Below are 111,011 nucleotides of genomic sequence, written 5' to 3'. Positions count from 1 at the left end.
GCGTGCCCACGATGTTCATCGCCGAGCTCGACCATCCGCGCTTCAAGGAGTTCGATCTGTCGACCCTGCGCACCGGCATCATGGCCGGCTCGCCGTGTCCCACCGAGGTGATGAAGCGCGTGGTCGACCAGATGCACCTGAGCGAAATCACCATCGCCTACGGCATGACCGAGACCAGCCCGGTGAGCTGCCAGAGCAGCACCGACACGCCGCAGGACAAGCGCGTGTCCACCGTGGGCACGGTGCAGCCGCACCTGGAGGTGAAGATCATCGACCCCGAGACCGGCGCCGTGGTGCCGACGGGCACGTCGGGCGAGCTGTGCACGCGCGGCTATTCGGTGATGCACGGCTACTGGGAAGACGAGCCGCGCACGCGCGAAGCCATCGACGCAGAGCACTGGATGCACACCGGCGACCTGGCCACCATGGACGCCGAGGGCTACGTCAACATCGTCGGGCGCATCAAGGACCTGGTGATTCGCGGGGGCGAGAACATCTACCCGCGCGAGATCGAAGAATTTCTGTACCGCCACCCCAAGGTGCAGGACGTGCAGGTGGTCGGCCTGCCCGATAAAAAGTACGGCGAAGAGCTGTGCGCCTGGATCATCGTCAAGCCCGGCCAGAGCGCCACCGACGAAGACATCCGCAGCTTCTGCAAGGGCCAGATCGCGCACTACAAGGTGCCCAGGTACATCCAGTTCGTCACCGAATTCCCGATGACCGTGACCGGCAAGATTCAGAAATTCAAGATCCGCGACGCGATGACCGAGCAACTCGGCCTCAGCCAGGAAAAGACAGCATGAGCAAACTAGAAACCAAACTGAACGCCCGTTCGGCCGACTTCCAGGCCAATGCCGCCGCCATGCGCGCGCTGGTCGACGACCTGCACAAGCAGTTCGCCAAAGTGGAGCAGGGCGGCGGCGAGGCCGCGCGCGCCAAGCACACGGCGCGCGGCAAGCTGCTGCCGCGCGACCGCGTGGCCGAGCTGCTCGACCCGGGCACGCCCTTCCTGGAAATTGCGCCGCTGGCCGCGCACGCCATGTACCTGGACGCCAAGGGCGCGGAGTCGGCGCCGGGCGCGGGCCTCATCGCCGGCATCGGCCGCGTGAACGGGGTGGACTGCATGGTCGTGTGCAACGACGCGACCGTGAAGGGCGGCACCTACTACCCGCTGACCGTCAAGAAGCACCTGCGCGCGCAGGAGATCGCCGAGCAGAACCGCCTGCCCTGCATCTACCTGGTCGACTCGGGCGGCGCCAACCTGCCGAACCAGGACGAGGTGTTCCCGGACCGCGACCACTTCGGCCGCATCTTCTACAACCAGGCCAACATGAGCGCCCAGGGCATCCCGCAGATCGCGGTGGTCATGGGCTCGTGCACGGCCGGCGGCGCGTACGTGCCGGCGATGAGCGACGAATCGATCATCGTGAAGAACCAGGGCACCATCTTCCTGGGCGGCCCGCCGCTGGTGAAGGCGGCCACCGGCGAGGTGGTGACGGCCGAAGACCTGGGCGGTGGCGATGTGCACACGCGCCTGTCGGGCGTGGTCGACCACCTGGCGCAGAACGATCTGCATGCGCTGTCGCTCGCGCGCTCGGCGGTGGCTCACCTCAATGCGAAGAACGCCAGCGCGCAGCCGGCCGCCAACACGCCGGTGCGCGCGCCCGAGTTCCCGCGCGAAGAGCTGTACGGCGTGATCCCCACCGACACGCGCAAGCCCTTCGACGTGCGCGAGATCATTGCGCGCATCGTCGACGGCAGCGAGTTCCATGAGTTCAAGGCCCGCTTCGGCGCCACGCTGGTGTGCGGCTTTGCCGAGATCGAGGGCATGCCCGTGGGCATCATCGCGAACAACGGCATCTTGTTCAGCGAGTCGGCGCAGAAGGGCGCGCACTTCATCGAGCTGTGCTGCCACCGCAAGATACCGTTGGTGTTCCTGCAGAACATCACCGGCTTCATGGTGGGCCGCAAGTACGAGAACGAGGGCATTGCGCGCCACGGCGCCAAGATGGTGACTGCGGTGGCCACGGCCAACGTGCCCAAGTTCACGATCATCATCGGCGGCAGTTTCGGCGCCGGCAACTACGGCATGTGCGGCCGCGCATACAGCCCGCGCTTTCTCTGGATGTGGCCCAACGCGCGCATCAGCGTGATGGGCGGCGAGCAGGCCGCGAGCGTGCTGGCCACGGTGAAGCGCGACGGCATCGAGCTGAAGGGTGGCAGCTGGAGCAAGGAAGAAGAGGAAGCCTTCAAGGCCCCGATTCGCCAGCAGTACGAAGACCAGGGCCACCCCTACTACGCCACCGCGCGCATCTGGGACGACGGCATCATCGATCCGGCGGACACGCGTCGCGTGCTCTCCCTTGGCTTGGCGGCTGCGCGCAATGCGCCGATTCCTGAGCCCAAGTTCGGCATCTTTCGGATGTAGCCGTGTTTTTGTCTGCTTGCTTCTTTCGATTTGGTCATGGGGGCTTGCGGGGGTGCGCTCGCGAGGGCGGGGTACCTTGCTCCGCGAATGTCCCCCGGCCTGCGGCCTCCTCCTTTATTTCGCTGCGCAAGGCACCCCACCCTCACGAGCGTTATCCGGAGCAGTCGTTGATCGCACGAGCACTCAGAGCGTGCCCTGGTGCACAGGGCGTCGGGTGCTCCCCGCAGCGAAATAAAGGAGGAGGGCGAAGCCCGGGGGACATTCGCGGAGGGGAGTACCCGGCGGCCTGTGCACACGCCCTGAACGTACCCGCCGAATCCATTGCAAAAAAGCAAGCCGACAAGATTCACTGACATGACCTTCACCAAACTGAAACTAGAAATCGAAGGCCCCATCGCCCGCGTCTGGCTCGACCAGCCCGACGCACGCAACGCCTTCGACGACATCGTCATCGCAGAACTGACGCAGGCCTTCACTCAAGCCGGCACCGCGCCGCACGTGAAAGCAGTGGTGCTAGGCGCGAACGGCCCGGCCTTCTGCGCCGGTGCCAACCTCAACTGGATGCGCCGCATGGCCGACTACACCCGCGACGAGAACATCGCCGACGCGGGCAAGCTGGCCACCATGCTGCGCACCATCGCCGAGTGCCCCAAGCCCACCATCGCGCGCGTGCAGGGCGATGTGTACGCGGGCGGCATGGGCCTGGTGGCGGCCTGCGACATGGCCGTGAGCGTAAACACCGCCTGGTACTGCCTGAGCGAAGTAAAGATCGGCCTCGTGCCCGCCACCATCAGCCCCTACGTGCTGCGCGCCATGGGCACGCGCGCGTCGCAACGCTACTTTCTGACAGCCGAGCGCTTCACCGCCGCCGAGGCGCACCGCGTCGGCTTCGTGCATGAGGTGGTGCCCGCCGACGCGCTCGACGCCAAGGTCGACGAACTGCTGAAGGCCCTGACCGGCGCCAGCCCGGCCGCCGTGCGCGCCTGCAAGCAACTGATTGCCGATGTGGCCGGCCAGGAGATCGACGACGCGCTGATTGCGAAGACGGTCGAAGGCATTGCCGACATCCGCGCCAGCGACGAAGGCCGCGAAGGCGTGCAGGCCTTCCTGCAGAAGCGCAAGCCGTCGTGGCTGGACGCGAACAAGGGCTGAGCGGCATGTCGAACGCTGCACTCATCGAACGCATGGACGCATGGCTTGCCGCGCACCGCGCGGACTACCGGGCCACGTTGCAGCCCGGCGTGAGCGACGCCGCACTCGACGCGTTCGAAGCCAGGTTCTCGCTGAAGCTGCCCGAGGGCTTGCGCGCGCTCTATCGCTGGCGCAACGGCCAGCCGAACAGCTGCTTCGACAGCCTGCAAGGCAACCGCATGTTCAGCGCGCTGGAGGACATTGCCGACACCAAGGAGATGCTCGACGGCATGATCGGCACCGACTTCGAAGATCCCGCCACCTGGCGGCGCGGCTGGGTGCCTTTCCTGTCGAATGGCGGCGGCAGCTACCTGTGCGTGGACACCGACGCCGAAGCCGATGGCCAAGGCGGCCGGCAGCCCGGCCAACTGGTCGCCTTCTGGAAGGGCGACGAAGACCGCCCCGTGGAGCATGCGTCGTTCGATGCATGGCTTGCGGAACTCGTGGCTTCCATGGAAGCCGGCACCATCGAATTCGACTGACTGAGCGAGGCACCGCCATGGACACCCCACTCGACATGCCCCAGCTGCTCGCACTGTCCGCCGCCATCGGCTGGGCCAGCGGCGTGCGGCTGTACCTGGTCGTGCTGCTGACCGGCCTGGTCGGCTACTTCGGCTGGGTGCCGCTGCCCAGCGGGTTGCAGTTGCTGGCGCATCCGGTGGTCATGGCGGCCAGCGGCTTCATGGTGTTCATCGAGTTCTTCGCCGACAAGATTCCCGGCCTCGACTCGCTGTGGGACGTGGTGCACACCGCCATTCGCATCCCGGCTGGCGCCGCGCTCGCGGCCAGCGTGTTCGGCGCCGACCATGGCGTGATGGCCATCGTGGCGGCGCTGGTGGGCGGCGGCTTCGCGGCCACCGCGCATGCGGCCAAGGCCACCACGCGCGCGGCCATCAACACATCGCCGGAGCCGTTCTCCAACGTGGGCGCGTCGCTGGTCGAAGACACGATGGTGCCCGCGGGGCTGTGGCTGGCGGTGGCGCACCCCTTCGTCTTTCTCGTGCTGTTCGTGCTGGTGCTTGTGCTGAGCGTGTGGCTCATTCGCAAGAGCTGGCGCTTCCTCAGGGCGCTGTTCGCCCGCGTGGCCCGCATCTTCAGCGGCCGACCCGATCCAGGCGTCGTGCCTGCGTTTCAACTGAAAAAGAATCCTCCGGGAGACACTCCTCATGTTTAAGAAAATCCTGATCGCCAACCGCGGCGAGATCGCCTGCCGAGTGGCTGCTACAGCCCGTCGCATGGCCATTCGCACCGTCGCCGTTTACTCCGATGCCGACGCGCATGCCAACCACGTGCGCGCCTGCGACGAGTCGGTGCACATCGGCGGCAGCGCGCCCAAGGAAAGCTACCTGCGCTGGGAGCGCATCCTCGAAGCGGCCAAGGCCACGGGCGCCGAAGCCGTGCACCCCGGCTACGGCTTCCTCAGCGAGAACGAAGAGTTTGCGCGCGCCTGCGCCAACGCCGGCCTGGTCTTCATCGGCCCGCCGCCTTCGGCCATCAAGGCGATGGGCCTGAAGGCCGAGTCGAAGCAGCTGATGGAAAAAGCCGGCGTGCCGCTGGTGCCCGGCTACCACGGCCATGACCAGAACCCGCAGCTGCTGCAGCGCGAGGCCGACCGCATCGGCTACCCGGTGCTCATCAAGGCCAGCGCGGGCGGCGGCGGCAAGGGCATGCGCGCGGTCGACAAGGCCGAAGACTTCGCTGCCGCGCTGGCCTCTTGCCAGCGCGAGGCCATCAACAGCTTCGGCGACGACGCGGTGCTGATCGAGAAGTACGTGCAACGCCCGCGCCACATCGAGATTCAGGTGTTCGGCGACACGCAGGGCAACTACGTCTACCTGTTCGAGCGCGACTGCTCCGTGCAGCGCCGCCACCAGAAGGTGCTGGAAGAAGCACCCGCGCCCGGCATGACCGAGGCGATGCGCAAGCAGATGGGCGACGCCGCCGTGGCTGCTGCCCGTGCCGTGAACTACGTGGGCGCGGGCACGGTGGAGTTCATCGTCGAGCAGCGCGAAGGCGGCGAGATGAACTTCTTCTTCATGGAGATGAACACGCGCCTGCAGGTGGAGCATCCCGTGACGGAAGCCATCACCGGCCTCGACCTCGTCGAATGGCAACTGCGCGTGGCCTCGGGCGAAGCGCTGCCGCTGAAGCAGGCCGACCTGCAGATCCACGGCCATGCCATCGAGGCACGCATCTGCGCCGAGAACCCCGACAACAACTTTCTGCCCGCCACCGGCACCTTGCGCGTGTACCGCAAGCCGCAGGCCACCGCCTTCCAGCGCAGCCGCGTGCGCATTGACGACGGCGTGCGCGAGGGCGGCGAGATTTCGCCGTTCTACGACTCGATGATCGCCAAGCTCATCGTGCACGGCAGCACGCGCGAAGAAGCGCTGGCCCGGCTGGACGCCGCGCTGGCGCAGGTGCAGATCGTGGGCGTGCAGACCAACGTGCAGTTTCTGCGCGGCATTCTGGCGACCGAATCGTTCGCCAAGGCCAACCTGGACACCGCGCTGATCGAGCGCGAGCGCGCCGTGCTGTTCGACCGCGAGCCGCTGGGCCTGCCGCTGGCCGCGGCCGCCGCGATCACGCGCACGCTCGTCACCGAGCGCCCGGCCGGCACGCCCGACCCCTTCGAGCGCCGCGATGGCTGGCGCTCGCACGGCGAGTACCTGCGCCGCTTCGACTTCGAATTTCGTGGGGCCGAGCAGATCGCCCTGCTGACCTACAAGCGCGACGGCAGCCTGTGGCTTGAAGCCGGCGGTACCGAAGGCACGCTGGTGGTGGGGCAGTTTGCGGGCGGCGAATTCGAGGTCGAGTTTGCCGGCACGCGCCAGACGCTGGACGTGCACGTCGACGGCGCCACCGCGCACATCTTCGCGTCGAAGGGCGCGAGCAAGATCACCGTCATCGACCGCCTCGCGCATGCCGGCGACACGCAGGCCGAAGGCGGCCGGCTCACCGCGCCGATGCCGGGCAAGGTCGTGTCCTTCGCCGTCAAGGCCGGCGACAAGGTCAGCCGCGGTCAGCCGCTGGCCGTGATGGAGGCCATGAAGATGGAGCACACCATTGCCGCGCCGGCCGACGGCACGGTGGACGAGCTGATGTTCGCGCCGGGCGAGCAGGTGGCCGAGGGCGAGGAGCTGTTGCGCATGAGTGCCGCCGCAGCCTGAAAAAACAATTGACCCCGTTCCGGGCGACCGCCCGTATCAGCTGCGGTAGTCATCACTCAATGGATTTGCCATGACCTCTCGCACGCCGTTCGGCTCGCCCCGTTTCCTTTCTGCCCGCCACCGCGCGGGCATCGTCCTGCTGGCCCTGGCGGCCGCCTTGTCGCTCGCGGGCTGCAACCGCAACAACGGCGGGGGTGAGACGCTTTCCGCGCCGTCACCGTCCTCGGCACCCGCGCCCATGCAGGCCGCCGGTGGCATGGCCATGAAGGAGCAACGCCGCGCGCGCGTGGCGGATGCCGCCTCCGAGTCGTCGGAATCCGATCAGTCTCCAGAGACTCCGCTGCAGCGCTTTCTTGCGGTGCGGCAGGAGCTGAACGTGGAAGTGCCTTCCGAGCAACTGGCCGATGCCTGGGGCAAGGTGCGCGACCTGTGCGGCACGCTGAAGTGCGAGCTGCTGTCGTCCTCGCTGTTGCGCGAAACGCCGCAGCAGCCGGGCAACGCCATGCTCGAAGTGCGCGTGGAACCGGCCGATGTCGACAAGCTGCTCGGTGGCCTGGCCGGTGTGGCAAAGGTGGTTTCGCACACCACCACCAGCGAGGACAAGACCGCCGAGGTGATCGACGTGGAGGCCCGCATCAAGAACCGCACCGAGTTCCGCGACAGCCTGCGCGTGATGCTGCGCGACACCGTCACCAAGCGCACCATGGCCGACCTGTTGGCCATTCAGCGCACGCTGTCGGACACCCAGGCCGAGCTGGACGCCAGCGCCACGCAGCGCAAGGTGCTGGCGCAGCAGACCAGCAAGCAGCACATCCAGATCCAGTTCACGCCGCAGCGCGTACTGGTGAGCGGTGGCGACAGCTACAGCCCGATGGGGGAGGCGCTGCGCAATGCGGGCGCGGTGCTGGCGCACAGCGTGGCCTCGCTCATCACCTTCGTGGCGGCGGTGTTGCCGTGGCTGCTGCTGGTGGTGCTGCCCGTGGGGTGGCTGGTGCGGGTGTTGTGGCGCCGGCGCCGCGCGAAGGGCGTTTGAGCGCGGGCGTCAGCCCACCACCACTTCGCTGATCTGCATCACCGGCGCAATGTCGGTGTAGTTGCCGATGTCGCCCATGATCTCCTTCATGTGCGGCCCGAACGCGGCCTGAAACGCCTCGACCGATTCGCTGAACACGTGGCACATGCCGACATAGGTGGGGTCGGAGCCCGGCGTGCCACCGGCCAGCCCCTTGTCGATGGTGTACGACAGGCACGCATCGCCCATGCGGGCCTTCAGCAGGGGCATGTGCTTGTCGCGGTAGTACGCGTGGTCGAAACGCGCGCCGGGGGTGTGGGGGTACATCACGCTGACTTTGATCATGGACTTGTCTCCTGGGGTGAGCGGCCGAGCATAGGAGATGGCCCGGGCCCGCACAAGCCGCGGGCGACGCTGGCAACGCGGACGACGCGCCCGGGACGCGGGGCGCCGCCGGTGCCGCCTAAGATCCTTGCCCATGCGAATCACCCTCTACCTCACCGACAACCGCCCAGACCCCTGGATCCAAGGCCTTCAGGCCGAACTCCCCGACGCCATCATCGAAGCCTGGAAGCCCGGCGCGCCGCAGGCCGACCATGCGGTGGTGTGGGCACCGCCGCAAGCGTTTCTGGACGAGCAGCCCGCGCTGCGCGGCCTCTTCAACATTGGCGCGGGCGTCGATGCGCTGCTCAAGCTCAAGGTGCCCGCGCACACGCGCATCGTGCGGCTCGACGACGCCGGCATGTCGGTGCAGATGGCCGAGTACGTGTGCCACACGCTCATTCGGCACTTTCGCGAGTTCGACGTGTACGAGGCCGACGCCGCCCAAGGCAAGTGGAGCTACCGCAAGCCGAAGCTGCGGCGCGACTTTCCGGTCGGCATCATGGGCCTGGGCGTGCTGGGCGAGCGCGTGGCCAAGGCCGTGGCGCAGTTCGAGTTTCCGGTGCTGGGCTGGAGCCGTTCGCCGAAGCAGATCGACGGCGTGCAGGTGTTCAGCGGGCAAGCGCAGTTCGACGAGTTCCTGTCGTCCACGCGCGTGCTGGTCAACCTGCTGCCGCTGACCGAGGCCACGCGCGGCATCCTCAACCGCGACACGCTGGCCAAGCTCAAGCCCGAGGCTTACCTGATCAGCATTGCGCGCGGCGGCCATCTGGTGGAGGCCGACCTGATTCCGATGCTCGACGCCGGCCAGCTCGCGGGCGCGACGCTCGACGTGTTCCAGGCGGAGCCGCTGGCGGCCGACCATGCGTTCTGGCGCCACCCCAAGATCACCGTGACGCCGCATGCGTCCGCGCGCACGCTGCGCGAGGAGTCGATCAGCCAGATCGCCGCGAAGATCCGCGCGATGGAGCAGGGCCTGCCGGTCGCCGGCGTGGTCGACCCGGCGCGCGGTTACTGACGCCACACACGTGACGCGGCGCAAGCCGCCGTGCGACCCGCGCTGCATGCGGTTTGCGGCGCAGGCAGGGGAAACCCCGAGGCATTATTTTTTCACAAGTATGAAAATCTTTTCATGATTGTGAAAACTGCATTCCGCGTGATCGAGATCGTCGAGCTCTTCGCTCGCGAGAAACAGCCGCTGGCGCTGTCCGAAATGGCGCGCCTGCTCGACATGCCGGTGTCGAGCTGTCTGGGCCTGATTCGCACGCTCGAAGAGCAGGGCTACATGTACGAAACCGGCCGCCGCCAGGGCTACTACCCGACGGGTCGGCTGCTGGCGATGGCGCAGGTCATTGCCGCCCACGACCCGGTGCTCGACCGGGTGAAGGCCACGCTCGAAGAGCTGCGCGACGCGGCGCGCGAGACGGTGGTCTTCGGCAAGTTCCGCGACGCGGGCCAGGTGGTGTACCTGGAGGTGCTGAGCGCGCCACAGGCCATCCGCTACTCCGCCGAATCGGGCGAAACGCGCCCGGCCTATGCCAACTCGCTGGGCCGCGCCTTGCTGTCCACGCTCGCGCCCGAGGCGCGCCGCAAGCTGCTCGACGGCATGCCGCTCGCGCCGTTGACCGACGCCACGCTCACTACCGTGGAGGCCATCGAGGCCGAGCTGCAGCGCGGCGCCGCGCGCGGCTGGTACGGCAACCTGGGCGAAAGCATTCCCGACCTGATCGGCCTGGCCTGGCCGCTGCGCATCGGCGGCGAGGCCTACGCCATCTCCGTCGCCGGCCCGCGCTACCGCATGGAGCCGCGCATCGAGGACATCGCCGCAATGCTGCGCTCGGCCTGCCTCGCAATCGAACCCAAGACAGAAAGCCCCCGATGACCACGACCACTGCCGGCGCAACCGCCACCACTGATGCCACCACGGGCACCACCGCGCCTCGCTATTTCGTCCGCGAGGACGAGATCACCGGCTACCACCCCGCCAACCACACCGGCACGCTGAACAAGCGGCTGATCGGCCCTGAGACGGTGGGGGCGAAGCAACTCGAAGTGCTGGTGGGCCACATCCAGAAGGGCAAGGGCGCATTGCCGCATGCGCACCCGGGCATCGAGCAGGTCTGCTACATGCTCGAAGGCCGTGCGGTTGCCGAGGTCGACGGCCAGCGCCAGGAGCTGCACCCCGGCGACAGCTGCTTTTTTCCGGCCGACGCCATGCACACCTTCACGGTGGTGAGCGACGAGCCGGTGCGCGTGCTGGTGATCTACAGCCCGCCGTACGAGGAACTGCCGGAACGCGTGATCCGGCCCTGACGCTACAACCACCCGGAGACAAGCAAGCATGAAGACGACCAAGAACGCGACGGGCCAGCCCGTCGTGATGGCGAACCGCCGCCGTTTCATTTCCATCGGCGCGGCCGCGGGCCTCGCGGGCGCCGCGCCGTGGGCCTTCGCGCAGGAGGGCTACCCCAAGCTGCCGATCAAGCTCGTCGTGCCCTTCGCGGCCGGCAGCGGCACCGACGCGGTGGCGCGCATCACGGGGCAGATGCTGGGCGAGGCGCTGAAGGCCTCGGTCATCGTGGACAACCGCGCGGGCGCCAACGGCGTGATTGCCGCCGAGCTGGTGGCCAAGGCACCGCCCGACGGCTACACGCTGTTCATGACGACCAACACCACCCATTCGGCCAACCCGAGCCTGATGAAGTCGCTGCCCTACGACCCGGTGAAAGACTTCGCGCCGGTCAGCCGCATGGGCAACCTGCCGTTCATGCTGGTGGTGAACAACGATCTGCCGGTGAAGAACGTGGCCGAGCTGCTGGCCTGGGGCCGCGCGCACCCGGGCAAGCTGACCTATGCGAGCGGCAACAGCACGGGCATCGTGAGCGGCGCGACGCTGGCGCGCATGAGCGGCGTGCCGATGCTGCACGTGCCCTACAAGAGCACGCCGCCCGCCATTGCCGACCTGATCGGCGGGCAGGTGTCGATGATGGTGGTCGACCTTGCGGCGGGCCTGGCCACGGTGAAGGCCGGCAAGATGCGCGCGATTGCCGTCACCACGCAGGAGCGCACCAAGCTCTTCCCCGAGCTGCCGCCGCTGGCGGACACGCCGGAGCTGAAGGGCTTCGACATCACCTCTTGGAACGGCGTGTTCGCGCCGGCGGGCACGCCGAAGGACATCGTGCGCAAGCTCAACAAGGCGCTGTCGGACATGGCCAATGGCACGGTGTTCCGCGAGCGGGTGAGCAGGCTGGGCTTCGATGCGTTCGGCAGCACGCCGGAAGAGCTTGGCGCGTTCACGGTGTCGGAGCTGGCGAAGTGGAAGAAGCTGATTCAGGCCGCGGGGATTCAACCCGAATGAGCGCGCTGTATTTCTCCCTCCCCTACCGGGGGAGGGTTGGGGTGGGGGCGAGCGGCGCATCCACGGGGCGCTCTGCCCGCCCCCATCCCAGCCTTCCCCCAGAGGGGGAAGGAGCAATGCGGATGCAAGAACTTCGCGTACGAAAGCGCCCGGTGTATTTCTCCCTCCCCTCCCGGGGGAGGGCAGGGGTGGGGGCGAGCGGCGCATCCACCGGGCGCTCTGCCCGCCCCCATCCCAGCCTTCCCCCGGAGGGGGAAGGAGCGAAGGGCAAGACATGAACACCACCGGACCCCTTCAAGGCATTCGCATCCTCGACCTCACCGCCGTGGTGATGGGCCCCTACGCCACGCAGACGCTGGGCGACCTTGGCGCCGACGTCATCAAGGTCGAGCCGCCCGCTGGCGACAACCTGCGCGCGGTCGGCCCGATGCGCCACGCCGGCATGGGCGCGATGGCGATGCACCTGAACCGCAACAAGCGCTCCATCGTGCTCGACCTGAAGCAGCCCGAAGGCCTCGAAGCCTGCCTGCGGCTGGCGGCCGGTTGCGACGCGCTGATCTACAACACGCGCCCGCAGGCGATGGCACGGCTCGGCCTCGGCTACGACGCGGTGGCCGCGGTGAACCCGAAGATCGTCTACCTCGGCGCGTTCGGCTACGGCGAGCAGGGCCCCTACGCCGGCAAGCCCGCCTACGACGACCTCATTCAGGGCGCGGCCGGCGTGGCCTCGCTGTTCGCGCAGCAAAGCGGCGGCGAGCCGCGCTATGCGCCCGTCACGCTGGCCGACCGCGCCGTCGGCCTGCAAGCGGCTATCGCGCTTCTGGCCGCCGTGCTGCATGCGCAGCGCACCGGCCAAGGCCAGGCCGTGGAGGTGCCGATGTTCGAAGCGCTCGCGCAGTTCGTCATGGGCGACCACCTGGGCGGCCACAGCTTCGAGCCACCGCTCGGCCCCACCGGCTACGCGCGCCTGCTCGCGCCGCACCGCAAGCCCTACGCCACGGCCGACGGCCACCTGAGCGTGCTCATCTACAACGACAAGCACTGGCAGGCCTTCTTCGACGTGATCGGCCGGCCCGACCTGCGCGGCTCGCCGATGTTCGGCACCCACACCGCACGCGCCGCGAACATCGGCGCCGTGTACGCCTTCGTCGCCGAGGTGATGGCCACGCGCAGCAGCGACGCCTGGTTTGCCGCGCTCGACGCGGCCGACATTCCGGTTGCGCGCCTGCACAGCACCGACAGCCTGCTCGGCGACCCGCACCTGCGCGCCGTCGATTTCTACCCCGAGTTCGACCACCCGAGCGAGGGCCGCATCCGCACCCTGGCACCGGTCGGGCGCTACAGCGCCACGCCCACGGCCATTCGCCGGCCCACGCCACGCATCGGCGAACAGAGCGTGGAGCTGCTGCGCGAAGCAGGCTACGACGACGAAGCCATCGCGCAGATGCTCGCGCGCGGCGTCACGCTGCAACCCGACCCCACGAAAGACAGCGCCCCATGAATTTCTCCCTGAACGAAGACCAGCGCTCGCTGGTGGCGGCCATCGAACGGCTGTGCGAAGACTTCCCCGCCGACTACTGGCGCGACCTCGACGACCGCGCCGTGTTCCCGCACGAGTTCCACCGCGCCGTGGCGCAAAGCGGCTGGCTCGGCATCGCCATGCCCGAGGCCCAGGGCGGCGCGGGGCTCGGCATCACCGAGGCGGCGCTGATGATGCGCGCCATCAGCGCGTCGGGCGCGGGCATGTCGGGCGCGTCGGCGGTGCACATGAACATCTTCGGGCTCAACCCGGTGGTGGTGTTCGGCACCGAAGAACAGCGCCAGCGCTTTCTGCCGCCGCTGATCTCGGGCACGGAGAAGGCCTGCTTCGCCGTGACCGAACCCGACGCGGGGCTCGACACCACGCGGCTGAAGACGCAGGCGGTGCGCCAGCCGCACGGCGGCTATCTGCTGCACGGCCGCAAGATCTGGATATCGACCGCGCAGGTGGCCGATCGCATGCTGATCCTCACGCGCACCACGCCCATCGACCAGGTGAAAAAGCCCACGCAGGGCCTCACGCTGTTCTACACGCCGCTGGACCGCGCCAAGGTGGAGGTGCGCGAGATCCACAAGCTGGGCCGCGCGGCGGTCGACTCCAACATGCTGTTCATCGACGGGCTCGAGGTGCCTGAAGAAGACCGCATCGGCGAGGAAGGGCGCGGCTTCGAGTACATCCTGCACGGGCTGAACCCCGAGCGCATCTTGATTGCGGCGGAGGCCGTCGGCATCGGCCGCGCGGCGCTGCGCATAGCCTCGCAGTACGCGCAGGAGCGCGTGGTGTTCGGCCGGCCCATCGGCCAGAACCAGGGCGTGGCGCATCCGCTGGCGCGCGCCTGGGCCAACCTGGAAGCGGCCGACCTGATGGTCTTCAAGGCCGCCACGCTGTACGACGCGGGCGAGCCTTGCGGCATCGAGGCCAATGCGGCGAAGTACCTCGCAGCCGAAGCGGCGCACGACGCCTGCCAGAACGCGGTGCTCACGCTGGGCGGCATGGGCTATGCCAAGGAATACCACGTCGAGCGGCTGCTGCGCGAGAGCTACATTCCGCGCATTGCGCCGGTGAGCCCGCAGATGATCCTGAACTTCATCGCCGAGAAGGCGCTGGGGTTGCCCAAGTCGTACTGACCCGAGTTGCATTGATGGCGCCATTTGCAACCCGACAGGCACGCATTGCTACCTTCCGCGAGTTGTGTACCACGCAGGGCAATGGCATGTGGCGGACAATCGAAGGCGGTTTTTCATCCGCCCGCGACACCAGAGACATTCCATGAAACTGCCCAGCCAAGTCAAACTCGTCGACGTCGGCCCGCGCGACGGCCTGCAGAACGAAAAGCAGCCCGTCTCCGCCGAAGTGAAGATCGGCCTCGTGCACCGCCTGCAGGACGCGGGCCTGAATGAGATCGAGGTCACCAGCTTCGTGAGCCCCAAGTGGGTGCCGCAGATGGCCGACAACGCCGAGGTGATGCACGGCATCAAGCGTAAGGCCGGCGTGCGCTACTCGGTGCTCACGCCCAACATGAAGGGCTTCGAGGCCGCCATTGCCGCACCGCGCGAAGAGTGGCCCGACGAAATCGTGGTGTTCGGCGCCGCGAGCGAGGCCTTCAGCCAGAAGAACATCAACTGCTCCATTGCCGAGAGCATCGAGCGCTTCGCGCCCGTGGTGGCCGCCGCGCTCGAAAAGGGCATCTACGTGCGCGGCGCCATGTCGTGCACCGTCGGTTGCCCCTATGAAGGCGACATTGCCCCGTCCAAGGTCGCCTACCTCGCGCAACTGATGAAGGGCATCGGCGTGCAGCGCGTGGACGTGGCCGACACCATCGGCGTGGGCACGCCGCGCAAGGTGCAAGCGGCGATGGAGGCCACGCTGGCGCACTTCGATGTCGATGCCGTTTCGGGACACTTCCACGACACCTACGGGCAGGCGCTGGTCAACACGCTGGCGGCGCTGGAGATGGGCGTGTGGAACTTCCAGTCTTCTTCGGCCGGTCTGGGCGGCTGCCCTTACGCCAAGGGCGCGACGGGCAACGTGGCGACCGAAGACGTGGTCTACATGCTGCACGGCATGGGCATCGAGACCGGCATCGACCTCGACAAGCTGATCGACGCGGGCGTGTACATCAGCGAGGCGCTGGGCCGCGAACCGAACTCGCTCGCGTCGAAGGCCATTCGCGCCAAGCGGGCGGGCTGAACCGCACGCAGGGCGGCCGGCGCCTTCAGTGCCCGAAGGCGCGCAACCCCAGCAGCACGGCCACCGCGGCGGCCAGCAGCACGGTCGTGCATTGCCAGAACAGCACCGGTCGCCGTTCGATCAACGCGGGTGACCGCGCGCGAAGAAATTCGGGCCCGGGCGCTTTCAGGTTTTGCGCGAACTCCGACACCGCCTCCTGCCGTTTGATGGCCTGCGGATGCAGCGCCTTCTGCAGCACGGCATCGACCCACGCGGGCAGGTCGGGGCGAAATTGCCGCACCGGCACATAGCGCAGCCGCCCCACATCGGCGGTCGAGCGGATGCGTGACGCCTGCAGGCCGTAAGGCAACTGGCCGGCCAGCATCTGGTAGGTGATGACGGCCAACGAGAACAGGTCCGAACGCGCCGTGCCGCCCTGGCCGACAAAGTACTCCGGCGCGGTGTACTGCAGCGTGCCTTCGATGGCCAGCGCCCGCCGCTCGCCCGTGCCGTCGGCCAGCCCCGCCACGTGGGTGGTGGCCAGGTCGATGATCTTCACGGTGCCCGCGCGGTCGACCATCACGTTCTCGGGGCGAAGGTCCTGGTGCAGCATTTCCTTGCCGTGCAGGGCCTGCAGGCCGCGCGCGAGTTGCGCGACGATGCCGCGCACGCTGTCCAGCGCGGGGCGCGGGTTGTCGACCATCCATTGCGCCAGCGTGTGGCCTTGCACGTACTCCATGGCCACGTACAGGTGGCTGCGCGTGCGCGTGATGGTGCTGGCCTTGAGCACGTGCGGGCTGTCGATGCGCCGCGCCACCCATTCCTCCAGCACGAAGCGGTCGAGATAGTCGGGGTCGTCGCGCAGGTCCACGGAAGGCAGCTTCAGCACCACGGCCTGGCCGGTGGCGTCGTCGGTGGCCAGGTAGACGTGGCTGCGCGCGGTCATGTGAATGTCGCGCACCAGGGTGAAGCCCTCGAAGCGCGCGCGCGGTGCCAGCGCAGGCGGCATCGCCAGGCCTTCGCGCTGCAACTGGGCCGGCGGTGCGTCGGCCACGGGCAGCTCGTCGATGCGCAGCAGCTGCACCGTGCTGTCGTCGTCGCTGCCCCGTGCGTGGGCGGCCTGCGCGATCAGGCGGGCGGCCAGGTCGAAGTCGCCTGCGCCACAGGCCAGCGCGTCGTTCACCGTGGCGATGTCCAGGTGCGCATGGGCGCCGTCGGTGGCCAGCAGGTAGACCTCGCCCACCTCCGCCTCCCAGCAGCGGTAGTCGATCTCCACGTTGGCGCCCGCGCCCAGCGCGCGGCCGAGGTACGACTCCACGGACGACACATGCACGCGGTGGTCTTCGGTGAGCTGCTCCAGCGCGTTGGCGTGCAGCCGGTAGATGCGCGCATCGCCCACGTGCAGCAGGTGCACGTTGCGGCCTTTCAGGATCAGCGCGCTGAAGGTGCAGACGTAGCCGCTGTCCTTGTCGAAGCGCGCGTCGCTGCGCATGGTTTGCGCATGCAGCCACGCGTTGGTGGCGTTCAGCACGCGCTGCGCGCTGCGGCGCACCGACCATGCCTCGGAGGTGGCGTAGTAGTCGTCCAGAAAGCCGCGCACCGCCGCCGCGCTCGCCACCTGGCTCACGCGGCTGGAGCCGATGCCGTCGGCCAGCGCCACGGCAATTCCTTTGGAGGCGCGCAGCGACCCCTCGGGCAGCATCGCGCCATGAAAGTCCTGGTTGACCCGCTGCCCGGCGCCCGCCAGCGAGTGCTGGCCCAGCGTGACGCGCAGCGCCTTGCGGGGCAGGGCGGCCATGCGCGCGTGGATCAGCCCGCGACGCGCTTGGGCGCCGTCTTGTAGTGCGTGGCGTACAGCGTCAAGCCCACGAAGGTCAGGCCGCCGACCAGGTTGCCGAACACCGTAGGCAGTTCGTTCCAGATCAGGTAGTCCATCAGCGTGAACTTGCCGCCCAGCATCAGGCCGGTGGGGAACAGGAACATGTTGACGATCGAGTGTTCGAAGCCCATGTAGAAGAAGATCATCACGGGCATCCACATGCCGATGGCCTTGCCCGATACGGTGGTCGACATCATGGCCGCGACCACGCCGGTGGACACCATCCAGTTGCACATCACGCCGCGAATGAACAGCGTGAGCATGCCCGCCGCGCCGTGCGCGGAATAGCCCAGCGTGCGGCCTTCGCCGATGTGGCCCAGCCGCTCGCCGATGGCGTTGGGCGCTTCGCTGAAACCGAAGGTGAAGATGATGGCCATGAACACCGCCACCGTGAGCGCGCCCGCGAAGTTGCCCACGAACACCAGGCCCCAGTTGCGGAGCACGCCGGCCCAGGTGGCGCCGGGGCGCTTGTCGAGCACGGCCAGCGGCGCCAGCGTGAACACGCCGGTCAGCAGGTCGAAGCCCAGCAGGTACAGCATGATGAAACCGACCGGGAACAGCATGGCGCCGACCAGCGCGTTGCCGGTGTTCACGGTGATGCTCACCGCAAAGGCCGCCGCCAGCGCGAGGATGGCGCCGGCCATGTACGAGCGAATGAGCGTGTCGCGCGTGGACATGAGCAGCTTGGATTCACCGGCGTCCACCATCTTGGTGACGAACTCGGCGGGGGCTAGATAGGCCATGAGGTTTCCTTGGAAAAGCGTGAAGACAAAACGGATGAAAGGGGGCGGCGGTGGTGCGTCAGGCCAGCGCGACCAGCACGCGGCCTTCGTGCACGCGCACCGCATGCGCGCGCACCGAGTGCTCGGGCGCCTCGATGCATTCGCCGCTGCGCAGGTCGAAGTGGTTCTTGTAGAGCGGCGAAGCCACCACGATGCGTTCGCCCAGGCTGCCGACCAGCCCGCGCGACAGCACGCTGGCCTTGGCCTTCGGGTCGATGTTGTCGATGGCGAACAGCGCCTGCTCCTGGCCGACCCTGAAGATCGCCACGTGCACGCCGTGCACCAGGGCGCACACGCCGGTGTCGGGCAGGATGTCGGTGGCGGCGCACACCGGGGTCCATTGAAGGTCTTGTGAAGTCATGGCGTTTCCTTGGGTGTTCTTTCAGGCCATCGACACATCGGCGGCGGGCTCTGTGCGCTCTTCCATGCGCGCCGGGCGAATCTGCCCGCGCTCCTGCACGAACACGATGTGCTCGTCGGGCTTCTCGCTGTTGACGAAGGAGCGAAAGCGCTGGCGCGTGGCGGGGTCGTTCACCGCGGTGGTCCATTCGCACTGGTAGGTGTCGACCACGCGCTGCATCTGCGCCTCCAGCTCGTCGCCCAGGCCCAGCGTGTCCTGCAGCAGCACGCCCTTCAGGTAGTCCAGGCCGCCTTCGAGGTTGTCGCGCCAGGTGCTGGTGCGCTGCAGGCGGTCGGCGGTGCGCACGTAGAACATCAGGAAGCGGTCGATCATGCGAATGAGCTCGGCCTTGCCGAGGTCGCTCGCAAGCAGTTCGGCATGGCGCGGCTTCATGCCGCCGTTGCCGCACACGTAGAGGTTCCAGCCCTTGTCGGTGGCGATGAGGCCCACGTCCTTGCCCTGCGCCTCGGCGCATTCGCGGGTGCAGCCGGACACGCCGAACTTGATCTTGTGCGGCGCGCGCAGGCCCTTGTAGCGGTTCTCCAGTTCCACGGCCAGGCCCACGCTGTCGGCCACGCCGTAGCGGCACCAGGTCGAGCCCACGCAGCTCTTCACCGTGCGCAGCGACTTGCCGTAGGCATGGCCCGACTCGAAGCCGGCCGCAATCAGTTCTTCCCAGATGGCGGGCAACTGCTCCACGCGCGCGCCGAACATGTCTACCCGCGCGCCGCCGGTGATCTTGGTGTACAGGCCGTACTTCTTGGCCACCTGGCCCACCGCGATCAGCCCGTCGGGCGTGACCTCGCCGCCCGGCATGCGCGGCACTACCGAGTAGCTGCCGTCCTTCTGGATGTTGCCCAGAAAGTAGTCGTTGCTGTCCTGCAGGCCGGCCAGGTCTTTCTTCAGCACGAACTCGTTCCAGCACGACGCGAAGATGCTTGCGGCGGTCGGCTTGCAGATGTCGCAGCCCAGGCCCTTGCCGTGTTTGGCCAGCAGGTCGGCAAAGCTGCGGATCTCGCCCACGCGCACCAGGTGGTAGAGCTCCTGGCGCGAATACGCGAAGTGCTCGCACAGGTGGTTGTTCACGGCCATGCCGCGCTTGGCCATTTCCATCTTCATCACCTGCGTGACCAGCGGCACGCAGCCGCCGCAGGTGGCGCCAGCCTTGGTGCAGGCCTTCATCTCGGCGCTGGTGCAAACGCCCTGGCCCACGGCCTCGCAGATCTGGCCCTTGGTGACGTTGTTGCAGGAGCAGATCTGCGCGGTGTCGGGCAGCGCATCCACGCCCAGGCCCGGCTTGGCCTTGCCGTCGCTCGACGGCAGGATCAGGAACTCGGGCTCGGCCGGCAGCGCAATGCCGTTGAGCGCCATCTGCAGCAGCGTGCCGTATTCGGTGGCGTCGCCGACCAGCACCGCGCCCAGCAACTGCGTGCCGTCCTCGCTTACGACGATTTTCTTGTAGACCTGCTTGCGCTCGTCGATGTACTGGTAGGCGCGCGACCTGGGCGTCTTGCCGTGCGCGTCGCCGATGCTCGCCACGTCCACGCCCATCAGCTTGAGCTTGGTGCTCATGTCGGCGCCGGTGAAGGCGGCGTCTTGCTGGCCGGCAATGTGTTTGGCGGCCACGCGGGCCATGTCGTAGCCGGGCGCGACCAGGCCGAAGGTCTGCTCGTTCCACGACGCGCATTCGCCAATGGCGTAGATGTTGCGGTCGCTGGTGCGGCAGTGGCTGTCCACCGCCACACCGCCGCGCGGGCCCACCGCCAGCACGCTCTGGCGCGCCAGTTCGTCGCGCGGGCGAATGCCGGCGGAGAACACGATCATGTCGGTCTCCAGGTGCGTGCCGTCCGCAAACACCATGCGGTGGCGGGCCGTGGCGCCGTCGGTGATCTCCACCGTGTTGCGCCCCGTGTGCACATGCAGGCCCAGGGCCTCGATGCTGTTGCGCAGCGCGCGGCCACCGCCTTCGTCGACCTGCACGGCCATGAGGCGCGGCGCGAACTCCACCACATGGGTTTCCAGGCCCATGTCGCGCAGCGCCTTGGCGCATTCCAGGCCCAGCAGGCCGCCGCCCACCACCACGCCGGTGCGCGAGCGGGCACCGCAGGCCTTCATGGCCTCCAGGTCCTCGATGGTGCGGTAGACGAAGCAGTCGGCCCGGTCGCGGCCCGGCACGGCGGGCACGAAGGGGAAGGAGCCGGTGGCGAGCACCAGCTTGTCGTACGCGATGACTTCGCCGTCGGCGGTGGTGACGGTGTTGTTGCGCCGCTCGATGGCCGCCGCGCGGGCCGCCAGGCGCAGCGTGAAGCCGCTGCGCTCGAAGAAGCCGGGCTCGACCAGCGACAGGTCTTCGGCCGTCTTGCCGGCGAAGAATTCGGACAGGTGCACCCGGTCGTAGGCCGGGCGGGGCTCTTCGCACAGCACGGTGACCTGTGCATCGGCAACGCCGAGTTCGTGGAGCTGCTCGAGGAATTTGTGGCCGACCATGCCGTGGCCGATGACTGCGATCTTCATGTGGGGTCCTGCACGCGGCCGGCCTTCGAAGATGCAGCCCTCTGGCACTGTCGGGGCAGACAGCGCCAGGGGAGCCCCCGCGACGGAACGGATGCGAAATGGGTTGGAGCGCACGAGCCGGCGGCTGTGGGGCCATCGGCTCGCTCGAACCCCGCCGTCGTTAGCGGAGGCAATGTGAATCCGCCATCAGGTCAGCGGGTCACGCTCGTGTTCAGCAATATCCGTGCCGTTGGAAAACTGTTGGAAGGCCCGTGAAAACAGGGGCGGCGCCCGGTTGCGCACCGAAAACGAACCAGCGCCGGTGCCGTGCGCACGGGCGGCGTGCGCCTTGGCGCGGCGCGGGTCTCTCATTGGTGCGCGGGGCTTTTCCGTATGCTCGGGGTGCCTGCGACGCGGGGCCACCGCCTCCCAGGACCCCCACGAACCCCTTACGAACTGCTGAACCAGCCCTGAACCCCTCATGTGCGGCTCCGAACTTCATTCCCTCCCTGAAGGTGTCCAACGCGTTGCACGCGTGCTGCAGGACGCCGGCCATCCCCATTCGCCGCGCATGCTCGACGACGCCTGCCGCACCGCGCAGCAGGCGGCCGACGCGCTCGGCATCTCCGTCGGGCAAATCGCCAAGAGCATCATCTTTCGCCGCAAGAGCGACGAGGTGGCGGTGCTGGTCATTACCTCGGGCGACAAGCGCGTGGACGAGAAGAAGGTCGATGCGCTGGTCGGCAAGACCGGCCGCGCCGACGCCGACTTCGTGAAGGCGCGCACCGGCTTCACCATCGGCGGCGTGTCGCCCGTGGGGCACGTCACCAAGCCGGTGGTGCTGATCGACCGCGAGCTGTTTCGCTTCGAGGAGATCTGGGCCGCCGCGGGCCATCCGCATGCGGTGTTCCAGCTGCGCCCGCAAGACCTCGAAAAACTCACCGGCGCGCCGGTGGCGGACGTGGTGTGAATTTCGACGCTGCTGAAACGCTGGCCGAGCGCGCCGTGTCGGTACAGGGCGCGGCCGATGCCGTGCCTTCGCCCTGCACCTCGGTGTGCCGCATGGACCGCCTGAGCGGCTTCTGCGAAGGCTGCCTGCGCACCATTCCCGAGATTGCGGGCTGGAGCAAGATGGAAGACGAGACGCGGCGCCACGTGTGGCGCGCGATAGAGTTGCGCGCACGGGCCGGCATCTGGCGCGTGCCAGGAGACAACGCCGCATGAAGCACATCGACTTCTATCTCGACTTCATCTCGCCCTACGCGCACCTTGCGTTCGAGCACCTGCCAGAGGCGCTCGAAGGCCTGAGCTACAGCGTGGCCTACAAGCCGGTGCTGCTGGGCGCGCTGCTCAAGCAGCACGGCCAGCTTGGCCCGGCGGAGATTCCGTCCAAGCGCAGCTGGACCTACCGGCACGTGCTGTGGCTGGGCCACACGCACGGCATTCCCATCGATATGCCGGCCTCGCATCCTTACAACCCGCTGGCACACCTGCGCCTGGCGCTGTCGACCAGCGACGACGGCACGGTGAGCCGCCTGGTGGCCGAAACGGTTTTTCGCCACGTGTGGCGCGGCGGCCTGGAAGCGGGCGATGCCGCGCGCCTTGCCGCGCTCACCGCGCAGCTGCAGCCCCGGCGCGAAGCCGGCAGCGACGAGAGCAAGGCCCTGCTCAAGCGCAACACCGACGAGGCGCTGCAACTGGGCGTGTTCGGCACACCGGCCTATGTTGTCGACGGGCGCCTGTTCTGGGGCTTCGACGGCTTAGCGATGCTGCGCGCCTACCTGTCTGGCGACGCGTGGTTCGACGGCCCGCAATGGCACGGCGCCGACCAGCGCCCCTCTGTGCTGCGCACCAGGCCCTGAGGACAAACCCGCGTAGGGCTTCGGTTTCTTACAAGCTGAAACGCCCCCCACGGGTTTCACCCTAATTCGTAAGCGTCGGTTCAGTTTGGCGCAAGTCTCGGGTCAGTCGCGCCTCCAAGAATGCCTCACGGCGCCCCGGACATCGGGCGTCGCATGAACGCATACACACAGGAGACGACCAATGGCAGCCACACTAGATTCACGGGGAGTACCGCATCCGGCCCCCCGGCCCATGTCCGCGGAGGAGAAGAAAGTCATCTTCGCCTCCTCGCTCGGCACCGTGTTCGAGTGGTACGACTTCTACCTCTACGGCTCGCTGGCCGCGATCATTGCCAAGCAGTTCTTCAGCGGGCTGGACGCGGGCGCGGCCTTCATCTTTGCGCTGCTCGCGTTCGCCGCCGGCTTTCTGGTGCGTCCGTTCGGCGCCATCGTGTTCGGCCGCCTGGGCGACATGATCGGTCGCAAGTACACCTTCCTGGTGACCATTCTGATCATGGGCCTGTCGACCTTCATCGTCGGCCTGCTGCCCAGCTACGCGACCATCGGCGTCGCTGCGCCGGTCATTCTGATTGCGCTGCGCATGCTGCAGGGCCTGGCGCTCGGCGGCGAGTACGGCGGTGCCGCCACCTATGTGGCCGAGCATTCGCCGCACGGTAAGCGCGGTGCGTACACCTCGTGGATTCAGACGACGGCCACGCTCGGCCTGTTCCTGAGCCTGCTGGTGATTCTGGGCGTGCGCGAAGGCCTGGGCGAAGCGGTGTTCAACGACTGGGGCTGGCGCATTCCGTTCCTGGTGTCGATCCTGCTGCTGGGCGTCTCTGTGTGGATCCGCCTGACGCTGAGCGAGTCGCCCGCCTTCCAGAAGATGAAGGCCGAGGGCAAGACCTCCAAGGCGCCGCTGGCCGAATCGTTCGGTGAGTGGAAGAACCTGAAGATCGTCATCCTCGCGCTGGTCGGTCTCACGGCGGGCCAGGCGGTGGTGTGGTACTCGGGCCAGTTCTATGCGCTGTTCTTTCTCACGGCCCAGTTGAAGGTCGACGCGACCACGGCCAACCTGATGATTGCCGCGGCGCTGCTGCTGGGCACGCCGTTCTTCGTGATCTTCGGCACGCTGTCGGACAAGATCGGCCGCAAGCCGATCATCATGGCCGGTTGCCTGCTGGCCGTGGTCACGTACTTTCCGGTCTTCAAGATGCTGACCGAAGCCGCCAACCCCGACCTGGCCCGCGCGCAAGCCACGGCCGGCGTGACGGTAACGGCCGACCCGGCGTCATGCTCGTTCCAGGGCAACCCGGTGGCCCGCGAGATCGACTTCAAGAGCTCGTGCGACATCGCCAAGCGCTACCTGGTGCAGAACTCGGTGAGCTATGAGAACGTGGCCGGCGCGCCGGGTTCCAAGGCCGTGGTGAAGATTGGCGACAAGACGGTGGAAGCACCCGTCGGCAACGTCGTGAACCTCAAGTTCGACGAAACCTCCGCCAAGGAAATTGCCGCCTTCAAGAAGGGCGTGGCCGAAGACCTGAAGGTGGCGGGCTACCCGAGCAAGGCCGACCCCGCCAAGATCAACAAGGTGCTCACGGTGCTGCTGCTGTTCTGGCTGGTGCTGCTGGTGACCATGGTGTACGGCCCCATCGCCGCGATGCTGGTGGAGATGTTCCCCACGCGCATCCGCTACACGTCGATGAGCCTGCCGTACCACATCGGCAACGGCTGGTTCGGCGGGCTGCTGCCGACCACGGCCTTTGCCATCGTGGCGTCGACCGGCAACATGTACAACGGCCTGTGGTACCCGATCATCATCGCGGGCATCACGCTGGTGATTGGCACGCTGTTCATCCGCGAGACCAAGGACGTGGACATCTACGCCAACGACTGATCGTCGGGCGACACACAGGGGAGGGCGCAACGCCCTCCGCTCCCCAAAAAGGCTTCATGCCAATTGCATGAGGCCTTTTTCTTGAGCGCTTCACTTTGCCAACCCATCAGGAGACAACCCCCCATGTGGAAAATTGCCGTCGGCTTCGTCATCTTTGCCGCCATTGCACTGTTCATGATTTCCAGGGCCGGTGACAAGGTCGACATGTCGGGCGAAAAGCATGGCGGCGACGCCCCCACGCACGAGCCCGCGCCGGCCGCCGCGCCGAAGTGAACCGATGTGAGCTGAGCCGCCGGGCGGCTAACGCTTGAACCGGCCGTCGCTCACGATGGAGAGGTCGACGTAGTCGATGCCCGTGTGGTCGGTCGGCGAGTAGCCGATGTCGAGCCCCGGGCCCAGGTCGTACTGAAAGCTGTTGAGCGTGGCGATGAGCCTGGCGCGCGTGGGCTTGGGCCCGGTGCGGCGCAGCGCCTCGACCAGCACCTTGGTGGCCACGAAGCCTTCGAGCAGCGCGGGCGACAGCGCATTCGGGTCCTGGCCCTTGGCCTTGGCCAGCGTCATCGCCTCCTTGATGAGCGGGTGCGCCGCCGCGCGTTCGTAGGGCAGCACCTGCGTGATGATCACGCCCGCGCTGGCCGAGCCCAGCTCCTTGATGAAGCCCGAAGCCGCGTTGTTCGACAGCGTGATGATCTGCGCCGCCGAGCCCGCGGCGCGCAGCGCCTTGATGCCGTCGGCCACCGCCGTGCCCGAGCCGATCCACAGCACCGCCTGCGCGTTCGCCTGCGTGAGCCGCGGCACGATGGCAGCGTGGTCGGGCTTGTTGCGGTCGGACAGCACCACCACCACCGGCTTCAGGTTGGCCTTGGCAAAGCCCTTGTTCGCGCCTTCCATCGCGTCCTTGCCGAACGCGTCGTCCGCTTGCACCACCGCAATGCGCTGGATGCCGGTGGTCTGCAGGTGCTGCACTGCCTTTTCGGCCTCGCGCTGGTAGGTCGAGCGCACGTTGAAGATGTTCTTCTGCAGCGGCTGGTGGAGCGCCATGGCGCCGGTGGACGGGCCGACCAGCGCCACGCCGTATTTGTCGAGCAGCGGAATCACCGCCAGCGTGTTGGGCGTGCCGCGGTTCAGCAGCAACGCCAGCACCTTGCGGTCTTCGATGAGCACCCGCGTGTTCTCCAGCGAGCGCTTGGCGTCGAGGCCGTCGTCCATGCGAATCACCTCGATTTGCTCGCCAAGGATGCCGCCCTGCGCGTTCACCGCGTCGATCACCAGCTGCGAGCCTGTGATGGTTTCCTTCACGCTGGCCGCCACCGGCCCCGAGAGGTCGGCCGACTGGCCGATGAGTATCTGCGCCGACGCGCCTGGCGCGCCCAGGGCCAGGGTCAGTGCGGTGAGCAGCGCGACAGCGCAGGGCGTGAACGTCTTCTTCATAGAGCAAAGCCTTTCCAGGAAGCGGATGTCTCTGTCAGAAGATGTGTAATGTGTTGCCGAACGTGAACCGGCGCCAGAGCGCGCAAACCCTGTCAAACCAAGGTTTCCAGCGCTCCTGCAGGCCCTGGAACGCGAACGGCCCGCCGGGCAGGCCGGCGGGCCGTTGCGTTCAAGCTCCAAAGAAGCGGCTCAGCGCTTGAAGCGCCCGTCGCTGATGATCGACAGGTCCGCGAAGTCGATGCCGCTGTGGTCCTGCGGCGAGTAGCTCACGTCCAGCCCACCGCCCAGGTCGTAGCCCTTGATGCTTTCGAGCGCGGCCACCAGCCGGGAGCGCGTGGGTTTGGGGCCAGCGCGGCGCAATGCCTCCACCATCACCTTGGCCGCGGCAAAGCCTTCCAGCGCGGCCGGCGACAGCTCTCCCTTGCCCTTGGCCTGCGCGAGCGCAATGGCCTCCTTCACCATCGGCTGGCCGAGCGAGCGCTCGTTGGGGAACACCTGCGTCACGATCACGCCCTTGCTCGCGTCGCCCAGTTGCTGAATGAAGCCGGAAGAGGCGTTGTTCGACAGCGTGACCACCTGCGCCGCCGAGCCCGCCGCACGCAGCGCCTTGATGCCGTCGACCACCGCCACGCCCGAGCCGATCCACACCACGGCCTGCGCGTTGGCCTGCTGGATGGCCGGCACGATGAGCTTGTAGTCGGGCTTCTCGCGGTCGGCCGGAATGGTCACGCTGGGCTTGGCCTTGCCCTTGGTGAATCCGGTCATGGCGCCTTCGAGCGCGTCGGCGCCGAAGGAGTCGGTGACGTACACCACCGCAATGCGCGTAAGGCCGATGGTCAGCAGGTGCTGCACCGCCTTCTCGGCCTCGCGCTGGTAGGTAGCGCGCACGTTGAACACCTGCTTTTGCAGCGGCTTGTGCAGCACCATGGCGCCGGTCGACGGGCCGATGAGCGCCACGTCGTACTTCTCCAGCCACGGAATGATGGCTTGCGAATGCGGCGTGCCGCGGCTCATGAACAGCGCGAGCACCTTCTTGTCTTCGATCAGCACGCGGGCGTTCTCGCCGGCGCGCTTCACGTCGAAGGCGTCGTCCATGCGGATCACCTCGATCTTCTCGCCATGGATGCCGCCTTGGGCATTGACCGCGTCGATCACCAGTTGCGCGCCGCCGATGGTTTCGTTCACGCTCGCGGCCACCGAGCCGGTCATGCCGGCGGTCTGGCCAATGAGGATCTGGGCCGAGGCGCCCCAGGCGGTCAGCGCCAGCAGGGCTGCGGCGCAAAGCGTGCGCGTGGTCGTCATGGAGGCCTTTCGAGGGAATTACAGGGAATCAGGGGGTGTGGGAAACGCTTGCGAAATAGTCGCAAACAAACGTCGTATTTGTTTCTGAAAGTGTCCCAAACACTATTCGGAGAAACCCCTGCGAAGTGGCCTGCCTTGTGACGCAATGCACAAACGTGTTGCCAGTCCCTTCCTAGAATGTTTGCCCCACCCCTCAAGGCATTCATGACACAGGGCTCCATCCGGATTCGCGGCGCACGCCAGCACAATCTTCAGAACCTCGACCTCGACATCCGCACCGGCGAGATGACCGTGGTTACCGGGCCCAGCGGCTCGGGCAAGTCCAGTCTCGTGTTCGACACCCTCTATGCAGAAGGCCAGCGGCGCTATGTGGAGACCTTCTCCGCCTATGCGCGCCAGTTCCTGGACCGCATGGACAAGCCGGCCGTCGACAAGGTGGAGGGCGTGCCGCCCGCCATCGCCATCGACCAGACCAACCCGGTGCGCTCCTCGCGCTCCACGGTCGGCACCATGACCGAGCTGAACGACCACCTGAAGCTGCTGTTCGCACGCGCGGCCAGCCTGTTCGACCGCGACACCGCGCTGCCGGTGCGCCACGACTCGCCCGACAGCATCTATGCGCAGATCGTCGAGCGCGCGGCCGCGGCGGGCGACCCGCGGCTGGTCGTCACCTTTCCGGTCGAGCTGCCCGCGAGCACCACGGCAGACGAAGTCACGCAGTGGCTGTCTGCCAGCGGCTTCACGCGCGTGCAGGCCGAGCGCGAGGTGGCCACGCCCACCGGCCCGCGCAAGGTGCTCGACGTGGTGGCCGACCGCTTTCGCGCATCCAGCGCCGAGCGCGCGCGCGTGGTCGAGGCCATCGAGGTGGCGCTCAAGCGCGGCAGCGGGCGCGTCACCGTGCATGCCACGGGCGCCGATGAAAACGCGCCTGCCGAGGTGTGGAAGTTCTCCACCGGCCTGCATTGCCCCGAGAGCGACATCCGCTACACCGACCCCATTCCGTCGATGTTCTCGTTCAACTCGGCCGTGGGCGCCTGCGACACCTGCCGGGGTTTCGGCCGCGTCATCGGCGTCGACCTGGGCCTGGTGATTCCCAACGACAAGCTCACGTTGCGCGCGGGCGCCATCAAGACCATTCAGACACCGGCCTGGAAAGAAGCGCAGGACGACCTCATGCGCCACGCCGAGGCGGCGGGCATTCCGCGCGACACGCCCTGGAACAAGCTCACCGACGAGCAGAAGCACTGGGTGATCGAGGGCACGCCCAACTACAAGGAAGGCAACTGGAACAAGCAGTGGTACGGCGTGCGCCGCTTCTTCGGCTACCTGGAGAGCAAGGCCTACAAGATGCACATTCGCGTGCTCTTGTCGAAGTACCGCAGCTACACGCAGTGCCCGACCTGCAGCGGCGCGCGGCTCAAGCTCGACAGCCTGATCTGGCGCATCGGCAGCAAGGAAGACGCCGACTCGGTGCTGCCGCCCGAGAAGCGCTTCATGCCGACCGGCGCGAAGTGGACGCGGGCGCAGCTGGAGGCGCTGCCGGGGTTGTGTCTGCATGACCTGATGCTGTTGCCGATCGAGAGGCTGCGACGGTTCTTCGACAGGCAGTTGCCCTCACCCCAACCCTCTCCCGCAAGCGGGAGAGGGGGCAAGGCAGAGCAGCCGGCCGAGGGTTCCGAATTGCTCCCTCTCCCGCTTGCGGGAGAGGGCAGGGGTGAGGGCGAAACTCAAGCCCTCAAACTCCTCTTCGAAGAAATCACCACCCGCCTGCGCTACCTGCACGACGTCGGCATCGGCTACCTCACGCTCGACCGCCAGAGCCGCACGCTTTCCGGCGGCGAGGTGCAGCGCATCAACCTCACGACCGCGCTGGGCACCTCGCTGGTCAACACGCTGTTCGTGCTCGACGAGCCCAGCATCGGCCTGCACCCGCGCGACATGAACCGCATCACCGAGGCCATGCTGCGCCTGCGCGATGCGGGCAACACGTTGGTGGTGGTCGAGCACGACCCGGCCGTGATGCTCGCGGCCGACCGCGTGATCGACATGGGCCCGGGCCCCGGCATCCGCGGCGGGCAGATCGTGTTCGACGGCACCACCGACCAGCTGCGCGACGCCGACACGCTCACCGGCAACTACCTCGGCGGGCGCAAGAAGATCGGCATGGGCTTCAAGCGGGTGGTGAGCGAAAACACGCACCGGCTCATTCTGGAAGGCGCGCGCGAGCACAACCTGCAGAACATCACGGTCGAGTTTCCGTTGGCGCGGCTGGTGTGCGTCACCGGCGTCAGCGGCTCGGGCAAGTCCACGCTGATTCAGGACGTGCTGGCGCCCGCGCTCATGCGCCACTTTGGCAAGGCCACCGAAACCCCGGGCGCGCACGACCGCCTGCTGGGGGCCGATCACCTGGGCGACGTGGTCTTTGTCGACCAGTCGCCCATCGGCAAAACGGCGCGCTCCAACCCCGCGAGCTACGTGGGCGCGTGGGACGCCATCCGCGAGATTTTTGCCACGGCGGCGCTGTCGCGCCAGCGCGGCTACACCGCGAGCAAGTTCAGCTTCAACTCCGGCGACGGGCGCTGCCCGACCTGCGGCGGCTCGGGCTTCGAGCACGTGGAAATGCAGTTTCTGTCCGACGTGTACCTGCGCTGCCCCGACTGCGACGGCAAGCGCTACCGCCCTGAAATTCTCGAAGTGCGCGTGGAGCGCAAGGGCAAGAGCTACAACGTGGCCGACGTGCTCGACCTCACCGTGGCCGAGGCGGCCGTGGTGTTCGAAAGCGACCGCGACGTGCTGCGCGTGCTGCAGCCCATCTCCGACGTGGGCCTGGACTACGTGAAGCTCGGCCAGCCCGTGCCCACGCTCTCCGGCGGCGAGGCGCAGCGCCTGAAGCTGGCCGGCTTCCTGGCCGAGGCGGCCAAGAACGCCACGTCGAGCAAGCAGTTGCTGGCGCGCAAGGGCACGCTGTTCTTGTTCGACGAGCCGACCACCGGCCTGCACTTCGACGACATTGCGCGGCTCATGCGCGCGCTGCGCAAGCTGCTGGACGCCGGGCATTCGCTGATCGTCATCGAGCACAACCTGGACGTGATTCGCGCCAGCGACTGGCTCATCGACCTGGGCCCCGAAGGCGGGGAGGGCGGCGGCCAGGTGGTGGCCGAGGGCACGCCCGAGCAGATGCGCGAGAACCGCGCCTCGCTCACCGGCGCCGCGCTGGCCGACTACGAGCTGGCCATCGGCCCCGACGCCTACAAGGTGGCGGAGCGCGCCGCGCGCCGCTACGTCGCCAACGCCAAGACGACGCCGGGGGCCAACGCCATCGAGATCGTCAATGCGCGCGAGCACAACCTGAAGAACCTTAGCGTGAACATTCCGCGCGGCAAGTTCAGCGTGGTGACCGGCGTGAGCGGCTCGGGCAAGTCGACGCTGGCCTTCGACATTCTGTTCAACGAAGGGCAGCGCCGCTACCTGGAATCGCTCAACGCCTATGCGCGCAGCATCGTGCAGCCGGCCGGCCGGCCCGAGGTGGACGCGGTGTACGGCATTCCGCCGACCGTGGCCATCGAGCAGCGGCTGTCGCGCGGTGGCCGCAAAAGCACGGTGGGCACCACCACCGAGGTGTGGCACTTCCTGCGCCTGCTGTATGTGAAGCTGGGCATTCAGCATTGCATTCACGACGGCGCCGCGGTGCAGCCGCAAACGCCCGACAGCATTGCCGCGCAACTGATGCGCAACTTCAAGGGCCAGCACATCGGCCTGCTCGCGCCGCTGGTGATCAACCGCAAGGGCGTGTACACCGAGCTGGCCGACTGGGCGCGCCCGCGTGGCTTCACCCACCTGCGCGTGGACGGCGACTTCTTGCCGACCACCGGCTTTCCGCGCATCGACCGCTTCAAGGAACACAGCATCGAGCTGCCGGTGGCCAGCCTGGACGTGTCGCCCTTGAAGGAGACCGAGCTGCGCGAGGCGCTCACCAAGGCGCTGGAGCACGGCAAGGGCGTGGTGCACGTGATGAGCGACCTCGACGGCCTGCGCGCGGCCATGATGGCGGGCGTGTCCGCCGCGGGCATCGGCCGCGTCGACGTGTTCTCCACGCTGCGCGCCTGCCCCATCTGCAGCACCAGCTACGCCGAGCTCGACCCGCGCCTGTTCAGCTACAACAGCAAGCACGGCTGGTGCCCCGACTGCGTGGGCACGGGCGTCAAGCTCAGCAAGGACCAGCGCAAGGTGTTCGACGACTCCGTGCGCGACGACGACAACAAGGGCCGCGAGCAGACCTTCGGCGAACCCGAGATCGAGGACCTGGCCGACACCGCCTGCCCGACCTGCCAGGGCACGCGGCTGAACGCCACGGCACGCGCCGTGAGCTTCGGCGCCTCGCCGGCCGACGGGCTGAGCGGCATCGGCATCACCGCGCTGGCGCGCATGAGCGTGATCGAGGTGCGGCAGTGGTTTGAAGGGCTTTCGCTCTCGGGCCGCGAAGCCGAGATTGCGCGCGACCTGGTGCCGGAAATCAAGAGCCGGCTCGAGTTCCTCGAAGAGGTGGGCCTGGGCTACCTCACGCTCGACCGTGGCGCGCCCACGCTGAGTGGCGGCGAGGCCCAGCGCATTCGCCTGGCGGCGCAGCTCGGCAGCAACCTGCAGGGCGTGTGCTACGTGCTCGACGAGCCGACCATCGGCCTGCATGCGCGCGACAACCAGATCCTGCTGAACGCGCTGCACAAGCTGGGCGAGAAGGGCAACACGCTGGTGGTGGTGGAGCACGACGAAGACACCATTCGCCGGGCGGACCACATCATCGACATCGGTCCCAGCGCGGGCAAGCGCGGCGGGCGGCTGGTGGCCGAGGGCTCGGTGGCGGACATCGAGGCGGCGGGCGATTCGCAGACGGGGCGGTATCTGCGTGACGCGATTCGGCATCCCTTGCAGGCGCGGCGTCTTGTCCCTCTCCCTCCCCTTCCGGGGGAGGGCCGGGGAGCGGGCACGACGGCATCGAACAAGGCCGCGGCCAAGGCCAGCGCCGCGAGCCCTCACCCCAACCCTCTCCCAGAGGGAGAGGGAGCAAATCAAGGAGCGGGAGTCAACGCATGGCTCACCGTGCACCGCGCCGACCTGCACAACCTGCAGGACGTGACCGCCACGCTGCCGCTGCACCGCCTTGTGGTGGTCACCGGCGTGAGCGGCTCGGGCAAGTCGACGCTGGCGCGCGACGTGCTGCTGGCCAACGTGCAGGGCATCGTGGTGCAGCGCATGACCAAGGCGGGCCGCGACGCGGACGCCGCGGGCAAGCGCCCGGCCTGGGCCGGCTGCAGCAGCGTGGACGGCTACGAGACCATCGACCGCGTGCTGGAGGTCGACCAGACGCCCATCGGCAAGACGCCGCGCAGCTGCCCGGCCACCTACATCGGCTTCTGGGACACCATCCGCAAACTGTTCGCCGACACGCTGGAAGCCAAGGCGCGCGGCTACGGCCCAGCGCGCTTCAGCTTCAACACCGGCGAAGGCCGCTGCCCGGGCTGCGAAGGCGCCGGCGTGCGCACCATCGAGATGAGCTTCCTGCCCGACGTGAAGGTGCCCTGCGAGGTGTGCCACGGTGCGCGCTTCAACCCCGAGACGCTGGCCGTGAGCTGGCGCGGCAAGAGCATTGGCGACGTGCTGAAGATGGAGGTCGACGAGGCGGTCGCGTTCTTCGCGAGCATGCCCAACATCGCCCACCCGCTGCAGTTGCTGAAAGACGTGGGGCTGGGCTACCTCACGCTGGGGCAGCCCTCGCCCACGCTGTCGGGCGGCGAGGCGCAGCGCATCAAGCTGGTGACTGAACTCAGCAAGGTGCGCGACGACATCACCCGCCGCGGCCAGAAGGCGCCGCACACGCTGTACGTGCTCGACGAGCCGACCGTGGGCCTGCACATGGCCGACGTCGAGAAGCTGATCCACGTGCTGCACCGGCTGGTGAACGGCGGCCACAGCGTGGTGGTGATCGAGCATGACCTCGACGTGATCGCCGAGGCCGACTGGGTGCTCGACCTCGGGCCCGAAGGCGGCAACGCGGGCGGGCGCATCGTGGCCGCGGCACCGCCGGAAGAGGTGGTGCGGCTGGGCACGCACACGGGCGTGGCATTGGCGCCGGTGCTGGCGCGCTGACTCGGTGGGAGGGCGTGCGGCGCGTGAGCGCACGCGCCTTTCCAACCGAATGCATAGGCCTTTAGGAGGCCTGTCCACGTTCGCCCGAAGCAGCGCGAACCGGCGCACAATGGCTTCGACCCTTGGCCCAGGCGCATCCTGAATCAGCCATGGTGGAGTGAACCTCCGAGAGGGTGAAGCGCCGCGGCGGGGCTACGCAAGGAGCCATGTCATGACCCGCTTCATCGATGTTCACAGCCTGGTCCGCCTGGTCGACGAGACCGGGGTTCCCGAGTTTCTTGCCGCGCTGTCCGACGCGCTGCGCGACGACTTTCTGCGATGGCGCGAGTTCGACAAGAAGGCGCGCGTGGCCAGCCATTCGCACCTGGGTGTGATCGAGCTCATGCCCGTGGCCGACGATGGCGCCTATGCCTTCAAGTACGTCAACGGCCATCCGCACAACACGCAGGTGGGGCTGCCCACGGTCATGGCCTTCGGCGTGCTGGCCGAGGTGGACACGGGCTACCCCGTGCTCCTGTCCGAACTCACGCTCACCACCGCATTGCGCACGGCCGCCACCTCGGCCATGGCCGCCAAGGCACTGGCACGGCCCGATTCGCGCAGCCTGGCATTGATCGGCAACGGCTCGCAAAGCGAGTTCCAGGCACTGGCCTTTCATGCCTTGCTGGGCATCGAGGAAGTGCGCGTGTTCGACACCGACCCACATGCCACCGACAAGCTGGTGCGCCACCTTTCGGCCTGCACGCCGCTGCAGATCGTGCGCGCCGCCTGCGTGGCCGACGCGGTGCGCGGCGCCGACATCGTCACCACCATCACCGCGTACCAGGGCAACGCCGCGGTGCTCACGCCCGAGATGATCGAGCCCGGCATGCACATCAACGCCGTGGGCGGCGACTCGCCCGGCAAGACCGAGCTGCATCCGGGCGTGATCGGCATGGCGCGCGTGTTCGTCGAGTACGAGCCGCAGACCCGCGTGGAGGGCGAGATCCAGCAGGTGGCGCCCGACTTTCCGGTGCACGAGCTGTGGCGCGTGCTGTTGGGCGAAGTGCCGGGCCGCGAAGACGCGCGCCAGGTCACGCTGTTCGATTCGGTCGGCTTTGCGCTGGAGGACTACACGGCGCTGCGCTACATCCAGCGCATGGCCACCGAGCGCGGCATCGGGCAGCAGATTGCGTTGGTGCCCGAGCTCGACGACCCGAAGGACCTGTTCGGCCTCACCGCCTCCGGCCGGCGCCGGGCGGTGCTGCGGCGTGCGGCATGATGGGCGGCCTCATCACCACCGCTGCCGCTGCCGGCCCTGCCTTTCATGCTCACCATCTACAACGACCAGCACGTTCTCCACCAAGGCAAAGTCGAGATGTTCCGCGGCGAGCTGGTGCCGTGCTTCGAGGTGCCCGCGCGCGTCGACCATGTGAAGCATGAGCTGGAGCGCCGCAAGCTCGGCCTGCTGCAGGCGCCCGACGCCTTCGATGACGCGCTGCTGGCCAAGGTGCATGCGCCGCGCTACCTGGACTTCATTGCGCATGCCTGGAGCGAGTGGGTGGCGCTGGACCCGTCCAACGTGTCGCGCGACGTGCTGCCGTCTTACTGGCCCACGCGCGGCATGCGCACCGACGTGTTGCCGAAGAGCTTTCCGGCGCGCATGGGGCTGTTTTCTTTCGACGCCGGCACGCCGCTGACCGCGGGCAGCTGGGCGGCGTCGCGGCACGGCGCGGCCTGTGCATGGACTGCGGCGCAGCGCGTCATCGGCGGTGAGCGCGCCGCCTTTGCGCTCACACGGCCACCGGGCCACCATGCGGGCGCCGACTTTTTCGGCGGCTACTGCTTCATCAACAACGCCGCCGTCGCGGCGCAGGCGCTGCGCGACGCGGGTGTGGAACGCGTTGCGGTGCTCGACGTGGACTACCACCACGGCAACGGCACGCAGGCCATCTTCTACGACCGCGACGACGTGCACTTTGCCAGCCTGCACGGCGACCCGCTGACCGACTACCCGTACTACCTGGGCCACGCCGACGAGCGCGGCGCGGGCAAGGGCGAAGGCTTCAACCACAACCTGCCGCTGCCGCGCGGCACCGGCTTCGCGGCGTGGCGCGCGGCGCTGCAGACCGCGCTGGCGCGCATCGCCGAAGTGAAAGCCGGCGCGCTCGTGGTCTCGCTGGGCGTCGACACCTTCGAGGGCGACCCCATCTCCGGCTTCAAGCTGCGCAGCGACGACTACCTGCGCCTGGGCGAAGACCTGGCGCGCGCGGGCCTGCCGACGGTGTTCGTGTTCGAAGGCGGGTACGCGGTGGCCGAGGTGGGCGTGAACGCGGTGAACGTGCTGGAAGGCTTCGCGCAGGTGTAGCGACTGACACGCCGTGGTGCGCTGACGCGCAGGTGACTCTGAACGCGGAAATGGCCTTGTTTTTGGCGGGCAATCAGGGGAGCCCCGATTGCCTTTGCCGACCTGGCAAGGCCCAATCGGCGCTTCTTCAAGTCAGGATCCAGTCAGCCATGCTGCGCCGCTCATCTCTCCTCTGTGCCGCCACGCTTGCCGCGTGCGGCCTCGTTTCTCCGCTGGCGGCTTTCGCACAAGCTTTTCCCGCCAAGCCCATCAAGCTGGTCATTGCCTTCCCGGCCGGCGGCCCGACCGACATCACCATGCGCCAGCTGGCCGACAACGCCAGCAAGATCCTCGGCCAGCCGGTGATCATCGACAACAAGCCCGGTGCCGGCGGCACGCTGCCCGCGCAGGCGCTGCAGACCTCGCAGCCCGACGGCTACACCGTCGCGCAGATCCCGCTGGGCGTGTTCCGGCTGGGCTACACCACCAAGATCAACTGGGACCCGCTGAAGGACATCACGTACGTGCTGAACGTCACCGGCTATGCCTTCGGCATCGTGGTGCCCGCCAACAGCCCGTTCAAGACCTGGGCCGACTTCGTCGCCTACGCCAAGGCCAACCCCGGCAAGCTGACCTACGGCTCCACCGGCAACCTGACCAGCCCGCACCTGACGACCGAAATCATTGCGCAGAAGGCCGGCATCGAGCTGCAGCACGTGCCCTACAAGGGCAGCGCTGACCTGATGCTGGCCGTGGTCAGCGGCCAGCTGATGGCCGCCGCCGACAGCACCGGCTTTGCGCCGCAGGTCGAGGCCGGCAAGCTGCGCGTGCTGAACACCTGGGGCGACAAGCGCCTGGCCAAGTTCCCCGACGCGCCGACGCTGAAGGAACTGGGCTACGACATCGTGCAGAACTCGCCCTTCGGCATCGGCGCCCCCAAGGGCACGCCGCCCGAGGTGGTGAAGAAGCTGCACGACGCGTTCAAGCAGGCGATGGAAGAGCCGAGCTACGTGGCCTCGCTGGGGCGCTACGACATGCTGCCGAACTACATGAGTTCGGTGACGTACACCAAGTTTGCGCAGGACACGGTGGTGAAGGAGAAGGTGGTGATCGAGAAGCTGGGGTTGGCCAAGGAGAAGTGAGCCGGCGTGCATTTCGCACGCACGGCTGTTATCGCGTGCTTTCATGAAGACGGCAGCAATTAAAGATTGCTTTAATATGCCGGCAGTCCATTCAAGAAGGCTTTCATCCAATGCGCAGCACAGGCACGTACGCCACTTCCACCACGCTGGGTGAAGCAGTACAGGCGTTCGTGCCTCATCCGCTGCCGCCGCGCAAGCCGGCATTGGCGCCGGAGTCGTTCACCGAACTGAACCGTGTCGCGGAGTTGGCGCTGGCCCGGTTGTCTGGCGTATCTGGGCTGGTTCCATCGGTCGACTGGCTGCTCTACAGCGCCATCCGCAAGGAGGCGCTGCTTACCTCCCAGATCGAAGGCACCCAGGCAACGCTGATCGACCTTTTCGACGACGAAGCCGGCATTGCCGTTCGCAACACCGACGACGTGGAGGAGGTCACCAACTACCTGCGCGCCTTTCGTCTGGTGCAAGACAACCTGCGCAGTACCAACGGGTTGCCTATCAGCGTGCGATTGCTGTCCGACGCCCATGCGCTCCTGCTCTACGGGGCGCGCGGCACCGGCAAGCAACCCGGCGCATTGCGCCGGTCGCAGAACTGGATCGGTGGCACGCGGCCTGGCAATGCAGTGTTCGTGCCGCCGCCGGCGGAACACGTCGCCAGCTTGCTCGCCGGCATGGAGCGTTTCATTCACGGGGAGCCTTCCTCGGCGCTGCCGCCTCTGGTGAAGATTGCCCTGGTGCATGCGCAGTTCGAGACCATTCATCCCTTCCTCGACGGCAATGGCCGCATCGGCCGCCTGTTGATTGCGGCGCTGCTGGAACATTGGGCCCTGCTGCCCGAGCCTTTGATGTACCTCAGCGGCTATCTCAAGCAGCATCAGGCGGAGTACTACCGGCGCTTGTCCGGCATTCGCACGGACGGCGATTGGGAAGGCTGGGTGAGCTTCTTTCTCGAGGGCGTGGCCGTGGCGGCTAACGACGCTGAGCGCGGCGTGGTCGCCGTTGCCAGCCTGGTCACGGCGGACCGCCGGCGCCTGCTGCAGCATCCCAAATCCGGACCGATCAGCTACCGGCTGTTCGAGCTCTTGCCGCTCATGCCGCGCTTCACCGTGGAGCGCGTGCGCCACAAGCTCGAAACGAGTTTTCCCACGGCCAATGCCGCCGTGAAGTTGCTGGAGGAGCTGGGCATCGTGGCGGAGGTGACTGGGCAACGGACAAACCGCAGCTTCAGTTATCAGGCGTACATCGCGCTGCTGACGCGCTGAGTGCCATCAACGCTCGGACGCCCCGATCGCAAACAACTCCTCCACCAGCCGCCCCGCCAACTCCGCCTGCACCGGCTCCCCCCCGAAAACCAGCCTGAACACGATCGGCGCAATCAGGTGATCGATCACCTGCTGTGCCTGCGGCGCATGCTCGCCGCGGGCACGCGCCTGTTCCACCAGCGTCAGCGCCTCCTTCCTGCGGTTGCGCAGGCAGTCGGTGTCCGAATCGCCGTTGGCTAGCGCGGCGGCGGCTTTCAACAACGAGGTGTTGCACGGCTGGGCCAGGTGCACGATGAGTTCGCGCGCCCAGGCTTCCAGGTCGGCCCGCAGCGAACCGGTGTCCGGCAAGGGGCGGTTCGGGTCCAGCTTGTGGGTGGCCGTTTCCGCCAGCAAGCCCTGCAGGTCGCCCCAGCGCCGGTAGATGCTGGACGCGCTGACGCCCGCGCGTTCCGCCACGGCCGGCACGGTGACGCGCTCGCGCCCCTGTTCGGCGACCAGTTCCTCCAGCGCGGTGCGCACCAGCGCCTGCACCTGCGCGCTGCGCCCGCCGGGGCGCTTGTTGGTCTGCTGGTTCGGAAGAGATGCAGGGGCGACGTCGTTCATGTTTCGGACTTTAACGCAAAGATATTTGCTTTAGATGCTTCCCAAGTCTAGAATCACAAAAGCGAAAAAAGTTGCATTAAGGATCCGACATGCCCTCCACCTGCCCCGACCTTGCCGTCAGCACCGCCGCGCTCGCTGCACGGGCCAAGCCTTGGCGCCTGCCGGGCGGCGTCACCTTCGTGTTGCTGGCCGCGGTGCTGTTCGCGTTCTTCTTCGCGGCCAGCGCGCCGTCGCCGTTGTTCGTGGTGTTTCAGCACGCCTGGCATTTCTCGTCGTCGATGCTCACGGTGGCCTTCGCGATCTATGCGATTGCGCTGCTGGTCTCCCTGCTGGTGGCCGGTTCGCTGTCCGACCACATCGGCCGGCGGCCGGTGGTGCTGGGCGCGCTGGTGCTGCAGGCGGTGGGGATGGGGCTGTTCCTGCTGGCGCACGACATCGGCGGGTTGATCTTCGCCCGCGTGGTGCAGGGCGTGGCCACCGGCATTGCCAGCGGCGCCCTGAGCGCGGCGGTGGTCGAGGCCGCGCCGGCCTCGCGCAAACGGCTGGGCGCGCTGATCACCAGCGTGTCGCCGCTGGCCGGGCTGGCCGTGGGCGCGCTGCTGACGGGCATGGCGGTGAAGTTCTCGGTGCAGCCGGTGATGTGGGTGTTCGGCGGCCTGGCCGTGGTGTTCGCGGTGGGCGCGGTGGTGGTGCTGTGGATGCCCGAAACCGTCACGCCGCGCGCCGGTGCGCTGGCCTCGCTGGTGCCGCGCGTGTCGATCCCGTCCAGGGCACGGGCCGAGTTCATGCGCGGGGTGCCGGTGTTCGTCGTGGTGTGGGCGCTTGGCGGGCTGTTCCTGTCGCTGGCCCCCTCGCTGATGCTGCATGTATTCGGCATCGACAACGGCCTGGTCAACGGGCTGACGGTGGCCGTGCTGTCAGGCATGGGCGCCATCGCGCCGACCTTGCTGGGCCGCCTGGCCGCGCCGCGTCCGGCCATCGTCGGCATGGCGAGCATGGTGCTCGGGCTGGTGCTGCTGCTCGTGTCGTTGGCGACGCGCTCGCTCGCCCTGTTCTTCGTCGGTACGGCGGTGGCGGGCATCGGCTTTGGCGGCGCGTTCTCGGCGCTCGTGCAAACGCTGGCGCCGCTTGCACAGTCGCACGAACGCGGTGAGCTGTTCGCGGCAATCTTCGTGGTGAGCTACCTGGCGTTCAGCCTGCCCGCGATGCTCGCGGGTTTTCTGGTGGCGCCGCTGGGGCTGCTGACCACGGCGCAGGGCTATGCGGCGGTGCTGCTGGTGATTGCCGTGTTCGGCACGTGGCGCCAGTGGGCGGGTGCGCGCGCCGACCGGCGCGACCCGCCCGTCGGCGGCTGATGCGTCAGGCGCGGGCCGCGAGCACCGCGCGCGCCGCTTCGGCAAACCCGGTGCCGCGCTCACCCAGCGTCACATAGCGCGGCAGGTGCGCCAGCTGCGGCACGAAGCGCGCCACATTCGCCACGCCGATGCTGTGCGCAAAGCTGCGAAACATCAGCTGGTCGTTGGTGGAGTCGCCCACGTAGGCCCAGCGGTCCATCTCGTCGGCCAGCGTGCGGCCCCACAGTTCGCGCGTGATCCAGCGCGCGCCCTCGAGCTTGTCGTTGTCCCCGTACCAGCCGTTGACGTGGATGCTGCTCACGGTGGCGTGCATGCCTTCGTCGCGCATCAGCGCCACCACCTGCGCGATGGTGGCGTCGCTCAGTTGCACGAACTCGCTGTGGTCGATGGCAATGTCGGTCTCGCGGCCCGGCGAGTCGGTGGCGCGGGCGGCGCCCGGAATCTCGCGTTCGATGCGCGCCAGCACGACCTGCATGCGCTCGAAGTTTGTGGCGCGCGTGGCCGCGTTCTGCTGGTAGCGTTTCTCGATTCCGCCATTGGCCTGGGGCAGCAACGCGACCGCGCCGTTCTCGGCCACGATGGCATCGATCGGCCAGGTGGTCACGAACGGCAGGCTCCAGCCCACCGGCCGCCCGGTGATCGCCACCACGGACAGGCCGGCGGCCTTCAGGTCGGCGAGCGCCTGCAGTGCATCGGGCGTGATCGCGCCTTCGTGGGTGAGCGTGTCGTCGATGTCGGTGAACACACCGACGAGCGCGCCGCGCGCGGCCGCGTCCCACTGGGTCAGGGGCAGGAGGTGCTGGGCCAAGGAGGGCAATGAGGGCAGGGAAGACGTCGAAGGCATCGAAAGCATGGCCGGGAATCTGTGGGGAGCAGCGATCCTAACGGCGCTTTCGGGTAGCATCCCGCCCCCCGCCACAGCCTCGTACCCTCGAGGGCGGCGCGGCTTTTTCTTCCATGTCTCACATCGTCGTCGACCAACTCCTCAAGACCTACCGCATCTCCGAGCGCGACCCCGGCGTGCTGGGCGCGCTGCGCGGGCTCGTGCAACGCCGCCATCGCACGGTGGAGGCGCTGTCGGGCGTGTCCTTCGCGCTGGAGCGTGGCGAGCTGCTCGGCTTCATCGGGCCGAACGGCGCGGGCAAGTCGACCACCATCAAGATTCTTGCCGGCATCCTGCGGCCCGACGGCGGGCGCGTGACGGTCGACGGGCGCGACCCCTTTGCCGACCGCGAGCGCCACGTGGCGCGCATCGGCGTGGTCTTCGGCCAGCGCACGCAGCTGTGGTGGGACCTGCCGGTGGGCGACGGCTTCGACCTGCTGCGCGACATCTACCGCGTGGACCCCGCGCGCTACCGCCGCACGCGCGACGAGCTGGTCGCGCTGCTGCACCTGGAGCGCGTGCTCGACCAGCCGGTGCGCCAGCTGTCGCTGGGCCAGCGCATGCGCGCGGAAATTGCTGCGGCGTTGCTGCACGAGCCGGACATCCTGTTCCTGGACGAGCCGACCATCGGCCTGGACGCCCCGTCGAAGCTGGCCGTGCGCGACTTCGTGCGCCGCGCCAACCAGGAGCGCGGCACCACCGTGCTGCTGACCACGCACGACATGCACGACATCGAGGCGCTGGCCCGGCGCGTGATCATCATCGGCCACGGCCGCGTGCTGGCCGACAGCCCGGTCGAGGCGTTGCGCGCGCAGGTGATGGCCGAGCGGCGGCTGGTGGTCGACTTTGCGCAGGGCGCCGAGCTGCCCGCGCAGGTGGCCGGCGCCAGGGTGCATTCGCGCGACGGCCAGACCCTGGTGCTCGACTTCGACCCCACCGTCACCACGGCCCCCGCGCTGATCGCGCGCATGGCCGCCGAGCATGTGGTGCAAGACATTCGCCTCGAAGGCCTGGCCATCGAGGCCGTCATCGCGCGCTTCTATGCCCTGCATGGAGCGGGCGAAGCGTGAGGGCCTTGCGCGAACTGGCGCGCCCCTATACCGCGGCCTTCGCATCGCGTTTTCTGCAGATGCTGCAGTACCGCGCCGCCGCGCTCGCGGGCTTTGCCACGCAGTGCTGGTGGGGTGGCATCAAGGTGATGGTGCTGGCGGCGTTCTATGGCGGCGCGTCGATGGCGGGTGCGCCGATGTCGCTGGCGCAGGCCATCACTTACAGCTGGCTCGCGCAAGGTCTGCTCGCGCTGTTGCCGTGGCTCGGCGACCCGGAGGTGGCGCAGGCCGTGCGCACCGGCTCGGTGGCCTACGACCGGCTGCGCCCGGTCGATGCGTATGCGTTGTGGTTCGTGCGCAGCGCGGGTTGGATCGCGGCGCGCGTGTTGCCGCGCGTGGCGTTGATGGCGGCCTTTGCGGCCGTTGCGTTGCCGCTGGCCGGCTTGGGCGACTGGGCCTGGAAGCCGCCGGTGAGCGTTGCGGCGGGCGTCGCGTTTGTGGTGTCGACGGTGCTGGCGTTGTTGCTGTCGACCTCGATGGTGATGCTGCTCAATATCGCGACGGCCGCGGCGCTGACCGAGCGCGGCATCAACGCATTGGCGGGTCCGGTCGTCATCGTGTTCTCGGGCAATTTGTTGCCGTTGGCGTTGCTGCCCGATGCATGGCAGACGGCGCTGTTGCTGCAGCCGTTCGCGGGGGTGGTCGATATTCCGGCGAGGCTGTATTTCGGGTTGATGAGCGGGCCGCAGGTGCTGATGGGGCTGGGCCTGCAGTGCTTCTGGATCTTGGTGCTCGTCGCGGTCGGCCGTGTCGCCATGGCGCGCACGATGCGTCGGCTGGAAGTGCAGGGGGGCTAGTGTGAAGTGCTGTTTTTGGATGCGATGCAGTCGCTGTTCAGGGCGACGCTCACGCCGACGGGGTGCCTTGCTCCGCGAATGTCCCCCGGGGCTGCGCCCCTCCTCCTTTATTTCGCTGCGCAAGGCACCCCATCGGCCTGTGCACGTGCCCTGAACAACTCCGACCACATGCCCCAAGCAACAAAAGCAATGACATGAATTCCCTGACCCTCTTCACCCGCCTGGTAGCAGCGTCGCTCAGCGGCCAGGCGCGTCACCCCGCATCGGCATTGATGCGAACGCTCGGGCAGTTCCTTGCGACCGGTATCGAGGTCGTCGCCGTGTGGGCCCTTTTCCACCGCTTCGGCGAAGTACAAGGTTGGACCCTTGGCGAGGTGGCTGTTTTCTACGGCCTGGTGAACTGCATGTTTGCCATCGCCGACGCACTGGGCCGCGGCTTCGACGTGCTGGGCACCGAATTTCTGCGCACCGGCGCGTTCGACCGCCTGCTGCTGCGCCCGCGCCCACTCGCACTGCAACTGATGGGACACGACTTTCGCATCAGCCGCCTGGGTCGACTGCTGCAAGGCGTGCTGGTGCTGGCCTTCGGCACAACGCAGACCGGCCTCGCCTGGACCCCCGACACCGTGGCCGTCGCGCTCTTCGCGCTCGCGGGTGGCGTGGCCCTGTTCCTCGGCATCCTCGTGCTGCAAGGCACCCTGTCGTTCTGGACCGTCGAAAGCCTGGAGATCGCCAACGTGCTCACCTACGGCGGCGTGCAGGCGGCGCAGTTTCCGCTGGCGCTGTACGCGCAGTGGTTTCGCCACGTGCTGACCTTCATCGTGCCGCTGGCCTGCGTGGCCTATTACCCGGTGCTGGCAATTCTGGGCAAGGCCGATCCGCTGGGGGCGCCCGGGTGGGTGGGCTGGGTGTCGCCGCTCGCGGGGTTCGTGTTCCTCGCGGCGGCCTTCGGGGCTTGGCGCTTCGGGTTGCGCCACTACGCCTCGACGGGAAGCTAACCCGCCTTCACTGCATCAGCCCGCGCTCTGCAGCGCCAAGCCCGCATGCTCGCGCAGCGGATGAAAGTGGATCTTCGGGAACCGCTCCTGCGCCAGCCGCACGTCGTACGGCGAGGTGCACAAAAAGGCCAGCGTGTCCGCCGCGTCCTTGGCCATGCGCACCGGGTAGGCGTTGAGAAACTCGCGCAGCTCGGCCGGGGTGTCCGCGGTGATCCAGCGCGCGCCGGTGTACTGGCAACCCTCGAGCCGCACGTCGGCGTCGTACTCGGCCTTCAGGCGGTGCTGCACCACTTCAAACTGCAGCTGACCGACGGCACCCAGCAGCATCGGCCCGCCGATTTCGGGGCGGAACACCTGAATGGCACCTTCTTCGCCAAGCTGGGCCAGGCCCTGCTGCAGCTGCTTGGTGCGCAGCGGGTTCTTCAAGATGACGGTCATGAACAGCTCGGGCGCGAAGAACGGCAGCCCGGTGAACTGCAGGCTCGCGCCATCGGTGATGGTGTCGCCCAACTGCACGCCGCCGTGCGTGGTGAAGCCGACGATGTCGCCCGCGTAAGCCTCTTCGACCGCCTCGCGGCGCTGGCTCATGAAGGTCACCACGCTGGTGGGGCGCAGCTCCTTGGAGGTGCGCTGCACCTTGAGCTTCATGCCCGGCGTGTACTTGCCCGAGGCCATGCGCACGAAGGCGATGCGGTCGCGGTGGTTGGCGTCCATGTTGGCCTGCACCTTGAACACCACGCCCGCGAAGTCCTTGTCCTCGGGCTGGATCTCCTTGACCACCGGCTGGCGGTTGACCATGGTGGTGCTGGTGCGCGACTGCGGCTGCGGCGCCAGGTCGACCAGGGCGTCGAGCACTTCCATCACGCCGAAGTTGTTCACGCCGGAGCCGAAGAACACGGGCGTCTGCTTGCCGGCCAGAAAGGCCTCGCGGTCCCAGGTGGGCGAGGCGCCGGTGGCCAGCTCCATGCTGTCCATCGCGGACGCGAAATCGGCACCGAAGCGCTTGGTGAGCGTTTCGCGTTCGTTCAGCGAGATGGTCTCGAAGTCGTGCGGCAGCCGCTCGCTACCCGACTCGAACACCGTCATCGTGTGCGTGCGCAGGTTCATGATCCCTCGGAAGCTCTTGCCCTGGCCCACGGGCCAGGTCATGGGCACGCAGGGCATGCCCAGCTCGCGCTCCACCTCGTCCAGGATGTCCAGCGGCTCGCGCACTTCCCGGTCCATCTTGTTGACGAAGGTGATGATGGGCGTGTCGCGCTGGCGGCAGACCTCGATGAGGCGGCGCGTCTGCGCTTCCACGCCGTTGGCCGCGTCGATCACCATCAGCGCCGAGTCGACGGCGGTGAGCACGCGGTAGGTGTCTTCGGAGAAGTCCTTGTGGCCGGGCGTGTCGAGCAGGTTGATGACGTGGTCGCGGTACAGCATCTGCATGACCGAAGAGGCCACCGAGATGCCGCGCTGCTTTTCGATTTCCATCCAGTCGGAGGTGGCGTGGCGCGAGGCCTTGCGCGCCTTCACAGAGCCGGCGATCTGGATCGCGCCGGAGAACAGCAGCAGCTTTTCGGTCAGCGTGGTCTTGCCGGCGTCAGGGTGGGAGATGATAGCAAAAGTGCGTCTACGCCGCGTCTCTGCTAGGAATGTAGGGTTCGACATATCTTGTTTTTCGCGAGTATGTACACGTTTATGTACACAGATGGCGGGGTAGTGGTCGCGTGACCGCTGCCCGGATGACCCCTCTATTGTCGCGGGTCCTGACACGGGGCCAAACCGCGCAGCCTGCAAGCGGCACCCCCTCAGGCAATCGATTGATTTATATGCAATTGTTGAATTGAGAGGGCAACGGCCGCATATGGTTCAAACGCCCTTCTTGCAAAAGAATAGAAAAAATGCAATAGTTGATCTATGAAGTCAACTGACGCATCGTTTTCATTCAAGAAACTGTTGACGGTTCTCCCCCGTGGAGCCCCGCTTGATACAGCGTTCCTGAACGATCACGGCATGAGCGCCTTTCACGCTTCGCATCTGGCAAAGGGGGGCTGGCTCACCCATCTTGGGCGCGGCGTTTACATGCTGCCAGGCGACACGTTGACGCGCGACGGCTGTCTCGCTTATCTGATGCGCCGTCACGCAGGACTGCATGTCGGCGGAAAAACGGCCCTCAGCTGGCGCGGCGTCCGTCACAACATGAGCTTTCGTGAGGTCATCACGCTCTGGGGAGCAAAGCAGGTGCGGCTGCCCGAATGGTTCACCACGCGTTTCGAGTGCACTTATCAGACCACGAAGCTTTTCGGGCCTGGCCTGCCCGAACGCTTCGCGCTTCAACCTTTGCCTGGCGGCAACCCCGGCGTCATGGTCGCAGCGCCGGAGCGTGCCCTGCTTGAGGCGCTCAGCGATGTCGGCAAGACCGACACGCTGCAAGACACGCGGGATCTCATAGAGAACATGCGCAGCCTTCGTCTGCCCGTCCTGGAAGAGCTTCTAGCCCATACGACCCGCACCAAGGTCGTTCGCCTCGCGCGGGTGCTTGCAGAAGAGCTTGATCTGCCATGGGCAGCGCTTGCCAAAACCTATAGCGAGAAAAAGGGCGGCGGCGCGCGCTGGATCGCAGTCACGAAAAGTGGCGAACGCCTGGACCTCAAGGCATGAAGCAGGAATACATCGATACCGTCCGGTTGCTGATTGAAGCGGCCCCTGCGGTTTTCCAATCACCGCGTTTCGCGATGAAAGGCGGCACGGCACTTAATCTCTTCGTGCAGGACATGCCGCGCCTCTCTGTGGATATCGATGTTGTCTTCACCGATCCCTCCCTGACTCGCGACGAAGCCCTTGCCGCAATCGAGGCGGATCTGAAGACGAGCGCTGCGACGCTCGAAGCACAAGGCCTGTCCGTGACGATGCCGAGAAAGCCTGGCGGCGAAGACGTAAAGCTATTCATCAGTGACGGCAAGGCTGAGGTCAAGATTGAGGTCAATCACGTCTTCCGGGGAACGCTGCTCCCCGTCCAGACCGTCCCGCTGGCGGCCGCAGCGCAGGAGATGTTTACGTCGGATCTGACTGTGCCAATGCTGGACCGCGCAGAGCTATATGGCAGCAAGCTGGTGGCGGCGATGGATCGCCAGCATCCGCGCGATATCTTTGACGTTCTGAAGATGTACGAAAAGTATGGTCTGGACAGCAGCTTTGTCGATTGCTTCGTCGCCTATCTCGCCGGTCACGGCCGTCCGGTGCATGAGGTGCTGTTCAGCACCGACGCACCATTCGAAAAGATTTACGAAAGCCACTTTCGCGGAATGACGATGGATGAGGTTGAACTTCAAACCCTGCTTGATACCAGAACGCGATTGAAAGCTGATCTGCCCAAAGCCCTGACGCGAAAGCACAAAGACTTCCTCCTGTCTTTGGTGAAACTCGAACCCGATTGGGGCCAGCTTCCGTTTGTGTCGCTGAACGAACTCCCGGCGCTGAAGTGGAAGCTGCTAAACCTTGAAAAGCTTCGCCAAAAAAATCCGAAAGGATTTGCTCTTCAATACAGCGAACTCAACGAGCGTTTTCAGGCATAGGGTGCCTTAGCGGCCGCGCTCCGGGCCGTCTTTTTCTAAATCGTGCCCGCGATCATCATCCCGATCATCTGCCTCTCGTCGCTCATCAGAAGCGCGCCAGAATGCGCCGCGCAGATCCGGAACCTCTCGGTGTTCGGGCTCCGCAGCTTTTTTAAATTCGTTGTTAATCTCTAATTTGGCAGCGTCCGCCTTGTCGAGATGAACAACCACCGGGGTCATCTCATTATCAGCACCCCTTTTTGTCACACGCTCTTTTCTGTTCTCGTCCCGTTGCAATGCGGCAATCTCACGCTGCTCGATCTTTTCCAGCGATTTAAATTTTTTCTCCGCCGCGAGAGTCTGACGGTTTTGCCGCGCCGCCATTTCCTTCTTTTCTGCTGCTTGTCCCTTCGCCAGAACCGTGCGCTGCTGCCGCTGTACTGCCAGATATTTGCCGTCCTGATAGCGGTGAACGGCCCTGCGAATTGCGGTCACGCCCGTTACTTTTCCAAGGAATCCGGCAAGTCCGCCGACGCGCAATTCTTGGCGCTTGACCCTGATTGATTCCATCCGCGCAACGTGATCCCGTCGCTGCGTATGACGCTCGCTCCGGTGCTTCTCGATCAGTTTTTCCCGCTCGCTTTGATGGTGACGATTAAGCGCAACACGCTCTTGCGTGTGCGCCAGCCGGCGAATCTGTTGTGCCTGCTTCAGTTCTGCCAAGCGCCCGGCAATACGCTCAGCCCTTACCGCCCGCTCGGATTGCATGCGGTGCTTCGCCGCAAGCGCTTCAGCTTCTTTAACGCTGGGCAGGGAATCTTCCGGGAAATCTTTCGACAGGAACGCCCGCAGATCTTTCGTCCGGACTGTCTTGTCGTCGATGAGCTTTGCCAGAGCGTGCATGCCGCCGTACTGGTCTACCAGCACATAGGGACGCTTGCCCGTTGCGAGGATATAGCCCCGCTCCGCCAGGGCTTGCACGAATGACCGGGCGTCCTCACTATGACGCCAGGCTTCCGTCACGCGAGTCTTGTGATCTGCCTTGGTGAGACCCGTCTCGTTCTGCTGCGTCCGTTCGTAGAGGCTGTCTTGACCCTTCTGTCGCGACTTGTCATACCCGCCAGGGAGATCGAGGAAATTGCTGCGAGCGAACTCTCTCGTAACCTGCATCAGCTTCTCGCGGTCGAAGGCGATATGAACGGCCTTTTGGTGCTCAGCGTCGATCCTCGACCAGACCACATGACAGTGCTCTCGGCCATGCTTGGTATGGAAGACAACGGCACGCGGCTGATCTTCAAGTCCGAGCGCCTTCTCGGCCCGAGCGATGTATTCGAGATACTGGTCCCGCGTCAGCTCACCCTGCGCCGGGTCCGGGTTGATTGACATGCTGTAGAGGAATTTCTGGCAACGCGTGAGCGTTTCAGCCTGGACTTCCCATTCCTTGAACGCGCCGTGCAGGTCGCTCGCCACCGCACCCCGGATTCCGACCACCTCTGCGATCTCGTTGTCGTAGGCGTTCTGGAGATGCGTGGCGAGGTCCTGCCCGCCGCCGCGCTGGGACGCAAACGGGATCATGGGTCCTTGCCGAGCCCGAGCATGGCGCAGGTCCTGATGTCGTCGAGATGCTGCAGATACTCCCGCAGCTGAAGCCGCACGCGATCGTCAAGCTGCGATTGCAACAGCGCAGCGATCATCTTCGCGCCGGCCGCATGCGCGAGGATGAGCCCGAACATCGTCTTCTCGGCAGACGGGACCGGGCGTTTGCGGGAAGTCCGGACCCCGAGGGCCGCCTCGACGATATAGGCGTTGCGTGTCTTGCCGGCAGCCTGCGCCCGCGCATCCAGATCGGCCCGCCCGCCTTCCGGCAGTCTCAAGGAGATGGTGGGATCGCGGCGCTTGCGGCTCATGGTGTCACCATAAGCAGCTGGAGGCAGAAGCTTCCCCTTGCGTTCCTCGCGGGTCCAGCTGCGGGAAGCTGGTCGATGGGGTTCAGGGGAGTGCGAACTCGCCCCTGATCGCAGCCGGCGGCGAAACACCGGTCGCCAGGTCCCCGGGGCGCGATGAGCCCCTGGTCGATGGGCATCCAATGGGAGAGCGGAAGTCTCCCGCTGGTCGAAGCCGGTGCCGAACACCGGTCGTGGGTCCAGGGGCGCGACAGCCCATGGTCAAGGGTGCATGGGGCTACGAAGTGCCCCTGCGCGATGGTGTCCAGAGGAGAGCGCAGTCTCCTTTGGTCGGGATAGGAACGCCGAAACGTTGCAACCCTGTCCCAAAGAACCGCAATAAAGCGGGTCGACGGACGGGGTACCAGGGGGAGTCTGCAGGGGGATGGAAGCCCCCTCAGCAAGGTGCGCGTGGGGTCACCGAATAGGTGACACCACGCACACCTTGTGGCTCGCTTCGCTCGCATTTCTTCCTCCTCTTCTTCAAGGCTATCGGCATAGCTCTTAAAGCTTTCCTAAGACGACGAAGATTCAGGGAGCCTCGATCTGCCTGCGTCTTTACTGGTTCGCAGCGATCCCGGCTTGCATTGTTTTCGGGTGGAGCAGCGGAGGAGTACGGCATGGAAAAGTGCCGAATATCGTCATTACCTAAACCAGAGTACGGAGCCGCCCATGTCCAAGCACCTAAGCACTTCCTCCATCAACGCCGAAGACTTCACGCGCGATGTTCCACGCGGTGTGACGACGAGAGATGTACGCCAGCAACGCGCGCCTGAAGCACGCTGGATGGAGCCTCGCGAGATCCTCGGCAACGCGACGATTGCCTACGACCCGCTCGCGCCCAAGTCAAAAGTTTTGATCGGGCGACTGGACCAGACGCTGATTGGCATTGAGGACGATCGCCACATCATGACCGTTGCCGGGTCGCGGGCCGGCAAGTCGGTCGGGCTGGTCAGCAACCTGCTTTTCTATAAAGGGAGTGTCCTCGCCACCGACCCCAAAGGCGAACTGGCAGAGCTGACAGCACAGCGGCGCGCGAGGCTCGGACAGAAAATTTATGTGCTCGATCCATTCAAGAAGGCGAGCCCGAGCGTCGCCGGTTTTCGCGCGTCCTATAACCCGATGTCCGTGCTGCGTCCCGATGGCGATACTTTTTTGGAGGACGCGGCGCAGATCGCCGAGGCACTGGTGGTCTCCTCACCTGATGCGAAGGACCCGCACTGGGACGAGAGCGCCAGAAATTTCATTGAAGGCGTCATCGTTTACGTCGCAGTCGATGCGAAGTTTGAAGGCAAGCGCAACCTGATCACGGTCAGGAAGTGCCTGACCCGCGCACTCTTTGTACCGGATAACCCGGCGCAAGAGGGCGCGCCAAAAAAGCGCGGCGCGAAGCCCGACCTCTACGAGGGCATGCTGCGCGCCGCGGTCAAGCTTGAAAAGGACGAGGCGACCGAGGCGATCGCCCACGCTTTGACTGCGGCGACGCTCGATTTCTACGGCAAAGGCGACACTGAAATCGCGGGTGTGCTCTCAACCGTCAACCGCCAGACCAAATTTCTGGACTACCCGGCGTTTCGGAATGTGCTGAAGGAGAGCAGCTTCGACCTCGGCGAGCTCAAATCAGACCCGGCCGGGGTAACGATCTATCTGTGTTTTCCGGCAACGCGCGCCGAGATTTCGAAACGCTGGATGCGCCTTTTCGTCAATCAGCTGCTTGACGCAATGGAACGGGAAAAGACAAAGCCACCGGTTCCGGTCCTCGCCTGCCTCGATGAGTTTCCGGTCCTCGGCTACATGCGCCAGCTTGAGACTGCGGCTGGATTGATCGCATCGTTCGGGGTCAAGCTCTGGTTCATCCTCCAGGACTGGAGCCAAGGCAAGGCCCTGTACGGCGACCGCTGGGAGACGTTCGCTGGCAACGCCGGCATTCTTCAGTTCTTTGGCAATAACGACCTGACGACGGCTGAGTACATCTCGCGTCGGCTTGGCAAAACCCAGATTGAGTCAATGCGCCGAGGCGAGGTTTCTCCGGACCAGTCGCGCGAGGGCTTGTCCGGGCGCACTCAGACGAACGAACTGCATGACCTGGTCACGCCTGACGAGGTCATGCGGCTGTTTTCGCGCGGCGATCGCTTGCGCCGGCAGCTAGTGATCTGGGCTGGCTACCATCCTCTACTCTTGCAGCGGGTGGAGTATTACGATCCGACAGGACCTCTTTCTGGACTCTAATAATCGATCTTAGGCGAGAAGTGATCCTCGCCTTTGAACCTCCTGTATGAGCTTCTTTCGTGCGAGCAGCCGACCTGCCGCAAAATCTTCGCCCCACTCGATAGCAACGGTAGCGGCGCTTCGACCAAATCTATCGAGCAACGTGTAGTCGCACCGTCCGGAATTAATGAGAGCCTTGAGACATCCCCGCTTACCACTGCTCGCAGCATAGTGAAGTGGCGTCATCCGATACTCGTCGTCAAAAATATTTACATCGGCACCGAAACTAATCAGCATATTGAGACGTTCGATATCGTTTCGATGGACGGCATCTAGTAAGGGGGAAGAGTCGCCATCCGCAATAGCCAAACGCAGTTCTTCAATAGACAGTTCTGACACGGCGCACTCCTAATGAAGCTTGTTTAAACGTGCCCGCTGCATTTTCTCAGCAGCTTCTTTCGCATAAGGATTTTCTTTGTGAAGGGGAATTTTAGAAGAAGATTCTCCCGTCGGTACAAATTTGAGAGGGCCAACAGACGGAAAGCGCTCTATCGCGCTTGGCGGCACTTCTAGTACCCCTCCGAATCGATATAGCTCGATAATTGCTTTGTTATCGTACTTTCCAGCTTCGATAACGTGAATTCTGTCACTCGGCACGGCACCTCGCAAGAATACGTGTAGTGCGTTTGCTTTTGTTGAAAAAAAGGCAAAGCCCTTTCGTATCCGCCCCACCGCGGAGTAGCGGTTTCGTGACGCCTGTGTCCTGAGGGCAATTAGTTTTTGCTCACCAACGTCTGAAAAAATTTCTTTTGCGTAAAAAAGCCCATCTATGCGATGAGGTTCCAGTTGCAAGATAATTGCGCTGGGCTTGCCTCGTGCGAGATCGCTTTCGTTTAAATAGGTCGCTGCCATGGAAGCTGCACGGTTCAGCGCTGCGCTATCGGCGCGCCCCATGAAACCAAACATGCTGTAAAGTTCACCAAAATCGCCGCTGTCGTCCTCAAGTTCTTCAGCAGCGAAATAGTTTTCATGTACGAGAAAGATTTTTAAAGCTTCAACCCGTAAGAACTCCAGGCCGCTCTGACCCTTGGTAAATCTACGAAGCCATTCGTCATCCATTTCAAGCTTTTCTCCGTTTTCAATAAACATTTCTGGGAGTAAAGCAGGGCATTCTTGTATTTTGTATATAAGTTGTGAAATCGGAAGCGTGCGCGCTTTTATAGCATTGTCATCGCGATATTCTTGCAAGCGCGCGCGAATCTTCGCCGCCTGCCAGTCGGGGTAATCTTTCGGCCATTTCTCGGCCCCACCATTTGCCATTGCAAGGGCTCCTCGGAAGATTCGTGGACGATCTTAGCTTTCGGGAGCATGGATCGCATACTATTTGATCGAGGAGTGGCGGTGGAAACGAGCACTCCTGATCTTGGACATTGTTGGAACCACTTCTGGAGTTCAACATGGCCGAACAAGTTAAGTCCCATCGTTTCCTTTCGCCTCTAGCCGGCAAGCCGGCCACGCGTATGAGCCGCGACAAGAACGGCTTGCCCGTCTTCAAAATCCGCACCTCGGTCCTGACGCCGCTTCGGGCCAAGGCGGTCGACAGCATCAAGTCGTTCGTCGGCGGCGCACTGATGCTGTTTGTAGTGTTCACCGTGTTCGCCAATGACTTCAACTGGATGGCAGGGTGTGTCGTGGCCGTGCCTGCATGCGCCGTCTACTTCATGGCCGGCTGGACAGTGACGGCTTTGTTTCGCCAACGTACCAACATCGAGATGAGCGTCGATGCGCTGGTCCGCATCGGCTGGCGACTGAAGCGCTACGACCGGCGCTACAGCCATAGCTTCGTGCTGTACGTCCACGACAAGGCGCAAGACGAACAACGGGCGCATGAGGAAAAGATTGCGCAGGCCGGTGCCAAGGGCAAGGTTCTTCGCCTGAAGCCGTATTACGCGGACAGCTACCACGTTTGCTTGATGCACGGCACCACGCGCCGTGACCTCGTCGAGGTCTACTCCTTGAAAGATGCAGAGCTGATCTTGCAGCGTCTCGCGCTTTGCGATGCGCTGCTGAACGAGGCTGCCGGCATGGGCAACGCCTTCCATGGCGCGGGCGACCGGGAGGATCGCGGCGCAGGCGGCTTCGGGGACGCCGGCCGTGATCACCAGGCTGCGGGGGGTTTCTAAAATGATCGAAATCATCGCCAACACCATCGCCGGAGGCATTCGCGCTCTGGAGCCTGCCGGATGGGTCATGGTCCTTGCCGGAATCCTGCTGCTCTTTGGAGTCGTCATCGGCTTCCTGTGCGGGGCCGCGCAGGAACTCTGGACCCGCTTCAACAAATTTCTGGAAGCCCTCGGCCCTGCTACTGAATCCGCCGGGGCGAGATCAGCTCTGGCACTGCTCGGCGGTGCGCGCATCGCCTTCGAACTCATCGCAGTTGCGGTGCTCTCCGTCGCAGCGCGGCCGTGCCGCGCTTTCGTGGCCAGCGTCGTCTTGTCGAGGCGGCGGCTGCGCGACGGCTACCTCTACACGCGCGACGGTTACCGGACTCACGCCAGCTTTGCAGCCTTCACGGCGGCCAGGCGCGCTGACGAGGAAGCGGCGCGTGCCGAGGATGAGGATCTCAAAAGCTTCAAGGGTAACGGGCAGAGCGCAGCAATGCCGGAGGACATGCTCGCCTTCGAGCGCGCCCTGTCAATCCTTGGCCTGACCGCCGACGAAGCGCGCGACATGAAAAAGGTCAAGGTGCGCTACCGCGAGCTGATGCTGATCTGCCATCCAGATAAGCAATTCCCGCAACGTTACTTCGCGCAACTGATCAACGAGGCGATGGCGATCCTCAAGAAAGAAAACGGTGCGGCATGAAGCTGCTGCTTCAACCCTCACCTGCTTCAAGCTTGGCCCTGCGTCTTGGCAATGACGAGCGCGAAGGGCGGCGGCGGCGGCGGCTCCATGTCCGCCTTCATCCGGAACCGCGCCTCGTTGTAGAGGCGCTTCTGGCGGCCGAGGAAGCGGCCGACCCAGTTGTTGTATGAGGCTTCAGAGTGCCGGAGTTCCAACATCTCGGTGAGCGCCATCAGCTTGGTGGCGATCCACCCGTAATTCTCGATGTTGCGGGCGTGTTCAGCGCAAAAGCCGAGCAGCACGCGGGCCTGACTGCTGGCGATGATCTCTGGAGTAACGCCTTCCCTTTCGAGATCGACGAGCAGCGCGCGAATGCGCGCATCCGTCGACTCGCAGACACCGCGAGAGTTGAGCAAACGTAGTGGAATTTCATCGGGGGCGATCATGGCGTTTTCCTCTTCTGCAAGCACCCTGGCATGCGAGCAACTCCTCGTCCAGGACATTTTCGAAAGCCGGTCATGACCAACAAAGATGAAGGCGCGCGGCAAAGCTTCGACCAGGCGGCGAAGTTCGACCGTGAGCAGCACCTCGCAAAGTTGAGCGAGGCAGACAGAGAGAGCGCTCAAGCCGTCATCGATCGTTACGAACGACAGGCAGAGCGCGAAGTTGAGCGCTACGAGAAAGAGAAGCCGCAGGAGGTCGCCGCCGAAACAGCGCGTCTGGCGCTGTGGCAATCCAGTCCCGAGCTGTCGCCGCCAGATTCAAAGCGCAAGCTGATGTCGTATGAGCAGCTCTGCAACCTTGCAGAGAGCAACTGCGACCGCCGTCATGAGGCGGCTCTTCTCGGCATCGAGGCCCGGTGCAGTGCGGAGCTGGAGACCTTTACGCGCGGACGCGCCGGCGACAGCGCGGCGGATCACATTCCCGAAGATTCTGCTGACCTCTCCCAAACCTTCACGCAGCACGCGCAGTCACCAAAAGACCGTGAACAAAATTCGGACTTTGGCCGGTACAGCGACGAGAGTTCAAGCGAGATCGAATCCGGCGATTTCTATCGCGGTGAAGTGGACCATCATGACGGCCGTGAGCGATAGGCAAGTACTGGCTACAGAAGTTTTGCCTGCTCGACCCTGGCAAGGGTGTCGTTCTGCCAATCAGCGTAAGTCTCATTGGTATCTTTGACCTTCCATTCCATACGTCCGTTCGAGGCGCGGCCGAACACGATCGCAGAAGCGGCGCTAGGGCTCTTAAATGCTACGTCCTCACTAAAAAGAGCTTTCGTTCCGTCAAGCTGCACAACGAGCTTGCCCTCTTCAATGAGGCGATCAAACTGAGTCTTGTATGAGTGAGCGTCTAAACCGATCCATTTTGGTTGTGCTTCAGATCCGGCTAGAACAACGAAGTCCGCGCCGATCTCCTGTGCCTGCGCAAGAAGCCCATGTTTTATGCTCCGCGCCACAAAGATCGGCGAGGAGGCAACACTCGCTGGTCCGTCACTCGACTGACCCCCAAGGACCGGCGCTGAAGGAGCAGCCTGAGGCTTTTCTCGAAGAAATTCATGCCCTAGGGCCGGCAAGATCAACCTCACCATTGAAAGAAAGTACTCCATGTCGGCGATGTCCGCTTCCGGTAAGTAACCGTACTCCGGTGAGGTCGCATTGTGGACGCTCGCATGGCCGACGCCTTGAGAGATTGCAATCACTCGACTCTCCAGGTAGCGCGCATGTGCCTTCGTAAGGTTCTGGTCTTTGCTGGTGATCACGCAAGCACGCTCCCAGAAATCTTTGCTCTCATCCTTGTTGTGCTGAATGAGTCGTTTGCCGACGTTGTCGCTTTCTCCGATGTAGACCAGCGTCTTTCCGGCGACCTCTGGGTCCGGCCCGGTTAGAAAATAGATGCCCGTGCGAACCATCTCTGGACGTTGGACCAGTTCGAGCAGCTGGGTTCTCGGCCCCATCAATACATGACCTGTCCAGTTCATGATCTCAGCAGTCATGACGCCGTGCGGAGTTCCGTCCACCAGATATAGCTTTATCGATCGTCCTAGAAGCAAGTTCATTTCTATTTTTGCCATCAAATGTTGCGCGTGACTATCCGACTTTTAGCTTGGTTGGATGCCTTCTGTAAACCTAAAACGCTTGCCGGTTGCATTGTCAACGGCCTGAGCTGCTTCGTTCTTAAGGGAGGGGGGCGCGGGTGGCCGGCAGGCCAGGGGCGCATCAAAAAAATCGCCGGGACAAAACCCGGCGATTTTTCAGAAGAAGGCGGCCTCACGCCGGCTCAAGCTGTTCGGCGCTGACCTCGCCTCGCTCCTGCAGCCCTTCCAGAAAATCCGCCGCACGCTGCGCATGGGCGGCAGCCGAGAAGATCGCGCGCTTGTCTTCCTTCAAGACCCGCAGCCAGCTTGCAAGATAGGCCGCATGATCCTCGCGCACATCTGGCGTGATGCCGAGGCCCGCGCACAAGAACGCCGAACCCAGCTCGGCCACGAGTTCTTCGAAGGCATAGGCTTGATCGCCGAACCGTTTCCCAAACTCACGCGCCATGCGCGCGCTGTGACCTGTCCAGTGGATCAATTCATGCGCCTTGGTGGCGGTGTAGCTCTCGGCATCGCAAAAGGCCTGCAGCGGCGGCAGCTGAATGAAATCGCCGCCGGTCGTATAGAACGCGCGATTGCCGCCATGCCGAAACTTTGCGCCGGTCCGCTCGAAAAACGCTTCGGCCGCCGCAAACATCTGCAGCTTGTCCTGTGCGGGCTCTGCCTGCGTCACCAAAAACCGCTCCGGCAAGCCGTCGATCTGCTCGACGTTAAACACCGTGTAAGCCTTCATGAACGCAAAGGCGCGTTCCACCTTTTCGCCCTTGTCGTCGGTCTCGGTGGTCGTGGCGCGATCGGCATAGACAACCATCGAACCCTTCTCGCCCTTGCGCACCTGCGCGCCAAAGCCTTCCGCCTGTTTGTAGGTCATCCATGTATTGCGGTTGTAGCCCTTGTCCATCGCCTCGCCCCAGAGCAGCAGGACATTGATCCCGCGGTAGGGCGTACCGTTGGCGCGCAGCGGCATGACGCCGCGCCCCGAACTTTCTGGCGCACTCCATGGCTTTTGCCATGGCCGCGTCCCGGCCTCCAGCGATGCAATGATTTTCTCGGTCACACGGGTGTAAACGTCCAGCTTCGGCGCTGCAGTCTTCAAGGTCTTGGCGGTCTTCATGGTCTTCACTCCTGATCGGGTTTGGGGTCGATGCAAATGCGCATCACCCCTGCCCGTTGGCGAAACCGGGGACGCAAACGGAGTGGCAGACTGGCCGGAGGGGGATCACCCACCCGAGAGGGGCGGCGAAGCCGTGCTGCAGCTTTAGCGAAGCATGGGGATACCGGCCAAGGCTGGGCGAAGCCTTCACCACGGAGAGCGCGAGGGGCTGGCCCCTTAGAGATTCAAGACAAAGTTTTCCGGGCGGAACGCCCGCGAAAGTCGTACGCAGCGAACGCTGCTGATCGTTTCCCGCGAGAGGGATCGTTACCGTCTGGCCGGGACTTCAAGGCCCGGTGCGCATTCAGCGCATAGAGCCCGGCCGGGCCTGCCCGGCTCGCCCTCCCATGCAGTTATTTTTTGTTTGCTGTATCGAGACCGTCTCCGCTTCTGCTGCCTGATATCCACTCCCCCGGTCTTGTCCCATCAAGGTCCGAACAAAAAAAGCCGGCTCGTGCGAGCCGACTTTTTCACTGAACGAATATCAGAAGAAGCTGAACTGCCGCGCCGCCTCCTGCTCTGCCTTCCATGCCGGCAGGGACGCCGCTTCATCGAGCCAGGCGAGCGCAAAAGCCAGCGGGCCGCCGCAGGCATCGACTTCGTCGCCGCTGACAAAGCGAGAGCAATATCCCGTCTCTGACACAGGCAGCGCACCGCGCTCTGGACCAACGCTCCGCAGCTGGAGGTGAGCCACGGGCTCACCTCCGATCGATAGACCGAGCCAGTTCGGCTCGTAGCTCACTTCAACGGTGATACACGCCCATTGCAGGCGCTTGACGAAGATGCGCGAGATCATGCGGCGTCTCCTTCAGGCTTTGGCTGCATCAGGACGATGCGTCCGTTGACTGGCAGGGCGGCAAGGTCGAGATTGAACCCCTCGCCGTCTTTATGGGCCCAGGCCGAGCCGATGCGGGTCCAGTAAGCTTTCTCACCTTCTCCGGTCACGGTGTAGGCCACGAGTTCAGGTTTGCGTTTGGTCGTCATCGCGTTTTCTCCTTTGTTGATCGTTGCGATGAAACAAAAGGGCCTGACGGGTGTCCAAGCCGGACTTCCTGGGACGCCCGCAGCTGCACACGCGCTCGCGCACGGAAGCGAGGACGACGCGGTCACGCGCTCGCCCATGGAGGGCTGGCTGCCCGAAGGCATTGTGTTCATCACTGGCAGCGGATCAATCAAGAAAACGAGATCAAAGACCTTGACGCAAGCGGGTCGAGAAAACACGTGAGCGCTGAGAAATTCTTGCGACGTTCCCGCCCGCTCGATTGCCAGACTGAAGCAGGTGTGGGCTGCAAGCCCGGCTTCCATCCGATCAATGGCATGTGAGATTCGTGCCCCCTGCGTGGAGATCGCCGATGCGGGCCTGAGCAGCTCGTTTTGCCACAAGGGTTCATGAAGCCCTGCAAGCGCCGAGACGGCGCTCCTTCTCTGATCGTTGCGGTTCGCTGCGCGAATGCCAGAGCCAGAACTGCCTTGTGTCCCTTCGCCGACTGTCAGGCCGCAATGGGCGGCCTTCAGCAGAAGGAGAAGAAGATGATCTTCAACTACACCATCGATGCCTTGAAAGCCATGCCGTCCCTTGAACTGCATGTGCTGTTCAGACTGGCAAGCGAAGCGTCCCGGCATGAGCAACCGGAGAAAGCGATCGCTGCGCGTCAAACCTGCCTGCAGGTGAGCATCGCGCTCAAGCTTCGGCGCTGAACCGAAAGCGACCGCAGCACTGCGGTCGCTCTTTTCAGGGTTCGCTCAATTGCATCTGTGCGGTTGCGCTGGCTGCAAGCTATTGAGGGCGTCCGGCTGAACATGCCGCTCCAGCGGCTGGCTGTACCTCTTTCCGCGATAGGGATCGTCACCGTCAGGCCGGGACCTTGCAGGCCCGGTGCGCGCCAGCGCATAGAGCCCGGTCGGGCAAAGCCCGGATCGCTCAAATGAGGAATCTGCAGTACGCTATATCTGGCCTCGAAAGGCTACGGACCCCCTGGGGTAGTGTTTGAAAAGGCGTCGGCGTGATGCCAGACCCGAAAGGACCAGACCATGTTTGAACGGATTTACGAATACTTTTTGACCGAGCCCCGCCGTCTCATCGACCTCGGAAACAACCTCGTCCGCACGGGCGCGTTCCTCCTTGTGCTCGGCGCGATCGGCAATGTGATGACCGGTGTCAGCGCCGTCGCACTTAGCTTCGGAAAGCAAACGGTCAACCCGCAAACGCTGGCGGATCTCTACCCGTCTATTCCGACCTGGTTCGTGCCGGAATCCATCATTGGCTGTGTCCCTGCGATCCTGATGATGCTTATCGGCTTCAGCGTCGCTTCGATGGGCCACCGCCTGAAGCGCGCCTACTTCTAAAAGATCTATGAGCGGGACTGTCGACTACGGCGATCCCGAAGACTGGCCGGGCCTGATGCCCGGCTTCGAGAATGTCGCGAACGACGAAGAACGCGACCTTGCCGCGCTTGAGCCGGCATGGGGCAAGGCGGCGACGTTCTTTCGAACAGGGCACCGCTTTGGTCATCCGCGCACCTCGACGAGGTGCATGTCGCTCGACGACATCCATCGACAGCTTGGCGTCTTCAAATCGCGCTTCGAGGACGGCGACACGCTGTCGCTGTTGCAGGCTGTGAGGATGTGCGCGGAGGAGAACCTTCCGCTTCCGACCTGGCTGGCGATTGCCTTCCAAAGCGCGATGGACCGGTTTCTGCAACCGGGCCGGACGCACTCACTCGATCAGGTGTTTGCCAGCCGCGGGGTTCCGACCGCATCCGCGAACAAAGCCGCCCAGGTCAAAATTGACTGGCAGCTCGGGGGACGGCTTTATCACGAGGTGTGGTCGCTCGCGCACAAGGACGAGACCATCACTTCTTTCGATATGGCAGTCGAGCGCGTGCTTGCCGCGACCGGCTATGGCGTCGGCAAGACAAAGGCTAAAGCGTTGATCCTGAAGATCGAGCGCAACCAGTCACAGTTTCTGGGCAAGGAGATATCCCTGTCGCGGTTTTTGACGAAACGGCGAAAACTGATGACGGAGTGAGCCGGCCGGCCTATCTTTCGGTTCGTTGCGCCATGCGGCGCACTTTTATCGAAAGGGTGCCTGTGCCACGTCTTCCAAAGCTCACCGATCTTGCCGCCTTCGTCCAGGTCCTGGAGAAAAACCCGTTCGGATCGCTGATCCTGCTGTTGCTCGTTCTGAGCGTTGCGCTGCTCCTGTGGGCAGTGCGCTGAGCATGGAGCTTGTCGCCTGCCGCGCGATATGCTGGTATGCCCCTGACCAATAGAACAAGGCAGAAGACAGATGAAAATATTTATCAGTTCCCTGATCGGCGGCTTCGAGCCGTTTCGCGCCGCTGCCCGCTCTGCCGTGACAGCGCTGAAACATGAGGCAGTCATGGCCGAGGATTTTCCGGCCCAGCCGAACTCGCCGCAGATTGCCTGCCTGCAGGGCGTGCGATCAGCCGATCTGGTCGTGCTGATCCTCGGCGAACGCTATGGCTCAGTCCAGGGCACGTCCAATGTCTCCCCGACGCATGAGGAATTTCTTGAAGCCAGAGATTCAAGGCCGGTGTTCGTGTTCGTACAGGAGGGCATTACGCGCGACGCCCAGCAAACGAAGTTTGTGACTGAAGTCCAGGGCTGGCAGCACGGCTATTTTCGGGGCGGCTTCACCACGCCAGAACAGCTGCGAGACCTCGTGACCGGTGCTATCCATGAGTATCAACTGGCCCACGCGACGGCCCCGCTCGACACCGGAGCGCTGAAGCAATCATCGATCGCGCTCCTGCCGCGCGAGGGGCGCGGCAACACCATCCAGTCGCCGGTGCTGTATCTTGCAATCGCTGGCGGCCCCTTGCAAAACATCCTGCGCCCGGCCGAACTCGAAGCGCCAGCACTGGCCAGCGACCTGCATCAGCGCGCGCTTTTCACCGAGCCGCTCCTCTTTGACCGCAGCAAGGGCGTGGAAAGCGATATCGATGGAGCGGCGCTGGTTCTTGAGCAGGACGGCGGAAGCCGGATTCAGCTTGATGAACAGGGCGGCATCCTGTTGCGTCTGCCCCTTGAAGACCGTAGACCGCGCGGACAGCACGGCTTCGGCGGAAGCTTCGCGATCATCGAGGAAACTGTCGTGCGTCAGCTAAGCGCCGGCATTGCTTATGCCGCGTGGCTTTTTGAGCGTATCGACGCCACGCAGAAGCTGACGCATGTCGCGCTATCGGCGCGCATCAACGCCAGCGAGCATCTTGGCTGGCGGACGCAGGCTGAAGATGACGCGCAGCCGAACTCCGGAAGCATGGGTTTCGGCGGGAACGAAGAGAAGCCACCCGTCACCGTGAGCTGCCCGCGCGCAGCCTTGCGATTCGATGCAATGCGTCTCTCAGAAGATCTGATGGTGCCCCTGCGGAGGCAGCGCAAGTCTCGCTAGATCGAGCGGCAGCGCGACACAGGATCAAGATGTTTCATATCCTCAAGCAGGACTCCCAACCCAATGTCTATGAGATGTGGTTCGCGGTCCAGCCGGACCCGCTCTGGATCACCCGCACGACGTGGAATGATCTTTGCGCCCGCGTGATCTCTGTCGGCGACGCCAAGGGACCGGCTCCCTACTACGGCAACCCGGAAGTGCTTGCCGACATCTATACCGCGCAGGGTTTCCTGAAGCAGCGCGGCAGTGTGATCAGCGCAGCCGGCACCTACAAGACATGGCGACAGATCGCCGAGCCCTTCTGGGCCAAGAAACAAGGTTAGCCCGGCAGGCTGTAGCTGACGTTTGTATCGCTGATCGTGATCAGCCCTTGCGCCTGCAGCTCGTTGATCAGCGCGACCAGCTCCGACTCAGGAACAGCATTCTGAAACAGCGCGTTGATGGTGTTCGACAAGGTCTTGACCTTGCGTGGCCGCGCCGATCCGCGTGCGTGCAAATGCGCGGTGATCACCGCAATCTTCTCGCCCGGGAGCTTAGCGTTTAAAACCTTCAGGAGCGGAATCTCGCTGACATCACGCCAGCGCGCCGCCAGTATCTTCTTGTCCTTCAGATGCTGGATCAGAGGATCGAAGCCGGTGTCCTTCGAGATGATGTGAAAGTAAGGACTCGAGTCCTGCAGCGACAGCTGCCCGATATAGAACGCGATATGAAAATCGAGTGCGTTCGGTCCGCTCCCCGAGATCTTGATGTACGACGCCCGCTCTCCCATGCGCTGCAGGGCGGCGGCGGTCTCAAACGCCACCTTGGCCTGCGTCGCCCCGACAAAGACGATCAGCCGAAAGTGATCTTCATGCAGGACAGACAGCGCCTCGGGCTGAACGCTCTCGTAATCGATGAGCACGTAGTTGATGCGCTGGCCCATCGCTTCCCGATCAGGTGACTGGCACAGCGTCAGGCTGCAAAGTCGGCAAGGGTCTTGCCTGCGGCGAGCCCCTCGCTCAGCCAGCGCGGCTTGCGCCCGCGCGTACCGCCAACCCAGATCTCGCCCCCCGGCCCGCGATAGCGCGGCCCTGTCCGGGTGGCTGTGGCCCGCCGCGTCGCCGCCTTGCCGCTCAAGCCAAGCTCTTTCGCGGTGATGCCATATTCGGCAATCTTGGCGCGCACGTCCTGGACAACCGCGCTGACTTCCTCAGCGCGGTGCTTTGCCGCAGCTACCCTCAGTTCCGCGAGCTGTTCCTCGTGCGCCTTGATCTGTGCCTGGATGTCGGCGAGAGAAAGTGTTGTCATTGCTTAGGAGTGCTTGTAGATGCAAAAAAAGTTGAGCGAATGCGCTTGTCAGCGAGTGACACGAAGAATCTCCGTTACGCGTGCGCCTCGCCCTTATGAACCACGTGCAGGGCACGAGTGACGAAGGTTTTCAATTCTGATGAAACTACAGGAACAGTATCAGCCCCTCCGGGGTTCGTGTCGTGATGAAACTGGCCCGCATAGTCGTTGATTTCATTAAGCTCTGCGACAAGGCCTTGGGCATACACAAGCGGGCTTGGCAAAGCTGCATCCCTGATCTGAATGACGACTTGACCAAACAGCAATGTCTTCGGGACAAGGCCGGGAAATCTTCGATGAAGGTAGCCTTCCAGCATCGGCCTCACCGCCTTTGCAACCGTACGGGCATCTCCCGCTGCACCTGCGCAAAAATCGTTGAGCAAACGGTGATGCTGAAAATATGAAGACTCACACTCTTTGTCGATGTCGAGCGCTCCGAAGCCTGTGTAGTCATTGGCAGCTGGGCCAAGCTGAAAAAGACTATCGAAGCAGCTGAATCGGCCTTCAATAGTGCATCACGGAAGTCTCGGAGAAAGTACGGATCATGGGCAAGCACAACAAGCTGTGCGGAGCCTGCGTGGAGGCTTTTCAAGACGGCTTTGGTATGTTGTCGACGATTAACGTCGAGACTGCACATGGGGTCGTCTACCACTAAAGTTCTAGTAGACAGCTTTGCATCCGCCAAAGTGCTCGCGACGAAAAATGCGAATGCCAAGGTGCGCTTATCGCCCTCGCTCAACGCCGTAGCGAAGGACGGGTTTCCGCCTTCCAATGCAACGGTCTTACCGCGAAGCTGCAGGCCGTACTCACTGCGCGGAGCGCCACCCCGAAAGTTTGCCCCCATGCCTTGGATGCTGAAAGACGCACCGAATTTTTTGAGTAGGACGTTGATAGCCTTTTCATACTTACCGAGCGTTGCAGTCATCAGCGTATCAAGTGTTTCACGCTGAGTTTTTTTGACTTTCTCTGCAGCTTCTGCGGCGTTATGTGCAGTGGCCAACTTCGCCAGAATATCTATCACGTTCTGCTGATGACGGCGCTTTGCGGCCTGGATACTCAAGACCTGTTGCTGAAGCACGGCGGTGTTCGCCGTAGCGAGCTTGCCCTTGTAGATGCTGATCAGATCCGCTGCTGCTTTGATCGCAACGTTTGATGCCTTGAGTGGCGCGAGGACACCGACCCAAAGCTGTTCGGCTTTGGCGAGATCGGCAGGCGACCCTATGGCCTCAGCCGGAGACGCTTGCTTTTGCCGCGCAAGATCCAACAAAAACTCGCGAAGTTCCTGCAGCGCCTTTGCGGAGAGAAGTGAATCAAAAGCAAGTGGTTCTGTCGGCACTTGCTCGGCCCAAGCAACTGCTTGAGCTGAAGCTGTGGCGATTGCTTGTTGCATCGAGTCAACAATCGACTTTGCAGTTCCCGTAGCAATCAATGCCTGCAGAGAAGTGACTTTAACTTTCAGGTCCGCATATGCTGCGTTGAAATGAGTCTGATAGGCCTTGATCAAGTCATTGTCAGTCGTTGCTTGATCGCAATATGGACAAGTCTTGCCGTCACCAAATTGCAGACCTTGGCTTAGCCATCCCTCCGCAGCCTTGTTGTTCAGCTTTTCAAGATGCTTCTTTACTATCTGCTCTGCATCTTCATGCACATCTTTGAGCGAGGTCCCAAGAACAGAAAAGACGCTTGCAAGATTGAACGCTGGCTCAGCGACAACTGCCGGGATGGGCTTCGCGGTAATCGCGTTGATGTTCGCTGCAGCTGTGATCTGCCCTTGGAGCGCGGCCAGTTGCTTGTCGGCATCTGCCACCACTGACAGCTTTTCGAACTGCGCCAAGGTAAAGCCTTGGTGAAAGCCCGACAATTGCTGGGTGAGAGCCTGAACATCCTCTGACGCCTTCTTTGCGTCCGTCGTGGCCTTGTCTACCGCCGCGCGGGCAGCAACAGCTGGCTCACCGAGCGCAAACTCAAGAAGGTTTTTCCGGTGGTTGGTGTTGACCGCTCCGCCTGAGTGAACATTTCGCTCGATGAAGTCAGCGTCGAAGACGAGAACCTCCGAACGTCGCTCCGACCAGGCCCCCATCGCAAAGTTGACTTGATGACCGCTACCGAACTGAAGCGCTACTTTTGGCGGCAATGTCCCATCGAGTGTCTTTCGATGGGCGATCAGTGATGCATCGCCAGTGGAGAGGGATCGTAGGATTGTGGCTAAGGTTGATTTACCTCTTCCATTGTCGCCATAGATCAACGTCGCTTTGCGACATGTATGCGTTTTCCCATTCGCATTGTGTAGTAGGCCGATGCCCTGAATTTCAGAGATTCGCTCAAGCATTGTCTTCTCCAATATTTTTGTTTTAGCTATTGCGCATAGCTAATGTTTAGTCAGAGGAGCTACTGTCGTCCAACGCCAAGGCTTCAAACTCAAGTCCCTTTATTTCTTCAAGCGACTGACCTGCAATGCCTTGCAAGTCACCATACATCCCTACCGTCGCCGTCATCACGCGCTCAATCTGCTCTTCGCGTTTGGCCCACTGCTTTATGATGGCCTTGCGCTCCTTGTCGAGATCGGTCTGCATTGCGGAAAACGCCTCGACAATCGCCTCAACGCGGTGTCGAAATCGCGGCCCCGTAAGGTATTCGTAGACCATTTCAGTCTTCGTTTGCTGGCCCTCCGTGACCTGCCGCGCCATTGTGACTTGCATAAGGGAGTGACGCAGGATCGTTGCCACAGGCAAGGCGGCGCGCGGGCTTGTGACCCATACGCCATCTATGACATCGAATGCCTCAATGCCCTTCGGCAACGCCTGACTGACTAAGACAGAGACCTCGGCCTTCGCGCTTCGTTGATCCTCTCGCAGTTTCACAAGCCACCCATCGCTCCAATTTCGGGTGCGCTTCGACTCCCACAAAATCGAACCACATTGCTGTCCGGTCGGAGTGACTACTCGGTGCAGCGCGTCACCACCAAACTCTCCCTTCGCGACAGGCTCGATGGAATCGTATGGAAACTTTGCCCGAAGCAAGTTTTCCAGATCTAACTCTTGGACCTCACCTTGAAGCTGCTGGGACCCCTGCTCGGCTTTCTGTTTCAACTCCTCGATTTTCTGCTGCATTGAAGCGATGGTCTGATCCTTTTCCATCACCTTCAGCTTGAGTCCGTCTTCCGCCTCGCGACGCGCAAGTACGCGCACCTCGTCCAAGCCAACCTGCACCCGTTTCTCTACAGTGAGATCCAGCTCGCGCTTTTCATCATCGAGGGCGCGCTGCCTTTTGATCAGTTCCGCTTGCGCGTTCTGTGCTTCCGCAAGTTTTTCCTCCCTGCTCAGCAGAACGGCTTGAAGGTCGGAAACCTCGCGTGCCTTGGCATCGAGTTCAGCGGCGCTGGCGAGCTTGGCTTTTTTTGATTCCTCCGCAGCGACGCGTTGGCGTTCAGTTTTTAGCGTGGCGGCGACCTGATCTGCAACTTGTTCGTCAAGGGAGCGCTTGGCCTCGGCAACTTGCTTTTCCTTCTCCCGAACGCCTTGTTCGCGCTTCGCAATGTCCTCATCCTTTTTGGACAGCTGCTCCTCAAACTGCTGGCGCGTTGCCGCAAGTAGAGGGGCGGCAAGCGACTCCGTGAGGCGGATCTCAATTTTGCAGCTGGGGCAGTTGATGGTCGGCTCTGTCATAAAACTCTCGTCCTTCAAATTAGCCGACGTTTACGGGTACTAGCGTCATTGTGTCGTTGCCGAAGATGTCGATGACCTTTACCGCAACGGTATAGCGGCCAGGCCGGTCGTAGGTATGGAGGGCAGTCGTAAGATCTAAGTCCCGACTTTGCCGTGTCCGAAAGCTTTGCCACTCGTTTTCGAAAATGTAGCCACCGGTCCAGCGTTCCTCGAACTCAGGCAAGGTCAGCTCCCCTTGCGGAAGCTCAAAGCCTTGCAATGTAGCGACGCCCCCAAGGCCGGTGCCGATTGGAACTTTGATGATCTCCTTGCGCTGCAGATAATCGAAATCGACAGCCCAATAGTCCACCCAGTCAGTCCATGATTTGGTCAGCCGTTCTTTGTGGACGACACCTTCCTTGCTTTTGCTGACCTTGTAGAGTTGGCCCTGCTCACACATCACTTCATTCTTGCCTTCTCTCATGGCAGAAATTGCAGCCTCGGCTGCACCCTGTGTGTAGTAAACCGAAAAATCGGTTAGTTGAATACTAATTCCCAACTTATTCTTCTTGTCGTAGCGAGGCGTTGCCTCCACAAAGCTAATGTCGTGAAAAACAACTTCTCCCCTATCTACCGCTCGCTTGTCAAATACTTCTGCCGGAATATATTTTGGCGCAAGATCAATCCCTTTGCCTTTGGCTTCCTCTAGAACGGCAGGAAAGAGGCCCATTTCAAATTCGAATGCTAGAATATCTACCCTAGATGCACCGCGTTTTCGGCATTCGGTAATAACCTCTTCTACAAACAGTCGACCCACTGGCAAATTGATTGGACCAATTACGACAAGTCTGCCGTTGCGTGCCCCATGGAAAAATCCTTCTTGGGCTTGGCCAGCTGCGTTGTCGCCGAATACAGTCGCCTTATAAGCTCTCATTATGAGTTCCCGGAATTCGACTTCTTTTTTCGCAAGAATGTCCGCCTTTTGGGAATCTGAAAATCTGCCTGAAACATTGAGGTAGGCTTGACGCTCGTAACGGCCAAGATTCAGTACTTCGAAAGCACGAAAGCTTTTTTCAGCCGCCTTCATGTCACGTTGAACCCCGATCAAACGTTTCCGTGTCGTGTGAATCCCAAATTTCCCTAGATCGCTGGCTATCCATTTTCGACCGAGCTTTTCAGCTACAGCTGCCGTAGTTCCGCTACCACAGAAAAAATCCGCGACTAGATCACCCTCGTTGGTGGAGAGTGAAATAATTCGGTGCAGGAGGGCTTCAGGTTTTTGAGTGGGATAGTCAATTCGTTGATGGCCAGCAGTGACCCAAGGCACGTCGGTCCATATGTCGTCAAGTAAAACCCCTGGCAGTTCATCAAGAAATTGCTTCCGATATAGATTGCCATTTTCACCTTCGTGAATTAGACCGTCCTTACGCATCTGTTCAATGGTCGTGGGACTGGTGGCCGTTCCAAGATTTTGATCACCTCGGTAAAGTCGACCCGTTGCATCTTTATACCTAAACCGTTCCTTGTATTCGGCACTGTATTCTGTGTGCTGCGAATTATAGGTAAACTTCTCAGAGCGGGTGTACAGATAAATCGATTCGTGATTGAACGGGAGTTTCTGCTTTCCTTTGAAACCGCTTACAGACATCCTTTTCCAGCGAATGTTGTTTTGAAATCTGTCTTTGCCGAAAACTTCATCTAGAACGAGCTTCAACATTGAGCTAACTTGTGGCCCAATATGGACATAGATGCTGCCATCGTCGGACATGAGGTCGCGAATCAAGATTAAGCGTTCGTATATCATTGAGATGAATGAGTCCGCTCCGCGCCCCCATGTATCTCTGTAGGCTATTTGTTCTAATAAATTAGCCTCTTTGTGGAACGTTTCGCCGCCAATCTCAATGTCCATGCTAAAGTCTGCGCCGATATCGAATGGAGGATCGATATAGACTAGTTTTAAGCCTCCCGCGTCTTCAATCTGTTTGCGGAGGGCGCCTGATTTCAGGGACGATAAAATTAGTTTATTGTCCCCCCAGATTAACTTGTTGGTCCAACCCTTAAGCTGTCGGCCACGACTGTCGAACAAATCCTCTTGTGTTTTCGTTTCAAATCGCGGCTCGTCAATATGTTCCAAGGTTTGAAATGGCAGCACTGTAGTGCAGACGTCGCGAGTTTTACCATTCCAGACAAGCTCGACTTCTTGTCGATCTTCAAAAAGAAGAAAGCGATATTTTTCTGGTAAAGCTCTACCCTGCTGAATAAGCGTGACCAAATCTCGCTGCTCTGATTCGCTCAGCTCATAGTTTTTTTTGGGTGCCATGGTTGGTCAGTCCTCTTGGTATTCTCGGAATGTGCTCGCCAGCCCTGCGAATGTCGAAGGCTTGTGCTTTTGAAAACTCTTTTGGTCTACATACACAAAGTTGTACGACGGCCCGCCATCATCTTTGGTCGCCTCAGTCGCGTCTTCGCACCACTGACGAAGCCGGGCCATCTTCTGCGGCAGATCAAGCTCTTCACGGCCTTTCGCTTCGACGACCCAGACTTTCCCGTCTGTCGTTCGTGCGAGGAAGTCCGGCGTGTATGTTGAAAGCTCGCCGTTAGCCTTGACATACTCGATCTTGAAGCCGACCGCCATGTAGTTCTTGCCGAAGGCCTGCACGTCGGATGCCGATTCCAGGAACGCGGCAAAGTCAAGTTCGAGGCCCTCGGCATTCACTTCGCCGACTATCCGATTAAAGACGGACTTCTTTGCCAGCACGTAGCCGCGCGGCTCAGTTCGGAATGGGCGTGTGTCGCGAAGGCGGATATGCCCCTCGATGCGTGAGCTTCCGCCTTCGTAGATGGTCAGTTTATTGATTGCCGCGCGGAAGTGGTCGAAGAGCACTTTGCCCACTTCTGGCTCGGAGAGGTTGCGAAGGATGACCGGGTCTTCGAGATCAACAGGCTCTTCAAATAGATGATCTCGTACAAACTGCTTCACCTTCGGATAGAGCTGGTCATAGCCGCCGACGAGTCGAAGATCCTTAAGTAGCTGACGCGTGAAGAATGCGACGACCGAGCGGAAGTCGCCGGGGCCCGTGCCATCGAGATGCATGGTGTGATCGACTTCGGCGTCAAGCATTTTCTTAAACACGATCTCTCGCGTCTGTTCCGGCGTGAAGGGCTTGACGGCCAATTTTTGGTTGCCGAAATGCTCCGGTTCTAGTTCGGTTAGATCCTTGAATTCGCGGTTAAATCGGCGTGTGAGCCGCGGGACGGCAATATCGAGTGCATCGATATCCTTGTTTGGTGAATCGGTCTCAACCTCAACGATTAAGGAATCTTGGCGTTCTCGTCCGCCTGCGCCCCCCATTGGCACGCGGTCGAACGTCACGCCTTCATTCTGGATAGATTCGACAAATTCCATGAAGGCCTGCGTGCCCATAACGGAAACAGTCTCTTTCTGCTCGCTGCCGAAGTACATGCGACGCAGGCCACGTCCAAGCGTCTGCTCGGGAAGAATGTTGCTTTTCGCCGCAAACGCTCGCAGGCCAACGATGGTCGTGACATTGCGCACGTCCCATCCTTCCTTGAGCATCAAGACGGAGACGATGGCCTTGTACGGTGACTTCCAGGTATCAATTTCGTTCGATTGCTTGCGTAATATGTCCAACTCTTCCTTGTTCTTGCTGGATGCTGCTTCGGAAATTTCGCCGTTGGCCTTGGTGTGGATCACCAACACCGCGCCTTGCAACTCGGGAGATATCTTTTCAAGATAGGACCCCACTTCGTCGCAGTTCTTGGTGTCATCGACCATTACAAAAAGCACGGCTTTCTTGCCGAGCTTTTCATGTTCGGCATAGCTTTTGCGCCATTCCTCGACGCCAAGCTGGAGATAGTCGGCGTATTTCTCGGAAATCAGCGGGCTCTTATGCTCAGTTAGCTTGGCGCGGCTGACTGCGTCAGGAAGCACAGGGTGCTTCACAACATTCTGGGCAATTGCCTCGACCAGTGGATAGTCGCTCACGGTTTGCACAAAGATCGCGCCATTGTCATGACGCGGTGTAGCCGTTACGTCGATCTGAATTGTGAGCCGTAGGTCCTTCTGCAGCATCCGGTGATGAATGTCCTGGATGCACTGAAACCATGCCATGCGCGGATCGTGTATGTGGTGCGCCTCGTCGTTGAACACAGCGAGTTCGTCGATTTCACGCACGATCTCTCCCAGATCGGTGTTGCTGTCGTTCGTCTTTCCGACCGGCTTGGCCCCGAACGGCGCAAGGAAGTAGTCGCGCAGGTCATCGTCTTCAAGCGATGGCTCTGGAATCTCCCCGAGATAGACCCGGTGGATGTTCGTCAAAAAGATGTTGCCGGTCGGACGTACGATTCGCACATCATCCTGAATGTGCAGCGCTACCTGAAAATCGTCGCGCCAGTTTTGACCGGCGTGTCCGTTGTCGGGCAAGACAGGGTCATTGAAGAAGATGCGTAGTCCATCGAAGTCAGTCCGTAGACGGTCAAGAACAATAATGTTTGGAGCAATTAGTAGGAAGTTGCGTGACAGCGTCGAGTCTGTTTCGTACTGCTTGTGAAAGTAGCTCCAGGCCATCAGGAGCGATAGCACCTTCGTCTTTCCCGCGCCCGTTGCCATCTTGACGACGTAGCGTGGCCAGTCTTCGTCGAACATATTCGTCGAAACCGCACCTGAGGCGTCGAAGCGCAGTAGGTCGAACTTGTCGCGCGCACCGTGGACGTCATACAGCCAGATGACTGTTTCGACAGCTTCACGCTGTGCGAAGTAGTAGCGGAACTCGCTCTGCGTGCCGTCAGCCTGCTCGATAAGGTGGTCCGTTGCGAACCACCATTTCAGGAGGGCTCGCGAGGTTGCCGACGCCCCTGAATAGTCGGCGTCACGCCACCTCTTGACCTCTTCGCGTACTTTCGCGACAAGCGGCGGCAACAGCTTTTCGTAGGCGGTGCTACGAAGCTCTTCAGCAGCCGGAAACCAGCGATGCGCAGGCGTCAAGACCTCGTAAGGTGATGTGGGAAAGCTGGGGTGCAGCGCCATGTTGGCTTCCGTCCTCGTGTTCTTGTGTGGTTTTCTTATAGCTGTGCGCTCACAGCCAGGCTAGGCGAATCTTTCACGCTTGGCGGGGCGAGGATAGCCGCTGATTCGCTTCAACCCGCCACCTACTCGTTTAGATGCGTGGCATGTCGCGCCTCTCCCCGCAGGTCCGCCAGAAGGCCCTGTTGTCCTTTTCTGAGCCCAACCTGCCTTGAGCCACAAGCGCCTGGCGCTTCCTCAGACGTTTCGACCCATGGGTGGCTGGGCATCCAACTGGGCGATCTACCGGCCTCACAAGGGCGCGCAGCTCAGCTTCCGAGACAGGGAGAAGCATGAATACGCGCATCTCGGACATCGAAACGCTGCGGGGTAAGGCGACTGGCGAACTGAACACGATCTTTAGAATGACCATAAAAGCCATGATTCTGCGGAGACAGCCCTCGGGAATACGACCGCGCGCGCCGGACGGCGGTCGATTACCTGGTGGCGATGAATGCGCCACAACAACTCGAACTTTGAGGTCGCCCGATGGGCATCGAGACCCTATATGAACGCCAGTACTGGCGAAGACGTGCAAGTCACATCCGCCACAAACTCGCCACAAGCCCAAAAATGTTACCGCAGAAAACGGCGGACTTCTGCGGATTAAAACGGACTCATTTTTGTGGCAAAAAGCGCTAAATCCCCATTTTCTTTCCGAAATCAAGCGCTAAGTCATTGATTTAAAATGGAGCGGGCGACGAGTCTCGAACTCGCGACCTACAGCTTGGGAAGCCGGATATGTCATTGAAATTACAGGCTTTTATGGTGGTGCTGCCACAGATTCGCCACAAGAAAACGGGCGACCTTGCCATAACCGGCAATACCGGTCGTGAATTAGGCCTCTTCAATTAGCCTACATATAATTAAACTAGAGAGTCAAGCAACTCGGACGGTGCGCGCTTCATTGTGGAGATCATCCCCTGCCTGCGGCTCTTCTTGTCCTCGGCGCGCCGGATGAGATGGGCATAGACATCGAACGTCGTGCTGATGTCGGTATGTCCCATGAGCGTCTTGACCTTGGCGAGGTCGGTTCCCTGTGCGATGAGAACCGACGCGAAGTAGTGCCGCAGGGCGTACGGCGCGTATCTGGACCGCACGACCTCCTTCCCCTCCTCAACGGAGACCTCCACAAGGCCTGCTTTGCGGCAGACTTCATCGAAGCATCGCTTGCGCCAGTTGTCCTGCGACTGCCAATGTCCAGTGGCGGTTGGGAACGCCAGATTATGAATATTGGGTTGATCTATGGTGGCAACGTATTGACGGACCATTTCGATCGTCACGTCGCTGAGTTCGATGAAGCGCCGTGCCGCGAGGGTCTTGGGAACTGTGAGGTCTCCGCTTTTATCGACGGCGCGTTCGATCGTCACGCCGCCGTCGAAGAAGCTGCTCGCGGCGACCGCTACATATTCCTGCGGTCTCATGCCCGAGTCCACAGCGAGATACAGCATGGGCCGGTATCGCTTCCACGTTTTCGCGACGCGTAGGTTCGTTGAGTTGGCAAGATCGTCTGCTGCCTGAAGCAGTGCGGCGATCTCTGCCTCGGTCGGGATAGCAACCGGCTCGTCGTATCTCGTCTCCTTGCGAACACTCACATTACTCGCCGCGTTGATGTCGACTTCGCCGCGCGTCGCCATTTCGGATAGAACGCCATGAAAGTAGGTCAGCGTCTTCGCCGCGAGATAGCGGCCATGTTCCTTGATGAGCCAGGATCTGAACGCAACAACGTGCGGCTTGGTCAGGCCACGAAGATCAGTGGGCCAGGCATAGGCTTTCATGATCTCCGCGACGTATCGGTAGTACTTGTGCGTGGCTCTTGTGACAGGCGGGCGACCGTCGCGGCCTTCTTTCTCGCACACGTCGAGCCAGAGCAGCACAGCTTGCGGGATGGTGAGGGAGTGCGGCTTTGCCGAGGATTGTTTCGGCGACTCACGAAACGCGCGCGCTTCCTTGAGCGTCTCGAAGGTCTTGTATGAATAGCCGGTGATGCTGCCACTATCTGCGTAGCGGACCTGGTACGTGACGCCTTTCTTGCCGGTCTTCTTCCTGATGTCGGACATGATTCTGCATACCTGCCTCAGAGTCGCGGTTCAAGTCCTTTTCGCAAGGAGGCCACATTTATCTTGGCGCTGTTCTCCGCGTTCACCTGGATGCGGATGTAGATGTCTAGCAGCGTGTTCTTGTCGATCTTGAGGCGCTTGTCGATCGGATCGACGAAGAACGGCAACTTGCGCTTGCCATTCGGGTCCGGATCAGCGGCACGCTTGATCTGCCGGTGCGTGAGGTGGATCCCGATTTCAGCGAGCGCGATGCGCGCCCCTTCAATACCTATATACGTTGGTGTGCTCATCTGGTCCTCCCTGGCTCAGATCTTGTAGTCTTCAGCGGCGCTGCGGTAAGGGCCATCGGCGAACACCTTGCTTAGCTTTCGTCCGTCCTTGCCCTTCAGTTCGACAGGCGACCCGCGACCGTCGCTCGGATTCACATAAAGAGTCGCGCCTTGCGAAAACGCCAGCGCGTGAACGTGTTCCAGCTCGATGAGTTGTTCGAAGATGGCCTGCCGGAGTTGAGCCATGGTGAGTTCGCCGCGTATCGTGATCTGCATCCGAGGCTCCTACCCCAAACCATTGATCTAATTTGAGTCTGATCTTTGAAGGTTGAGAATTTCTTAATTTCACATATTTCTGGTTGCGTGGCACAACAGAAAATCACGGTGGCCGTCTGCCCGTGTCCGTCACGGTCCGCACGAAACCCCCGCCGCGAGGAATGCGAGGGGAAGATGGCGCGATAGCGCTCCTAAAGTTGAGGCACCGGACCAACACCCAGGAGGCCCAGATGCCAAGTTCGTACCACTCGACGCAGGATCTTTGCGAGCGGTTCCGCTGCTCCAGCCGCACGCTGTTCCGCCGTATGCGGCGGACGATCAATCCCTTCCCCGCTCCGGCGATCGTTCATGCCGGCAGCTTCAACCTGTGGGACGCAGAAGATGTTGCCGCATGGGAAACCCGTGAGCGCTCGCGCAGCCGCGCCCCGATCAATTCGGTCTCCGCAAACCTTTCCCTTGGAGGTCAACCATGAGCAACAAGTCGCCGCGCGCTTACGCGCATTACCGCAAGCTGGTCGCCGAAGCGAACGAGCGCACGATCCAGCTGTGCAAGGACACTGATCTGACCGACGCCGAGCTGTGGTGGTGCGACCTGTCGCCGCTGGAGTCCTGGGTTTTTGGCATCGAGCCATCGTTGCTCAATGCGCTCGTGATCGGCTGGGTGCGCTATCAGGACATGGTGGACTGCACCGACATCGAGTTCTTGGAGTTTCGCGACGAGGAGCGCGCTGCCTTCCCTAAACTGTTTCAAGGCGAGCGCGTCATCACCTTTGAAGGTGCAGTCGGCTTTTTGATGGAAGCGTGCGAGCTGCCGCAGGTGCAATCAATGATGTGGGTGTGCCGTACGTTCGTGCAGAACGCGCGCAGCGGTCTCTACGAGGCACCGTCCGAAGCGCCGGCCTGGGCGCACGGCGACGTGAACCCGGCGGGCCTCTTCAACGATCCCGATTGCTGGACGCTCGAAGGTGCACGCGGTTTCTGGTAGCGCTGCTTTCCGTAAACATGAACGACCCGCAACCCACTGAAATCGCTCGCAAAGTTTCCTCTTTCGCAAGCTGTATGGGGTTGCTATGTTCTTGTTATGTTCTCAACTCTCGACAAGCAGAAGGTGACGCATTTCGGCCTGTGGGCAGATGAATGCCGTGACCACGAAATGGCGAAGGCAGCGCTGGGCATCCTGCGCAACGCGATCGCGCGCTGCGAGGACGACGACGTGCGCAGCGCTGAGCTTGACGAGGTGCTCCACTGGATCGAAAAGCGCTCGATCCGCAAGCATCCGGTACGGTGCTTCCGCGCGTCGCTTGAAATTCAGCATCCATGTGAGAGGCGCGCGGCCATGACAGATGCTTGTGTCCGCGTTATGCGAGAGCTAGGTCTCTACAACGGACGCCTATAGTCGTCGGTGCGGGCTGGTCTGCGCTGGCGAAAGTTCTTGAAGAATGAGGGCGGTTTGACTGATTGCATGACTCAGAAACTTGGTATCGACAAGAGTTTCCTTGATGGCGCTTCAACGACGCAGGTCCGTGACGTTGTCGCGCGGTATCACGCTCTTGTCATTGAGCCGCTTTTCTATGAGTTGATGACGACAGAGAAACCGGATATGCAGCGCAAGGCGTTTGCAAAATTTCCTCCAGAACCCGGGGCATTCAGTCTGATTCCCAACATTGGAACCTTGCTGCGCAACGAGTTTGAAAGACGCGAGCCCTTGCGGGGGCTTGAAGGGTGTGCGATCGAAGGGGTGCACAAGTTCAATGATGGGCTTCGCGACGGAAACTATGTCCCGAATGCGCAGGTTCTCGAAGACCTCCAGGCATGGGAAGCTGAGGTCGTAGGTTCGACACAAACGTTTCTGGAGATGTCCCAATCGGTGCATCAGTTTTTTCCGGAACTCAGCGGCATTGAGTTTCGAAATTTTCCTGCTGCGATCGCAACCGCGCGCCAGACAGTAGCGACAAGCCCAGACCGAGTGATGCAGATCTACGCGCAACTGCTAACTCAGGACGCGACCTCGATGCTGCCGACTGAAATTGTCGGCCCCGATTGGATTTCGTACCGCTTCCTTCAGTGCCACCTACTTGCGGCGCTCCGCCTCTTCGGCAAGCATCAAGGCCTCATCAATGTCACTGCGGGAGTCCGCCTCAGAGCCGAACATGCGATGCATGATCTGGAGTACGTATTGGCTGGTTCAATGGTCGGCGGCATTGCGACTAATGACAGAGAAGTTGAGGAAGACTTTCGCCTGCTCTGTCCCAGCGGGCTGGTGATCAAGCCCATGCGCCGCGAAACCGACTCCTCTGAGGCCTGCTTGCCTTAACGATTCTGAAGTATCTCGGTTTCAAGGTCGAACAACACTGCTGCTCAAGTTCCACTTATCGCGTCGTCATTGCACGTGCCGGAGCCTGAAATATCTCCTCTCGATGCCGTTTCAGGAACGGACGAATATCGCTGTGATCGCGTGATTTCAGCGTCATGCCAGGATGGATGTTGAGGGCGATCTCGTCCGCCTTGCGCAACTTTTCGCTGATCAGGATTCTGAACGCATCGTCAAATGAAATCAGTCCGATGTCGAACGCCTTGTCGATGTGGGGCGCGAGCAGGAGACCGTTCGAGACGCCAAGCCTTTCGACGCGCGTGGTGCAAAGACGCCAGGGCAAGATGTGCGACGCAATCAGCAAGGCGGAATCGGTGCAGTTCGTCACCGCACAACCGCGCCACCGCTTCACGAGCGCATCCCTGAACCACCCCTGCCCGACACGGGCCTTGATTAGGGCGTCCTTCTCGGTTTCGCTCAGCGGCGCGTCGGCCAGAAACTGCTGAAACGCCGGATCTTCTGCAGGGTCTTCAGCGCCGCCAAACGGGTCGGGGGGCGGAGCGTGGACAGGAGGAACGCCGCGCACCAGTTCATAGTTGCCACTGAAGGGATCGTACGCGTGGGCGTACCAGCCGGTTTCGTCGAGATGCCGTCGCGACGCGCGCGCGGACACCTGCGCCGAATCTTCCGCATCGGGCGTCTCGCCATCCAGCACAACCATCCGCAAGGGCAACTGCCTGCTGCTGGCCTCATAAACAGCGCGATCAAAGGCGTGCGCTTTAACGATCTTGCCCCTGAGGCGCTGCGCCTCGCTCGACGTTCGATCAGGGGCAGCCAGGGCGTTCCCAAGGTCCTTGGAGTAACCCTTCGAGCTCCCTTCGTGGACCAGGTGATCGCCTTTAACGGCGAGATCCTTCCACCACACGCAGACGACGATCGGCTCTCCGCTCCCGCCAAACGTCCACTGAGAGTTCTTGTAGGTATTCGTGTTCGGATTGAGGATATCTTCGCCGTTCTTGTCGACAGCCCAGCCGCTCACATCCACACCGGTCTGACCGATGAGCTCGCGCACGGGCGGGGAGTGCGTCGGCCGTAAGGCCAGCAAGACTTCGTTCGGTAGCGTCATGGCTGAAGTATCGGCGGTCCGGATTGCGACGCGACAGCCGCAACGGGTTGGTCGCTGGTCCAGGACTGCAGCCGCTTGACCCAAGCGTCGAGTGCTGTCGCCTGTTCGGCAAGATAGTCATAGTGGTCATACACGCGCCATGTGCCGGGCAGCCGATGCCCGAGCATGATTTCTGCAACGTGTGGCTCCGTCAGCGTCGAGAAATTCGTCCGCGCCGTCTTGCGCAAGTCATGGATCGACCAGTGCTCCATCTCGTACTTTTCATGCCGGCGCAGCCACTGCATGACGTTGTATGGCAGCGCCAGCGGCGCGCTCGTGCCCATGGCTTCTTTGCTGCCGCTGTTGGTGAACAAAAAGGCGCTGTCCTTGCTGAGCTTCATCGCTTCCTCAATCAACGGCTCTGTCTGATCCGTGATCGGACGCAACAATGGCTTCCCCGTGCTCTTGCCGAGCTTGTGATTTTGCGGAGGGATGGTCCAGAGCCGCTTCTTGAAGTCGAAATGCGCCTTCTCGGCGGCGCGCAGCTCGCCATTGCGGCAGCCGTAGATCAGGCACAGCTTCAGGAAGAGCTTGTTCTTCGTGGCGATGCGCGACAGAGCAATCGCTCGCCAGACACGGATCACCTCGTCCTGAGACAAGGACCGTGATCCCGCAACCTTCTTGATCTGAAGATCCTCGCGCGCATTGATTTCAACGAGCGGGTTGGACGGAATGAGGCGGCGCTTGACGCCCCATTTCAGCATCTGCTTCGCGTTGGTGAGGATGCGGTCTGCGATGCCAGGCCGCGTCTGCGCGTTTTTCTCCAGCAGGTCAAGCCATTCATACAGCGTGACCCGGTCTGCAGGGAGCGCGCCGATGCGCGGAAAGACGTGAAGCTCGAAAGAGCGCAGCACATCGTGATGCCCCTTCTTGTTTTTCTTGCAGTAGGCCTCGTACCACTGCCGAAACAGCGACTCGATGGAGTCGGCTTTTATGATCGCCTGCTTCTCAAGCGCGCGAATGACGCGGGGGTCGTGTCCCTGCTCCAGTTCGCCTTTGAGGCGCTGCGCTTCTGCGCGCGCAGCCTTCAAGCCGAGCGCCGGATATGACCCAAGGTCAAGCCTCTGCAACTGCCCGTCATAGCGGTAGCGCAGCTGAAAGACGATCTTGCCTTTGGGGGAGACCCGCACGCTGAGACTGTCGCGGTCCGAAACCTCTTCGACGCTGCTGCGCGCCTTGCCGCTGTTTGCCCGCAGCCATGTGTCCGTAAGAGCCATGAAGCCACCTCGCTGTGTACATATTTTCCAGCGTCCGCGTAAGCGAAGATTATGTACACGCCTATGTACACGTCTTCGGAGTCACGGCCTGTCTGCGGGTGACTTGAGGTGTCGCGGAACCGGAAAGCATTTCCCAATGAAAAGGCTAGGAGCGGCGTAAAAGCTGTCCTGGCCTGACGTGCCCTGACGCGATGAGTGCGCTAGGGGTGGGAAATGATCGCAAAGGTGCGACGGCGGCGGGTTTCGGCGAGAAAAGACAAGGTGGGCAATCTGCGGGGGAATGCCGCGATTTTAGAAGAGCGCGCGTTCCCCCTGCCTCAGGTGTCCCTGTATTGCGCCGTGTGCGCCGCAATGGCGTCGATGATCTGCGGCCACATCGAAATGGGCAGCGCATGCCCCATGCCCGCAATGCGCAGCAGCTTGGCGCCCGGAATCGCCTCGGCCACGTCGACGCCGCAGGCCACCGGCACCAGCGGGTCGGCCTCCCCGTGAATCACCAGCGTGGGCACGCGCACGTGCCCCAGCGCCGGCTTGCGGTTGCCCGACGCCAGAATGGCCGCCAGCTGGCGCGCCACGCCGGGCGGGTTGAGCCCGCGCAAGAAGACCAGTTGCGCCCTGTCGGTGTCGCGCGCCTCGTCGAGCGGAAAGTCCGACGGCCCGCGCAGCACGCGCCACACCTTGGCGTAATGCGGCAGGTAGGCCTCGAAGGTGGTTGGCGAGGGCGAGAACAACACGGCCATCGCCTCGGGCGTGGGCGGTGGCAGGGCCGGGTTGCCGGTGGTCGACATGATGCTGGTGAACGACACATGCGGTGCGGATGGTGAATGCACAGCTCCTGCCCAATGGCGCCCCCCATCGAGGCGCCCACCACGTGGGCCCGCGCAATGCCCAGCGCGTCGAGCAGCCCGGCGCAGTCGCCGGCCATGTCGCGCAGGGTGTAGGGCGCATGGCGCAGGCGCCCCGCCATGGCCTGCTGGATCATCAGCTGGATGTCGGGCACGCCCAGGTCGGTCAGGTAGCTCGAGTGACCGATGTCGCGGTTGTCGAAGCGAATCACGCGGTGGCGGCCGGTGTCGGCCAGCCGGGCGCAGAAGTCGTCGTCCCACGCGACCATTTGCGCGCCCAGGCCCATCACCAGCAGCAGGGGCGGCGCGCCGGGGTCGCCGAAGCTGTCCCAGGCGAGCTCGACGCCGTTGACGCGGGTGCGCTGTTCGGCGCGGGGCGGGGCTTCAGCCATGGTCGTGGGGAAGGTCGGGGCGTGCGCTGCCGGCCTACTTGCGTTGAAGCATCTTGGTCACTTCGTCCACGTTGGACTGGATGCGCTGGCGCACCACGTCGAACGCGTCGGCCTGCGACTTGGCGGCCAGGTTGGCCAGCTCCTTGATGTCGTCGATGGCACGCTGGAACGACTGGCGGCCCAGCTCGTCGAGCTTGGCGAAGTTTTCCTTCGGGTCCTTGCCGGGCATGCCCTTGGCGGCGCCCTGCCATTCGGTGATGGCGTGCTTGATCATCTCGGTCTGGCGTTGCACCACGGTCTGCAGGCCCTGGTAAGACTTCTCGTTGGCCTCCATCAGCGCCTGCAGGTCCTTGCGGCCGCTGTCCAGCAGCTTGCCGGCGCCGCCGGTCATGTTGAGGTTCTGCAGCCGGTCGGCCATGCCCTTCAGCGGATTGAGCATGTCCGCCGCGTTGGGCATGGCCTGCTTCGCGCCGGCGGTGCCGCCGCTGCTGGAGGGGGTCTTCGTGGCGGCGGCTTTCTTGGCAGTGGCCATGGTGCGGGATCTCCTGTGTCGGGGTGAACGGATGGATGGCAGGGACCGGCCGGACGGCCGAAGTCCCTCGCCACGATACGCCGCACGGGCGCGCGCGACATTGCCGCCCAGACAAAAATGCCTGCGGGATTTCCCTTGGATCACATGGGCGGCGCAAAGCCGTTGCGACCGGCCGTGACGCGCAGCGCCGTGGGCGTGCCGTTCTTGTCCTGCGCGCTGATCATCACCTTGGCGCCGGGCACCAGCAGCGCCTCGGTGCCGGGGCGGAAGGTGACCACGGGTGCGTCGGGCGGCACCACGATGGTCTTCTCGCCGCCCTTGTAGGTCAGGCGCAGCTGCTGGCCGCCGCGCACCGACTTCGGCGCCGCGGCCAGGTCGGCGACGGTGGCGTTGGTCATGGTGCTGTCGGGCAGCAGGTCCCAGGGGCGGTGGCCTTCGCCCGTGCCGCGCGCGGCCTCGGGGAACACCACCACCTCGATGGCTTTCTGCGTGCCGTCGGCCTGCGGCAGGGCGGCGGTGCCGATGTAGCTGCCGCGCTTGATGTCGGACAGCTTGATGCGGTAGACCTCCGACACCGGCATGTCGGCCGGGCGCGCCAGGCTGACGACTTCGCCGCCGCGGTCCTGCACCACGAGGGTCTTGGCGTCGACGCGCACGATGGTGCCGCGGATGCGCACGGGGTCGGAGCTTTGGGCCGCGGCAAGCAGCGGGGCGCCGGCGATGAACAGCGAGGCCGTGGCGAGCAACGCCGAAGAGAGTCGGATGGACATGAGACGGGAGCTTTCGTGAGGTTGGGGGAGCGACCCGTTTTACGCCCTGGCCGCCAAACGTGCTTTCCGTGATGTGGGATACCCCAGCGTTTGGCGCCACCTTTGGCCCCGTCTACAATCCGCCGTTCCGAGGAGCGTTGCAGCGCCGTCAGGCGTGAGGCTCGGACCACATCGCAACCACGCTCATCCGCTGTTCTCGCGGTGAGTCCTTTTTCCGTCAGACCCCCCGAACGCAGTGGCATCTTTCAAACCAGTTTTGGAGTTCTCATGAGCGCAGTTCTCAAGCCCGCCCCCGTTTTCACCGCCGACCAGGCCATTGCCGACCTGTCCCTTGCCGCCTGGGGCCGCAAGGAAATCCGCATCGCGGAAACCGAAATGCCCGGCCTGATGGCCATCCGCGAAGAGTTCTCCAAGGGCCAGGCGCTCAAGGGCGCGCGTATCACGGGCTCGATCCACATGACCATTCAAACGGCCGTGCTGATCGAAACGCTGCAGGCCCTGGGCGCCACCGTGCGCTGGGCGTCGTGCAACATCTTCTCCACGCAGGACCATGCCGCCGCCGCCATTGCCGAAAAGGGCACGCCGGTGTTCGCGGTGAAGGGCGAGACGCTGAAGGACTACTGGGACTACACCCACGCCATCTTCGAGTTCGGTCCCAAGGGCTCCAAGGGCGAAGGCCCCAACATGATCCTGGACGACGGCGGCGACGCCACGCTGCTCATGCACCTGGGCCAGCGCGCTGAAAAGGACCTGGGCGTGCTTGCCGACCCGACCAGCGAAGAAGAACGCATTCTGTACGCCGCCATCAAGGCCAAGCTGGCCGTCGACAGCACCTGGTACACCCGCAAGGCCGCCGAAATCATTGGCGTGACCGAAGAAACGACCACCGGCGTGCACCGCCTGAACGAGATGTCCGCCAAGGGCACGCTGCAGTTCCGCGCCATCAACGTGAACGACTCGGTCACCAAGAGCAAGTTCGACAACCTGTACGGCTGCCGCGAGTCGCTGGTGGACGGCATCAAGCGCGCCACCGACGTGATGATCGCCGGCAAGGTCGCTTGCGTGGCCGGCTACGGCGACGTGGGCAAGGGCTCGGCCCAGGCACTGCGCGCACTGAGCGCCCAGGTGTGGGTGACTGAAATCGACCCGATCAACGCCCTGCAGGCCGCCATGGAAGGCTACAAGGTCGTGACGATGGAATACGCCGCCGACAAGGCCGACATCTTCGTGACCACCACCGGCAACAAGGACGTCATCACGCACGACACCATGGTCAAGATGAAGGACCAGGCCATCGTGTGCAACATCGGCCACTTCGACAACGAGATCGACGTCGCGTCGATCGAGAAGTACGAGTGGGAAGAAATCAAGCCCCAGGTCGACCACATCACCTTCCCGGACGGCAAGAAGATCATCCTGCTGGCCAAGGGCCGCCTGGTGAACCTGGGCTGCGGCACGGGCCACCCGAGCTTCGTGATGTCGTCGTCGTTCGCCAACCAGACCATCGCCCAGATCGAGCTGTTCACCAAGCCCGACGCCTACCAGGCCGGCAAGGTCTACGTGCTGCCCAAGCACCTGGACGAAAAGGTCGCGCGCCTGCACCTGAAGAAGGTTGGCGCCATGCTCACCGAGCTGACCGACTCCCAGGCCGCCTACATCGGCGTGAGCAAGAACGGCCCTTACAAGCCGGACACGTACCGGTATTGAGAGCGCATGCGCGCTGATCAATTGTTGGTGGAACGCGGCCTGGCCGCGTCACGTTCGCAGGCCGTGCGGCTCATTGCCGGCGGCATGCGCTGGCGCGATGCGGGCACGAGCGATGCCTGGCGCTCGGTCGTCAAGAACAAGGACGAGGTGCCCGACGCCGCGGAGCTCGAACTCGACGACGACGCCGAGGCACGCTATGTGTCGCGCGGCGGTCTGAAGCTCGAAGGCGCGCTGACGGTGAGCGGCGTCGACCCGGCCGGCAAGCTGTGCCTGGACGTGGGCCAGTCGACCGGCGGCTTCACCGACTGTCTGCTGCAGCGCGGCGCCGTCAAGGTGGTGGGCGTCGATGTCGGCCACGGGCAGCTGCATGCGCGGCTGCGCGAGGACGAACGCGTGGTCGCCATCGAAGGCGTGAATGCGCGGGCGCTGACGGCCGCCGACCTGGTTGAAGAGCCCGATGAGTCCGACGGGTCTGAAGACGGCGGCGACATCGCACCGTCGGAAGACACCGGGGAGGCTTCCGCCCCGCGCTTCGACCTGATCGTGGGCGACCTGTCGTTCATTTCGCTCACGCTGGTGCTGCCGGCGGTGGTCGCTTTCCTGGCCGGCGACGGCCAGTTGCTGATGCTGGTCAAGCCGCAGTTCGAACTGCAGCCGGGCCAGGTCGGCAAGCACGGCATCGTGCGCGACGAGTCCATGTATGCGGTGGTCGAAAAGCGCCTGCATGACGCCTGCGCGGCGCTCGATCTGAAGGTGCTGCGCTGGTTCGACAGCCCGATTGCAGGTGGCGACGGCAACCGCGAGTTTTTCATTCATGCCGTTCGTGCCGACCGGGCGAACGACGCTTCCTGAGGAGACGCAGGTGCGCCTTCCGTTGAGTTTCGAATTCTTCCCGACCAAGACGCCTGAAGGCGCGGTCAAGCTGCGCGCCGTGCGCCAGCAGCTGTATGTGCGCAAGCCGCAGTTCTGCTCGGTCACCTACGGCGCGGGCGGCTCCACGCACCACGGCACCTTCGGCGCGGTGACGGAAATTCTGTCGGAGGGCGTGGACGCGGCCAGCCACTTCTCGTGCATCGGCGCCACCCGCGCCACGGTGCGCGAGCAGCTGGCGGAGCTCAAGGCCATCGGCGTGAAGCGCCTGGTGGCGTTGCGCGGCGACCTGCCCAGCGGCTACGGCATTGGCGGCGAGTTTCAGTATGCGAGCGACCTGGTCGCCTTCATCCGCGAAGAGACCGGGCATTACTTTCACATCGAGGTGGCCTGCTACCCCGAGATCCATCCGCAGGCCCGCTCGCCCGAAGCCGACCTGCAGGCCTTTGCCGCCAAGGTGAAGGCCGGCGCCGATTCGGCGATCACGCAGTACTTCTTCACCCCCGAGGCGTACTTTCGCTTCGTGGACGATGCGCGCAAGCTCGGCATCGACACGCCGATCGTGCCAGGCATCATGCCCATCACGAGCTCGACGCAGCTGATGCGCTTCTCGGACGCCTGCGGTGCCGAGATTCCGCGCTGGGTGCGCCTGCGGCTGCAGGGCTTCGGTGACGACACGGCGTCGATCAAGGCCTTTGGCCTGGACGTGGTGACGGAGCTGTGCGCGCGGCTGCGCGACGGCGGTGCCCCGGCGCTGCACTTCTACACGATGAACCAGTCGGCGGCCACGCTGGCTGTGCTGGAGCGCCTGGATTGAGAGGGCGCACGGCCGCCGCGGCGCATTCGTTGCGCGGGGCGTTGCGCCTCGTCGTCATTGCCGCGGGCTGCGCGCTCGCAGGCTGTGCCATGCCACCGGCCACGGATGTCGAAGGCGGCAAGCTGCAACCGCTGCCGAGCGCCATTGCGGTGCCGCCCGGCGCAGCGCCCCGCTCGAACGTGCCGTCGGTGCGCTATGACCTGGCCGTGTCGGGCGCGGCCGAACTCACGCCGGACGACGGCGTGCCCGGCGACGACGGGCCGCGCGACATCTTCGAGCGCGGCGGCGCGTCGTGGTACGGCATTCAGTTTCATCAGCGCAAGACCGCCAGCGGCGAGCGCTTCGACATGACCGCCATGACGGCGGCCCACAAGACACTGCCCTTCAACACCCGCGTGTGCGTGCGCAGCCTGGTCAACGGCAGCGAGGTGCTGGTGCGCGTGAACGACCGCGGCCCCTATGCGCTGGGCCGGGTCATCGACCTGAGCCGCGCCGCGGCCGACCGCATCGGCCTGATCGGCCTGGGCATCAAGCAGGTGGCGCTGACCGTGGTCGACCACGACGGCATGCGTTGCGGCGGCTTGCCGGTGGAGGCGAGCGACGCACAGGCGCCGCAGGCTGCCGCAGAGCCGGCCCAGCGCGCCAGGGTGCAGGTGCCCGCGCGGCGCAAGGTGATCGTGCCGCAGCGCCGCCGCAACTAGAGGCGGCGCTAGGCGGCGCTGTTCCCGGGCCGGGCTAGCCGCCCGACTCGAGCGAAAAGGTGGCGTTGCGGTCCTGCCCCAGGCGCTCCGCCAGCTGCGGCAGTGCCGCGGCCAGCAGCGGCTTGAGCGTGTAGGGCGGATTGATCAGGAACATGCCGCTGGCCGGCAGACCCGGGCGCTGTGTTTCGCCCGATGCGGCGTCCTTCGTGATCTTGCTCGACTTGACCGTCAGCGTGGCGTGCAGCCACGACTTGCCGGACTTGGTCGCCATCGTCTTGAGGCGGCGCGGCAGGTCGTGCGCCTCGGGGCGCGGAATGATCGGGTACCACACCGCATAAGTGCCCGTGGCAAAGCGCTTGAGCGCCTCGGCCGCAAAGTCGAGCACGCGGCCGTAGTCGGTCTTCATCTCGTAGCTCGGGTCCATCAGCACCAGCGCGCGGCGCGAAGGCGGCGGCAGGAACTTGGTGGCGCTGCCGAAACCGTCTTCATTCAGCACGGAAATTTGCCGCCCGGCCTCGAGCTGGGCGATGTTGGCGCTCAGCGTGCGGCCGTCGGTGGGGTGCAGCTCGAACAGCTTGAGCTTGTCGTGGTCGCGCAGCAGGTGCTGCACGATGAACGGCGAGCCGGGGTAGACGCGGGCGCCGCCGTTGGGGTTGAAGTCGTGAATCACTTCCAGGTAGCGCGCGATGGCATCGGCGAGCGGCGCCTCGGCTTCGGGGGCGGCTTTTTTGCTGGCGGACTTTGCAGCGGGGGCGGGCGCGGCAGAGGTGGTGGGGGCGGTGGGGGCGGCGGGCGCCTTCTTGCTTGCGAGAAGGCGAAGGATGCCTTCGGCCGCTTCGCCGCTGGTGCCCGCGTAGTCGCCGTCAAGGCGGTACAGGCCGGCGCCGGCGTGGGTGTCGACGACGGTCAGGGCGGCGTCTTTTTCAAGCATGTGCTCGAGGGTGGCAATCAGCACCGTGTGCTTGAGCACGTCGGCGTGGTTGCCGGCATGGAAGGCGTGGCGGTAACTGAACATGAGGAATGGACCTGAAGAGTGGGATGGAGGGCGCTAGACTCACGCGCCGAAACATCAATTTACAAAAAAAGAGGGTGCAGATGCGAGGAGCTGGATGGCGATTTTGGGGCCTGTGCGTCGGCGCGGGCGTTTTGTCTATTTTGACGGGCTGCGCGTCTGTGACGCACGGCACCACGCAAACCGTGAAGATCGAGACCCTCACGGCCACCGGCGAGGTGGTCAACGGCGCCAAGTGCCTGGTGACCAACGATCGTAACGACACCGCGATGCGCTCGGGCGACAGTGTCTCGGTTCGTCGCTCCGGCACCAACCTTGTCATCGAATGCAGCCAGCCGGGGCAGGCGCCCGCCACCGGACAGGCCGTTTCGCGGGCCAACGTGGGCATGGTCGGGAACATCCTGATCGGCGGCGTGATTGGCGCGGCCATCGACTCCGGCACCGGCGCGGGCTTCAACTACCCGAGCTGGATGCGACTGGTCTTTGGCGAGGTGCGCAATTTCGACCGCAGCTCCCAGACCGGTGACGAGGCAATGGACGGTATGCGGCTCGGCGCGACGGAGGTGGCCGCCGGCATGCCGCCGGCACCCAAGGTTGTGGCAGCCACGCCGCCGCAGCAGCCCCGTGCGGCCCCCGTGCCTGAAGCTGTGGTCAAGGCGGAGCCCGTGCCCCCGCCTGTGCTTGTTGCCCCGACCGTGCCCGTGCCCGTGCCCGCGCCACAACCCCGGTCGGACGCGCGCGTGTCGATGGACGACCTGCGGGGTTTGCTGCCGGCCAAGCCGTGAGGAAGCGCATGAAGGCGACGTGGTTGCGCGCAATGCCGCTGTTCCTTGCAGCGGCATCGGCCGCAGGCGCGGCCATGGCGCTGGAGCCGGACGTGCTGTTCAGCAAGGTCTCCGCCAGTGTCTGGGCGGTTCGCACCTTCGACGCCCAGGAGCGCCCGTTGCGCGCCGGCAGCGCGGTGGTGATCGCCCCCGGCCGCCTGGTGACCAACTGCCACGTGCTCGCCGAGGCGGCCAGCTTCGTCGTGAAGCAGGACAACGTCACCTACGGCGCGACGCCGGAGTTTCCGGACCCGGCGCGCGACCTGTGCCAGATCAAGGTGGCCAACTTTGCCGCGCCGCCGGTGGCGCTGGCGCCCGCGGGCAGCGCGCGCGTGGGGCAGCGGGTGTATGCCATCGGCAATCCGCGCGGCCTGGAAAACACGCTCAGCGAAGGCATTCTGTCGGGCCTGCGCGGCGGCGAGACGGAGGCGCGGCTGCTGCAGACCACCGCGGCCATCTCGGCCGGCTCGAGCGGGGGCGGCCTTTTCGACGCCGAAGGGCGCCTGCTTGGCATCACGAGCTTTGCCGCGCGCGACGGCGGCAGCCTGAATTTCGCGATGCCGGTCGAATTTCTGCACGAACTGCCGGCGCGGGCGAAGGCCGCCCTGGCAGCTCGGGCCAGCGAGCCCGCGAGTACCGCCGGCACCGCCGGCACTGCGGGCACGCCTGCGAGCACTTCCACCACCGCGGGCAGGTCCGAAGGGGCAGGCGGCGTGGCCTTGACCGAGCCCCTGCGGCGCGGTGATGCGCTCGAATACGCGCGCACCGACAAGCTGACCGGTTCGCGCTCGACGGTGATCTACCGGGTGGACCGGGTCACCGGCGACGAAATCGTTTTCAACGGCGGCGGCAAGGTCGAGCGCACCGACGGGCAGGTGGTGTCGGTCACCTCTCCGGCCGGCGGCGTGTTCGACCAGTCCTCGCCGCCCGGCGGCTGGGCGCGTCAGAACCTCGTGCCTGGCATGCGCTGGCAGGTCGACTACACGCCTGCGACCGGCGAGCGGCAGCGGCATGACCTGGCGGCCACGGTGGGTCGGCCGGAGCCGATGCGCGTGGACGGGACCGAACTGCAGGTGCTTCGCATCGGTTACGAGGGGTGGATCTACGCCTCCAGCGCGAGCGCCCCGCTGGCCAGCGCCACGTCACGCTTTCAGGGCGCCGCCTGGTACAGCCCCGAGTTGCGCCGCATCGTGCGCTTCGAAGGCGCGTTCCAGCGCGGCATTTCCTCGAGCAACGAGAGCCTGGAGCTGGTCCGCATTCAGCGCTGATTTCCGCGGAAATTGGTCAATTGGCCGATTCTTCATATAATCGAGGGCTTCGCAGCGTTTTGTAGCCCCGCGGCGAAGACTTTCACCCACCTAAGAGATTCCCACCAGAGGAACGCCGACCGTGGAAAAGGGCTCGCCAAACCCTCTTCAAAGAGAAAAACTCATGACCAAAACGTTCAGCGCCAAGCCCGCTGACGTGACGCACGAGTGGTTTGTGATTGACGCGACCGACAAGGTCCTCGGACGAGTAGCCAGCGAAGTTGCTCTCCGTTTGCGCGGCAAACACAAGGCCATTTACACGCCTCACGTCGATACCGGTGACTTCATCGTCATCATCAATGCCGCGCAACTGCGCGTCACCGGCGCCAAGTCCATCGACAAGGTGTACTACCGTCACTCGGGCTACCCGGGCGGCATCAGTGCTACCAACTTCCGCGACATGCAATCCAAGTTCCCGGGCCGTGCCCTGGAAAAGGCCGTCAAGGGCATGCTGCCCAAGGGCCCCCTTGGCTACGCGATGATCAAGAAACTCAAGGTGTACGGTGGTGCCGAGCACCCGCATACCGCCCAACAGCCTAAAGTGCTGGAACTGTAAGGAGCCTTGAGAATGATTGGTGAATGGAACAATGGCACCGGCCGTCGCAAATCCAGCGTCGCCCGTGTGTTTCTGAAAAAAGGCACCGGCAAGATCACGGTCAACGGCAAGGACATTCAAGAGTTCTTCGGCCGTGAAACCTCGATCATGATCGCCAAGCAGCCTCTCGCGCTGACCAACAACCTCGAAGCTTTCGACGTGATGGTCAACGTGAACGGCGGCGGCGAATCGGGTCAAGCCGGCGCCACGCGCCACGGCATCACCCGTGCACTGATCGACTACGACGCAACGCTCAAGCCCGTGCTGAGCCAAGCCGGCTTCGTGACGCGCGATGCGCGTGAAGTCGAACGTAAGAAGGTCGGTCTGCACTCCGCCCGTCGCCGCAAGCAGTTCAGCAAGCGCTGATCTGTTCACTGCGAACACAAAGCCGCCTTCGGGCGGCTTTTTCGTTGCAAGGGCCGCCTTCGAGCTGCGTTTTCGTTGCAGAGGCCGCCTCCGACCCCACTTGCATTGGGGTGCACGCCACACCCCACCTGCCGACATTGCGGCATTGCAGTAGCATTGGTTCCATTGGCCGCTTGTTCGGCCCCAAGGAGTGATTACCCCATGAGCGCCGTAGCCGAAAACATCCAGACCCAAATGCCAGAACCCATTGTCTTCACCGACAGTGCGGCAGCCAAGGTGGCCGACCTGATCGCCGAAGAAGGCAATCCCGACCTGAAGCTGCGCGTTTTCGTGCAGGGTGGCGGTTGCTCCGGCTTCCAGTACGGCTTCACGTTCGATGAAATCACGAACGAAGACGACACCACCATGACCAAGAACGGCGTCTCGCTGCTGATCGACGCCATGAGCTACCAGTACCTGGTGGGCGCAGAGATCGACTACAAGGAAGACCTGCAGGGCGCCCAGTTCGTCATCAAGAACCCGAACGCCACCAGCACCTGCGGCTGCGGATCGAGCTTCTCGGCCTGATGCGCGGATGCTGCTGACCCAGCCTCCCCAGAAAGCCGCCTCCGGGCGGCTTTTTCGTTCCCGCTTCTTTTTGCTCGCTTGCCCATGACCTCCGAGGCTGAAACCCCCGCCCTGCCTGTCGACCCCGTGCGCAAGAGCCTGCTGTGGCTCGTGGCCGTCGGCTTCTTCATGCAGACGCTCGACGCCACCATCATCAACACGGCGCTGCCGGCAATGGCCGCGAGCCTGGGCGAAAGCCCGTTGCGCATGCAGTCGGTGGTGGTGGCCTATGCGCTCACCATGGCGATGCTGATCCCGGCCTCGGGCTGGATCGCCGACCGCTTCGGCACGCGGCGCATCTTCTTTTGCGCCATCGTGCTGTTCGCCGCCGGCTCGGTGCTGTGCGCGCTGTCGCACGGCCTGGGGCAATTGGTGGCCGCGCGGGTGGTGCAGGGCCTGGGCGGCGCGCTGCTGCTGCCCGTGGGGCGCCTGGCGCTGCTGCGCACGGTGCCGCGCGGGGAGTTCCTGCAGGCCATGAGCTTCGTGGCCATCCCCGGCCTGATCGGCCCGCTGCTGGGGCCCACGCTGGGCGGCTGGCTGGTGCAATACGCCTCGTGGCACTGGATCTTTCTGATCAACGTGCCGGTCGGCCTGCTGGGCTGCATTGCCACGCTCAAGTACATGCCCGACCTGCGCGGCGCCGTCCTCAAGCGCTTCGACAGCGTGGGCTACGCCATGCTGGCGTTCGGGATGGTGGCCATTTCGCTGTCGCTCGACGGCGTGGGCCTGCGCCAGGGCGGGGTGATGGTGATGTTGATCTTCGGCTTTGCCAGCATCGTGGCCTATTGGCTGCGCGCCTCGCGCACGCCCGAGCCGCTGTTCGCGCCGTCGCTCTTTCGCGTGCAGACGCTGAGCATCGGCCTCATCGGTAACCTGTTCTCGCGCCTGGGCAGCAGCTGCATGCCGTTTCTGGTGCCGCTGCTGCTGCAGGTGTCGATGGGCTATTCACCGGTGCGTGCCGGGTTGATGATGCTGCCGATCGCGCTGGCCGGCATGGCCATGAAGCGCTTTGCCACGCCGCTGATCACGCGCCACGGCTACCGCCGGGTGCTGGTGGTCAACACCGTGCTCGTGGGCTGCACCATGGCCAGCTTCGGCCTCACGGCGCCGGGCCAGCCGATGGCGCTGCACGTGCTGCAGCTGCTGGCCTTCGGCGCGGTCAACTCGCTGCAGTTCACGGCCATGAATACCATCACGCTGAAGGACCTGGACGGCAGCATGGCCAGCAGCGGCAACAGCCTGCTGTCGATGGTGCAGATGCTGGCCATGAGCCTGGGTGTGGCCGCCGCGGGTGCCGCGCTGGCGGGCTACAACGGCATCTTCGGCACCGACTCTCCCGCGCACACGCTGGATGCGTTCCAGGCGACGTTCGCCAGCATGGGGCTGATCACGGTGGCCTCGGCGCTGATCTTCTGGCACTTGCCATCGGAAGTGCGCGCGGCGCACCCCGCGCAGCCGGAAGTCTCCGGCCAGGGCTGAGCCCGGCCCGGCTCAGGCGGGGTAGATCGCGCCCAGCACCCTGGCGCCACGCGCGCCGGTCACGCTGGCCAGGTTGCCCGGCTCGCGCCGCACCGTGGCGCGGGCCAGCCAGGCGAAGGCCGCGGCCTCGACCTGCTGCGGCGGCAGGCCATGGTCGGTCGACGCCACCACGTCCACGCCGGGCAGCAGTGCGCGCAGGCGGCCGAGCAGGTGGTCGTTGAGTGCACCGCCGCCACAGACGATCAGCAGCTTGCTGTCTTTTCCGTAACGGGACACGTCCGCCGCACAAGCGCGGGCGGTCAATTCGGTCAGCGTGGCCTGCACATCGGCCGGGTCCATCGCCGTGGTGCCGAGCTGCGCGGCCAGCCAGGTCGGATTGAACAGGTCGCGCCCGGTGCTCTTGGGCGGTGCCTTGGTGAAGTAGGCGTCGGCCAGCAGCAGCGACAGCAGCTCGGCCAGCACGCGCCCGCTTGCGGCCAATTGGCCGCCGCGGTCGAAAGGCTGGCCCTGGTAGGTCTGGCACCAGTGGTCCATCAGCGCGTTGCCGGGGCCGCAGTCGAAGCCGAGCACGATGGCGCCATCGGGCGCATCGGTGGCCGGCAGCAGGCTCAGGTTCGAAATGCCGCCGATGTTCAACACGGCGACGCTCTTGCCGGGCCGTGCGAACAGGGCGCGGTGAAAGGCCGGCACCAGCGGCGCGCCCTGGCCGCCGGCCGCAAGGTCGCGGCTGCGGAAGTCGCCGACCACGTCGATGCCGGTCAGCTCGGCCAGCAGGGACGGGTTGTGGAGCTGCAGCGTGTAGCCGACCTCGTCGAACTCGAGCGGCCGGTGGCGCACCGTCTGGCCGTGCGCGCCGATGGCGGTGACGGCGCTGGCGTCGGTGCCGCTGTCGGTCAGCAACTGCGCAACGACGCCGGCGTAGGCACGGGCCAGCCCGTTGCCGGCCAGTGCGGCGCGGTGCAGTTCGTTGTCGCCCGGGGTGTTCAAGGCCAGCAGTTCCGCGCGCAAGGACACGGGAAACCCGGCCGTGGCGTAAGCCTTCACCGCGATGCGGCCATCGGAAAAGTCGGCGAGCACGCCGTCCACGCCGTCGAGCGAGGTGCCCGACATCAGGCCGATGAACAGCTGGGGGAGGTCGGCAGCCATCCCTGGATCAGGTCGAGAGGCGACGGCTGCGCTAAACGCTCAGTCGGCGCTGGCCTGGATGACCGAGAACGCGGCGGCCAGCTCGGTGCGGGCGCCCACGGCGATGCGTTCGAACGCCGGGCGCAGGGCCGCGGTGATGGGTGCGCCGCCTTCTTGCGCGATGGAAGCCGGGTCTTGGTAGACGCCGCCCACGCGGAACTCGAAGTGCAGGTGCGGGCCGGTGGCCCACCCGGTGGAGCCCACCGCGCCGATGGCCTGGCCCTGGCTCACGCTCTGGCCGGCCTTGACGTCGACGCGGCTCAGGTGCGCGTACGCCGTCTGCTGGTTGTTGCGGTGGTTGATGATGATGATGTTGCCGTAGCCGTTCTGCGTGCCGGCAAAGTCGACCGTGCCGTCGCCGACCGAGCGCACCGACGTGCCCGTGGGCGCCGCGTAGTCGATGCCGTTGTGCTGGCGCCAGCTGTTCAAGATCGGGTGCATGCGCATCGCGAAGCCGCTGGACACGCGCGAGAACTCGACCGGCGTGGCCAGGTAGGCCTTGCGCAGGCTGTCGCCGTTCGGGCGGTAGTAGCTGCCCTTTTGGTTCGCGCCCGGGGGCTGGAACCACACGGCCTGGTGGATCTTGCCGTTGTTCTCGAACTCGGCCGACAGCACGCGGCCGCTGCGCAGCGCCTGCCCGTCGGCTTCCAGGGTTTCGTAGACCACGGCAAAGCGGTCGCCTTTGCGCAGGGCGCGCACGTCGACGTCGCCCGCGAAGATGTCCGCCAGCTGGCTGGCCACCGCGTCGGGAATGCGCGAGTCGTCGGTGGCGGCGAACAGCGAAGTGCGAATGGTGCCGCTGGCCAGGCGCGTGCCCGGCGTGAGCGCGTCGCGCTCGGTCACGCCGGCAAAGCCGGTGGGCGTGCGCTCGATGACGAAGCGCTTGAAGCCGCCGTCGCCGTCGGGAATCCAGCGGGCGCTGAGCTTGTTGAGCTGGTTTTCCTGGGTGGCCTCGACGGTCACGGTGCGCCCGGCGCGCGAGAACAGGGCGTTGCGGGCTTCCGCGCTGCCGCGCACGAAGGCGGTGGCGGCGGGGTCGGCGATGCCCAGGCGCTTCAGCAGGGCTTCGGCCGTGTCGCTGGAGCGGGTGACGTCGGTGCGAAACAGCGTGAAGCTGAAGTTTTCCAGCGCGGCGCCCTGGTCGGCAAACGACACGGGCGTGGTGGCTTCGAGGATCTGGTGGACCGGGAGGTCGGACGCGTCCGGACCGAGCGATGCCACCGCGAGGGTTCCGGCGCTCAGCAGGGCCGCCGCGATGAGCGCGGTGATCTGCTTGGGGTACGTGCGGAATGTATAGGCCACGCGAGAAGCAAGGAGCTCCTCGGCGGCAAGAATGCCGTTGATCAAACTTTGAATTCCAGCTCAGGTTCTGCAAAACCGTGCTGCAAGGCCCGGTACGTTCGGGGCGGCAGGAGACGGTGCGGAAGAGCGCCGCTTAGAATTCGGCGCTTGAAAAGTCGGGCTGAGTATAGCTTCGGCACCCAAAATCTCAGCCAAAAAAGCCCATGAACGCCGAATCTGTTACATCCACGGCCCTCTCGAATAGTGTAGGACGTGCGCTCGAAATATCCCTCCGAGGCGCTGACGAGCTGCTGCCGAAGGACGAGTGGGTGCGCAAGCTGCAGCGCTCCGAAGCCACCGGGACACCGCTGCGCATCAAGCTGGGCCTGGACCCGACGGCGCCAGACATTCACATCGGTCACACCGTGGTGCTGAACAAGATGCGCCAGCTGCAGGACCTGGGGCACCGGGTGATCTTTTTGATCGGCGACTTCACCAGCACCATTGGCGACCCCTCCGGGCGTAATAACACCCGCCCGCCGCTCACCCGCGAGCAGATCGAGGCCAATGCCCAGACTTACTACAAGCAGGCCAGCCTGGTGTTGGACCCCGAGAAGACCGAGATTCGCTATAACTCCGAGTGGAGCGACCCTCTGGGCGCCCGCGGCATGATCCAGCTGGCCGCCAAGTACACGGTGGCCCGCATGATGGAACGCGACGACTTCACCAAGCGCTTCAAGGCCGGCCAGTCGATTTCGGTGCACGAATTCCTGTACCCGCTGATGCAGGGCTACGACTCGGTGGCGCTCAAGAGCGACCTGGAACTGGGCGGCACCGACCAGAAGTTCAACCTGCTCGTCGGGCGCCATCTGCAGCAGGAGTACGGCCAGGAGCCGCAGTGCATCCTCACCATGCCGCTGCTGGAGGGGCTCGACGGCGTCGAGAAGATGTCCAAAAGCAAGAACAACTACATCGGCATCAGCGAAGAGGCCAACACCATGTTCGCCAAGGTGCTGTCGATCTCCGACGACCTGATGTGGCGCTGGTACACGCTGCTGAGCTTCCAGTCGCTCGAGCAGATCGCCGCGCTGAAGGCCGAGATTGCCGGTGGCCGCAACCCGAAGGACGCCAAGGTGGCGCTGGCCAAGGAAATCACCACCCGCTTCCACAGCGCGGCGGCGGCCGACGTGGCCGAGCAAGACTTCATCAACCGCAGCAAGGGCGGCGTGCCGGACGAAATTCCAGAGGTGTCGCTGTCCGGCGCGCCGCTGGGCATTGCCCAGCTGCTGAAGCAGGCCAACCTGGCCGCGTCGGCGGGCGACGGCAACCGGCTGATCGAAGGCGGCGGCGTGCGGGTGGATTCGAGCGTCATCAGCGACAAGGCGCTGAAGCTGCCCGCCGGAACCTACGTGGTGCAGGTCGGCAAGCGCAAGTTCGCTCGCGTGACGCTGAGCTGAACCTGCCGGCCGTGAAGGCCGAGAGGGCCGTGAAGGCCGGTCAGCGCACCTCGATGGTCACGCGCCGGTTGCGCGGCTCGTCCACCTCGTCGGCGGTCGGCACGGCCAGTTCGCGCTCGCCACGGCCCACGGCCTCGATGCGGCTGGCCGGGAACTGGCGCTCGATGAAGAGCTGGGCCACTTCCTGCGCCCGGCGGCGCGACAGCAGGTCGTTCTGCTCGCCGCTGCCCTTGGTGTCGGTGTGGCCCGTGACCACGATGTCGCTGCCGCTGCGCGCCAGCGCCGCGGCCGTGGCCTCGGCCATGATCTGCTGCGAGGCGGCCGTCAGCGTGGTGCCGCCCAGCTCGAAATACACCGTGTAGCGCTGCGGCAGGGGCGGGCGCATGTCGAACAGCGACTTGTTGTCGGCCTGCACCTTGGCCGCGTCGGCCTGGTCGACCACCGGGGCGCCGCTGGCGCCCAATGCGGCCGTGGCGCGCTGGTAGGGCATGGATAGCAGTTCTTCCCCGTCCTTGGAGCGCACCACCACGGCGGAGGGCTTGCCGTCGGCCTGGGGCAGCAGCACCACCCGCGTGCCGGGCGCGGCACAGGCCGCAAGGAGCAGGGCCACCAGAGCGGTCGCAACCAGGCCGGTGCGGCGAAACGTCATCTTCATGGCTGCCGGTCCGCCTGCACGATGAAGTCGGTGCCGCGAATGCCGATGGTGGCCGTCTGCGTCTCGACCCGCACCGCGTCGGGGTTGGTCTTGCCGATCAGGCCGGTGATCATGCGCATCGAGCCGCGCAGCAGCGACACCAGCATGCCGCCTTCGTGCGTGGTGCCGTCGAAGTGGAACTCTTTCAGGTCCAGTTGCGACGAGGGGCCGACGATAAGCGTGGTGTCGTCGCGCAGCACCACGGCGGCGGATGAGTCGGGGCCGGTCACGATGCGGTCGACCGCGCCAATGGCGTCGCCCGGAGTGGCGGCGCGCGTGGCGCCGGAACCATTGAGCAGTTGCACGTTGCCGCGCACGGACTTCACGAAACCTGCCTGCAGGTCGGCCTTGGCGGCCACGGCAGGTGCTGCTGAAACAGGGGGAGCGGGCGGCGTCGACGGCGGTGTCTGTGCCTGGGCCAGTCCGGCCGAGCCCACAATGGCAAGGCCACACAAGGCGATCACGAATTTGTTCATCATCTGGAGCTGGGTCTGGTTTTCTGCGAAGGATTGTTTCGCAATGGTCAGAAATGTTAATGCGAAGGCGTTACACATGGTCACGGCGCCGATAATTCAAATGATTCATGCGGTCTATTACCGCTTTTGATGTGGCCATTTGCCTAATTTTCCACGGATTTGCATGACGTTTACCCCCAAGGCGCTGCTCCGCGTTTCCGTGGCGGTCGCGCTGCTGACCATTCTGCTCAAGGGTTACGCAGGCTACCTCACCAATTCCATGGGCCTCATTTCGGACGCCATGGAGTCCTTCGTGAACCTGGCCAGCGCCATGTTCGCACTGGCCATGGTGACCATTGCGGAGCGGCCCGCCGACGACGAGCATCCCTACGGCCACCACAAGGCCGAGTATTTCTCCTCCGGCTTCGAAGGCATCCTGATCGTGGGCGCCGCCATCGCAATTCTCTGGGTCTCGGTGCAGCGGCTGATGGCGCCGCAACCGCTGGAGCAACTGGGCTGGGGCCTGGCGCTGTCGGTGGTCAGCTCGGGCTTCAACGCGGCGCTGGCCGTCGTGCTGTTCCGCGCGGCCCGCGAGCACCGCTCCATCGCGCTGGAGGCCGACGGCCGCCACCTCATGACCGACGTCTGGACCTCGGCCGCGGTGGTGATCGGCATCGTGGGCGTGCAGCTCAGCGGCTGGCTCTGGCTCGACCCGCTGCTGGCCATTGGCGTGGCGCTGAACATCGTGCGCGAGGGCGTCAAGCTGGTGTGGCGCTCCTCGCAGGGCCTGATGGACGAAGCCCTCGACCCCGAGACCCTGGCCACCGTGCGGGCGACCCTCAACGACTTTGCCGCCCGCATGCCCGAAGGCGCGCGGCTGCGCTTCGACGACATGGTGACCCGCAGCGCCGGCCAGCGCCGCTTTGCCGACCTGCACATGCACGTGCCCGGCGAGTGGACCCTGCAGCACGCCGCCGACATGCGCGACCAGCTCGAACAGGCCCTGATGAACGCCGTGCCCGGCCTGCGCGTCACCATTCAGCTTTTGCCCCTGACCATGGAAGCGCGCGCCAACCAAAGCGGCGAGCCCCACCCCCTATGAAAGCCGTTCTTCAGCGCGTTGCCCATGCACGTGTCGACATTGCCGGGCGCACCGTGGGCGCCATCGACGCCGGCCTGCTCGTGCTGTTGTGCGCCGAGCGTGGCGACGTCGATGCGCTGGCCGACCGCATGCTCGCCAAGATCCTGAAGCTGCGCATCTTCTCGGACGACGCCGGCAAGATGAACCGCAGCGTGCAGGACATCGGCGGTGGCCTGCTGGTGGTGAGCCAGTTCACTCTGGCGGCCGACGTGAGCGGCGGCAACCGCCCCAGCTTCACCCAGGCCGCGCCGCCCGACGAGGGCCGCCGCCTCTATGACTACTTCGTGGCCCAGGCGCGCGCCGCGCACCCGGTGGTGGCCACCGGCGAGTTCGGCGCCGACATGCAGGTGCACCTGCTGAACGACGGCCCTGTCACCATTCCGCTGCAGATGACGGCGTAGCCAGCGCAGCGCAGCAGCCGGGCAGATCAATAGGGGCTGCGGATGCCCATTTCCGCCAGGATCTCGACTTCATACGCTTCCATTTCGTCGGCGTCGGCTTCGCTGGTTTCGTGGTCCCAGCCCTGAGCGTGCAGAGTGCCGTGCACCAGCAGATGGGCGTAGTGGTTGGCCAGGGTCTTGCGGTTTTCCTTCGCTTCGCGCGCCACCACGGGCGCGCACAGCACCAGGTCGGCCATCACGAGCGGGCTTTGCGCATAGTCGAAGGTGAGCACGTTGGTGGCGTAGTCCTTGCCACGAAACTCGCGGTTCAGGCGTTGGCCTTCTTCGGCGTCGACGATGCGCACGGTAATTTCACCGTCGATGTCCAGCGCATGCCGAATCCAGCGCGTGACGCTGTGGCGGGGCAGGGCGGCGCGGTGGCGTTCCACGCCCTTGAAGCGGCCGAACTGCAGGGAGAGGGAAAGTGCAGGCATGGCCATGTCATTGGCTCCGTCGTGTGTTGTCTGGTTTTGAGGTTGGGTCGTTCGGGTCGTTCAGGGCGTGTGCACAGGCCGCCGGGTACTCCCCTCCGCGAATGTCCCCCGGGCTTCGCCCTCCTCCTTTATTTCGCTGCGGGGAGCACCCGACGCCCTGTGCACCTGGGCACGCTCTGGGTGATCGCACGATCAACGACCGCTCCGCATGACGCACACGCCGATGGGGTGCCTTGCGCAGCGAAATAAAGGAGGAGGGGCGAAGCCCCGGGGGACATTCGCGGAGCAAGGTACCCCGTCGGCGTGGGCGCGCCCTGAACGAAACCCGAATTGCACCCTAGTGCCCCGTAGCCCGCTTGCGCTGCCCGTCATACGCATCGACGATCTTCGCCACCAGCGGGTGACGCACCACGTCCGCGCTGGTGAAGTGCGTCATGGCAATGCCGCTCACCCGCTTGAGCACCCGCTCCGCGTCGATCAGCCCGCTGAGCTGCTGCTTGGGCAGGTCGATCTGGCTCACGTCGCCCGTCACCACCGCGCGCGCACCGAAGCCGATGCGCGTGAGGAACATCTTCATCTGCTCCGGCGTCGTGTTCTGTGCTTCGTCCAGGATCACGAATGCGTTGTTCAACGTGCGCCCGCGCATGAACGCCAGCGGCGCAATCTCCAGCGCGTTGCGCTCGAACGCCTTCTGCACCTTCTCGTAACCCATCAGGTCGTACAGCGCGTCATACAGCGGGCGCAGGTACGGGTCGACCTTTTGCGTCAGGTCGCCCGGCAAAAAGCCCAGCCGCTCGCCCGCTTCCACCGCCGGGCGCGTCAGCACGATGCGCTGCACCGCCGCGCGCTCCAGCGCATCGACCGCACAGGCCACCGCGAGGTAGGTCTTGCCCGTGCCCGCCGGGCCGATGCCGAACGTGATGTCGTGCTTGGCAATGTTGTCCAGGTACGCCGCCTGCGTGGGCGTGCGCGCGCGCAGGTCGGGGCGGCGGGTGACCAGCATGGCCGCGTCGTCGTCGCCCTCGGTCATCGAGCCGTCGCCGGCCAGCGTGAGCTGCACCACGGCCGGGTCGATGGCCCGCTGCGCGATCTCGTAGAGCGCCTGCAGCACGTCCATGGCGCGTTGCGCGGTGGCCTTGGGGCCGTCCACCTTGAACTGCTCGTGGCGGTGGGCGATCTTCACGCCCAGGGCTTCCTCGATGCGGCGCAGGTGCGCGTCCACGGGGCCGCACAGGTGGCCCAGGCGCGAGTTGTTCAGGGGGGTAAAGGTGTGTCGCAGAATCACGCCGGACATTTCAAGGAAAAGGGCACCCATGATAGGCAAACTGACCGGCACGCTGGCCGAGCGCAATCCACCCCAGGTGGTTGTGGACTGCAACGGGGTCGGCTACGAGGTCGACGTGCCCATGAGCACGTTCTACAACCTCCCGGCCACCGGCGAGCGCGTGTCGCTGCTCACGCACTTCGTGGTGCGTGAGGACGCGCAGATTCTCTACGGCTTCGGCACCTCGGAAGAGCGCGGGGCTTTCCGCCAGCTCATCAAGATCACCGGCGTGGGCCCGCGCACCGCGCTGGGCCTGCTGTCGGGCATGAGCGTGGCCGAGCTGTCGCAGGCCATCACCACGCAGGAGCTGGGCCGGCTCGTCAAGATTCCAGGCATCGGCAAGAAGACCGCCGAGCGGCTGCTGCTGGAGCTCAAGGGCAAGCTGGGCGCCGACCTCGGCCTGCCCGCGCATGCCGCCTCCGACGCGCAGGCCGACATCCTGCAGGCGCTGATTGCGCTGGGCTACAGCGACAAGGAGGCCGCGCTGGCGCTGAAGGCGCTGCCCAAGGACGCGAGCGTGAGCGACGGCATCAAGCTGGCGCTGAAGTCTCTGGCCAGATGAGCCTGCGCGGCACGTGGTCGCGCATCGAGGCGCTGCGCCATCCGTCCGCGGGCAGCGACGAATGGCTGGTTCGCGCGGCGCTGGTGGGCTGCGTGCCCATTCTGCTGGCCTACGCCACGGCCGGCCTGGTGTACGGCAACCTGCCGATGTTCACGCCCGGCGGCTTCGTCGACATGCCGGGCGCCTGCGCCTGGCTCACGGCCACCATGGCGTTGGCCATCGCCATCTTCGTCGTCGACTGGCTGGTGCGCGGTGAGCTGACGGTGCCGCCCGCGCCCTCGGTCACCGTGAGCGTCAAGCGCTGGCAGCACGGCATGGCGCGGCAGCCGACGCTGCCGCCCTACATGCTGTCGTCGCCCCGCTCGTCCTGGCTGCGCATCGCTTGCCTGAGCACCGCCGCAGTGGCGTGCGCGTCCGCGCTAGTCGGGCGGGCCACGCTGGCGTTCGGCTGGCAGGCCTTTGCGCGGCCGGGCGGCTTTGCGCCCCAGGCGGAGTGGCCGCTGTATCCGCTGCAATGGGTCTGGCCCTGGCTGCTGCCCCTGGCGCGCAACCGCTTCGTGCTGGGGCTGATCGGCGTGGGCGTGGGCCTGTACGTGCTCGCACTGCTGCTGCAATGGCGCAAGGTGCGGGGCGCGTGGTTTGCGTTGCTGTTCGTGGTGCCGATGCTGCTCACGCTCAACTTTCTGGGCTCGGCGGGCTTCGACTTTGCCGCCGCGCGGCAGCTGGGCGGTTTCGACGAACCCGAACTGGTGGCGGCGCTGGCGCAGAACCCCGGCCGCTACAACGCCTTCACCTTTCTGAGCCTCTGGGGCGCGATCGGTTTCGGCACGGTGGGGCTGATCGTCGGCTTCGTGCTCGGGCGGTCGAAGGAGATGGACGAGAACGGCTGAGCCCCGCGCTCAGGGGTAGATCTTTTCGCCCTTGGCCAGCATGTCGACGAACTTCTCGATGCGCCGCTCCCGGGTCTCCGGCTTCTTCGCGCCCTGCGTGCGGAACAGCACCGCATAGCGGTTCTGCGCGTTCAACGTGGCGAAGAACGCCGCGGCCTGCGGGTTGGCCTCCAGCGCGGCCTGCAGGTCGGGTGGCACGGTGGCCACGCGGGCGCCTTCGTAGGCCGCGTCCCAGCGGCCATCGGCCTTTGCGCGTTCCACCTCGGCCAGACCGGCGGGCTGCATGCGGCCGGCCTCGATGAGCTGGCAGGCCTTGTCCCGGTTGATCTTCGACCACATGCTGCGCACGGTGCGCGGCGTGAAGCGCTGCTGAAAATACTGCGCGTCGTGGCTCTTGCGCTGGCCGTCGATCCAGCCGTGGCACAGCGCCTCTTCCACCGCCGCGGCGTAGCCGACCGATGCGATGCCGCTGTCCTTCTTGGCGATGCGCAGCCAGATGCCCGCGGCGCTGGCATGGTGGTGCAGCAGCCAGCGCGTCCAGGCCGCCGCGTCGGCGCATTCGAGCGGCGCGTCGTGCTGAACGCGCCCGGCGGCCTTGGTCATGGCACCCACCAATAGCGCAGAGCGTGAAAGTAGATGGGCGCCGCGAAGATCACCGAGTCCAGCCGGTCGAGCATGCCGCCGTGGCCTTCGATCATCGAACCCCAGTCCTTCACGCCGCGGTCGCGCTTGATGGCCGACATCACGAGCCCGCCGAAGAAGCCCATCAGGCAGATGGTGAGCGCCATCAGCGCGGCCTGCCACGGGTTGAACGGCGTGGCCCAGTACAGCGCGGCGCCCAGCGCGGTGGCGCTGGCCACGCCGCCAATGAGGCCTTCCCAGGTCTTGGAGGGCGACAGCTCGGGCGCCACCTTGCGCTTGCCGAACAGCTTGCCCCACACGTACTGCAGCACGTCGCTGCCCTGCACCACGATCACCAGGAACGCGATCAGCAGCAAGTTGCGGCCCTCGAAGCCCGGAATCTGCAGCGTGAGCAGCGCGGGCACGTGGCTGATGCAGAACACGCACACCATCAGCCCCCACTGGATCTTGGAGGTGCGCTCCAGAAAGCGCTGCGTGTCGCCGTTCAGGGCCGCCAGAATGGGCAGCAGCAGAAAGGCGTAGACCGGGATGTAGATGGAGTACAGCCCGTACCAGTCGATCCAGATCAAGAAGTACTGCCCCGGCAGCGCGATGAAGAACGCCAGCGCAATGGCCCCGTGGTCGCCGCGCCGCGTGTAGGCCAGGCTGATGAACTCGCGCAGCGCGTAGAACGAGATCAGGTAGAACAGCACGATCACGCCGCCCTTGCCAAAGGCAAAGGCAATGCCGATGACCGCCACCATCACCCACCACGCATTCACGCGCGAGTTGAGGTTGTCGATCACCGAATGCGGCTGGCCGTGCGCCACGCGCCACTTCAGCAGCGCGCCGATGGCCGAGGCCAGCACCAGCACGCCGAAGACGCCGCCGAAGAGCTTCAGGGTGGTCCAGGCGAAGGGGGAGAGTTCGATCATGCGGCGCTCCCGCCGTTCTGGCCGCTGGTTCCGCCGTTGTTGCCGTTGCCGTTGCCGTCGGTGCGGTCGTATTCAGGCCGCATGTCCAGCATGGCCGTGCGCGCGCGCGCCAGGAACGACACCTTGTCTTCCCCCTCCGCCAGCACCAGCGGCGTGCCGAAGCGCACCGTGCAGGCCAGCGGAATCGGCACCAGCACGCCCTTGGGCAGCACGCGCTTGAGGTTCTCTATCCACACCGGCACCAGCCGCACATGCGGGCAGGCACGCGCCAGGTGGAACAGGCCGCTCTTCAGCGGCAGCAGGATGTCTTCGCCCGTGTTGCGGGTGCCCTCGGGAAACATGATGAGCGAGTCGCCGCCTTCCAGCGCCTCCTTCATCTGGTCGACCGGGTTGCCGCCCTGGCCGGAGCCGTCGCGCCGGATCATCAGCGCGTTGAACACGTCGCGGCCGATGAAGTTGCGCAGCTTGGAGGCCTCCCAGTAGTCCTGCCCCGCCACGGGCCGCGTGAGCGCGCGCAGGTCGGGCGGCAGCGTGGCCCACAGCAGCACGAAGTCGCCGTGGCTGGTGTGGTTGGCGAAGTAAAGCGTCTGGTCGGCCTTGGGGCTCGTGCCCGACCAGATGGCACGCACGCCGGTCAGCAGGCTGGCCACGCCGATGATCAGCTTGCCCGCCACGATGGCCAGCCCGCGCCGCAGCACGGTGCTCTCGGGGTTGTCGTTGTTCTTGTTGTCTTCGGCGGTCAAGAGAGATCCTGTGTCATCAAGGCAAGGAGAAACATGGCGCTCTGGCAGGCGACCACGATGGCGTGGCGCTGCATGAGCTGGCGGGTGCCCTGCACGCGGTCGTCGAGCGCGCGCGGTGCTTGTTGTTGTTGCTGTTGCGGCGCTTCGCGCAGCCCGAGGGACGACAGCGCCTTGTCGAGCGCGCCCAGCGAGGCGACGGTGCCGCGCGCGAGGCCGTCGAACAGCGCCTCGTCGAAGCGCAGGCGAAACGCGAAGTAGCGCTCCAGCGCGCCCAGGATCACGACCGCGCCAAAGGCCATGGCGGACGTGTTCGAGAGCGAGCGCAGCGTCAGCGCGAGCACCAGCGCGGCGATGCAGGTGAGCGCAAAGCCCCACAGGGCCAGCAGCGCGGCGGCGCGCAGCAGGCCGGCCAGCGCGGTGCAGGTGGTGCGTTCGTTGTCAGTCATGGCGGGATACCTCCGGCAGCGTCGATGGCTGCTTCAGCGGTTGCAGGCTTCAGCAGTTGCAGCGCCGCGCGCCAGTCGCCGCCCAGCACGGTCTGCGGACGGGCACGGCGCACGACGGCCTCGGCCTGCGCCACACCACCGGCGGTGCCATGGCAGCCCAGCCAGGCGATGGACGCGGCCGCGCTGCGCGAGAAGCCGAGTGCGCAGCAGACCCACACGGTAGCGCCTTCGGCATGGTGCGTAGCGTTTTCCGCACCAGGCGCAGCGCCTTGCGCACTGCGTCGCTGGCCTTCGATGACCTCCGCCGCTCGCCGCAGCCGCACCGTGGGCGGCACGCTCAGGTCGAGCAGCGGCACGCAGCGCGCGTGCGCAATGCCGGCCGGCAGCTGCAGCTCGGCGCACAGGCTCACCACCCGTGGCCTGCCGGCGGCCAGCCATTCGGCGTGCGTCGGCCGGCGGCCCAGCCGCAGGCCGGGCACCACCTCGACAGAGGCCGGCAGCCTGCGCGTCCACAGCCACGCGTTTACGGCCGCGCTCAGCCGGTAGGGCGCAAGCATCCAGCGCGCCGCCCAGCCCATGCGGCCATGGCCGTTCATCTGGAAGCCCCGCGCGCCAAAGCCGGCGTAGTTCAGCGCCACCAGCGCCAGCGACGCGGCCGGCCATGCCAGCCACAGCGCAACGCCCCCGCCGTACAGCGCCGCGGCCAGGCACAGCACCGCGCCCGCTGCATAGAAGCCGGCCAGCTTCCACCGTTGCGCGTCGTGCGTGAGCCGCCAGGCGCGCGGCATCGACACCACGCGCTCCAGCGGCCACAGCCACACGCAGAACAGCCCCAGCAGCGCACCGGTCGGAATGTCGATGAAGTGGTGCTGCCACGTCGTCAGCACCGACGCGCAGATGGCAAAGGCCCACACATGCAGCACCAGCCGCGCCCACAGCGCGCGCAAGAACTGCCGGTACCAGTCCCACAGGATCACCGCCAGCGCAATGTGCAGCGAAGGCGCCTGGTTGAACGGCTGGTCGAAGCCGCGCAGCGCGTTGAACAAGAAGGCCGGCGCCCCCTCCACCGGCGGCTGCCCGAAGCTGAAGTGCAGCGGCCACGCAATGAAGCAGCTGCACGCAACGAGCGTGGCCGTGACCAGCCGCAGCGCATGCCTGTCGAGCGTGTGCTTGCTGCGCGCCAGGAACAGCGACAGCGCGTAGAAGACGTTGATGGTCCAGTACGGAAAAATCGTCCACGGCCAGAACGGCACCTGCCGCTCCCACTCGAAGGCCATCGACGGCACGTGGGCGCGCGTGGTGGCCCACCAGTTGGCGAAGCCGTAGGTCGCATAGAACAGCGGCCCCAGCAACACCAGCCAAAGAGCGGCGCGCTTCCAGGGCCGCCGTGCCAGCCAGGCGGTCATTGGGTGACGCGTACCGCCAGCGACACCGTGAAGATGCCCCACTCGTCGACCCGCTGGTCGATCTTGCGAAAGCCCGCTTCTTCCACCAGCTGGTCCATCTCGTACTGGGTGCGGCGGCGCATCACCCAGGCTTCGCCCTGGCGGTGGCTGGTGAGGGCGCGCGCAATCATCTCCAGCTGCGGATGCCACGGCTGGCCGGTGTAGACCAGGTAGCCCCGGTCTTCCACCGCATCGCCCACGCCCGCGAGCGAGCGGCGCACCATTTCGTTGTCGGGGAACAGCTCGTACAGGCCCGACACCACCGCCAGCGTGGGCCGCGGCGTGACGGTGGCCAGGCTCATGCGGTCGAAGGCGTCGGCCTGCACGAACTGCGCAATGTCTTCCAGGCCCTTCTCGGCAATGAGCGCGCGACCGTCGCGCACGTTGATGTCGCTGTAGTCGCGCAGCAGAATCGAGCTGGCCTTCACCGGGCTGGCCTGCACCGCGTCGAGCACGTAGCGGCCGTGGCCGGCGGCAATGTCCATCACGCGCACCTCGCGGTGCATTTCTGCCAGGCGCTCCATGGCGATGCGCAGCAGCTCTTCGACGTGGATCTTGCGCTGGCGAATACCGCGCCAGCCAATGGAGTTCAGGTAGGTGTTGTCCACCGAGCGGCCCAGGGCCGAGCTGCCCTTGGGCTGGTTGCGGTACACGTAGTCGAGCGTGCTGCCGGAATCAAAGCCCGTGTCGTGCCCCAGCTTGATGCCGTCCGACATCGTGCCGCCCAGCTTCAGGCTGGCCCGCGTGATGGCCCAGTACGCGCCGCGCGGCGACAGCGGCGACAGCGGCTCGGCCAGCGCGCGCGACTCGTCGGCCGTGTCGCCGCTCAGGTGCGCCTCGCGCCGGTCGACCGGCACGGCGGGCTCGTCGAAACGCTGCAGGATGAACGCGCGAATCTGCGCCACGGCCGGCGCCCGGTCTTTCTCGCCCAGCGTGTCGTGAAAGAAGCCCGGCAGCTCGGTCTTGGTTTTCACCGCGCTGCCCAGCCGCTCGAAGAACTGGTGCTGCGGCTTGTGGTGCACCACCCAGTCGGCGCCTGAAATCAGCAACTGCACCGGCAGCGTGATCGCGTTGGCGTCTGCCACCACGCGGTCGGCGGCCTCGTACAGGCCCAACAGAATGTTGACCGCAATGGGGCGCGAGATGAGCGGGTCGCTCTCGTAGCTGGCAATGCGCGCGGGGTCGTGCGTGAGGAACTTCGCTTTCACGTAGCTGTTGACGAAGAACAGGCCGCGCAGCTTGTGCATCAGCCCCAGCCCGGCGCGCGCGAACGGCACGTACAGCTTCACCTTGAAGGCTGGCGAGGCCAGCGTGAGGCCGCGCACCTTGGGCGCGTAGTCGTGCGCCCAGGTGGCGATCAGCACCGCGCCCACGCTCTGCGCCACCACGTGGATGTCGTGCTCGGGCACGCCGTGCGCGGTGCCGATGTGCTGCACGAAGGTCTGCACGTCGCGCACCGAGGTGCCAAAGCTCGGGCTGTAGCCGCGCTGGCCGGGCGAGCGGCCATGGCCGCGGGCGTCCCAGGCGTAGAAGTCGAAGTCGGGCAGGTTCAGCTCGTCGACCAGGTGCGCCATGCGGGCGCCGTGCTCGTGGCCGCGGTGGAACAGCACGACGGCGCCGCGCCGCACGGCGCCCGTGGCGGGCCAGCGGCGGTAGAACAGCGATTCGCCGTCGTGCGTCTGGAAATGAAGTTCTTCGGGAACACGGGGGGTGGCGTTCTGCGCGGCGTTCGGTGCGACGCCTGAGTTGGTGTCTGTCATTGAATCCCTGTGAGTTTTTTATTGGTTGATCTTTTCAGCGGCACGGCGCTCAGCGCGGTGCGGCCTCGGCTTCCGCCAGCGCCCGGCGGATGCGGTTGACCGTGGTCCAGGCCACCAGCACCGCCAGCAGCGGCATCAGCCAGCCGACCCAGCCCGGCAGCGGCCAGCCCAGCGCCACGTACAGGCCGAGCGCGCCGAACACGAAGGCCCGGTCGCTCTTGCCCAGCGGGCCGTCGTAGCGGCGCGAGGCGCCCACCGTGGGGCCCAGCGCGCCGGCAAATTCGCTCAGGCCGGCCAGCACGATCACCGTGCCGACCCAGAAGCCGCTGAACGGCGCCACCAGCGCAAAAGGCAGGTACAGCGCCGCGTCGGAGACCACGTCGGTCAGTTCGTTGAGAAAGGCGCCCAGCTTGCTTTGCTGGTGGTGCTCGCGCGCCAGCATGCCGTCGATGGCGTTGAAGGCCATGCGCAGGAACATCCACAGCGGAATGAATGCGAAGGCGCAAACGGAGGGCGCCGCAAAGAAGAGCCAGAGGCCGAGCGCGACCGACACGGCACAGGCCGCCAGCGTCACCTGGTTGGCGGTGACACCCATCGCATGGAGGCGAACCACCAGCGGGCGCAGCAGCGCCTGGAAACGCGGCTTCAGTTCGTAGATGGACACGTGCTGGCTTCCCCTCGTTTGTTATTTGGCCGTATATATGGTGGCTGGATACACGGTAGCTGGATACACGGCCGAAGCATTCTGCCAGTGTGGCAGGCACTAAACTCGTAGTCGAAGAACCCCTCTCATGACCATCCAGACAGACGATTTCGCCCCCGCTCCTCAACGTGTGGCGTCACGCGTGGTGTCCGCAGCGCCCGCCTCGCCCAACGAAGAGGCGATCGAGCGGGCCTTGCGCCCCAAGCTGCTCGACGAGTACGTCGGCCAGGCCAAGGTGCGCGAGCAGCTGGAGATCTTCATCGGCGCCGCGCGCAAGCGCAAGGAAGCCCTCGACCACGTGCTGTTGTTCGGACCGCCCGGCCTGGGCAAGACCACGCTGTCGCACATCATTGCGGCCGAACTGGGCGTCAACCTGCGCCAGACCTCCGGCCCGGTGCTCGAAAAGCCCAAGGACCTGGCCGCGCTGCTGACCAACCTCGAGCCCAACGACGTGCTGTTCATCGACGAGATCCACCGGCTCAGCCCGGTCGTCGAAGAAATTCTGTACCCCGCGCTGGAGGACTACCAGATCGACATCATGATCGGCGAGGGCCCCGCGGCGCGCAGCATCAAGCTCGACCTGCAGCCCTTCACGCTGGTGGGCGCCACCACCCGTGCCGGCATGCTGACCAACCCGCTGCGCGACCGCTTCGGCATCGTGGCGCGGCTGGAGTTCTACACGCCCGAAGAGCTCGCGCTCATCGTCACCCGCAGCGCGCGGCTGCTCAAGGTGGAAACCGACGAAAGCGGCGGCTTCGAAATTGCCCGCCGCTCGCGCGGCACGCCCCGCATTGCCAACCGCCTGCTGCGCCGCGTGCGCGACTACGCCGAGGTGAAGGGCAACGGCCGCATCACCGAAGACATCGCGCATAAGGCGCTGGCCATGCTCGACGTCGATCCGCAGGGCCTCGACCTGATGGACCGCAAGCTGCTGGAGGCCGTGATCCACCGCTTCGACGGCGGCCCCGTGGGGCTGGACAACGTGGCCGCCAGCATCGGCGAAGAGCGCGACACCATCGAGGACGTGATCGAGCCCTACCTCATCCAGCAGGGCTACCTGCAGCGCACCCCGCGCGGGCGCATCGCCACGCTGGCCGCCTACCGCCATCTGGGCGTGCTGCCGCCTTCGGGCCGCGTCGAAGGCCCCGACCTTTTTTGAGCCTGAATTGCCATGCACACCCATGACCTGAGCGCCTGGAAGCACGACCACCACTTCGGCACCGACACCGCGTCGGCCGAGCGCAGCACGCGCCTGGTGATGTGGATCACCGCCGTGATGATGGTGGTGGAAATTGGTGCCGGCTGGTGGTTCAACTCCATGGCGCTGCTGGCCGACGGCTGGCACATGAGCTCGCACGCGCTGGCCATCGGCCTGAGCGCCTTTGCCTATGCGGCCGCGCGGCGCTATGCACGCGACCCGCGCTTTGCCTTCGGCACCTGGAAGATCGAGGTGCTCGCCGGCTTTGCCAGCGCGCTGGTGCTGCTGGGCATCGCGGCGCTGATGGTGGTGGGCTCGCTGGAGCGGCTGTGGTCGCCCTCGGCCATTCACTACCCCGAAGCCATTTCGGTGGGGGTGCTGGGACTGGTGGTCAACCTGGTGTGCGCGCGGCTGCTGGGCGGGGCGCACCACCATCATGGGCACGACCATGGGCATGAACATCATGGCCACGACCATCATGGGCATGACCATGCGCAGGCCGAACACGGCCACGACCTGAACCTGCGCTCCGCCTACATCCACGTGGTGGCCGACGCCGCCACGTCGGTGCTGGCCATTGCCGCGCTGCTCGGCGGCTGGTTCTACGGCTGGGCCTGGCTCGACCCGGCGATGGGCATCGTCGGCGCGGTGCTGGTGGCGGTGTGGGCCAAGGGGCTGCTGAAGGAAACCGGCAAGGTGCTGCTCGACCGCGAGATGGACCACCCCGTCACCGAAGAAATTCGCGAAGGCGTCGAGACCACGCTGGCCGCGTCGGAAACCCGCGTGGCCGACCTGCACGTGTGGCGCGTGGGCCGCGATGCCTATGCCTGCGCACTGACCGTGGTGACGCATTCGCTCACGCTCACGGCCGACGAGGTGCGTGCGTGCTTCTCGATGCACGAAGAGATTCGGCACTCGACGGTCGAGATCCAGCGCTGCGTGGACTGAGCCGGTCTTGCTCCTCCCCCTTCCGGGGGGAGGCTGGGAGGGGGGCATGCAGAGCGCCCGGTGGATACGCCGCTTGCCCCCACCCC

The 111,011-nt window shown here is 64.5% G+C and carries 111 protein-coding genes, 1 pseudogene and 1 riboswitch (1 of these 113 running past the window's edge); of the genes and pseudogenes, 62 read left to right on the top strand and 50 right to left on the bottom strand.

What is annotated here, in order from left to right; translation table 11 throughout:
* The 7 genes from VLK31_RS27700 to VLK31_RS27670 all read left to right on the top strand — a co-directional run.
* Positions 1-803 carry the 3' end of an AMP-binding protein gene (locus VLK31_RS27700; RefSeq protein ID WP_409171689.1) on the top strand. It extends 865 nt beyond the left edge of the window, so 803 of the gene's 1,668 nt are visible here — the last part of the coding sequence; its start codon lies off the left edge, out of view; its stop codon occupies positions 801-803.
* The gene (locus VLK31_RS27695) at positions 800-2,428 is read left to right on the top strand and encodes a carboxyl transferase domain-containing protein (RefSeq protein ID WP_409171688.1); all 1,629 of its coding nucleotides are present in this window, start codon (positions 800-802) and stop codon (positions 2,426-2,428) included. Before VLK31_RS27700 ends, VLK31_RS27695 begins: the two co-directional genes overlap by 4 nt.
* A gap of 354 nt (positions 2,429-2,782) precedes the next feature.
* On the top strand, positions 2,783-3,580 hold the full coding sequence (locus VLK31_RS27690) for an enoyl-CoA hydratase/isomerase family protein (protein ID WP_409171687.1): 798 nt from the start codon (positions 2,783-2,785) through the stop codon (positions 3,578-3,580).
* Positions 3,581-3,585: 5 nt separating this feature from the next.
* Entirely contained in the window at positions 3,586-4,101 is a 516-nt protein-coding gene (locus VLK31_RS27685) for an SMI1/KNR4 family protein (protein WP_409171686.1), read from the top strand.
* A gap of 17 nt (positions 4,102-4,118) precedes the next feature.
* Positions 4,119-4,793: a DUF4126 domain-containing protein gene (locus VLK31_RS27680; protein ID WP_409171685.1), complete on the top strand. Its 675-nt coding sequence runs from the start codon at positions 4,119-4,121 to the stop codon at positions 4,791-4,793.
* The gene (locus tag VLK31_RS27675; RefSeq protein ID WP_409171684.1) at positions 4,786-6,789 is read left to right on the top strand and encodes an acetyl-CoA carboxylase biotin carboxylase subunit; all 2,004 of its coding nucleotides are present in this window, start codon (positions 4,786-4,788) and stop codon (positions 6,787-6,789) included. The genes VLK31_RS27680 and VLK31_RS27675 overlap by 8 nt, the downstream gene beginning before the upstream one ends.
* Before the next feature lie 70 nt (positions 6,790-6,859).
* On the top strand, positions 6,860-7,822 hold the full coding sequence (locus tag VLK31_RS27670) for a DUF4349 domain-containing protein (protein ID WP_409171683.1): 963 nt from the start codon (positions 6,860-6,862) through the stop codon (positions 7,820-7,822).
* A 9-nt stretch (positions 7,823-7,831) separates the two neighbouring features.
* On the opposite strand, the gene VLK31_RS27665 is transcribed toward VLK31_RS27670, so the two are convergent.
* Positions 7,832-8,146 (bottom strand): EthD family reductase, encoded by a 315-nt coding sequence (locus VLK31_RS27665; protein ID WP_409171682.1) that lies wholly within the window; start codon positions 8,144-8,146, stop codon positions 7,832-7,834.
* 133 nt (positions 8,147-8,279) lie between these two features.
* On the opposite strand from VLK31_RS27665, the gene VLK31_RS27660 reads away from it, so the two are divergent.
* From VLK31_RS27660 to VLK31_RS27630, 7 genes are all read left to right on the top strand, one after another.
* Positions 8,280-9,200 carry a 2-hydroxyacid dehydrogenase gene (locus tag VLK31_RS27660; protein WP_409171681.1) on the top strand — a complete coding sequence of 307 codons (921 nt, stop codon included), beginning with the start codon at positions 8,280-8,282 and terminating at the stop codon, positions 9,198-9,200.
* Between the two features lie 114 nt (positions 9,201-9,314).
* On the top strand, positions 9,315-10,064 hold the full coding sequence (locus VLK31_RS27655) for an IclR family transcriptional regulator (protein ID WP_409171680.1): 750 nt from the start codon (positions 9,315-9,317) through the stop codon (positions 10,062-10,064).
* Positions 10,061-10,495: a cupin domain-containing protein gene (locus VLK31_RS27650; RefSeq protein WP_409171679.1), complete on the top strand. Its 435-nt coding sequence runs from the start codon at positions 10,061-10,063 to the stop codon at positions 10,493-10,495. The genes VLK31_RS27655 and VLK31_RS27650 overlap by 4 nt, the downstream gene beginning before the upstream one ends.
* Positions 10,496-10,523: 28 nt before the next feature.
* Positions 10,524-11,540: a Bug family tripartite tricarboxylate transporter substrate binding protein gene (locus VLK31_RS27645; RefSeq protein ID WP_409171678.1), complete on the top strand. Its 1,017-nt coding sequence runs from the start codon at positions 10,524-10,526 to the stop codon at positions 11,538-11,540.
* Between the two features lie 274 nt (positions 11,541-11,814).
* Positions 11,815-13,041: a CaiB/BaiF CoA transferase family protein gene (locus VLK31_RS27640; protein ID WP_409171677.1), complete on the top strand. Its 1,227-nt coding sequence runs from the start codon at positions 11,815-11,817 to the stop codon at positions 13,039-13,041.
* Positions 13,038-14,207 (top strand): acyl-CoA dehydrogenase family protein, encoded by a 1,170-nt coding sequence (locus VLK31_RS27635; protein WP_409171676.1) that lies wholly within the window; start codon positions 13,038-13,040, stop codon positions 14,205-14,207. The genes VLK31_RS27640 and VLK31_RS27635 overlap by 4 nt, the downstream gene beginning before the upstream one ends.
* A 142-nt stretch (positions 14,208-14,349) precedes the next feature.
* On the top strand, positions 14,350-15,270 hold the full coding sequence (locus VLK31_RS27630) for a hydroxymethylglutaryl-CoA lyase (RefSeq protein ID WP_409171675.1): 921 nt from the start codon (positions 14,350-14,352) through the stop codon (positions 15,268-15,270).
* 25 nt (positions 15,271-15,295) lie between these two features.
* Here the strand turns inward: VLK31_RS27630 and VLK31_RS27625 are convergent, their stop codons facing one another.
* The 5 genes from VLK31_RS27625 to VLK31_RS27605 form a co-directional block, all read right to left on the bottom strand.
* Positions 15,296-17,047, bottom strand: a complete 1,752-nt coding sequence (locus VLK31_RS27625; protein WP_409171674.1) for a protein kinase domain-containing protein — start codon at positions 17,045-17,047, stop codon at positions 15,296-15,298.
* Between the two features lie 11 nt (positions 17,048-17,058).
* Complete coding sequence (locus tag VLK31_RS27620; RefSeq protein WP_409171673.1) at positions 17,059-17,871, bottom strand: formate/nitrite transporter family protein; 813 nt, start codon at positions 17,869-17,871, stop codon at positions 17,059-17,061.
* Between the two features lie 58 nt (positions 17,872-17,929).
* A complete protein-coding gene (gene nirD, locus VLK31_RS27615; protein WP_409171672.1) occupies positions 17,930-18,271 on the bottom strand; it encodes a nitrite reductase small subunit NirD in 342 nt (113 codons plus the stop codon).
* 21 nt (positions 18,272-18,292) lie between these two features.
* Complete coding sequence (gene nirB / locus VLK31_RS27610; RefSeq protein WP_409171671.1) at positions 18,293-20,824, bottom strand: nitrite reductase large subunit NirB; 2,532 nt, start codon at positions 20,822-20,824, stop codon at positions 18,293-18,295.
* Between the two features lie 186 nt (positions 20,825-21,010).
* On the bottom strand, positions 21,011-21,175 hold the full coding sequence (locus tag VLK31_RS27605; protein WP_409171670.1) for a hypothetical protein: 165 nt from the start codon (positions 21,173-21,175) through the stop codon (positions 21,011-21,013).
* Positions 21,176-21,284: 109 nt separating this feature from the next.
* Between VLK31_RS27605 and VLK31_RS27600 the strand changes: the two genes are divergently transcribed.
* The 5 genes from VLK31_RS27600 (at position 21,285) to VLK31_RS27580 (ending at position 24,814) form a co-directional block, all read left to right on the top strand.
* Positions 21,285-21,773 (top strand): YbaK/EbsC family protein, encoded by a 489-nt coding sequence (locus VLK31_RS27600; RefSeq protein ID WP_409171669.1) that lies wholly within the window; start codon positions 21,285-21,287, stop codon positions 21,771-21,773.
* Positions 21,770-22,027 (top strand): DUF1289 domain-containing protein, encoded by a 258-nt coding sequence (locus VLK31_RS27595; protein WP_409171668.1) that lies wholly within the window; start codon positions 21,770-21,772, stop codon positions 22,025-22,027. Before VLK31_RS27600 ends, VLK31_RS27595 begins: the two co-directional genes overlap by 4 nt.
* Positions 22,024-22,665, top strand: coding sequence for a 2-hydroxychromene-2-carboxylate isomerase (locus tag VLK31_RS27590; RefSeq protein WP_409171667.1), 642 nt, complete (start codon positions 22,024-22,026; stop codon positions 22,663-22,665). The genes VLK31_RS27595 and VLK31_RS27590 overlap by 4 nt, the downstream gene beginning before the upstream one ends.
* A 181-nt stretch (positions 22,666-22,846) precedes the next feature.
* Entirely contained in the window at positions 22,847-24,541 is a 1,695-nt protein-coding gene (locus VLK31_RS27585; RefSeq protein WP_409171666.1) for an MFS transporter, read from the top strand.
* 123 nt (positions 24,542-24,664) lie between these two features.
* The gene (locus VLK31_RS27580) at positions 24,665-24,814 is read left to right on the top strand and encodes a hypothetical protein (protein ID WP_409171665.1); all 150 of its coding nucleotides are present in this window, start codon (positions 24,665-24,667) and stop codon (positions 24,812-24,814) included.
* 27 nt (positions 24,815-24,841) lie between these two features.
* On the opposite strand, the gene VLK31_RS27575 is transcribed toward VLK31_RS27580, so the two are convergent.
* Together VLK31_RS27575 and VLK31_RS27570 are read right to left on the bottom strand one after the other, a co-directional pair.
* A complete protein-coding gene (locus tag VLK31_RS27575; protein WP_409171664.1) occupies positions 24,842-25,972 on the bottom strand; it encodes an ABC transporter substrate-binding protein in 1,131 nt (376 codons plus the stop codon).
* 189 nt (positions 25,973-26,161) lie between these two features.
* Positions 26,162-27,274, bottom strand: a complete 1,113-nt coding sequence (locus VLK31_RS27570) for an ABC transporter substrate-binding protein (RefSeq protein ID WP_409171663.1) — start codon at positions 27,272-27,274, stop codon at positions 26,162-26,164.
* Positions 27,275-27,478: 204 nt separating this feature from the next.
* On the opposite strand from VLK31_RS27570, the gene uvrA reads away from it, so the two are divergent.
* The 5 genes from uvrA (at position 27,479) to VLK31_RS27545 (ending at position 38,145) form a co-directional block, all read left to right on the top strand.
* On the top strand, positions 27,479-33,418 hold the full coding sequence (gene uvrA, locus VLK31_RS27565; RefSeq protein WP_409171662.1) for an excinuclease ABC subunit UvrA: 5,940 nt from the start codon (positions 27,479-27,481) through the stop codon (positions 33,416-33,418).
* A gap of 211 nt (positions 33,419-33,629) precedes the next feature.
* Positions 33,630-34,679 carry an ornithine cyclodeaminase gene (locus VLK31_RS27560; protein ID WP_409171661.1) on the top strand — a complete coding sequence of 350 codons (1,050 nt, stop codon included), beginning with the start codon at positions 33,630-33,632 and terminating at the stop codon, positions 34,677-34,679.
* A 45-nt stretch (positions 34,680-34,724) separates the two neighbouring features.
* Positions 34,725-35,765 carry a histone deacetylase family protein gene (locus VLK31_RS27555; RefSeq protein ID WP_409171660.1) on the top strand — a complete coding sequence of 347 codons (1,041 nt, stop codon included), beginning with the start codon at positions 34,725-34,727 and terminating at the stop codon, positions 35,763-35,765.
* A gap of 149 nt (positions 35,766-35,914) precedes the next feature.
* Positions 35,915-36,886 carry a Bug family tripartite tricarboxylate transporter substrate binding protein gene (locus VLK31_RS27550; RefSeq protein WP_409171659.1) on the top strand — a complete coding sequence of 324 codons (972 nt, stop codon included), beginning with the start codon at positions 35,915-35,917 and terminating at the stop codon, positions 36,884-36,886.
* A gap of 110 nt (positions 36,887-36,996) precedes the next feature.
* Complete coding sequence (locus VLK31_RS27545) at positions 36,997-38,145, top strand: Fic family protein (RefSeq protein ID WP_409171658.1); 1,149 nt, start codon at positions 36,997-36,999, stop codon at positions 38,143-38,145.
* A gap of 6 nt (positions 38,146-38,151) precedes the next feature.
* Here the strand turns inward: VLK31_RS27545 and VLK31_RS27540 are convergent, their stop codons facing one another.
* Positions 38,152-38,748, bottom strand: coding sequence for a TetR/AcrR family transcriptional regulator (locus tag VLK31_RS27540; protein ID WP_409171657.1), 597 nt, complete (start codon positions 38,746-38,748; stop codon positions 38,152-38,154).
* Between the two features lie 89 nt (positions 38,749-38,837).
* Between VLK31_RS27540 and VLK31_RS27535 the strand changes: the two genes are divergently transcribed.
* Entirely contained in the window at positions 38,838-40,103 is a 1,266-nt protein-coding gene (locus VLK31_RS27535) for an MFS transporter (RefSeq protein ID WP_409171656.1), read from the top strand.
* Between the two features lie 4 nt (positions 40,104-40,107).
* Here VLK31_RS27535 and VLK31_RS27530 read toward each other — a convergent pair whose 3' ends face one another.
* A complete protein-coding gene (locus VLK31_RS27530) occupies positions 40,108-40,947 on the bottom strand; it encodes an HAD-IIB family hydrolase (RefSeq protein ID WP_409171738.1) in 840 nt (279 codons plus the stop codon).
* Between the two features lie 113 nt (positions 40,948-41,060).
* Between VLK31_RS27530 and VLK31_RS27525 the strand changes: the two genes are divergently transcribed.
* From VLK31_RS27525 to VLK31_RS27515, 3 genes are all read left to right on the top strand, one after another.
* Positions 41,061-42,056 carry an ATP-binding cassette domain-containing protein gene (locus VLK31_RS27525; RefSeq protein WP_409171655.1) on the top strand — a complete coding sequence of 332 codons (996 nt, stop codon included), beginning with the start codon at positions 41,061-41,063 and terminating at the stop codon, positions 42,054-42,056.
* A 59-nt stretch (positions 42,057-42,115) separates the two neighbouring features.
* A complete protein-coding gene (locus VLK31_RS27520) occupies positions 42,116-42,892 on the top strand; it encodes an ABC transporter permease (RefSeq protein ID WP_409171737.1) in 777 nt (258 codons plus the stop codon).
* A gap of 194 nt (positions 42,893-43,086) precedes the next feature.
* Positions 43,087-43,890 (top strand): ABC transporter permease, encoded by an 804-nt coding sequence (locus VLK31_RS27515; RefSeq protein WP_409171654.1) that lies wholly within the window; start codon positions 43,087-43,089, stop codon positions 43,888-43,890.
* 15 nt (positions 43,891-43,905) lie between these two features.
* Here the strand turns inward: VLK31_RS27515 and VLK31_RS27510 are convergent, their stop codons facing one another.
* Positions 43,906-45,543 (bottom strand): peptide chain release factor 3, encoded by a 1,638-nt coding sequence (locus VLK31_RS27510; RefSeq protein WP_409171653.1) that lies wholly within the window; start codon positions 45,541-45,543, stop codon positions 43,906-43,908.
* 249 nt (positions 45,544-45,792) lie between these two features.
* Between VLK31_RS27510 and VLK31_RS27505 the strand changes: the two genes are divergently transcribed.
* Together VLK31_RS27505 and VLK31_RS27500 are read left to right on the top strand one after the other, a co-directional pair.
* Positions 45,793-46,536 (top strand): type IV toxin-antitoxin system AbiEi family antitoxin domain-containing protein, encoded by a 744-nt coding sequence (locus VLK31_RS27505; RefSeq protein ID WP_409171652.1) that lies wholly within the window; start codon positions 45,793-45,795, stop codon positions 46,534-46,536.
* A complete protein-coding gene (locus VLK31_RS27500) occupies positions 46,533-47,450 on the top strand; it encodes a nucleotidyl transferase AbiEii/AbiGii toxin family protein (protein ID WP_409171651.1) in 918 nt (305 codons plus the stop codon). Before VLK31_RS27505 ends, VLK31_RS27500 begins: the two co-directional genes overlap by 4 nt.
* A gap of 6 nt (positions 47,451-47,456) precedes the next feature.
* On the opposite strand, the gene VLK31_RS27495 is transcribed toward VLK31_RS27500, so the two are convergent.
* Both VLK31_RS27495 and VLK31_RS27490 read right to left on the bottom strand, forming a co-directional pair.
* On the bottom strand, positions 47,457-49,004 hold the full coding sequence (locus VLK31_RS27495) for a relaxase/mobilization nuclease domain-containing protein (RefSeq protein WP_409171650.1): 1,548 nt from the start codon (positions 49,002-49,004) through the stop codon (positions 47,457-47,459).
* Positions 49,001-49,336 carry a hypothetical protein gene (locus VLK31_RS27490; protein WP_409171649.1) on the bottom strand — a complete coding sequence of 112 codons (336 nt, stop codon included), beginning with the start codon at positions 49,334-49,336 and terminating at the stop codon, positions 49,001-49,003. Before VLK31_RS27490 ends, VLK31_RS27495 begins: the two co-directional genes overlap by 4 nt.
* Positions 49,337-50,044: 708 nt before the next feature.
* Between VLK31_RS27490 and VLK31_RS27485 the strand changes: the two genes are divergently transcribed.
* A complete protein-coding gene (locus tag VLK31_RS27485; protein WP_409171648.1) occupies positions 50,045-51,601 on the top strand; it encodes a type IV secretory system conjugative DNA transfer family protein in 1,557 nt (518 codons plus the stop codon).
* A 9-nt stretch (positions 51,602-51,610) separates the two neighbouring features.
* Here VLK31_RS27485 and VLK31_RS27480 read toward each other — a convergent pair whose 3' ends face one another.
* Together VLK31_RS27480 and VLK31_RS27475 are read right to left on the bottom strand one after the other, a co-directional pair.
* Complete coding sequence (locus VLK31_RS27480; protein WP_409171647.1) at positions 51,611-51,979, bottom strand: ankyrin repeat domain-containing protein; 369 nt, start codon at positions 51,977-51,979, stop codon at positions 51,611-51,613.
* A 9-nt stretch (positions 51,980-51,988) separates the two neighbouring features.
* Positions 51,989-52,900 carry a hypothetical protein gene (locus tag VLK31_RS27475; protein WP_409171646.1) on the bottom strand — a complete coding sequence of 304 codons (912 nt, stop codon included), beginning with the start codon at positions 52,898-52,900 and terminating at the stop codon, positions 51,989-51,991.
* 137 nt (positions 52,901-53,037) lie between these two features.
* Here VLK31_RS27475 and VLK31_RS27470 point away from each other — a divergent pair, with 137 nt between their 5' ends.
* Both VLK31_RS27470 and VLK31_RS27465 read left to right on the top strand, forming a co-directional pair.
* A complete protein-coding gene (locus VLK31_RS27470) occupies positions 53,038-53,763 on the top strand; it encodes a hypothetical protein (protein ID WP_409171645.1) in 726 nt (241 codons plus the stop codon).
* Position 53,764: 1 nt separating this feature from the next.
* Positions 53,765-54,445: a J domain-containing protein gene (locus VLK31_RS27465; RefSeq protein ID WP_409171644.1), complete on the top strand. Its 681-nt coding sequence runs from the start codon at positions 53,765-53,767 to the stop codon at positions 54,443-54,445.
* Positions 54,446-54,471: 26 nt separating this feature from the next.
* On the opposite strand, the gene VLK31_RS27460 is transcribed toward VLK31_RS27465, so the two are convergent.
* Positions 54,472-54,870 (bottom strand): hypothetical protein, encoded by a 399-nt coding sequence (locus VLK31_RS27460; protein ID WP_409171643.1) that lies wholly within the window; start codon positions 54,868-54,870, stop codon positions 54,472-54,474.
* 72 nt (positions 54,871-54,942) lie between these two features.
* On the opposite strand from VLK31_RS27460, the gene VLK31_RS27455 reads away from it, so the two are divergent.
* Positions 54,943-55,518, top strand: coding sequence for a hypothetical protein (locus VLK31_RS27455; RefSeq protein ID WP_409171642.1), 576 nt, complete (start codon positions 54,943-54,945; stop codon positions 55,516-55,518).
* 11 nt (positions 55,519-55,529) lie between these two features.
* Here VLK31_RS27455 and VLK31_RS27450 read toward each other — a convergent pair whose 3' ends face one another.
* From VLK31_RS27450 to VLK31_RS27435, 4 genes are all read right to left on the bottom strand, one after another.
* Positions 55,530-56,498, bottom strand: coding sequence for a GIY-YIG nuclease family protein (locus VLK31_RS27450; protein ID WP_409171641.1), 969 nt, complete (start codon positions 56,496-56,498; stop codon positions 55,530-55,532).
* Positions 56,499-56,694: 196 nt separating this feature from the next.
* Complete coding sequence (locus VLK31_RS27445) at positions 56,695-57,636, bottom strand: ArdC family protein (RefSeq protein ID WP_409171640.1); 942 nt, start codon at positions 57,634-57,636, stop codon at positions 56,695-56,697.
* A gap of 523 nt (positions 57,637-58,159) precedes the next feature.
* Positions 58,160-58,471 carry a hypothetical protein gene (locus VLK31_RS27440; protein WP_409171639.1) on the bottom strand — a complete coding sequence of 104 codons (312 nt, stop codon included), beginning with the start codon at positions 58,469-58,471 and terminating at the stop codon, positions 58,160-58,162.
* On the bottom strand, positions 58,468-58,659 hold the full coding sequence (locus VLK31_RS27435; RefSeq protein ID WP_409171638.1) for a hypothetical protein: 192 nt from the start codon (positions 58,657-58,659) through the stop codon (positions 58,468-58,470). The genes VLK31_RS27440 and VLK31_RS27435 overlap by 4 nt, the downstream gene beginning before the upstream one ends.
* Between VLK31_RS27435 and VLK31_RS27430 the strand changes: the two genes are divergently transcribed.
* The 7 genes from VLK31_RS27430 to VLK31_RS27400 all read left to right on the top strand — a co-directional run bounded on the left by VLK31_RS27430 (position 58,643) and on the right by VLK31_RS27400 (position 62,412).
* Positions 58,643-58,900, top strand: coding sequence for a hypothetical protein (locus tag VLK31_RS27430; protein ID WP_409171637.1), 258 nt, complete (start codon positions 58,643-58,645; stop codon positions 58,898-58,900). The two genes, VLK31_RS27435 and VLK31_RS27430, sit on opposite strands and share 17 nt — an antisense overlap.
* A gap of 164 nt (positions 58,901-59,064) precedes the next feature.
* On the top strand, positions 59,065-59,373 hold the full coding sequence (locus VLK31_RS27425) for a hypothetical protein (RefSeq protein ID WP_409171636.1): 309 nt from the start codon (positions 59,065-59,067) through the stop codon (positions 59,371-59,373).
* Between the two features lie 333 nt (positions 59,374-59,706).
* Positions 59,707-60,021, top strand: a complete 315-nt coding sequence (locus VLK31_RS27420; RefSeq protein ID WP_409171635.1) for a hypothetical protein — start codon at positions 59,707-59,709, stop codon at positions 60,019-60,021.
* A gap of 7 nt (positions 60,022-60,028) precedes the next feature.
* The gene (locus tag VLK31_RS27415) at positions 60,029-60,703 is read left to right on the top strand and encodes a hypothetical protein (RefSeq protein ID WP_409171634.1); all 675 of its coding nucleotides are present in this window, start codon (positions 60,029-60,031) and stop codon (positions 60,701-60,703) included.
* Positions 60,704-60,735: 32 nt separating this feature from the next.
* Positions 60,736-60,894 (top strand): hypothetical protein, encoded by a 159-nt coding sequence (locus tag VLK31_RS27410; RefSeq protein ID WP_409171633.1) that lies wholly within the window; start codon positions 60,736-60,738, stop codon positions 60,892-60,894.
* A gap of 70 nt (positions 60,895-60,964) precedes the next feature.
* Complete coding sequence (locus tag VLK31_RS27405) at positions 60,965-62,089, top strand: DUF4062 domain-containing protein (RefSeq protein ID WP_409171632.1); 1,125 nt, start codon at positions 60,965-60,967, stop codon at positions 62,087-62,089.
* 29 nt (positions 62,090-62,118) lie between these two features.
* The gene (locus VLK31_RS27400; protein ID WP_409171631.1) at positions 62,119-62,412 is read left to right on the top strand and encodes a hypothetical protein; all 294 of its coding nucleotides are present in this window, start codon (positions 62,119-62,121) and stop codon (positions 62,410-62,412) included.
* Here the strand turns inward: VLK31_RS27400 and VLK31_RS27395 are convergent.
* From VLK31_RS27395 to VLK31_RS27350, 10 genes are all read right to left on the bottom strand, one after another.
* Positions 62,409-63,011: a PIN domain-containing protein gene (locus VLK31_RS27395; protein ID WP_409171630.1), complete on the bottom strand. Its 603-nt coding sequence runs from the start codon at positions 63,009-63,011 to the stop codon at positions 62,409-62,411. The genes VLK31_RS27400 and VLK31_RS27395 overlap by 4 nt on opposite strands.
* A 29-nt stretch (positions 63,012-63,040) precedes the next feature.
* Positions 63,041-63,376 (bottom strand): H-NS family nucleoid-associated regulatory protein, encoded by a 336-nt coding sequence (locus VLK31_RS27390; protein ID WP_409171629.1) that lies wholly within the window; start codon positions 63,374-63,376, stop codon positions 63,041-63,043.
* 74 nt (positions 63,377-63,450) lie between these two features.
* The gene (locus tag VLK31_RS27385) at positions 63,451-63,732 is read right to left on the bottom strand and encodes a hypothetical protein (RefSeq protein ID WP_409171628.1); all 282 of its coding nucleotides are present in this window, start codon (positions 63,730-63,732) and stop codon (positions 63,451-63,453) included.
* Between the two features lie 5 nt (positions 63,733-63,737).
* A complete protein-coding gene (locus VLK31_RS27380) occupies positions 63,738-65,744 on the bottom strand; it encodes an AAA family ATPase (RefSeq protein ID WP_409171627.1) in 2,007 nt (668 codons plus the stop codon).
* Between the two features lie 46 nt (positions 65,745-65,790).
* A complete protein-coding gene (locus tag VLK31_RS27375) occupies positions 65,791-67,080 on the bottom strand; it encodes a DUF2130 domain-containing protein (protein ID WP_409171626.1) in 1,290 nt (429 codons plus the stop codon).
* A gap of 19 nt (positions 67,081-67,099) precedes the next feature.
* Positions 67,100-69,379 carry a DNA methyltransferase gene (locus VLK31_RS27370; protein ID WP_409171625.1) on the bottom strand — a complete coding sequence of 760 codons (2,280 nt, stop codon included), beginning with the start codon at positions 69,377-69,379 and terminating at the stop codon, positions 67,100-67,102.
* 6 nt (positions 69,380-69,385) lie between these two features.
* Positions 69,386-72,106: a DEAD/DEAH box helicase gene (locus VLK31_RS27365; protein ID WP_409171624.1), complete on the bottom strand. Its 2,721-nt coding sequence runs from the start codon at positions 72,104-72,106 to the stop codon at positions 69,386-69,388.
* Positions 72,107-73,008: 902 nt separating this feature from the next.
* Positions 73,009-74,202 carry a tyrosine-type recombinase/integrase gene (locus VLK31_RS27360; protein ID WP_409171623.1) on the bottom strand — a complete coding sequence of 398 codons (1,194 nt, stop codon included), beginning with the start codon at positions 74,200-74,202 and terminating at the stop codon, positions 73,009-73,011.
* A gap of 17 nt (positions 74,203-74,219) precedes the next feature.
* On the bottom strand, positions 74,220-74,492 hold the full coding sequence (locus tag VLK31_RS27355; protein WP_409171622.1) for a hypothetical protein: 273 nt from the start codon (positions 74,490-74,492) through the stop codon (positions 74,220-74,222).
* Positions 74,493-74,507: 15 nt separating this feature from the next.
* Positions 74,508-74,747: a hypothetical protein gene (locus tag VLK31_RS27350; RefSeq protein ID WP_409171621.1), complete on the bottom strand. Its 240-nt coding sequence runs from the start codon at positions 74,745-74,747 to the stop codon at positions 74,508-74,510.
* 230 nt (positions 74,748-74,977) lie between these two features.
* Between VLK31_RS27350 and VLK31_RS27345 the strand changes: the two genes are divergently transcribed.
* The 4 genes from VLK31_RS27345 (at position 74,978) to VLK31_RS27330 (ending at position 77,061) form a co-directional block, all read left to right on the top strand.
* Positions 74,978-75,220 (top strand): hypothetical protein, encoded by a 243-nt coding sequence (locus VLK31_RS27345; protein WP_409171620.1) that lies wholly within the window; start codon positions 74,978-74,980, stop codon positions 75,218-75,220.
* Positions 75,217-75,732, top strand: coding sequence for a hypothetical protein (locus tag VLK31_RS27340; RefSeq protein ID WP_409171619.1), 516 nt, complete (start codon positions 75,217-75,219; stop codon positions 75,730-75,732). The genes VLK31_RS27345 and VLK31_RS27340 overlap by 4 nt, the downstream gene beginning before the upstream one ends.
* 96 nt (positions 75,733-75,828) lie before the next feature.
* The gene (locus VLK31_RS27335) at positions 75,829-76,143 is read left to right on the top strand and encodes a hypothetical protein (protein ID WP_409171618.1); all 315 of its coding nucleotides are present in this window, start codon (positions 75,829-75,831) and stop codon (positions 76,141-76,143) included.
* 66 nt (positions 76,144-76,209) lie between these two features.
* Entirely contained in the window at positions 76,210-77,061 is an 852-nt protein-coding gene (locus VLK31_RS27330) for a hypothetical protein (RefSeq protein ID WP_409171617.1), read from the top strand.
* Positions 77,062-77,116: 55 nt separating this feature from the next.
* On the opposite strand, the gene VLK31_RS27325 is transcribed toward VLK31_RS27330, so the two are convergent.
* The 6 genes and pseudogenes from VLK31_RS27325 to VLK31_RS27300 all read right to left on the bottom strand — a co-directional run bounded on the left by VLK31_RS27325 (position 77,117) and on the right by VLK31_RS27300 (position 81,979).
* Positions 77,117-78,184: an HNH endonuclease gene (locus VLK31_RS27325; RefSeq protein WP_409171616.1), complete on the bottom strand. Its 1,068-nt coding sequence runs from the start codon at positions 78,182-78,184 to the stop codon at positions 77,117-77,119.
* Positions 78,181-79,440 carry a tyrosine-type recombinase/integrase gene (locus tag VLK31_RS27320; protein WP_409171615.1) on the bottom strand — a complete coding sequence of 420 codons (1,260 nt, stop codon included), beginning with the start codon at positions 79,438-79,440 and terminating at the stop codon, positions 78,181-78,183. The genes VLK31_RS27325 and VLK31_RS27320 overlap by 4 nt, the downstream gene beginning before the upstream one ends.
* Positions 79,441-79,757: 317 nt before the next feature.
* Entirely contained in the window at positions 79,758-80,270 is a 513-nt protein-coding gene (locus VLK31_RS27315; RefSeq protein WP_409171614.1) for an alpha/beta fold hydrolase, read from the bottom strand.
* A gap of 35 nt (positions 80,271-80,305) precedes the next feature.
* A pseudogene (locus VLK31_RS27310) lies at positions 80,306-80,554 on the bottom strand (alpha/beta fold hydrolase); the annotation flags it as partial.
* Positions 80,555-80,711: 157 nt separating this feature from the next.
* Entirely contained in the window at positions 80,712-81,209 is a 498-nt protein-coding gene (phaP, locus tag VLK31_RS27305; RefSeq protein ID WP_409171613.1) for a TIGR01841 family phasin, read from the bottom strand.
* Positions 81,210-81,349: 140 nt separating this feature from the next.
* A complete protein-coding gene (locus VLK31_RS27300) occupies positions 81,350-81,979 on the bottom strand; it encodes a hypothetical protein (protein WP_409171612.1) in 630 nt (209 codons plus the stop codon).
* Positions 81,980-82,102: 123 nt separating this feature from the next.
* A riboswitch (S-adenosyl-L-homocysteine riboswitch) is annotated at positions 82,103-82,171 on the top strand.
* A 75-nt stretch (positions 82,172-82,246) separates the two neighbouring features.
* Here VLK31_RS27300 and ahcY point away from each other — a divergent pair.
* The 4 genes from ahcY to VLK31_RS27280 all read left to right on the top strand — a co-directional run bounded on the left by ahcY (position 82,247) and on the right by VLK31_RS27280 (position 86,074).
* The gene (ahcY, locus tag VLK31_RS27295; RefSeq protein ID WP_409171611.1) at positions 82,247-83,686 is read left to right on the top strand and encodes an adenosylhomocysteinase; all 1,440 of its coding nucleotides are present in this window, start codon (positions 82,247-82,249) and stop codon (positions 83,684-83,686) included.
* Between the two features lie 6 nt (positions 83,687-83,692).
* The gene (locus VLK31_RS27290; protein WP_409171610.1) at positions 83,693-84,538 is read left to right on the top strand and encodes a TlyA family RNA methyltransferase; all 846 of its coding nucleotides are present in this window, start codon (positions 83,693-83,695) and stop codon (positions 84,536-84,538) included.
* Positions 84,539-84,548: 10 nt separating this feature from the next.
* Entirely contained in the window at positions 84,549-85,373 is an 825-nt protein-coding gene (gene metF, locus VLK31_RS27285; RefSeq protein WP_409171609.1) for a methylenetetrahydrofolate reductase [NAD(P)H], read from the top strand.
* A gap of 89 nt (positions 85,374-85,462) precedes the next feature.
* A complete protein-coding gene (locus VLK31_RS27280; RefSeq protein ID WP_409171608.1) occupies positions 85,463-86,074 on the top strand; it encodes a septal ring lytic transglycosylase RlpA family protein in 612 nt (203 codons plus the stop codon).
* A gap of 34 nt (positions 86,075-86,108) precedes the next feature.
* Here VLK31_RS27280 and VLK31_RS27275 read toward each other — a convergent pair whose 3' ends face one another.
* Positions 86,109-87,089 (bottom strand): 23S rRNA (adenine(2030)-N(6))-methyltransferase RlmJ, encoded by a 981-nt coding sequence (locus tag VLK31_RS27275; protein ID WP_409171607.1) that lies wholly within the window; start codon positions 87,087-87,089, stop codon positions 86,109-86,111.
* Between the two features lie 182 nt (positions 87,090-87,271).
* On the opposite strand from VLK31_RS27275, the gene VLK31_RS27270 reads away from it, so the two are divergent.
* The 6 genes from VLK31_RS27270 to mdtD all read left to right on the top strand — a co-directional run bounded on the left by VLK31_RS27270 (position 87,272) and on the right by mdtD (position 92,263).
* The gene (locus tag VLK31_RS27270; protein ID WP_409171606.1) at positions 87,272-87,871 is read left to right on the top strand and encodes a hypothetical protein; all 600 of its coding nucleotides are present in this window, start codon (positions 87,272-87,274) and stop codon (positions 87,869-87,871) included.
* A gap of 8 nt (positions 87,872-87,879) precedes the next feature.
* The gene (locus tag VLK31_RS27265) at positions 87,880-89,178 is read left to right on the top strand and encodes a S1C family serine protease (protein WP_409171605.1); all 1,299 of its coding nucleotides are present in this window, start codon (positions 87,880-87,882) and stop codon (positions 89,176-89,178) included.
* A 163-nt stretch (positions 89,179-89,341) separates the two neighbouring features.
* Positions 89,342-89,773: a 50S ribosomal protein L13 gene (gene rplM, locus VLK31_RS27260; RefSeq protein WP_013543664.1), complete on the top strand. Its 432-nt coding sequence runs from the start codon at positions 89,342-89,344 to the stop codon at positions 89,771-89,773.
* 12 nt (positions 89,774-89,785) lie between these two features.
* On the top strand, positions 89,786-90,178 hold the full coding sequence (rpsI, locus tag VLK31_RS27255) for a 30S ribosomal protein S9 (protein ID WP_007827948.1): 393 nt from the start codon (positions 89,786-89,788) through the stop codon (positions 90,176-90,178).
* Positions 90,179-90,379: 201 nt separating this feature from the next.
* On the top strand, positions 90,380-90,745 hold the full coding sequence (gene erpA, locus VLK31_RS27250; RefSeq protein WP_007827949.1) for an iron-sulfur cluster insertion protein ErpA: 366 nt from the start codon (positions 90,380-90,382) through the stop codon (positions 90,743-90,745).
* 84 nt (positions 90,746-90,829) lie between these two features.
* Entirely contained in the window at positions 90,830-92,263 is a 1,434-nt protein-coding gene (gene mdtD, locus VLK31_RS27245) for a multidrug transporter subunit MdtD (protein ID WP_409171604.1), read from the top strand.
* A 12-nt stretch (positions 92,264-92,275) separates the two neighbouring features.
* Here mdtD and VLK31_RS27240 read toward each other — a convergent pair whose 3' ends face one another.
* Together VLK31_RS27240 and VLK31_RS27235 are read right to left on the bottom strand one after the other, a co-directional pair.
* Positions 92,276-93,409 (bottom strand): anhydro-N-acetylmuramic acid kinase, encoded by a 1,134-nt coding sequence (locus VLK31_RS27240; RefSeq protein WP_409171603.1) that lies wholly within the window; start codon positions 93,407-93,409, stop codon positions 92,276-92,278.
* A gap of 39 nt (positions 93,410-93,448) precedes the next feature.
* Entirely contained in the window at positions 93,449-94,795 is a 1,347-nt protein-coding gene (locus VLK31_RS27235; RefSeq protein ID WP_409171602.1) for a peptidoglycan DD-metalloendopeptidase family protein, read from the bottom strand.
* Positions 94,796-94,953: 158 nt separating this feature from the next.
* On the opposite strand from VLK31_RS27235, the gene tyrS reads away from it, so the two are divergent.
* Entirely contained in the window at positions 94,954-96,186 is a 1,233-nt protein-coding gene (gene tyrS, locus VLK31_RS27230) for a tyrosine--tRNA ligase (RefSeq protein ID WP_409171601.1), read from the top strand.
* A gap of 40 nt (positions 96,187-96,226) precedes the next feature.
* On the opposite strand, the gene VLK31_RS27225 is transcribed toward tyrS, so the two are convergent.
* Positions 96,227-96,841, bottom strand: a complete 615-nt coding sequence (locus VLK31_RS27225; RefSeq protein WP_409171600.1) for an OmpA family protein — start codon at positions 96,839-96,841, stop codon at positions 96,227-96,229.
* A complete protein-coding gene (locus tag VLK31_RS27220) occupies positions 96,838-97,359 on the bottom strand; it encodes a FecR domain-containing protein (RefSeq protein WP_409171599.1) in 522 nt (173 codons plus the stop codon). The genes VLK31_RS27225 and VLK31_RS27220 overlap by 4 nt, the downstream gene beginning before the upstream one ends.
* Before the next feature lie 160 nt (positions 97,360-97,519).
* Between VLK31_RS27220 and VLK31_RS27215 the strand changes: the two genes are divergently transcribed.
* Positions 97,520-98,437, top strand: a complete 918-nt coding sequence (locus VLK31_RS27215; RefSeq protein WP_409171598.1) for a cation diffusion facilitator family transporter — start codon at positions 97,520-97,522, stop codon at positions 98,435-98,437.
* Positions 98,434-98,877: a D-aminoacyl-tRNA deacylase gene (dtd, locus tag VLK31_RS27210; protein WP_409171597.1), complete on the top strand. Its 444-nt coding sequence runs from the start codon at positions 98,434-98,436 to the stop codon at positions 98,875-98,877. Before VLK31_RS27215 ends, dtd begins: the two co-directional genes overlap by 4 nt.
* Positions 98,878-98,903: 26 nt before the next feature.
* Here dtd and ybeY read toward each other — a convergent pair whose 3' ends face one another.
* Positions 98,904-99,356 carry an rRNA maturation RNase YbeY gene (ybeY, locus tag VLK31_RS27205; RefSeq protein WP_409171596.1) on the bottom strand — a complete coding sequence of 151 codons (453 nt, stop codon included), beginning with the start codon at positions 99,354-99,356 and terminating at the stop codon, positions 98,904-98,906.
* A gap of 331 nt (positions 99,357-99,687) precedes the next feature.
* Positions 99,688-100,644 (bottom strand): PhoH family protein, encoded by a 957-nt coding sequence (locus VLK31_RS27200; RefSeq protein WP_409171595.1) that lies wholly within the window; start codon positions 100,642-100,644, stop codon positions 99,688-99,690.
* Positions 100,645-100,663: 19 nt separating this feature from the next.
* Here VLK31_RS27200 and ruvA point away from each other — a divergent pair, with 19 nt between their 5' ends.
* Both ruvA and VLK31_RS27190 read left to right on the top strand, forming a co-directional pair.
* On the top strand, positions 100,664-101,236 hold the full coding sequence (gene ruvA / locus VLK31_RS27195; RefSeq protein WP_409171594.1) for a Holliday junction branch migration protein RuvA: 573 nt from the start codon (positions 100,664-100,666) through the stop codon (positions 101,234-101,236).
* Positions 101,233-102,126: a hypothetical protein gene (locus tag VLK31_RS27190; RefSeq protein ID WP_409171593.1), complete on the top strand. Its 894-nt coding sequence runs from the start codon at positions 101,233-101,235 to the stop codon at positions 102,124-102,126. Before ruvA ends, VLK31_RS27190 begins: the two co-directional genes overlap by 4 nt.
* A 9-nt stretch (positions 102,127-102,135) precedes the next feature.
* Here the strand turns inward: VLK31_RS27190 and VLK31_RS27185 are convergent, their stop codons facing one another.
* From VLK31_RS27185 to VLK31_RS27155, 7 genes are read right to left on the bottom strand one after another with little or no spacing between them, the layout of a single operon-like run.
* Positions 102,136-102,729 (bottom strand): YdeI/OmpD-associated family protein, encoded by a 594-nt coding sequence (locus VLK31_RS27185; RefSeq protein ID WP_409171592.1) that lies wholly within the window; start codon positions 102,727-102,729, stop codon positions 102,136-102,138.
* Positions 102,726-103,682 carry a phosphatidate cytidylyltransferase gene (locus VLK31_RS27180; RefSeq protein WP_409171591.1) on the bottom strand — a complete coding sequence of 319 codons (957 nt, stop codon included), beginning with the start codon at positions 103,680-103,682 and terminating at the stop codon, positions 102,726-102,728. The genes VLK31_RS27185 and VLK31_RS27180 overlap by 4 nt, the downstream gene beginning before the upstream one ends.
* A complete protein-coding gene (locus VLK31_RS27175) occupies positions 103,679-104,425 on the bottom strand; it encodes a lysophospholipid acyltransferase family protein (RefSeq protein ID WP_409171590.1) in 747 nt (248 codons plus the stop codon). The genes VLK31_RS27180 and VLK31_RS27175 overlap by 4 nt, the downstream gene beginning before the upstream one ends.
* A complete protein-coding gene (locus VLK31_RS27170) occupies positions 104,422-104,871 on the bottom strand; it encodes a hypothetical protein (RefSeq protein ID WP_409171589.1) in 450 nt (149 codons plus the stop codon). The genes VLK31_RS27175 and VLK31_RS27170 overlap by 4 nt, the downstream gene beginning before the upstream one ends.
* Positions 104,868-106,277 (bottom strand): phosphatase PAP2/dual specificity phosphatase family protein, encoded by a 1,410-nt coding sequence (locus VLK31_RS27165; protein WP_409171588.1) that lies wholly within the window; start codon positions 106,275-106,277, stop codon positions 104,868-104,870. Before VLK31_RS27165 ends, VLK31_RS27170 begins: the two co-directional genes overlap by 4 nt.
* The gene (locus VLK31_RS27160) at positions 106,274-108,076 is read right to left on the bottom strand and encodes a bifunctional alpha/beta hydrolase/class I SAM-dependent methyltransferase (protein WP_409171587.1); all 1,803 of its coding nucleotides are present in this window, start codon (positions 108,074-108,076) and stop codon (positions 106,274-106,276) included. Before VLK31_RS27160 ends, VLK31_RS27165 begins: the two co-directional genes overlap by 4 nt.
* Before the next feature lie 49 nt (positions 108,077-108,125).
* Complete coding sequence (locus VLK31_RS27155; RefSeq protein ID WP_409171586.1) at positions 108,126-108,740, bottom strand: CDP-alcohol phosphatidyltransferase family protein; 615 nt, start codon at positions 108,738-108,740, stop codon at positions 108,126-108,128.
* 127 nt (positions 108,741-108,867) lie between these two features.
* Here VLK31_RS27155 and ruvB point away from each other — a divergent pair, with 127 nt between their 5' ends.
* Both ruvB and dmeF read left to right on the top strand, forming a co-directional pair.
* Positions 108,868-109,938 (top strand): Holliday junction branch migration DNA helicase RuvB, encoded by a 1,071-nt coding sequence (gene ruvB / locus VLK31_RS27150; RefSeq protein WP_409171585.1) that lies wholly within the window; start codon positions 108,868-108,870, stop codon positions 109,936-109,938.
* Between the two features lie 12 nt (positions 109,939-109,950).
* Positions 109,951-110,925, top strand: a complete 975-nt coding sequence (dmeF, locus tag VLK31_RS27145; RefSeq protein ID WP_409171584.1) for a CDF family Co(II)/Ni(II) efflux transporter DmeF — start codon at positions 109,951-109,953, stop codon at positions 110,923-110,925.
* Positions 110,926-111,011 lie beyond the last annotated feature (86 nt).

This window comes from Variovorax sp. H27-G14 (assembly GCF_046156345.1).
Classification (GTDB): Bacteria; Pseudomonadota; Gammaproteobacteria; order Burkholderiales; family Burkholderiaceae_C; genus Variovorax.
The sequence above is the reverse complement of the archived record's forward strand: the minus strand, read 5'-3'. Positions and strand labels throughout refer to the sequence as shown.

Bases quoted from the DNA above. Each gene is read 5' to 3' on its own strand.
- VLK31_RS27550 (WP_409171659.1), top strand. From the start codon at position 35,915: ATGCTGCGCCGCTCATCTCTCCTCTGTGCCGCCACGCTTGCCGCGTGC.
- VLK31_RS27375 (WP_409171626.1), bottom strand. From the start codon at position 67,080: ATGACAGAGCCGACCATCAACTGCCCCAGCTGCAAAATTGAGATCCGC.
- VLK31_RS27320 (WP_409171615.1), bottom strand. From the start codon at position 79,440: ATGGCTCTTACGGACACATGGCTGCGGGCAAACAGCGGCAAGGCGCGC.
- dtd (WP_409171597.1), top strand. From the start codon at position 98,434: ATGAAAGCCGTTCTTCAGCGCGTTGCCCATGCACGTGTCGACATTGCC.
- VLK31_RS27590 (WP_409171667.1), top strand. From the start codon at position 22,024: ATGAAGCACATCGACTTCTATCTCGACTTCATCTCGCCCTACGCGCAC.
- VLK31_RS27475 (WP_409171646.1), bottom strand. From the start codon at position 52,900: ATGGCAAATGGTGGGGCCGAGAAATGGCCGAAAGATTACCCCGACTGG.
- VLK31_RS27470 (WP_409171645.1), top strand. From the start codon at position 53,038: ATGGCCGAACAAGTTAAGTCCCATCGTTTCCTTTCGCCTCTAGCCGGC.
- VLK31_RS27605 (WP_409171670.1), bottom strand. From the start codon at position 21,175: ATGAGAGACCCGCGCCGCGCCAAGGCGCACGCCGCCCGTGCGCACGGC.
- VLK31_RS27345 (WP_409171620.1), top strand. From the start codon at position 74,978: ATGCCAAGTTCGTACCACTCGACGCAGGATCTTTGCGAGCGGTTCCGC.
- VLK31_RS27360 (WP_409171623.1), bottom strand. From the start codon at position 74,202: ATGTCCGACATCAGGAAGAAGACCGGCAAGAAAGGCGTCACGTACCAG.
- VLK31_RS27170 (WP_409171589.1), bottom strand. From the start codon at position 104,871: ATGACTGACAACGAACGCACCACCTGCACCGCGCTGGCCGGCCTGCTG.
- VLK31_RS27215 (WP_409171598.1), top strand. From the start codon at position 97,520: ATGACGTTTACCCCCAAGGCGCTGCTCCGCGTTTCCGTGGCGGTCGCG.
- nirD (WP_409171672.1), bottom strand. From the start codon at position 18,271: ATGACTTCACAAGACCTTCAATGGACCCCGGTGTGCGCCGCCACCGAC.
- ruvB (WP_409171585.1), top strand. From the start codon at position 108,868: ATGACCATCCAGACAGACGATTTCGCCCCCGCTCCTCAACGTGTGGCG.
- phaP (WP_409171613.1), bottom strand. From the start codon at position 81,209: ATGGCCACTGCCAAGAAAGCCGCCGCCACGAAGACCCCCTCCAGCAGC.
- VLK31_RS27635 (WP_409171676.1), top strand. From the start codon at position 13,038: ATGAATTTCTCCCTGAACGAAGACCAGCGCTCGCTGGTGGCGGCCATC.
- VLK31_RS27495 (WP_409171650.1), bottom strand. From the start codon at position 49,004: ATGATCCCGTTTGCGTCCCAGCGCGGCGGCGGGCAGGACCTCGCCACG.
- VLK31_RS27695 (WP_409171688.1), top strand. From the start codon at position 800: ATGAGCAAACTAGAAACCAAACTGAACGCCCGTTCGGCCGACTTCCAG.
- VLK31_RS27350 (WP_409171621.1), bottom strand. From the start codon at position 74,747: ATGCAGATCACGATACGCGGCGAACTCACCATGGCTCAACTCCGGCAG.
- VLK31_RS27435 (WP_409171638.1), bottom strand. From the start codon at position 58,659: ATGACGACCAAACGCAAACCTGAACTCGTGGCCTACACCGTGACCGGA.
- VLK31_RS27455 (WP_409171642.1), top strand. From the start codon at position 54,943: ATGACCAACAAAGATGAAGGCGCGCGGCAAAGCTTCGACCAGGCGGCG.
- ahcY (WP_409171611.1), top strand. From the start codon at position 82,247: ATGAGCGCAGTTCTCAAGCCCGCCCCCGTTTTCACCGCCGACCAGGCC.
- VLK31_RS27220 (WP_409171599.1), bottom strand. From the start codon at position 97,359: ATGATGAACAAATTCGTGATCGCCTTGTGTGGCCTTGCCATTGTGGGC.
- VLK31_RS27180 (WP_409171591.1), bottom strand. From the start codon at position 103,682: ATGATCGAACTCTCCCCCTTCGCCTGGACCACCCTGAAGCTCTTCGGC.
- VLK31_RS27275 (WP_409171607.1), bottom strand. From the start codon at position 87,089: ATGTTCAGTTACCGCCACGCCTTCCATGCCGGCAACCACGCCGACGTG.
- VLK31_RS27575 (WP_409171664.1), bottom strand. From the start codon at position 25,972: ATGAAGAAGACGTTCACGCCCTGCGCTGTCGCGCTGCTCACCGCACTG.
- VLK31_RS27225 (WP_409171600.1), bottom strand. From the start codon at position 96,841: ATGAAGATGACGTTTCGCCGCACCGGCCTGGTTGCGACCGCTCTGGTG.
- VLK31_RS27650 (WP_409171679.1), top strand. From the start codon at position 10,061: ATGACCACGACCACTGCCGGCGCAACCGCCACCACTGATGCCACCACG.
- uvrA (WP_409171662.1), top strand. From the start codon at position 27,479: ATGACACAGGGCTCCATCCGGATTCGCGGCGCACGCCAGCACAATCTT.
- VLK31_RS27425 (WP_409171636.1), top strand. From the start codon at position 59,065: ATGAAGCCCTGCAAGCGCCGAGACGGCGCTCCTTCTCTGATCGTTGCG.
- VLK31_RS27500 (WP_409171651.1), top strand. From the start codon at position 46,533: ATGAAGCAGGAATACATCGATACCGTCCGGTTGCTGATTGAAGCGGCC.
- VLK31_RS27510 (WP_409171653.1), bottom strand. From the start codon at position 45,543: ATGTCGAACCCTACATTCCTAGCAGAGACGCGGCGTAGACGCACTTTT.
- VLK31_RS27370 (WP_409171625.1), bottom strand. From the start codon at position 69,379: ATGGCACCCAAAAAAAACTATGAGCTGAGCGAATCAGAGCAGCGAGAT.
- VLK31_RS27355 (WP_409171622.1), bottom strand. From the start codon at position 74,492: ATGAGCACACCAACGTATATAGGTATTGAAGGGGCGCGCATCGCGCTC.
- VLK31_RS27365 (WP_409171624.1), bottom strand. From the start codon at position 72,106: ATGGCGCTGCACCCCAGCTTTCCCACATCACCTTACGAGGTCTTGACG.
- VLK31_RS27460 (WP_409171643.1), bottom strand. From the start codon at position 54,870: ATGATCGCCCCCGATGAAATTCCACTACGTTTGCTCAACTCTCGCGGT.
- VLK31_RS27380 (WP_409171627.1), bottom strand. From the start codon at position 65,744: ATGCTTGAGCGAATCTCTGAAATTCAGGGCATCGGCCTACTACACAAT.
- VLK31_RS27325 (WP_409171616.1), bottom strand. From the start codon at position 78,184: ATGACGCTACCGAACGAAGTCTTGCTGGCCTTACGGCCGACGCACTCC.
- VLK31_RS27670 (WP_409171683.1), top strand. From the start codon at position 6,860: ATGACCTCTCGCACGCCGTTCGGCTCGCCCCGTTTCCTTTCTGCCCGC.
- erpA (WP_007827949.1), top strand. From the start codon at position 90,380: ATGAGCGCCGTAGCCGAAAACATCCAGACCCAAATGCCAGAACCCATT.
- VLK31_RS27265 (WP_409171605.1), top strand. From the start codon at position 87,880: ATGAAGGCGACGTGGTTGCGCGCAATGCCGCTGTTCCTTGCAGCGGCA.
- VLK31_RS27545 (WP_409171658.1), top strand. From the start codon at position 36,997: ATGCGCAGCACAGGCACGTACGCCACTTCCACCACGCTGGGTGAAGCA.
- VLK31_RS27645 (WP_409171678.1), top strand. From the start codon at position 10,524: ATGAAGACGACCAAGAACGCGACGGGCCAGCCCGTCGTGATGGCGAAC.
- VLK31_RS27240 (WP_409171603.1), bottom strand. From the start codon at position 93,409: ATGGCTGCCGACCTCCCCCAGCTGTTCATCGGCCTGATGTCGGGCACC.
- mdtD (WP_409171604.1), top strand. From the start codon at position 90,830: ATGACCTCCGAGGCTGAAACCCCCGCCCTGCCTGTCGACCCCGTGCGC.
- VLK31_RS27160 (WP_409171587.1), bottom strand. From the start codon at position 108,076: ATGACAGACACCAACTCAGGCGTCGCACCGAACGCCGCGCAGAACGCC.
- VLK31_RS27625 (WP_409171674.1), bottom strand. From the start codon at position 17,047: ATGGCCGCCCTGCCCCGCAAGGCGCTGCGCGTCACGCTGGGCCAGCAC.
- VLK31_RS27525 (WP_409171655.1), top strand. From the start codon at position 41,061: ATGTCTCACATCGTCGTCGACCAACTCCTCAAGACCTACCGCATCTCC.
- VLK31_RS27570 (WP_409171663.1), bottom strand. From the start codon at position 27,274: ATGACGACCACGCGCACGCTTTGCGCCGCAGCCCTGCTGGCGCTGACC.
- VLK31_RS27665 (WP_409171682.1), bottom strand. From the start codon at position 8,146: ATGATCAAAGTCAGCGTGATGTACCCCCACACCCCCGGCGCGCGTTTC.
- VLK31_RS27490 (WP_409171649.1), bottom strand. From the start codon at position 49,336: ATGAGCCGCAAGCGCCGCGATCCCACCATCTCCTTGAGACTGCCGGAA.
- VLK31_RS27200 (WP_409171595.1), bottom strand. From the start codon at position 100,644: ATGTCCGGCGTGATTCTGCGACACACCTTTACCCCCCTGAACAACTCG.
- VLK31_RS27280 (WP_409171608.1), top strand. From the start codon at position 85,463: ATGCCACCGGCCACGGATGTCGAAGGCGGCAAGCTGCAACCGCTGCCG.
- VLK31_RS27440 (WP_409171639.1), bottom strand. From the start codon at position 58,471: ATGATCTCGCGCATCTTCGTCAAGCGCCTGCAATGGGCGTGTATCACC.
- VLK31_RS27535 (WP_409171656.1), top strand. From the start codon at position 38,838: ATGCCCTCCACCTGCCCCGACCTTGCCGTCAGCACCGCCGCGCTCGCT.
- VLK31_RS27685 (WP_409171686.1), top strand. From the start codon at position 3,586: ATGTCGAACGCTGCACTCATCGAACGCATGGACGCATGGCTTGCCGCG.
- dmeF (WP_409171584.1), top strand. From the start codon at position 109,951: ATGCACACCCATGACCTGAGCGCCTGGAAGCACGACCACCACTTCGGC.
- ruvA (WP_409171594.1), top strand. From the start codon at position 100,664: ATGATAGGCAAACTGACCGGCACGCTGGCCGAGCGCAATCCACCCCAG.
- VLK31_RS27630 (WP_409171675.1), top strand. From the start codon at position 14,350: ATGAAACTGCCCAGCCAAGTCAAACTCGTCGACGTCGGCCCGCGCGAC.
- VLK31_RS27560 (WP_409171661.1), top strand. From the start codon at position 33,630: ATGACCCGCTTCATCGATGTTCACAGCCTGGTCCGCCTGGTCGACGAG.
- VLK31_RS27505 (WP_409171652.1), top strand. From the start codon at position 45,793: ATGAAGTCAACTGACGCATCGTTTTCATTCAAGAAACTGTTGACGGTT.
- VLK31_RS27445 (WP_409171640.1), bottom strand. From the start codon at position 57,636: ATGAAGACCGCCAAGACCTTGAAGACTGCAGCGCCGAAGCTGGACGTT.
- VLK31_RS27530 (WP_409171738.1), bottom strand. From the start codon at position 40,947: ATGCCTTCGACGTCTTCCCTGCCCTCATTGCCCTCCTTGGCCCAGCAC.
- VLK31_RS27330 (WP_409171617.1), top strand. From the start codon at position 76,210: ATGACTCAGAAACTTGGTATCGACAAGAGTTTCCTTGATGGCGCTTCA.
- VLK31_RS27555 (WP_409171660.1), top strand. From the start codon at position 34,725: ATGCTCACCATCTACAACGACCAGCACGTTCTCCACCAAGGCAAAGTC.
- VLK31_RS27580 (WP_409171665.1), top strand. From the start codon at position 24,665: ATGTGGAAAATTGCCGTCGGCTTCGTCATCTTTGCCGCCATTGCACTG.
- VLK31_RS27420 (WP_409171635.1), top strand. From the start codon at position 59,707: ATGTTTGAACGGATTTACGAATACTTTTTGACCGAGCCCCGCCGTCTC.
- VLK31_RS27540 (WP_409171657.1), bottom strand. From the start codon at position 38,748: ATGAACGACGTCGCCCCTGCATCTCTTCCGAACCAGCAGACCAACAAG.
- rplM (WP_013543664.1), top strand. From the start codon at position 89,342: ATGACCAAAACGTTCAGCGCCAAGCCCGCTGACGTGACGCACGAGTGG.
- ybeY (WP_409171596.1), bottom strand. From the start codon at position 99,356: ATGGCCATGCCTGCACTTTCCCTCTCCCTGCAGTTCGGCCGCTTCAAG.
- VLK31_RS27465 (WP_409171644.1), top strand. From the start codon at position 53,765: ATGATCGAAATCATCGCCAACACCATCGCCGGAGGCATTCGCGCTCTG.
- VLK31_RS27385 (WP_409171628.1), bottom strand. From the start codon at position 63,732: ATGCTGGAAGGCTACCTTCATCGAAGATTTCCCGGCCTTGTCCCGAAG.
- rpsI (WP_007827948.1), top strand. From the start codon at position 89,786: ATGATTGGTGAATGGAACAATGGCACCGGCCGTCGCAAATCCAGCGTC.
- tyrS (WP_409171601.1), top strand. From the start codon at position 94,954: ATGAACGCCGAATCTGTTACATCCACGGCCCTCTCGAATAGTGTAGGA.
- VLK31_RS27640 (WP_409171677.1), top strand. From the start codon at position 11,815: ATGAACACCACCGGACCCCTTCAAGGCATTCGCATCCTCGACCTCACC.
- nirB (WP_409171671.1), bottom strand. From the start codon at position 20,824: ATGAAGATCGCAGTCATCGGCCACGGCATGGTCGGCCACAAATTCCTC.
- VLK31_RS27690 (WP_409171687.1), top strand. From the start codon at position 2,783: ATGACCTTCACCAAACTGAAACTAGAAATCGAAGGCCCCATCGCCCGC.
- VLK31_RS27185 (WP_409171592.1), bottom strand. From the start codon at position 102,729: ATGACCAAGGCCGCCGGGCGCGTTCAGCACGACGCGCCGCTCGAATGC.
- VLK31_RS27450 (WP_409171641.1), bottom strand. From the start codon at position 56,498: ATGGCAAAAATAGAAATGAACTTGCTTCTAGGACGATCGATAAAGCTA.
- VLK31_RS27415 (WP_409171634.1), top strand. From the start codon at position 60,029: ATGAGCGGGACTGTCGACTACGGCGATCCCGAAGACTGGCCGGGCCTG.
- VLK31_RS27190 (WP_409171593.1), top strand. From the start codon at position 101,233: ATGAGCCTGCGCGGCACGTGGTCGCGCATCGAGGCGCTGCGCCATCCG.
- VLK31_RS27680 (WP_409171685.1), top strand. From the start codon at position 4,119: ATGGACACCCCACTCGACATGCCCCAGCTGCTCGCACTGTCCGCCGCC.
- VLK31_RS27515 (WP_409171654.1), top strand. From the start codon at position 43,087: ATGAATTCCCTGACCCTCTTCACCCGCCTGGTAGCAGCGTCGCTCAGC.
- VLK31_RS27335 (WP_409171618.1), top strand. From the start codon at position 75,829: ATGTTCTCAACTCTCGACAAGCAGAAGGTGACGCATTTCGGCCTGTGG.
- VLK31_RS27410 (WP_409171633.1), top strand. From the start codon at position 60,736: ATGCGGCGCACTTTTATCGAAAGGGTGCCTGTGCCACGTCTTCCAAAG.
- VLK31_RS27290 (WP_409171610.1), top strand. From the start codon at position 83,693: ATGCGCGCTGATCAATTGTTGGTGGAACGCGGCCTGGCCGCGTCACGT.
- VLK31_RS27485 (WP_409171648.1), top strand. From the start codon at position 50,045: ATGTCCAAGCACCTAAGCACTTCCTCCATCAACGCCGAAGACTTCACG.
- VLK31_RS27620 (WP_409171673.1), bottom strand. From the start codon at position 17,871: ATGGCCTATCTAGCCCCCGCCGAGTTCGTCACCAAGATGGTGGACGCC.
- VLK31_RS27655 (WP_409171680.1), top strand. From the start codon at position 9,315: ATGATTGTGAAAACTGCATTCCGCGTGATCGAGATCGTCGAGCTCTTC.
- VLK31_RS27585 (WP_409171666.1), top strand. From the start codon at position 22,847: ATGGCAGCCACACTAGATTCACGGGGAGTACCGCATCCGGCCCCCCGG.
- VLK31_RS27390 (WP_409171629.1), bottom strand. From the start codon at position 63,376: ATGACAACACTTTCTCTCGCCGACATCCAGGCACAGATCAAGGCGCAC.
- VLK31_RS27675 (WP_409171684.1), top strand. From the start codon at position 4,786: ATGTTTAAGAAAATCCTGATCGCCAACCGCGGCGAGATCGCCTGCCGA.
- VLK31_RS27405 (WP_409171632.1), top strand. From the start codon at position 60,965: ATGAAAATATTTATCAGTTCCCTGATCGGCGGCTTCGAGCCGTTTCGC.
- VLK31_RS27660 (WP_409171681.1), top strand. From the start codon at position 8,280: ATGCGAATCACCCTCTACCTCACCGACAACCGCCCAGACCCCTGGATC.
- VLK31_RS27395 (WP_409171630.1), bottom strand. From the start codon at position 63,011: ATGGGCCAGCGCATCAACTACGTGCTCATCGATTACGAGAGCGTTCAG.
- VLK31_RS27300 (WP_409171612.1), bottom strand. From the start codon at position 81,979: ATGTCCATCCGACTCTCTTCGGCGTTGCTCGCCACGGCCTCGCTGTTC.
- VLK31_RS27400 (WP_409171631.1), top strand. From the start codon at position 62,119: ATGTTTCATATCCTCAAGCAGGACTCCCAACCCAATGTCTATGAGATG.
- VLK31_RS27340 (WP_409171619.1), top strand. From the start codon at position 75,217: ATGAGCAACAAGTCGCCGCGCGCTTACGCGCATTACCGCAAGCTGGTC.
- VLK31_RS27520 (WP_409171737.1), top strand. From the start codon at position 42,116: ATGCTGCAGTACCGCGCCGCCGCGCTCGCGGGCTTTGCCACGCAGTGC.
- VLK31_RS27600 (WP_409171669.1), top strand. From the start codon at position 21,285: ATGTGCGGCTCCGAACTTCATTCCCTCCCTGAAGGTGTCCAACGCGTT.
- VLK31_RS27165 (WP_409171588.1), bottom strand. From the start codon at position 106,277: ATGACCGCCTGGCTGGCACGGCGGCCCTGGAAGCGCGCCGCTCTTTGG.